The organism is Nonomuraea pusilla, from assembly GCF_900109355.1.
Classification (GTDB): domain Bacteria; phylum Actinomycetota; class Actinomycetes; order Streptosporangiales; family Streptosporangiaceae; genus Nonomuraea; species Nonomuraea pusilla.
This window is the reverse complement of sequence record NZ_FOBF01000023.1, coordinates 1-112400: the sequence shown is the minus strand read 5'-3', so window position 1 is coordinate 112400 and position 112400 is coordinate 1. Positions and strand designations below refer to the sequence as shown.

Genomic DNA, 112400 nt, shown 5'->3' with positions numbered 1-112400 from the left:
CACAGCAGGCCCGCCACCTTCACGAACACCCACAGCGCGAGCGTCGCGTCCACCACGGGAGCCGGCGACCACACCCCTTGCCTGATCAGCAGACGGGCGCCCAGCAGCAGGCTGAGCACCACCACGTCCACCGCCATCCCGCCGAGCAGCGGCCCGTAGCGGCGGTGCCGCGGCACCGTCCACACCTGGGAGAGGTCGGTCTCCAGGACGAGCAGCATCATCCGCCGGTCCACCCCGAAACGCGACCTGACGCCGATCGCGCGCGCTGCCAGCCAGTGCCCGCACTCATGCAGAGCGGTCGAGACCAGGACGAACGGCATGAGCAGCAGGGCGCTCAGCCCGACGTCGTCGAGCAGGAACGCGTCCCGGGCCGGGTTCGGGAACAGCGACGGCGAGGCGGCGAAGACGGCCAGGCAGAGAAGGGCGAGGGCGGCGTAGCACGCCCAGGCCACCCGCCCGAAGAACGGGCGGGCCAGGCGCCGGCTCACCCCCGCCATCCAGCGCCGCATCTGGATCGGCGCGGTGCGCGCGGCCCGGCGTTCCCGCTCCGGCTGATCGTCGACGAAGCCCAGTTCGGCGAGGGTCGCCACGAACGACGGCAGGTCCACGGGCTCGCCGGCGAACGACTCGGCCTCGGCTGCGGCCTCCTCCTCGGTCGCGCCCCGCAGCAACGCCGAGATCACCACTCCGCCGACGGCCGGCATGGCCACGAAGGTGCCGGTGGCAGGGTCGCCGACCAGGACCTCATCGCCCTCCTCGACCACCGTGAGCGGGCGCAGCGGAACCCTGCCGCTCATCGGGTCACCGCCGGGCCAGCGCGCATGCCGGGCAGCCGGGGTCGCGCGGGAACGGCTGCCACACCGGGACGAGCCCGTTCAGCAGGTCCAGGACGACCCGGGCCCCGGCCGCGCGCGGAGGCTCGACGCCGGTCAGGTAGCGCATCACCTCGTAGGCGACCAGCGACCCGACCTGCATCGCCATCGGCCCGGTGAGGCCGTTGGCGAGCCGCAGCCCGCGGGTGAGCCGCTGCGCGACCGCCGCGGTCGTGCGTTCGTCCGGGCGGGGCAGGTCGGACTCGTCGCAGCGCAGGCAGGCGCTCCTGCCCGGGTCCACCGAGAAGTAGATGAGCTGGGTACGAGTCATCCCGCCGGCGACCAGCGGGACGCCCGCGCGCAGCGCCGCCTCGTTCACCCACAGGTTCGCGTCGGGCGCGCCGTCGAGGCCGCCGGCGATCACATGGACGTCACCGGTCAGGTCCTTGAGGTCGTCCGGGCCCGAGATCCACCGGTCCACGGCGCGGACCGCGATGCCCGGGTCGTACTCGCGCACCCACTCGGCGGCGCGTTCCACCTTCGAGCGGCCGATGTCGGCGTGCCGGTAGAGGAACTGGCGGGCGAAGTTGCGTGGAGCGATGTCATCGCGATCCACCAGCGTCAGCGCGCCGACGCCGAGCCCGGCCAGGCACTGCACGAGGGACGAGCCGCCGCCGCCCGCGCCGAGCACGAGGACGTGCGAGTCGCGCAGCCGCCGGACGAACTCCGCTCGCGACCTGCCCAGCCGGGCGAAGACCCCGAAGAACGTCAGGTTGGAGAAGTGCCGCTCGTCGGCGTCCGGGTCGCCCAGCAGGCGTCCGGCGGCGTCCTCGATCAGACCGAGGGAGTCGAGCCCGGAGAGCCCGGCGCGGACGTCGTCCCCCGTGACGGCGACGCCCCGCGCGGTCAACGCCGAGCTCAACTCCTCCGCCGTGGCCGGCCCCCTGGCCAGCTCGTCGAGGAGCGCCGCGATCCGGCCGTCCGGATCAGCCAGCGTGTACGCCTCGCGCGGATCGTGGACCACCACCAGTTCGTCGCCGAGGGATTCCCAGGCGCACTCCTTCAACATCACCTGCATCGCTCATCCGCATCGCTCGTCGGGACGGAGTCGGTCGGGAGGCGGCCGGACCGCCTCCCGACCAGCTGAGAGGCGGTGCCTCAGGTCATGAACTGGGTCGCCTTGACGGCCTCGACCTTGCGAACCTCGATCTTCACCTCGTCCACCTCCTTTCCGATGTCCTCGATCAACTTCCTCCTTCGGCCCACAGAAACCGCATATGGTCGCCATAGAAGGACCGAACCGCTGATCGTGCCGGGAGACGAAGGTGGACTTCGCGATCCTCGGACCGGTCCGAGTCGCCGACGCGGGGCGGCCCGTCCGGCTGGCCGCCAAGGCGCGTGCGGTGCTCGGCGTCTTCCTGCTCCACCCGAACACCGTCCTGACCAGAGACCGGCTGATCGCCTCGGTGTGGGACGACCCGCCCCGATCCGCCCTGCCGAACCTGCAGACGTACCTGACCGCGCTGCGCCGCGCCGCCGTCGAGGTCGAGACCGTGCCGCACGGCTACCGCCTGTGCCTCGGCCCCGACCGGCTCGACGTGCTCGCCTTCGAGGAGGCCGTACGGGCGGCCCGGCTGGAGGCGGCGCGCGGGGAACCCGCCACGGCGAACCGGCTGTTCGCGCAGGCGCTCGCGCTGTGGCGCGGCCGGCCCGCCGAGGACGTGCCGCTGGCCGCGACGGTGCAGGCGCGCATCGCCGAACTGGAGGAACGGCGGGAGAGCGCCCGGCTCGGCTGGATCGACGTTCGCCTGCGGCTCGGCCTGTACGACGAGCTCGTCGGCGAGCTGGTCCCACTGGTGGAGGCCACCCCGCTGAACGAACGCCTGTGGCACCGGCTCATGCTGGCGCTGCACCGGGCGGGCAGGCGCGCCGAGGCGCTGGAGGCGTACCGGCGGGCCCGCTCGGTCCTCGTCTCCGAGCTGGCCGTGGAGCCCAGCCAGGAGTTACGTGACCTGCACGCGGCGGTCCTCGACGACGCTCCCGTCCCCTCCCCCGCGCTGGAGACGGTCCGGGAGCCCGCCTGGACGGGGACGTGCCTGCTCCCCGCCGACATCGCCGGCTTTGTCGGCCGCGAGACCGAGACCCGCGACCTGGTCGCCGCGCTGGACGGCACCGGGGCGGCTCCGGCGATCGTGACGGTGTCGGGGCCGCCCGGTGTCGGCAAGAGCACGCTGGCGGTGCATGTCGCGCACCTGGTGCGGGAGCGGTATCCCGACGGTCAGCTGTTCGTCCGGCTGCGCGGCGCGTCGGCGTCGCCCCGCGACCCGTCCGACCTGCTCGCGGAGCTGCTGCGGACGCTCGGCGTGGACTCCGCCGGCCTGCCCTCCTCCACGGAGGAGCGGGCGGCGATGTACCGGGCCAGGATCGCCGACCGCGCGGTGCTCGTGCTGCTGGACGACGCGGCCGGCGAGGCCCAGGTGCAGCCGCTGATCCCGGGCACGCCCCGATCGGCGGTCCTCCTCACCTCCCGCGGGCCGCTGCCCGCCATGCCCGGCGCGATCACGTACGCCTTGGACGTGCCGCCGCCCGCCGACGCCCGCGCCCTGCTCGCGGGCGTGGCCGGGGCGAGCCGCGTGGCGAGTGACCCGGAGTCGGCGGAGGCGATCCTGCGTGCCTGCGGGCGGCTGCCGCTCGCCCTGCGCATCGCCGGGGCACGGCTGGTCACCCGCCCGGCCTGGCCGCTGGCCGAGCTGGCGCGCCGGCTCGCCGACGCGCCGGCGCTGAACGAGCTGCACGCGGGCCACCTGGATGTCCGCGCCACGTTCGAGGCGAGCCACGCGACGCTGTCGGCGTCCGCGCGGCGCGTGTTCCGGCTGCTCGGCGCGGTGGCCGCCGACGGCGTGGCGACCTGGACGGTGGCCGCGCTGGCGGGTGCGAGCGCGGACCGCGTGGACGGCTCTCTGGAGGAGCTGGCCGTCGCCGGCCTGATCACCGCCGGTGAGGCCGACGCCGCGGCCCGGCCCCGCTACCGCATGCACGACCTGCTGCGCGGCTTCGCCGCCGAACTGTTCATCGCCGAGGAGAGCGGGGAAAGCCGGACCGCGGCGCTGCGCCGGGTCGCCGCCGAGGCCCGCGCCCGTGCCGCCGACGCCGCGCGCGAACTGCCCCTCGCCTTCGCCCCGCCGCCGCCCGGCGTCGCAGCCCGGACGCCGCCCTGCCCGGAGGGCGGCGCCTGGCTGGCGGCGGAGCGCGGCGTGCTCGTCGCCGTGGCCGAGACCGCCGCCCGCGCCGGACTGGTCCGGGAGGCGGCCGAGCTCGCCTACGCGCTGGCGCCGTTCCTGATCGTGCGCGGCTTCCACGACGACGCCGTCCGGATGCTGGGGACGGCCGCCGGGGCCGCCGCCGCGGCGGGCGACACCGTCGCCGAGACGCGGGCGCGGCTGGTGCGCGCCGACGCCGAGGTGGATCGCAGACGCGCGAGCGCGGTCGCGGACGAGTTCCGCGACCTGCTCGGCCGCTGCTCACGGGCGGGGGACGGGCACGCCGCCGCGTACGCGCTGCTCGGGGTCGCCGCCACCCTGGAGGCCGACCTGGGCTCCGCGCTCGCCGCCGCCACCCTGGCCGCCGAGCGGTTCCACGCGCTGGGCGACGGGCACGGCCTGCTGGCCGCGTGGACCGAGATCGCCGGGGTCCAGCTCTACCTGGGCCGCTACGACGCCGCCGGCACGACCTGCCGCCGAGCCCTCGCCCGCGTCGAGGAGGACGCCGCCGTCCAAAGCTCCATCCACCGGGCCCGTTTCCTGCGCACCCTCGGCATCACCTGCTACGAGACGGGCCGCGCCGAGGAGGCGATCGGCCACTACCGGGCCGGCCTCGACCTCTGCCGCGAGTTGCGGTGGGGCGACGGCGAACGATTGGCGCTGCGCCGGCTGGCCCAGGCCGAGGCGGTACTGGGCCGCCACGACACCGCCACCGGAATGCTGGCCCAGTGCGCGGACATGTTCGTGAACGCCGGGGACACACGGGGAGAGGCGCTGGTCGCCTACACGCTGGGCGAGATCAGCCGGTGGCGGGGCGACGAGCGGGCGGCGCTGGCCCACTTCACCGCCTGCCTCGACCGGCTCGACCCGCTCAACGAACAGGTCTGGTCCGCTCGCGCCCGCGAGCAGGTCGCCCGCTCCCGGGCCGCCCTCGGCTGACCGGCCCGGGTGGGGCAGCGGGGCCGGAGCGCGAGGTCTGGAAGGCCCAACGGCCGCGGGCTAACCTGAGCATCTATGACCTTGGAGGCGTTGCGCGACGGGGATCCACGCCTGGCCGGGCCGTACGTCCTGCTGGCCCGGCTGGGCGAGGGCGGGATGGGCGTCGTCTACCTGGGTCAGGCGCCGGACGGCACGCGGGTGGCCGTCAAGCTCATCCACCACAGGATGAGCGCGGACGCCGACTTCCGCCGCCGCTTCGCCCGCGAGGTCGCCGCCGCCCGGCGCGTCGCCCGCTTCTGCACGGCCCCGGTGCTGGACGCCGACGTCGAGGGCGAGACGGCCTACCTGGTCACCGAGTACGTGGAGGGGCCGAACCTCGAGGACGTCGTGCGCGGGTCGGGGCCGCTGAAGGGCTCGGCGCTGGACGGGCTGGCGGCGTCCATGGCGGTGGCGCTGCGGGCCATCCACGGGGCAGGGGTGGTGCACCGCGACCTCAAACCGGCCAACGTGCTGCTGTCCCAGGTGGGGCCCAAGGTCATCGACTTCGGCATCGCGCGCCTCGCCGACGCGGAGATGAGCAGCGCGATCGTGGGGACTCCGGCGTACATGTCTCCGGAGCAGGTCTCGGGTTCGCGGGTGGGTCCCGCGTCCGACATCTTCTCGTGGGGCTCCACCGTGGCCTTCGCCGCGACCGGGGCGTCGCCCTTCGGTTCCGGCTCGGTGCCCACGATCCTCCTCCGCATCGTCAACGAGCCCCCTGCCCTGCACGGGCTCTCCGGCCAGTTGCACGACCTGGTCGAGGCCGCCCTGCGCAAGAAGCCCGCCGACCGCCCCACCGCCCAGGACATCCTCGACCACCTCAGCACGTCCGTCCCGTTGCCCGACGTTCCCGCCAGTGAGGCCGCCGATCGGGTCGTCCCGGTGCAGCCACACGGGTCCCCTGGAACATCGTCGGCGCAGGCGGCGCGCGTCGTGGACGAGGAGACGGACCCGGTGGCGGGTGGGCGCGGCCGGGGCGTCGGCGGGCCGCGCAGGTGGGTGGCCGGGGCGGCGGCCGTGGCCGTCGCGGCGGCCGGGGTGGCGGCGGCGTTCGCGTGGCAGGGGCAGAAGTCCCCCGACGTCCGGGATCCCGCGGCCAACGGCACCTCCGCGTCGCCGGCGGCCTCTCGATCCACCGCCGCGCGGAACCCCCTGCGGGCCGGGCAGGACGTCAGGTTCTACGCCCCGCCCGAGCCGGCGGCCAGCCGCCAGGCGCGGCTCTGGGCCGAGGACCGGCCGAGGGACGCCGAGCTCATGACGAAACTCGCCGCCGTCCCCTACGCCATCCGCCTCGGCACGACCGAGGTCCGCGCCAAGGTGGACAGCGCCGTCACAGGCGCCGAGCAGCGGAACGCCGTGCCCGTGTTCCTGATCAACTACCTGCCGGGCAGCGAATGCCGCCCGGCCGCCGCCGCCGACCTCGCCGCCTACCACGACTGGATCAACGGCATAGCCGCCCAGATCGGCGACACACCGGCAGCCGTCATCCTGGAGCCCGGCAGCCTGGCCAAGATGCCCGGCGAGCCGGACTGCGACCCCCAGGGCTCCCCTGATCAGCGCTACAAGGACCTGAGCCTGGCCGTCCAGACACTCAAGGCCCACCCGAACACCGCCGTCTACCTCGACGGCAGCCAGGACCTCTGGCCGGGCACCGAGCTCATGGCCGACCGCCTGATCGGCGCGGGCGTCGTCCGGGCGGACGGCTTCTTCGTCAACACGGCCGGCTTCCAGCCCACCGAGAAGGCGGTCGCGTACGGCAAGAAGCTGTCGGCCTGCATCGCCGTCCGGCTCGCCACCGGCCGCAAGGGCTGCCCCGTGGACGCGAAAGCGGACCCGGCCACCATGCCGCACTTCGTCGTCGACACCGGCAGGAACGGCCGGGGCTCCTGGGTTCCGGCCAAGCACTACTCCGACCCGCAGACCTGGTGCAACCCGCCGGGCAGGGGCGTCGGCGACCGGCCGACCACGGCGACGGGCGAGGAACTGGTGGACGCCTACCTGTGGATCGCGCGGGCGGGCACGTCCGGAGGACGGTGCCGGCGCGGCACCGACGGCGAGAAGGACCCGGAGCGCGGCGTCGTGGCGCCGGAGGCGGGCGAGTGGTGGCCCGAACTGGCCCTCGAACGGGCGAAATTGGCCAACCCGCCGTTGCGCTGATGTTTCCCCATGAGGCATGACACCGTCCTCGAATCCCTTCGTCTGTGCGGGCAGCGGACTTCCTGATAGGGAGGAGCGGTGGAGTTCCGCATCATGGGCCCGCTGGAGGTCCGCGACACCGACGGCAAGGACTGCACCCCGACCGTGCGCAAGCATCGCGATCTGCTCGCGATGTTCCTGCTCAACGCGGGCCGGCCGCTGACGGCCGAGCGGCTGCGCAGGCTGCTGTGGCCGCAGGAGGACGGCGACCGGTCCGACTCCCTCGTCCGCGGGTACGTGGGGCAGCTCCGGCGGCTCATCGGTCAGGGGACGATCATCACCGTGTCCGGCGCGTACCTGCTGAACCTCGGCGACGGGCAGCTCGACGTCGATCGGTTCCGGCTGCTGGTGGACCGGGGCGCGTACCAGGAGGCGCTGGCGCTGTGGCGCGGCCAGGTGCTGGACGACGTGGACCCCGAGGGCGAGCGGTGGGTGGAGACCCGGCAGTTGCGAGAGGAGCTGGAGGAACTGCGGCTGCTGGCGCTGGAGCGCCGGGTGCAGGCCGACCTGGACGCCGGGCGCCATCGCGAGCTGCTGCCCGAGCTGCGCCGGCTGACCCGGCAGCACCCGACGTGGCAGCGGTTCCGCGGCCAGTACATGCTGGCGCTCTACCGCAGTGGGCGCCGGGTGGACGCGCTGGCCGCGTACGCGGTGCTGCGCGACCAGCTCGACGGCGGCCACGCCATCGAGCCGGACCCTGAGCTGCAACTGCTCTACCACCGCATGCTGCACGACGACGCCTCGCTGCACGTCTCGGCCGGGCCGCCGGTGCTGCTGCCGCCCGACGTGGCCGACTTCACCGGCCGGGCCGAGCTGCTGAAGCAGGTGACCGGCGGCCTCGTCGTGGTGCACGGGCAGGCGGGGGCGGGCAAGTCCGCGCTGGCCGTGCACGCGGCGTGGCGGCGGCGACCCGACTTCCCCGACGGCATCCTGTACGCCGACCTGCGCGAGACCACCGCCCCCACCGCCGTGCTGGAGGACTTCCTGCGCTGGCTCGGCTGCCCGGCCCAGGCGATCCCGGCCGCGCCGGAGCAGCGCGAGCGGCTGTTCCGCGCCTACACCGCCAACCGCGAGCTCCTGGTGGTGCTCGACAACGCCGCCGGGGAGGCGCAGGTACGGCCGCTGCTGACCTCGTGCCCCACCGTCGTCACCAGCCGCTCCCCGCTGGGCGGCCTGCCCGCCGCGCGGCGGCTGCCGGTGGGCGTGCTGGACGAAGGGGAAGCCCTGGAGCTGCTCGTCAAGAGCTCGGGCCGGGCGGCGGACGGCGCCCTGCGGCGGCTCGCCCGCTTCTGCGGCGGCCTGCCGATCGCCCTGCGCATCGCGGGTTCCCGGCTGGCGGCCCGCCCCGAGTGGACCGCCGACTATCTGGTGGGTCTGCTGGAGGACGAGCACCAGCGGCTCGACCGGCTGCACGCGGGCGACCTGACGGTGCGCAGCGTGTTCGCGATCGGGTTCGACGGGCTGCCGGAGGCGGCGAGGCTGACGTTACGCGGGCTGGGCGCGCTGTCCGCCCCTGACTTCGCCGACTGGGTGACAGAGCTGCTCGGCGGGCAGGCGGAGACGCTGGTCGACGCGGGGCTGCTGGAGACCCACGGCGTGGACGTGGCCGGGCAGATGCGCTACCGGCTGCACGACCTGACCCGGCTGTTCGCGCGCGAGCAGCCGGCGCCGGGGGCACTCGCGAAGCTGGCGGACCTGGCGCTGTCGCGCGTGCAGGCGTCGCGGTTCCCGCTGGTGTCGGGAGACCCGGCCACGGCCGTCGCGACCAGGGACATCAGGGAGTCGGTCGAGTGGCTGGCGGCCGAGCGGGCGTTCCTGGTGAGCCTGGTCGCCGACCTGAGCGCCGCCCGGCTGGACGGCGCCTGCTGGCGGCTGGCACACCTGCTGGCGCCCTACCTGGAGCGACACCGGTTCCTGGACGACTGGCGGACCGTCGCCGGCCCCGCCATGGAGGCGGCGCGGCGGTCGGGCGACGGCCTGGGCGAGGCGCTCATCCTGCTGGACCAGGGCGACCTGCACCTGGCCGAGCGGGACTGGCAGGGGGCGGAGACGCGGCTTCGGCCGGCGCTGGAGATGTTCCGGAGCCGCGGACGCGCCCGCGAGGTCGCGCACGCCACCCGCCGGCTCGGCCGCGTCCACCTGGAACTGGGCCGCCTGGAGGAGGCGGAGCGGGCGCTGCTGGCCTGCGTGGAGGGAGCGGAGAACCAGCGCGACGCCGCCGAGGCCGAGCAGGTGCTCGGCGTCATGCTGCGCCGCGCGGGCCGCCTGGACGAGGCCGCCGACCGGCTGCTGTCCGCCGTCGGCCGCCTCGCCGAACTCGGCGACCGGCACCGGCAGGCCGACACGCTGCTCGAACTGTCGGCGGTACACCTGGCACAGGGCGCGAAGCCGGACGCGCGCGCCGCCGCCGAGCAGGCCAGGGGCATCGCCGTCCGGCTCGGCGACCGGCTGCTCGACGCCCATGCCCTGCTGACCCTGGCGAAGGTCAACCGGGCGGAGGGCGCGACCGAACGCTCGGGCGAGCTGGCCCGGGCGGCGCTGCAGATCTTCGAGGAGACCGGCGACCGCCAGGGCACCGCCAACGCCCGCTCCCTGCTGGCCCTGCTCTGAACCCTGATGCGGCGTACGGGGACGGCCCGCGGGGCCTGGTGGCGGTTCTGGTCAGGCAGGCAGGATGGAGCCGGTCCACTGGGTGGCGGCGGCGTCGTAGATGCCGGACAGTTCTCCGTCGAAGTACGGGGAGAAGCTCTTGTCATGGCGCAGGTCGCCGTCGGTGTCGGCGACGCTGATGGTGAGGGCGTTGAGGTAGCCCACGCGGCTGCTCTTGTCGTAGCGCAGCAACCAGGAGGAGCCGAGGGAGCCTTCGCCGGTGAACGGGGAATCGACGGCGACCAGCTCCTCGGCCCCCAAACTCGGGACCTTCGCGGCGGTCGTACGGCCCTTGGACGTTTCGAGGGTCTCACCCGTGTAAGGCCGCGTGCCGTCAGGGTTGGGGCCGGCCGGGTAGCCGAAGACGTCGGTCGAGGAGTCGAGTGGCTGGTTCCAGGCCAGGCCTTGTCCGCCGACGTTGTCGCCCAGCCTGCCGGAGTCGGTCAACTCACCTGCGGGAGATGCGGTGACGCCGTTGTAGACGTTGATGAAGGAGTAGTCGCGGTCGTAGTCGTCGTACATCGTGAAGTCGTAGTGGGTGAAGGCCTGCTTGCCGACGTAGAGGCCCGCTGGGGCGGTGCCGGCGGAGGATCCGGGAACGAAGACCCACTTGTCGAGAGCGGTGAGGCGCTGGGTGTCGTACGCGCAGTGGCCCGCGGTCGCCACGAGGTTGCGGTATGGCGACTGCACGGAGGTGCCGGTGCACCAGTGCGGCCGGCCGTCGGCGCCGACGAAGAACACCTTGCCTGAGGCGGCGGGCACCTTGTCGTTCCCCGTGGCGGAGCCGGGCGGGAGCAGCGGCTCGACCATGCCGGGTTTGGCGTCGGGGCCGCCTCCCCCGCCCGGAAAGACCTTCTCGACGACGGTCTGGACGTCGTACGGCGTGGCGTTCGTCAGGTTGGCGCCGCCGTCGCCGAGCCAGAAGGCGGCCACTTCGGCGGCTGTCGCCGCAGATGCCAGAGGGTAGATCTCCGTGCTGGGCGCCCCCGCGGCCGGTGCGGCCACGAGTCCGGAGACCAGCGAACCGACAGCTGACACACCCAGTGTTGTCTTCATCTCGCCCTCTCCAGAGCTGCTCGCAAGGATGACGGCTATTCGAACAACCACGGGGGCAGGGGTGGCCCAGCAGCGCGACCGGGCGGCGGCACGTTCTCGGCGGCCACGGCGTGGGGATTTGGGTTTAGTTCGTGGTGAATGACCTTGACGGTCCCGCTTTATTCCTGTCAGGCTCTTGATCGCGATGAGGGGCGAGTCAGCCGTCCGCGGTCAGCCGCCCTTCGCTGGTCGTTTCGGGGCGCCTCCTCGGCCAGGCCCGGGGGCGCAGGAGAGCGAGGAGCTGTCCATGAAGAAGAAGAAGCTCGAGGTCAAGATCAGGAAGCTCGAGAAGATCGAGACCACCATCAACCGTGGCGGATCCAGCGGCTGATCCACATGTATTCGGAACCGGTCGGCCGTCGTCCGGCCGGTTCCGCTTGTAAATCTGCGGGGGAGAGACGGCGGAGTGCGTATTCCCAGGGTGAAGCGTGTTCACCAACCGTTCTTGCTGCCAGGGAACCGTATTGTCATCGGCCTTTCGCAATTCGGAGTGGCGTCCGAGATAGCCGACGACGCAGACGGCAGCATCGCCAGAATTCTGGCCCTCATGGACGGCACCCGGACCGTCGACCAGATCTGCGCCGACTTCGCGAAGACCCATCCCGATGTCGACGACGACAGTGTGCGCGGTGTCATCGATGACCTCGTCGAGAGCGGCTTCGTCGAGGACGCCGGAGCGCCGACGCCGGCGAATCTCACGGAACGAGAGGTCGCTCGTCACGAATCGGCGCGCCATTTCTTCAGCTGGATCGACACGTCCCCGCGTACGTCACCCCATGAGATCCAGTCCAGGATCAAGGACGCCAAGGTGAGCCTGCTCGGCGTGGGCGGTACCGGATCGGCCGTCGCGGCGGGCCTGGTGTCGAGCGGCATCGGGGCGCTGAGGGTCGCGGACTTCGACAGCGTCGAAGAGTCGAACCTGACCCGCCAGCTCCTGTACGCCGAAGGAGATGTGGGAAAGCCCAAGGTCGACCAGGCGATCGCCCGGTTGCGGGCGATGAACAGCGCGGTCCAGGTGACCGGGAGCGACACCAAGGTGACCGGGCCGGACGATGTCGTGGAGCTGATGACGGGCTGCGACCTGTTCGTCCTGTGCGCGGACGAACCGCATCCCGAGATAGTCCAGTGGACCAACGAAGCGGCCCTGCGTACCGGCTCCCCTTGGTTCATGAGTCTGTACACCGGGCCGATGGTCGTCGTGGGCTCGTTCGTTCCGCGTGACACCGGCTGCTGGGCCTGCCTGGAGCGGCAGGAGGAGGAGCGCAAGGAGAAGGAGCTCGGGCGGCTTCTGACCGAGTCGCGGCCGAACGCGGTGGTCGCGGCCAGCGCGAACATCAGCGGCCACCTGTGCGCGTTGGAGGTGTTATACCACCTCGGTGGTCTGCCGACGCAGACCCGCGGCAGGGTCTTCCACTGGAATCTCGCCGTCTGGGATCACCAGTACTACATCGACGTCCCACGTGACGACGAGTGCCCGGTCTGCGGGCCGAGGGCTCAGTGAGCGTCCAAGCGGTCGAGATCAGCCCCGGCAGCATCGTACGGCTTCATCCTCTCGTCCTCCGTCCCGACGACGACGACCCGGATGCGATCATCGTCGGCCGCCCGGATCTCGGCGAGTTCGTCGAGCTGCCCTCGGTGTGCGGGGAGGTGATCCGGCTGCTCGGCGAGGGGCAGCGGGTGGAGGACGTCGAAGTCGCCATCGCCTCCGAGCATGACGTCGAGCTGGACGTGGCCGGATTCGTGGAGTCCCTCGTCGACCTCGCCTTCGTGGCCGATGTCGACGGACGCCCCCTGCCCGATCCGGAATCCGCGGCCGTGGGCGGCCACTTCACGGGAGTCACCGAGCGACACGTCCGATGGGTCTTCACCCGGCCGATGAAGCTGCTCTGGCTCGTCATCGTCGCAGCCGCGTCGATGACCGTCCTCACCCGGCCCGACCTGTTCCCCCGGCACCAGGACTTCTTCTGGAGCGACTACGCCGGGCTCTCGGTGCTGGTCAACACGGCCTTCTTCTCCGTCGTCGCCAGCATCCACGAGATGATGCACCTGATAGCCGCTCGTTCGCTCGGCGCACCCGCCCGGATAGGGTTCAGCACCAGGCTGCACTACCTCGTCGTGCAGACCGACGTCACCGCGATCTGGGGAGTCCCCCGGCGGCACCGGTACCGCGTGTACTTGGCCGGGATGGCCTCCGACGTCTTCCTCATCGCGACGATGTCGCTGGTCGTCGCGTACCTGCCCCTGCCGGACCTGACCGTGGCGTTGCTCCGGGCCTTCACGCTGACCGCCCTTCTGAGCCTGCCTCTCCAAGCTCAGATCTACATGCGTACCGACCTCTACTTCGTGCTGCGCGATCTGCTCCGCTGCAAGGACCTCTTCGGCGACGGTCTCGGCTACGTCCGCTACCTGCTCGCCCGGGCGACCGCCCCGTTCCGGACGCACCCGCCGGCGACGGACCCCACCGTCGAGCTGGCCGCGCACGAGCGGCGCGCCGTAAGGATCTATGCTCTCGCCCTCGGGTTGGGCAGTTCCATCACGTTGACGGTCTTCGCGTTCTACGGCGCCCCCATCGTCATCAGCGGGCTCGCCCACGCGCTCACGGCGATCTGGCGCGGATTTCACGGCGGCTCCACCCTCGCCGCAGCCGACGCCGCGGTGCTCATTCTGGTCGAGGGCGGCATACAGGTGCTGTTCCTGGTGACGTTCATCCGGAAGCGCCGCCACTGGTTCCGCCGCCCGAGATCGTGAGAGCACACCGGCCCCGCCGGACAGTATCGGCTTCGCCGCCGTCCATCTCCTCCTCGTGGAGCGACGTCGGCGTCCTCTGCTCGTTGCGGAGTCGCCACAAGGGGTTGCGACCGGCGGAGAGCGGTCGGTCGGCGGCCTGTTCGGCTCGCGCGGCTGCGTGGAGAACAGTTGATGGAGTAACGCCCTCGACCTGCACCGCAGACGATCCCTGAACGACCGTGACCGACCGCTGCCGACCGCTCCTGACGGCACGACGATCAGGGTTCCGAGCTACTCGTCCACGGCGTCGAAGGCATGAGCGTCAGAGCACCGTACGAGAGGACCCTCAAGCGCGCCCACGTGGGGTGACTCCGTATCCCCTCAGAGCTCCACGGCTCTGGTCCTTCCTCCGTCAACTCCGCGGCGAGCCGATCGATCTCATCGAGATGCCTGGACAGCTCGTCGCTGATCCACCGGCCTCCTGCGCCATCCACGAGACCCCGTACGCGTGATCGAAATCAAGGGCCAGCTCATCAGGGCACATCACGGATCCGAGCCAGGCGATCCGATCAGAGACCGGCCACGCCATCTCATTCTGCCGCGCGTGCTCTCCGACTGGCGCTCATCGGGGCGAGGCTGAGCGTGACGTCGACCACCTCGCCTGGCACACCGAAAGGGTCCTTCAGCTCAGGTCGCCTGATCGGGTGTCCGCTCGTATCGGAGGAGATCGCCCGGTTGACAGTCGAGGGCATCGCACAGGCGCATGAGGGTGGAGAAGCGGATCGCTTTGGCGTGGCCGTTCTTCAGGATGGACAGGTTGACGACGGTGATCTGGACCCGGTGCGACAGCTCGGTGAGCGTCATGCCACGCTCCTTGAGCAGTTCATCCAGTCGTACACGGATGATCGGATCGGTCATCAGATGGTGGCCTCGACCTCTTCGAGCAGCACCAGACCGCGCCGTACGATCTCCGAAACGGCCAGCACCGCGACTCCCGTCACGACCCCGGCCACCACCTCGCCCGACGGTGGATAGAACAGGTAGCTCTTGGCCAGCAGCATCGAGGCCAGAATCGGCTCGGCCACCATACCGAGCAGGCCCGCGGCGAACGAGCCGATGATCAGGATCCAACCGAGGCGCCGGAGGTGCGCGGCGGTGACGGCGGAGAACAGCGCCCTGTCCCCCGATCTGGCCCTCCGCAGCGCCCGAACGACGGTGAACAGAGCGAGCAGGACGGTCGTAACGCCCGGCGCCCACGAAAGCAGGTAGAGCAGGGCGACAAGCGGCGCGGGACCCTGGTGGCGGACCATCACGTCGACGGTCGCGCTGACGATCACGGCATCCGGGGCCGCCATGCCCGCGACCGGCACGTCGAACACCCGCAGGGGGACGCCGATGCCATTGCCGGTGCCCACGAAGGCGATCAGAGCGGTGTAGAGCAGCAGCCCCAGGGCCTCCAGCCAGGCCAGGACCAGGAATAAGGTCAGCAAGGTTCCGAGGCGGGTCAGCCATCTCGAAGACATAACGACAATCGTAAATAACGAGATTCGTTATGTCCAGCGGCAGCAGACCACGATACGCCGAGCTGCACTATCCCTCGGTATGGAGGGTCGCTTGCGGGACGTCCGTGAGCAGTGCGGCAGCCCAGAGGAATACCTTGGGGTCACCGAGGCCTGAATCGGTGAGCCATTGAGCGGCCCGGCGCGCGTCCTGCTCGTCCTGGAGTAGCCCCCAGGCCCCTGGCTGGACGCCGGTGGCTCGGTAGACATCGGCGACGAGGCCACCCAGGCACCGGATCTGTCGCACGGATCCTGAGACCTGGCACACGGGTGCGGGGGGTAGAACTGCGGTCATGGATCCGGTGAAGCTGCGACAGGCCCTGGACGAGGTCTTCGACCAAGCCCTGCTCCGCCACGGTTTCGTGGACTACATGCGCGACTACCAGCTCGTGATCCACAGGAGCGCCGATCCCACAACCAGGATCGTGCCGACGGCAATGCGCTACCTGTTCCGCCACTGTGTGCAGGCCCACTGCGTCACGACCGTATCGGCCTGCACCTGGCGCGACTCCCTCGACGACCGGCTCATCACCTACGAAACGGGAGTCGACCTCGACGGATACGTCTGGGGAGTCAAGTCGCAGGTGCTCTACCCCGGAGCCACACTCATCGCCGACCCACCAACCGCCCGACACTGGGATCGGCATCGACTTCCATGAAGTCCGGATCCAAACCAACGCGCACGACTTCACCCTGGTCTTCTCCGGCCTGCAGGTCAAAGAACTCCCGCCTGAATCACAGTGTCCAGACCACAAATCCTTGGAAGGGGCATCGAGGGAACAGCAGATCATCTAGCCGGGCCTCGATCCGGCGGCTCAGGAGGCGGAGCCTGGCCGGATCAACGATCTGGTACCCGTGGCCCTCGTCTGCTCAGCTTGTCCCAGGTCGATGGTGGGCGGAATGATCAGACATCTCGGCCGCCGACTGGCCGGTTCTGACCCACGCACAGCTGGCGATCGTCGTCCCGGCGCCGGAGCTCCCGCGCCGAAGGCGATTGGCCCAGGAGGTATTGATGCGTGACGAGGAGAGGACGATCTTCGTCCTTCTGCGTCGACGTCAACCGGTCGCAGAGTTGGTGGTAGTCGGGGACGAGTTCCCTCGGCTGTACTGCGAGGTACGACCCTTGCAGGGATTCGAAGAGGTGCGGTCCGTCCTGGTGAGGGCCTGGGAAGCAGTCGAGGGGCGAGCTGGGATCTGGGCGATCGCGCGTATGAAGTTGCTGCGCTTGCGCCTGCGTCCCAGCTATGGCGGTCCGCCGATCAGTAACGTGGTGCTGATCCTCGATGGCGACCGGGCGGTGCTGCGTTATCGCTACGGACCTATAGCCAGGTGGCGCCTTCGGCGATGGAGACGCCGCCTGGACACAAACACATAGCGGCGGCTGGGAGGAAGAGGTCGGCTACCTCGACCCGGACACCGGCGAGGTCGTGCCCCCTGGAACCAGGCCCTCGACCAGTTCGACGCCGACGAGGACGCCGAGCCCCTCCATGTGATCCGCTTCGGTGACCAGGTGGACGTCAAAGGAGTCCTCGCGGGCGCTCCCGACGCCGACCAGTGCATCCGCTACCTGTCCAAGTACCTCACCAAGAGCCTCGGCGAAAGCCTCGACAGCCCGGCGCGGCGGCACCACGCGGCCCGCTTCGTGGAGGCGCTGCGGTACGAGCCGTGCTCGCCGACCTGCCCGAACTGGCTCCGGTACGGCGTCCAGCCCAAGGCAGCCAAGCCCGGCATGGCTCCGGGCCGCTGCCGCTCGAAGGCCCACAAGCCCGAACACCTCGGCTACGCGGGCCGTCGCGTCCTGGTCTCCCGCAAGTGGTCGAACAAGACGCTCGCCGAACACAAGCAGGACCGCCGCACCTGGATCAGGGAAGCCCTCGGCCACAAAGACGAGTCAACCGACCCGCACCGCCACGTCTGGCGGCCGGTCAGACCCGGCCGCCCAGTCGGCACGCGACTGCTGCACAGCCTCGCCGAACGCCGCCAAGCAGGTGAACCACTGATACGGCAGTGAACCGCAACCCGAACTGCAATCCCCGCGGGCTCCTGACCCCTGCGACACGCGCGCACTGTTCGAAGACACCTCGGCACCTGACCGTGCAACCAGCTAATAGACCCGGCACCGATGACTTCCGGGCGGCAGTGTCGTCAAAAGCACCAGCGACAGGCCACAGACGCCGCGGCCAGGGACACACACCCTCCCGTAGAAGGCACGGTCCCCGGACGACCCGAGACCACGGAGTTCTGATCATGCGGAAGCTGATAGCGACAGTGTTCAACTACTCCCTCGACGGCCTCCTCGCCGACGAGGGCACCGATTTCTGGAAGTTCTGCTTCGACCTGCCCGAGAGCCATGAGCCCGACGCCCCGGCGCACCTCGACTTTCTCCGGAACGCCTACGCCCACCTCATGGGCCGCACCGCCTACGAGAGCATCGGCGAGGCCATGACGACGTCCACCGACCACCCGTTCGCCGACATCCTGAACGCCGGGCGCAAGGTCGTCTTCTCCCGGACCCTGAAGACGGCCGACTGGGCCAACACCACCATCGCCGCCGGCAACACGACAGAAGAGATCGACAAGCTCAGGCTGGGCGGCGACGGCCACATCGTAGTCTGGGGCGGCGTCAGCCTCTGGCGGTCGCTCATGCGGCTCGACCTGATCGACGAGTTCCAGCTGAGCATGTTCCCCTACGTTGCAGGCGAGGGCACCCGGCTGTTCGACGGCGTCCCCAAGTCCTACCAACTCGACCCGGTCTCCACCTCCAGCAACGGGATCGTATATCTGCAGTACCGGCGGCAGGCGCTTCCGGGGTGAAGCCTGCGGCCATCCGATTCAAAGTGGATCATTGTTCTCGGCCCGAGGACGCACTGACCTGCGGGTGATCGCTCGGCCCCGTAGCATGCTCATTCCGAGCCTGTTCCAGATCTTGTTCTCCTCAGTGTGCCACCCACTTATACGATCGGTGAGTGATCGTACGCTGCGCTCGGATCGTCAGCCCGCAGGGCGAACCCACGGATGCCCATCCGTCGTTTCAACGCTCTGTACCGCTTGAGTAACCGGTGATTCTGTCGTAGTCACGCGTGCCGTTCAGCTCGTTGAGCAGCTCGTCAGGGCACAACTCGTAAAGGTCGCCCCGCCAACGGCGCGTCTTGTTGTCCCAGATCCGGTAACCGCCGGAAACGTCTCTGGCAACGTAGCGCCTCCTACCCATAGTTCGTCATCCTCCAGTCCGCCGTTCAGGCGGTCGAGCTCGAAGATCAACCACGTTGCCCGGTGGGCCGGCGCTGAGGAACGAAGCCCTGGATCTTCGATGGCCCCCAACCGACTACGGCGGCCGGCCCCGAACAGTCGATCGTGGTGCCGCATCGCCTACTGACGGTTTTGCAGCGTGCGATCTGTAGGACAGGAAATCCGCCCTCCACCGGCGAGGCAAGCGTGCCCGACTGCAGGCTCCATGATTATCGCGCCGTGAATGGCATGCCTAGCGGTGAGGACGGACATGCCAGTGGCCGACTCTGGCGCGTCACGGCTCGAAGGTCAAGACTGTAGGCCCATGGCACTCGCGTGGCATCCCCTGACGCCCGCTCTCATCGGCACCGTGACGTCCCTTGCCCGTGCGCCGTGGGACGCGGGAGGGTTCGATCAAGCATGGTTACAGACTGGATGGCCTACTCCCCCTGGCGGCTCCGTTCTCGACTTCGTCAAAGACATCACCAACTGGCCTGTCTTGAACATCGGTGATTGGGAGGTCACTTTTCCATGGGGGCCTTGGGCGGACGACGCACGACCGAAGATGCTCGACCTGACATTCGCACTGTTCTACGAGCCCGACGAGGATGAAGACCCCGATTGGGTGGAGCTCCCTCAGACACTGCCCTCCGCACGTTGGCGGGTTGACCGGTCCGGCAACAGGGAGCAGTTCAACACCGTCTGGCGCTCAGGACTCGTAACGATCTCTCAAGTCCACGGAAAGCCCCAAGATGTGGGTGTGTACAGGGATGGGGACGAATGGAGCTACGCCATTTGGCACATGGGGGCTCGACTCCTGGTCCTGAGCCAAGGCGAAGATTTCCAGACCCACAGCCTGTATGACAGAGCCACGCTTCATATCGCGGATCGTCCACCGGGATCGCCCATTCCATTGGGCGGAGATCTCTACGGACTCCTCATGGGCGGGGAAGGGGGCTGACACTTGCATCAACCAGCCGGCCCACCAATATCAGCCTCAGGGACATGCTCTTGCTTGGGCCAGTCCGGCTTCTGGGTCGCCGCCACCGACCCCCTCGCCGCCGACCGAGTACGCGCGGCCGCCCTGCTCAGCGACGGAGCATCCCGTCTCGTCGACCGCTTCCACCTGGCCACCTGGCGAGAAGCCCTGGACACCCTCGACCGGCACGGGCCGGCGGACCTCATCAACAGAGTCGGGACCGCCGAGCAGTCCGACCCGCACGGCGAACGGGGAGGAGCACAGAACACGTCAAGAGTGTCACCAGGCCACTCAAGGTAGTGACGATCACGAGCGGCGTGGAGGCCGCCATCCAGCTGCAGAAACGGTGGGCACGGGGCCGGTACGTCGCTGCGGCACGCGCCGTCTATGCCATCCGCCGCTACATGGGTGCTCTCCCCGGCAATCGGAAGCTCTCCGAGCTGATCGCGAAGTGCTCAAGGCACAGAAGATCCGAGACCTCTACAAGCAGCCCTGGAAGTGGCAGCAGACGATCTCCGCCGCCATGCAGCGGTTGCACCGGGCGGGATACCCGCCAGGCCGGTGAGCGCCACCACGCTGACACGCCACATCGCCGCGATGCTGTCCGCCGGAAACCCGGAGACATCCCATGCCTGACCGGCTGAGCGAGTGCCAGGCCGACATACCCCTCATCACCCAGGCCGCCGACGACATCGAGCGAACCCTCGAAGCAGTGAACGCCACCTCTGACAGCAGCATCTGGGCCGGGCCTGCCGGAGACCGCTTCCGGGAGGAGTGGGCCATGCACCGTACGGCCATACGGGCCGCCCTCGACGAGGTCAGATCCCAGACTCAAGCCATCCTCGCAAGGGTTAAGCGAGAGCAGCAACAGCAGTAAGCTGCCCACCCCAGCACAACCCATCCGGGGAGCCCTCTCAGGCCGATCACCCTCGGTCGGCGTGCGGCGATCACCGCGACTATGCCAAGGATCCGCGCCAGGCTGGGACGTTCTCGCTGGCGAGGCTGCTACCTCAGCCGTGGTCACCCGGTGGCAAGACCCGACGAAGGAGGGGCGTGCCGGCGATCGCCCCAGTCCGAGAGGCGAGTACCGAAGTCGGCGATCGTCACGGCATCAGCCAACCGACACACGGTTTAGGTACGAATGCTTAGCACAGGCAACATCGCTTACAAGATTATCCCGCACCTGTCCCGTAGTTGGCCGCCGGGTCAGTAGCGTGGTGTCTCATATAGACACCACGCTACTGACCGGCCTCCACCTCACTACGCGGCATTGGATCGCGTAGCGACGTCGTAGGCGCCCTTGACCCACCAAGGTGCGGACAGCTGTACGACCCGCTATCAAGGTTGATATTCTCGACAGCGGACCACGTCTCGAATATCTCCTACCCGCCGAAGCGGAGCACTTCATAGCCCTTTAAGAGGCCTCCCAAGCGACGCCTCAATCTGCTACCCGCACAAGTAGCTTGCCCAAGTTTGCGCCGCTGAACAGCTGGTGGAGGGCGTGCGGGGCAGCTTCAATGCCGCCGTCGACGATTGTCTCGTCGTAGTGGAGCTTACCTTCGCCGAGCAGCCCAGCGAGGTATGTGATCGCCTCTTCATAACGGTGGGCCCAGTCAAGTACAAGGAAGCCCTTGATCGTCGCCCGCTGCATGATCAGCTGGACTATGTTGGTGAGACTTCCGGTGTGTTCGCCGCCCTTGTTATAGCTGTTGTACTCGGAAATCATTCCGCACAGGGAAACCCGGGCACCGATGTTGAGCCGCATCAAAATGTGATCCATGACCGGCCCGCCAACGTTCTCGAAATCGACATCGATCCCATCCGGTGTGGCGGCGTCGAGCTGTGCACGCCAGTCAGCGGCGTGGTGGTCGATACAGGCGTCATAGCCGAGAACCTTGACGGCGTGTTGGCACTTGCTGGGACTGCCAGCAATGCCAATCACCCGTCCCGCCCCTTTCTGCCTTGCGATCTGACCAGCAATCGAGCCGACCGCACCGCAGGCGGCAGAGATGACGATTGTCTCTCCCTCTTCCAACTCGGCCAAGTCGATCCCGAGATAGGCCGAGATGCCGGTGTGGCCGAGGACGCCGAGAAAGGCCGACTCGGGTGCCGGCAGCGGAGTCGGCAGGACAGTAAGCGGCGCCTCCAGCTGCGAGTCGTCGGCGAGGACCAGTTCCTGCCAACCGGTGAAGCCGCTGACAGTGGCCCCGACCGGCATGTCTTCGCGCCTGGATGCAACTACTTCGCCGACGCCGAAGCCACGCATCACTGCGCCGATCGGGACCGGAGGTTCGTAGCTACGCATATCGCTCATCCAGACGCGGGAGGTTGGATCGAGCGAGAGAAGCTTGGTGCGGACCAAGGCCTGACCGTCGGCCAGCTCCGGTACCTGTTCTTCAACCAGTTCGAGGTCACCGTCGGTGAGTTGCCCAACGGGTCGGCGTCGTAGGCGGTAGGCCCGGTTGATGCGGTTGCCAGTCATGCTAGATACCTCCATTCTCGGCCGTCGGTGCGGCGTTGATGCCACCCTTCGACGCGGTAATTTCGGATATGTTCGCAGCGCCGCCGGTATCGAAAGCTTCCAGTTCGCTGAGTGCGAGGCAAATGCTCGCCTGAGCAGCCTCCAGGTCCGGCACGTCCTTCAGCTGGTCATTCCGCAGCGCGGTCATCCGTTCGACGTCCAACACCTGCCGCACCAACGGCTTGCCCAGAAAGCCTTGCTGCGCAGAGAGCAGAAAGTCGCTCGGCTTCATGGCGTCAGACTACGACGCCACCCGATATCTCCAAGGCGTTTTCGGTCACATCTCGTGGAGTGACATCGTCACGGTCTTGGCGATCACGCCCTGGGGGTCAAAGCGCGTGGGCGGTGCTGGCCGTGACCGGCCGAAGAGCCGCAGCGCGGCCGGCGACCGCCCGACGCGCGCGGGGCGCCGTAGGCGACACGCGCCTTGAAGTCGTAGAGAAAGTTCTCATCCGGCAACCGCTGTGGCTGTAGTCGATCTTCGTAGTCGTGGCCGGCGGCTGGGATTGACTCGCCGAGGTCGACGACTGCGTCAGGGAGAGCGCAGATGTCGTGGTCGGTGCACAGCAACCCGAAACGCCGCCAGCGCTGCTGCGCCATCGGCAAGTGCTGCAAGTCCGAGCCGTCCGACTGGACCGTCCACGACGCATACATGACCCTGCGCGCCGCCCTGAGCAACGCCGTCCGCGAGGAGATCCTCCCCCGCAACGTCGCCGCCAACATCAAGATACCGGTCCCCAGAAAGCGCAAGGTCAAGCCCTGGTCCGTGGACGAGGCCCGGACCTTCCTGGAGTCGGCGCGCACGCGTGAGGACCCCATGTACCCGGCTTACGTCCTGGTGCTCGTCCTCGGCCTGCGCCTCGGCGAAGCGCTCGGGCTGCGCTCGGGCTGCGCTGGGAGGACGTCGACCTCGATCAGGCGGAGATGACGATCGGCTGGCAACTCCAGCGGGTCAGCGGCAAGCTCCTGCACCGCCGCACCAAGACCGACGCCTCCGACGCGACGCTCCCCTTCCCTGAGATCGTCACCGCCGCCCTCCGTGCGCGCCAACGGGCACGCGACATCGCCCGGGAAGCCGCGGGCGACGACTGGCAGGAAACCGGCCTCGTCTTCACCACCGCCAGCGGCCGGCCCATCGAGCCGTCCAACTTCCGGCGCAGCTTCGCCAACGCCTGCGACAAGGCGGGGGTGCGGAAGGTCCACGTCCACACGACTCGCAAGACCTGCGCGTCCCTGCTCGTCGCCCTCGACGTCCACCCGCGCGTGGCCATGCAGATCCTCCGCCACTCACAAATCGCCGTGACCATGAACATCTACAGCGAAGTCTCGTCCGAGGAGACGCGTAAGGCGTTGAAGCGACTTGGAGAGCACTTGAACTCGTAGAAATGTCAACCTAGCGCCTTCGCCATGCTACTGCTGCATGCCCAGGTCTTGGACTGAGTGCCACGACCTGGGCTTTCGCATGACCAAGAGTTCTCAGATATGTGTCATACGTCGCCACTCACTGACAAGCCGGGTTGGACTATTTGATTGGTGTCGGACTATGCCTGCAGAGCACTATGGTGTAACCGAAAAGGAGGACAATGGACGTCTCGAATCGCGTCGAAGTTAGCTTCCAGATGTCGGGTGCCGACTTGGAAAGGCTCGTTGTCATCGGTGGCGACCTCGACTATCTGATAAGCCTGCCTAAAGATCGTCTACTGAGTCACACCGAAGTGAGGCTCGGCGCAAGCGTGCTCCGTCGGCTCTTCGTCGACAACGAATTCAAGCGAGTCTGGAGAACGATGGGGGCTTCAGAGGTTGCTCAGCCCACTGTGCAGGCGACCAACATAGACCCTGCCCTCAACGCATGGCCCTGGCAGTGGATCCTCTACGCCTGGGCCGGAGGGGCAAAGTCGTACGGAGCTCATCACACTGGTTTCATCCTGGGCTCCGTCCCCAAAGACGACCATGAAAAGTACCCCTCTGTTGGAGACTTCCTCGCAGCCAACCCGATGCCAGTACAGGGTGAGGTCATGAGAATGACCTTGGACGACTGGCTGAAGTCCACATCTGTCGCCATCCGAACCAACGAGATGGGCCTCGTGCGGATCAGTCGCGCCTCCATGATCAAATACATTGCCAACCGGAAGGGAGGGGTTCACTTCGATCCCAGGCGCGATCTCCCCAATCGAAGCTCGAAGAATAAGCTGCGAGACATTGAAAGCAGCCTGCTCGATCACGGCCTTCTGAGAGTTGGCCACCTCAGCGGCCCGGAATATGAAGTCGCATCCATCATCCGCGCTGTAGCCACCTCCGATTGGGCACCGGAGATAGTTCGAACGGCCCAGTCGGCCGCACCTGCCGATTTCCATGGCGATCCCGACGAGCTGAAGTTTTGGACTGGTCAACGGGAGGCCGACGGAACAGGATGGGCTACAAGCCGCTTCAACTCGACTGTGCTGGGTGTCGATCAGGCCACAGCCTAGATGAGTCAGTGGAGCTCTTGCTCCGGAAGTGCTCCACCGCTCAACACAGCACTCGCCTTCGGATTCGGTCAAACGATGCCACTTGAGCTGCGAGCTCGACCGACGCTCCACACCCGAGCTCTAGCAAGCCTTCCTAGATCTGACCCGACAACACAGGATGATCGATTGCCCGCGTTGCTGTGCTTTGCAGCTGTACAAGATCGAAAAGGCCACTTCCCGATCATGGGATGTGGCCTTTACCTGCGGTGGAGCCTAGGAGATTCGAACTCCTGACATCCTGCTTGCAAAGACGCACGCCGATCACGCTCGACCTGGGGAGATACAGATCAGCGCACTGATCGCGTTCCCTGTGGCTCCCCGTCATTCCCCCTGGTTCGCCGCTCCATCGGGCACGCAACGGGCACGGCGTCGAACCGCAGTCGGCTTTTCAGGGCGTCACTCGTTCTGCTGCCTGGCAGCTCCTGGCCTGCGGGGCAGTCTCCCCGTACCGCTCTCACCGCCGAGATCATAAACGCATTATGCGCGGGTAGCCCGTCGCGGCCGCACAGGACCGTCGCCCGCCACTACTCCCCCGATAGCTCGTGATCGCGGATGTAGTGCTCAATCGGATAGGCGGTGCCTGTGGGCAAGATCGCACCGTTGCGGCGGTCGATGAGAATTGGCGCGTTACCACCCAACGCGGCAGTGAACTCTCCGGTTCGGAGGTACCGGGCAGATTGGTAGTAGTAAACCCAGCCGATTGAGCACTCCTCCATGGCGGACACGACGAAGCTGTCCTCCGGATCAAAGTACGCGCGTACTTCTTCGTAGAGGCGGGCTATCTCGGCTTCCGCAAGGCGTCGCGCTTCCGGCTCAGTCAGCACCCGTCCATCATGATGCGCGGGCCCCTGTTATCACCATCCGAAGCCGGACTGCCGCGCCCTAGCAGACCTCAACCACGTGAGTCAGTGAGCCGTGCTGAGGAACGAAGCACGGATCGTCGATCGCCCCAAGCCATCTACGGCGGCTGGCCATACAGTGGCGATCGTAGGGCTGCATCTGTGCGGCGGCGTGGCAACCCTGGCCGGCGTGTTCGGCAAGTACGGCGGGGCCGACGCGCGCCGGCCGGCCCGGTGTCCCGCCGCCGTCCGGGACCGGCCCCCAGGCCGCACGCCCGGACGGCGGGCGGGCGGAGGGCCGGGGGTACGGCGGCGCGCCGCGCCGCCGCCTTGATACCTATGAGCACAATTCGGCAATACTCCAGCCCCGGACTATTCACAGAAGCTCGTGCCATGGGACCGTCCGCTTTTCAGGCGGAGCAATCATCCTGCTCGGGCGATCGAGACCGTGGTCACGTGCGTGTGTACGGTGGCGCGGATGCGCCGGCGTGTGAGGATGTTGCTGTCAATGCTGCTGTCACCTCAGCCATGGTCACCCGGTGGCGGGGCCCGACGAAGGAGGGCTCCGGCGTCGATCGCCCAAGCCACGGTCGGCGAGTAACGAAGTAGGCGATCGTCACGGCGGTCATTGTCCATGACATCATAGATGCCTCTACCTAAACCATCTATGACTCCACATCCAGCGGGCCTTAGCGATCAGCCGGAGTCCCAGGTCTCTCTGTTGAGAAGGAGCATAGACTGTCAATTTAAGTAGATGGTGAATATAATGAATAACATACTTGACAAGTCTCGACGGCCTGGAGTCCCAGTGCGGTTCTACCTATCGCTGTCATTCAACGATATTCGCATCGACGACAGCCGAAAGAATATGCCTGTTGCTAATATTGGAGGTGGCTGTCGTGACGGTGTTGCAACATTTTGGCGACAGCCTGACGGGCGAGTATCGCTTTCTGGAACGGCAATACGGTTCGCGTTGCTTCGGGCAGTGAGAGCGAACGGCCTCCCCGAGGTCGATTTTGGCTACCTTTCGAGCAATGAGGCTATTGATAGCTTGATACAGGTGTCTCGCTTCTGGGCTACCGCCCAGGAATCTTCACTCCTGAAGAGCATGACATTCGAAGGTTCATTGAATTTATGGCGAGGTGGTACTCTGGCGCACGGCGTCTGGCAATCACTGCTCCGAGATGCCCTGCCCAAAGAGTTGCGCGTGAGGCATGGCCAGGGCCCGAGTTGCTGCACTCTTAGCAAAGTCCGTGCTTACGAGGCCGGATTTCTAACTTCGAAGGTTTCTCAAGTAGTTCGTGGCGCCATGCACCAGCTGATTAGCATTTTAGCTGCTGATCCAGCTCAAATATTCGAGGTAGAACACCGAGATTTCGAAAGAATAGCCGCGATAGTAGCCGAAGATCTCGGATTCGACGTGCGATTGACACGAGGAAGCAAGGATGGAGGAAAGGATCTTATACTAAAATGCAGAGATGAGCTAGGGCAAATCCGATCTATTTATGTAGAGATTAAACATTGGTCTTCGGGTAAGAAAGTGGGTCCACAGGAATTGCGGAAACTTCTTACCGTGATCGCCCGGGACCAAGTCGACGGCGGCCTTCTTATATCCACCTCTGGATTCACCAATCCTGCACAAAAACTACTCGCCGACTTAGACAAATCTGATACCGTGCGTCTTGTCGAGTTAGGAGAGATCTCGACCTACATGCGCGAATACGCGTCGACAAGTCCGACAGTCCCCGAAACGCTACTACGGGAAATTATTCGTCGCCCACTGCTGTGACCGAGTGCATTTGACGGCATCTCAAGTCGCGGGAGAAGAGCCCTCATCTCTACGGCTCATAAATTCATCAAATCTACTGGTGAAGACATATATATAGGTGGCGATTGCTTCTACGAGAGCCACGGCGTCCTCGGCGTCTTCCCGAACGACTTCCTCCCCGGTGAAATGAGCCGCCTGGTTCCTAAGCACCTTAAGCTTGTGTGCCCAATCTACGAACCGTCCATCGAGGATTCCCTGTTGCGCCAACACTTCGATGCATCGGTGAAGTCCGCGTGCTTCTACTCCCTTTAGCTTGGCGATCCCCTCTAGCGCGCGTCCTGCCATCACCGCCGCCGCAGTGTGCATGCGGTACCTAAGACAGCCCCGAGCCTCCTCTAGTTCGCGACGTATCTCGTATGGCACAAGTGAACTAAGAGCCGGAGGTGGAGCAGGATAAAGCCAGATTGGTTCCACGAAACCTGTTAGAGAGTTCTCCTCATAAACCAACATCGGGTGTTTGCATGAGGTGCATTGGAGTAGGGAAAACCGCCATTCGGGCGCATCTGGCCCATCTTGGTATAACAGAAACGAGACCTCCTTGGCGGGTATCACGTTTTGACAGTTATCACATGACGCGATTAATAGCCGCTCATCTCGCATGACTACCCTCTTCGCTGATATGGGAAGGAAGACGTCCAACCTAGGATGTGGAGACGCCTGACCGCAAGAGTAGGACGTGCTGCACCGAATCTTCACGGAAGTCTGCCGCGAGCACTTCTAGAAGATACTGCGGCCCTAACGTGCGGTCGAGATGTTCGGGGCGGTCCACCAGGTTGGCACCCGATGTGCGCGTAGCGAGGCACAGCGATCCACATAGACTTGTAATAGCATCTTCCCGGAACGACCGCAGTGTAGTTGAATGCTCTCATGTCGAGCTTGTGCATAACAGACGGCTGTCCCAACATAGCCTCGCGAATGAAGAAAACACGCTGCCAGGCATGTTACCGGCGTTTTCGGAATAATGGTACGTTTGAGCGCAAATCACCCAAGCCTGCACTTAGCTACGACGTGGTCGTTAGCCTAAGCGAGTTGGACGAACTGTCTGGTTGTCGCATATGGACAGGACAAACCGACAAGGACGGTTACCCTAGATATTACGATGGTGCAAGATATGCGTCTCGACTAGAGCCTCTCCTGTATGTTCGGCGATGGCTTATAGAGCAACAGGAGGGCGTCCTGGCATCCGGCGCAATTGTTGAGGATGCGTGCGGAAATAGGCTCTGCGTTGCCATTGAACATCTAGAAGTAGCATCGCCCACCACTGCACGTAATACTAACGGCGCCAAGAACGCGCGTAAGACGTCGTGTATTAACGGCCACCCGTTCGATGACGAAAATACCTACATCACTTCGGATGGTCGACGTAAATGCCGTCGGTGTACTGCTAACGCTCAAAGAGCTTACGTTCAGCGCGGCAAACTTCCACTGCCCAAGGAACCTAAGGAGTCCCCTATGCCAAGAAAGCGCGCCACGAATACCCATTGCGCAAACGGACATGAATGGACTGACGAGAACCTCTATATTGCTCCCCGTACTGGGACTTGGCTCTGTCGCCAGTGCGGCTGGGAGTCGAAGATGCGCTCTCGGGGCATTGATCCGACCACCATACAGCGACAAGTGCAGTGGAAGAATGCTGATCGGTGCCGAAACGGCCATGTATATGCGGAGGTTGGGTTTTATGATACACCAGAAGGCCGATCTTGCCGTAAATGCACTTCCGTATCGTCGGTTAAGAGCAACCTCAGGCGCTACTACAACCTCACCTTGAGCGATGTGAAGTATATGCTCTCCCAGCAAGGGAATAGGTGTGGCGTTTGTAAGCTTGAGTTTAAAGACTATGACCTTGGTGAAATAGAGACTCGCATGGGAGACCTCAATGTCGACCACTGTCACACTACTGGGCGCGTGCGTGGACTGCTCTGTATGTCATGCAATCTGGCTTTAGGAATGGTAAATGACGATATCGACGTGCTTCGAAACATGATTGCCTATCTCGAACGTCATATCGAACCCGAGGGCGAGCCATATTGATAACCCGCGTGCAGCCGTGGCCCCTCGAACTATCAACGCGTGGCGGCGTTGGCCGCGACCGGCCGGAGAGCCGCAGCGCGGCCAGCGACCGCCCGACGCGCGGCGGGCCGCCCTTGGCTCTGTGGAGATATTGCTCATCCGTTCATGCGTCGGCGCTTCGAGCTGGGTGGGTGGTAGAACGCTCGATGTGGATGAGCGACGGGGTCGGTTGAAGGCGCTGGGAGAGTTACTGCGGAGGCTGCGGCGGGAGGCTGGCCTCACTGGTAAGGATCTCGCCGTGCGGGCGCAGGTGGCGCAGCCTACAATCTCTCGGATTGAGACCGGGCAATTGCTGCCGACTCCTGAGACGGTGGAGCGCTTGGTCGGTGCGCTTGGCTTGGATGGCGCTGGTCGGGCTGAGCTCGATGCTCTTCTTCTTCGGCTGCGGGAAGAGGTCTCGCAGTTGAAGGGTGGGCTTGCCGGCCAGGAGGCGGCGAATGCTGCGCGGCTGCGGACGGGTCGGCAGCTTGCGTGCTTCCAGGCGGCCGTGATTCCTACTCTCTTGCAGACGGCGGAGTATGCGCGGTTGGCGCTCGCTGTGGGGCGTGACGTCGATGAACGCGATGTCGCCAGGGCGGCTGCGGTGCGGGTGGAGGCGCAGGCTGTGCTCTTCGATGCCGGGCGGGAGTTCTCGTTTCTGCTGACCGAGGGTGCTGTCCGGACGTGGCCGGGGTCGCCGTCGTTGATGTTGGTACAGCTTGATCGGTTAGCTCAGGTGTCCACGCTCTCTCATGTGAAGCTTGGGGTCGTCCCCTGGTCGGTGCAGGTGCCGGCGTTTCCGCTGCATGGGTTCACGATCTATGACGGGGCCGTGAGCGTGGTGGAGAGCTTGACCGGGGATCTCACGCTGACCGGTTCCTCTGAGCTGGCCGCTCACATCCGGACGTTCGAGGCGTTCGCTGGTGTGGCGGTGTACGAGGATGAACTGCGCGAACTACTGCGAACTATCGCCGATGACTACCGGGAGCTGGTCAAGCGACTAGAGAAGTGACGCATTTATGCGTCGAATAGCTTGAGGTACTTCTAGGCTCGCTCATACTCTGGCGCCATCCGATGTATAGCCCCCTAGACGACGGAGCTTCTTCATGTCGGCCTGGCGCTTCTCCCGCTACTTCCTCGGCTCCGCCCCATCGATCACCGAAGCACGGCGCTTCGTCACCGCGCTCCTGCGCGGCTCCCCCATCGTCGGTGAGGCCGAACTCATCGTCAGCGAGCTGGCCACGAACGCCATACGGCACTCCGCCAGCGGACGCTTCGGGGGCCGGTTCCTGGTCACCGTCCAGGCGCATCCGGACCGGTTCTGGCTTGGCGTCCTCGACGAGGGAGGGCCATCCTCCCCCAAGGTCTTCCGCCCGTCCATGGGAGCGGAGGGCGGACGCGGTCTGCTGCTCGTCTCCACCCTGGCGCTCGACTGGGGCGTCTGGGGGGACGATCGCGGACGGACGGTCTGGGCTGTGCTGCGGTCGCAGCCGCAGACGGCTTCCTGCTCGTGAACTCCTGCCTGTCGCCGCATCTGCCGTTGCCGCAGGGCGCCTGCACGAAACTCGACTGGTACCCGTCTCGCAATGACGAGCGGTGCCGGGTGACGGAGTGGACCTGTTCCTGCCGGAGCGTCTACTACGAGCTGTGCCAGGCCGGCGGCTTGGGCTTCGTCCGGCGTGTCGTCCAAGGTGAAGACCCGGCCGTAGCCGAGACCCCGCGAGTACGGCTCGCCGAGGCCCGCGTGATGTGGCGCGCGCTGCTCACGGGCCTGGCACGATGAGCCCGAGGGGCATCCCCAACCGACGATCAACGATTCGGGCAGTCAGTTCAAAAACTGGCGAACCACTACAAATCGTTCTGTCGAGGGGGATAGACGGCATACCGTCTAGGGGCCTAGACTCGCAGGCAGTGATCAAGGGGGAACCTGTGCCGCCGAGTGACGTGGAACGCATTGCCGCGATCGAAGACCCGTTCCAACTGCTGCGCGTTGCGACCGAACGCCTCAACGCCGCACAGCAGGAGGTCACCGAGCTTGCCCGGCTGCGTCGCCGCGTGATCCAGGACCTCCACGCCCAGGGCCTGTCGTACGCGCAGATCGCCAAGGAAGCCGGGCTCACCCGGGGACGCATCCACCAGATCCGGCACACCGGGCCGGCCCCCGAGGGTGCCTTCCTCGGAACAGGCACCATCACCCTGGCCATCCCGCTCAAGCGCGAGGCGAACAACGCCCGTCCCGTGGTCGCGATGGAGGACGTCACCGCCGCCAAGCGCCTGGAAGACCTCGTCCGCGGCTTCGACCTGGCGATGGAACTGGAACACGTCCCGCTCAACGGCGAAGTCGACCTCAACAGGCCGAACCTCATCGTGCTCTGCGGTCCTCGCCTCTCCCCTGTCACCGGCGCACTGTACGAGTCCGACCCGGTTCTGAAGTGGGTCAAGGACGACGTGTGGACGCTGCACGACACCCGTACCGGCACGATCTACCGCTCTGGCTCCGACAGCGAACCCGCCCGGCCCGTCGACTACGCCTACCTCGGACGGCTCCGACGCCCCGACGACAGGGGCAACCTGCTCATCTTCACCGGCATCCACCCGCAAGGCTCCCTCGGCGTGGTCCAGCTCCTCCAGACCGAGATCGCCACCCTGTGGGGACAGGTCGGCGACAACCGCTTCTCCACCGTGGTCGGCGTCGAGTACGACCCGTCCACCGGCGAACCCGTCAAGGCCGAACTGTCCAGCCCCCTCTACCGGCACGACGAGGAGTGAGCCGTGCGGGTCACCTTCGCCACCCAAGCAGCCCCAGGCCGGGCGAACGAGGACTTCGTCGCCGCCACCCCGGACGCCGCCGTACTCCTCGACGGCGCGGGCACACCGCCCGGCTCCGACTCCGGCTGCTCCCACGGCGTGGCGTGGTACTCCCGCACCCTCGGCTCCACCCTCATCGCCTCGATCAGCCAGAGTGCCGGCCCCCTGCCCGAGCTGCTGGCCGAGGCCATCAAGACGGTCAGCTCGCTCCACGACGACACCTGCGACCTGGCCCACCCCGGCTCCCCCTCAGCCACGGTCATCCTGCTCCGCCGTAGGGACGACCTGATCGAATGGCTCGTCCTGGCCGACTCCGTCCTCGTCCTGGACGTCATCGACGCACCGGAGCCAACCGTCATCTGCGACGACCGGGAAGCCCAGGCAGGCGCCCGCTACCGAGCCGAGATGGACGCCCTCGACTCCGGCAGCGACGCACACGCCTCCGCCCACCGGCGCTACGTCGAGACCCTGCGCTCCTACCGCAACAGAGACGGCGGTTTCTGGGTCGCCGCCACCGACCCCCTCGCCGCCGACCAAGCCCTCACCGGCACCATGCCCGCCGACCGAGTACGCGCGGCCGCCCTGCTCAGCGACGGAGCATCCCGTCTCGTCGACCGCTTCCACCTCGCCACCTGGCGCGAAGCCCTGGACACACTCGACCAGCACGGGCCGGCGGACCTCATCTCCCAAGTCCGGACCGCGGAACACTCCGACCCGCACGGCGAACGCTGGCCTCGCGGGAAGACCTACGACGACGCCACCGCCGCGCACCTCTCATTCACTTCTCCGGAATAGGCATGTGATGTTGTCGTGGCGGTTGAAGCCGGCTACCAGGACGCTGGTGGCCATGTGCTCCAAGTGCCACCCCTGAGCCTCGATCTCCTCGATGATCCAACTGATCACGGGAAGGCTGCTCCCTTCGGGGGCCTTGTCCAGAGGGGCGCTGAACCGGGCGACGAAGATCCGCCGCCCCTCTGCATAGGCTTGTCCGGCATCCTCGACGACGTGCTGCTGGCTAGGGCTAGGCCCTCTGAGCACCATTAATGGCGGACCTTTCTGTCATTTACGGAGAGCCCTCTCACCGCGATACATAACGGGCATAATCCCAGCACAAGGCCAATGAGCATAACGGCTATTTCGCCCATTCCGCCGCAGCACTCCAATCGCCATTCCGAAAACATTCCCACTAGCGTTTACCCCCCTAGACAGTTGGGGGACACTCTGGCTATCGTCCTCTGCATAGCCCCCTAGACAGCTCCTCAAAGCGAACCGGTCGCAACTGTCTAGGGGGATAGACGAAGGAGGTGGTGGACGATGGCACTTCAGGGACCGATCCCCGTGACGTTCGACATGGTCTTCCCGTACAGCTGCTACATCGTCGGCGACGTAGAGCCGGTCAAGGACTTCGACGCCTCGACGAACGGGCGCTTCGTACAGGCCCGGGACAAGCAGACCGCTGAGCTGGTCTGGCAGGTCTCGGTCATGGACGCGGACCCGACGCTCAAAGCCGCTCAGAAGACTCTGGCGGTGAAGATCCTCAGCCCGGTGCAGCCGACTCCCCCGGCTGCGATGCCGGGGCTGCCGTTCACCCCGGTCGAGTTCGACCAGGTGACGGTCACGCCGTACGTCAACGGCGCCGGCAGGCTCGCCTACTCGATTCGGGTCCGTGAGATGCGGGCTCCCCGGCCGATGGGCAAGCCCAGCGCCACGAAGGACGCGGCGTGATGGGGCGGCGGGCACAGGCACGGCCGACGGGCGTGATCACCCTCAACACCGGTTCCGGCGCCGACGCGAAGAACCACGCCTACCCGCTGAGGACGCCTGTCCTGGCTCTGGCCTTCGGACTGGTGCAGGTACAGGTCACCACGGGCTCGCCGGACAGGGTCACGGCGGCCGACGTGGAGTTCGCGCGCAAGCTCGCCCAGCAGGCCCAGGACTTCGCCAGATGCGTGGAGCGCATCCACCGGCGCGGGGTGGCGGCCTGACATGCGAGACGGGGCCGCAGGAAGCGGCAACTTCCGGCGGCCCCTCGATCTTCCACACACTCCACATGCTTGGAAGGACTTCAGCCTAATGTTCAAGAAGATGCCCGGCGAAGAGCCGCCACGCATCGTCTCCACCACCCCGGACACGGCGGTCGTGTTCAGACCGGCCGTCGTCAAGGCTCCCGCGATCATCACCTTCGTCCTCCTCGGCTGGCGCGCCGTGGTGAGTCTGGTCCTCACCGTGTGGCGGCATCCGGTCGCCGTGCTGGTCGTCGCGGTCCCCTGCGTCCTGTCGGCGCTGTACGGCTGGCGGACCACGCTGCTTCTCCTCACACCAGTACTCGTCGGGCTCGTCAGCTGGGGCATGCTCGACCGGCCGACCTTCATGCGCTGGGTCGGCCGGCGGCTGCTCGCCTGGTGGCGGCTGGTCTCGGTGTACCGGCGGCACTGGCAGCCGGTGATGATCGTCTCCGGCCTGGGGAAGCACATCCGGGGACGCGACTACCTGCCCAAGCTGGGCAAGGTCACCTGCACTTCATGGGCCGACCTGGTGACCGTCCGCATGCTGAGCGGCCAGGCGGTCAAGGACTGGGCGGACCGTACGGACAACCTCGCCCGAGGGTTCGGCGCCAGTTCCTGCCACGTCTCGGTCGTGGAAGGCGGGCGGCTGCGGCTCACCTTCCCACGGCACGATCCGCTAGCCACTCCCCTGCCTGCCGTTCCGATTCCTGAGACGGCCTCGGTCGGACCGATCGAGATCGGCAAGCAGGAGGACGGGCAGCCGTGGCTGCTCAAGGTGCATGGCACTCACGTCCTGGTCGCCGGTGCGACAGGGGCCGGCAAGGGGTCGATCATCTGGTCTGCGATCCGCGGGCTCCTCCCTGCCGTCAGGGCAGGACTGGTCGAGATCTGGGCGCTCGATCCGAAGCTGATGGAGCTGTCCTTCGGCCGCGCGCTCTTCGGCTCCCGGTACGCCGCCGACCCGGGCAACTGCGCGGACCTGCTCGACGACGCCGTCAAGGTCATGCAGTCCCGGGCCGCCCGCTTCGCCGGTCACCGCAGGTCGCACACGCCCACCGTGGATGACCCGTTCGTCCTGGTCGTCGTCGACGAGGTGGCGTTCCTCACCGCCTACCAGCCGGACAAGGAACTGCGGCGTCGCATCTCGGCAGCGCTGGCCACGCTCACCACCCAGGGGCGGGCGGTCGGCGTCGGAGTCCTCGCCGCACTCCAGGACCCGCGAAAGGAGGTCATGAACATCCGGAACCTGTTCCCCGACAAGATAGCCCTCCGTCTGGACGAGTCCGAACAGGTGGACATGGTCCTCGGGGACGGCGCTCGTGACAGGGGAGCGCTGGCCGACCAGATCTCTCCCAGGCCCGAGGTGGGCGCAGGCGTCGGCTACGTCCGTCTGGAGACCTCGCCCGATCCCCTGCGGGTCCGTGCGGCCTACGTCTCCGACGACGACATCCGCGACATGGTCACCGACTACGGAGAGGAGGTCCGTTGAACACTTCACACCACACGACGGGGATCAGGGGAGAAGTGCCCCACCGCTCCGTTCCTCGCAAGATCCGGATGACGCAACCGCTCGCCCGCGAAGTCGCCGAAGAGGTCGCCAAGCTCAACGGCGTCTGCGTCCGTCCCGTCGCCCTGCGGCGGCTCGACCTGTTGACCGGCAAGGACGAGATCATCGACGTTCCGTGCGGGGCGACGCTGGAGAGCAAGTGCCCTTCCTGCGCCAAGCGCAACCGCCAGCTCCGTATGGCGCAATGCCGCGAAGGCTGGCACCTCACCGAGGAGCCCGTCGTCAGCCCCGACGCGGCCACCGAGGAACAGCGCTGGCTGGTCGAGTTCCGAGCCGACATGCAGGCACGACGGGACGCGGCCGAACGTGCGGGCGAGGACACCCGCGACTGGGACGCCGTCCTCGCCGGTCTCGACGAGAAGACCAACGCGGTGGGCATGCGCGGCAACGTCGTGGGCCGCACGACCCCCAAGCGCGTCCGCTCGACGAAACGACGGCAGGACGCTCCGGACCTGCCCAAGCGCAAGATGGCTCACACCACGCTCGGGCGGACCTTCCAGTCCTCTGATGGCAAGGTCTACCGCCCGTCGCTGTTCGTCACGCTCACCCTGCCCTCGTACGGCAAGGTCAGGGACGGCGTCCCGGTCGATCCGGAGAGGTACGACTACCGGCGGGCGGCCCGCGACGCGCTGCACTTCTCCAAGCTGGTGGACCGGTTCGTCCAGAACCTCCGCCGCGTGGCAGGGTACGACGTGCAGTACTTCGCCACGGTGGAGCCTCAGAAGCGCCTGGCCCCGCATCTCCACATGGCGATCCGCGGCACGCTGCCCCGCGCCGAGATCAAGCAGATCGCCGCCGCCACCTACCACCAGGTCTGGTGGCCGCAGGCCGACGAGGTGCGCTTCGAGGCAGAGCACCTGCCCGTCTGGGAGGAAGGGGCCGGCTACCTCGACCCGGACACCGGCGAGGTCCTGCCCACCTGGGAACAGGCCCTCGACCAGCTCGACACCGACGAGGACGCCGAGCCGCTGCACGTGATCCGCTTCGGCGACCAGGTGGACGTCAAGGGCGTCCTCGCGGGCACCGCCGACGCCGACCAGTGCATCCGCTACCTGTCCAAGTACCTCACCAAGAGCCTCGGCGAAAGCCTCGACAGCCCGGCGCAGCGGCACCACGCGGCCCGCTTCACGGAGGCGCTGCGGTACGAGCCGTGCTCGCCGACCTGCCCGAACTGGCTGCGGTACGGCATCCAGCCCAAGGGAGCCACGCCCGGCATGGCTCCGGGCCGCTGCTGCTCAAAGGCCCACAAGCCAGAGCATCTGGGCTACGCGGGCCGTCGCGTTCTGGTGTCGCGCAAGTGGTCGAACAAGACGCTCGCCGAGCACAAACAGGACCGCCGCACCTGGGTCCTGGAAGCCCTCGGCCAAGCCGACGAGCCGACCGACCCGCACCGCTACGTCTGGCGGCCGGTGAGACCGGGAGACCCGGACCTCGCCCCGGTCGGCATGCGGCTGCTGCGCAGCGTCGCCGAACGCCAGCGCTGGCGCGCCCACCTGCGAGAACTGGAAGCCAGAGCGAACGGACAAGATCTTTCGGCAACCGAGCATGAAGGGAGGGCCGCATGACCGAGATCTCGACTTGTCCGCTTCCCGAATGGGCTCGGGGCCGCCTCCTCACCGTCGAGGAGGCCGCCGAACGGCTGAACACCTCGGTCCGCTTCCCGCGCCGCTTGATCGAGGAGCGGCGCATCGCGTTCGTCCACCTCGGGCGCAACGTCCGCATCCCGGAGGCGGCCCTTGAGGCGTTCATCGCGGCCGGGCTCGTCGAACCGGTCATCGCGCGGCGAGGGAGGGCGGCGTGATGGCGGCCGACGTCCCGCAGGAGAAGCCTCGCCGTTCGAGTAAGAGGAAGCCCGTCAAGCGGCGGTTCGGGAGGGTGCGGAAGTTGCCTTCCGGTCGGTTTCAGGCTCGGTATCAGGGTCCGGACGGGGTCGATCGTCCAGCGCCGCAGACGTTCGCCACGAAAACGGATGCGGAAATCTGGCTTACCAAGATCGAAGCGCAGATTCTCGATGACGAATGGATCGACCCGGACGCCGGGAGGATTTCTTTCGGCAAGTACGCGGCCGACTGGATCGAGGAACGGCCCAAACTGCGCCCCCGAACGATCGAGCTGTACGGCTATCTGCTCCGCAAACACCTCGCCCCCACCTTCGGCGACAAGCCGCTCAACGAGATCAAAGGCCCGCATGTCCGGCGGTGGCGGAAGAAGCTGCTCGACGACGGCGTCAGCGAGGTTACCGTCGCCAAGGCGTACCGCCTGCTCAAGGCGATCCTGTCCACAGCTGTGGACGACCAGGTCATCAAGCGCAACCCATGCCGGATCAAGGGTGCAGGCCAGGAGAAGTCACCCGAACGACCGGTCCTCACGGTCGCCCAGGTGTACCGGATCGTCGAGGTCATCGAGCCCCGCTATCGCGCCCTGGTGCTCCTCGGCACGTTCGCCAGCCTGCGGTGGGGTGAGCTGACCGGCCTCCAGCGGCGCGACCTCGACCTCGACGCCGGAACCGTCAAGGTGGAACGGCAGCTCATCCAGCTCACCGGCAAGGGCCTGGTCTTCACCGACCCCAAGTCGGCGGCGGGCAGGCGCACCGTCGCCATCCCCGACCTGATCATCGACGAGCTCAAGGCCCACATGAAGGACTTCGCCATCGACGGCGACGAAGGGCTGGTCTTCGTCGGCTCCGACAACGGCCCGCTCCGCAACACCAACTTCAACCGGCGCGTCTGGGCCAAGGCACTCCACGACGCCGGCCTTCCGAAGATCCACTTTCACGACCTCCGCCACACCGGCAACACCCTCGCCGCCAGCGCGGGCGCCTCGATCCGCGAACTGATGGCACGCATGGGCCACTCCAGCACCCGCGCCGCCCTCATCTACCAGCACTCAACCGACGAGCGGCAACGCGAGGTGGCGCGCAAGCTCGACGAGCTGGCGCGGGGAGCCCTCGGCGCATCGGGCACGCAACGGGCACGGCCCCAGGAACAGGCCCTCTAACGTCAAAAGCCCAGGCGGCTGGCCTGGGCTTTTGCGTGAGTGGAGCCTAGGAGATTCGAACTCCTGACATCCTGCTTGCAAACGGGAGCCGGTCACCTCGTTGAGGGTTCGCGAGCCTGGTCAAGCGGTAGATGCGGGTCGACGACATGTGATCGTGTGCGGAGACGTTGCTGTATTCCGCTGCTGTACGCAGCGCCCTGCTTCGGCGATCTGCCTGTCATGGTCCAACGTTCGCCGTCTCCTGCGATTGGCTCGGTCACCCCGCCGCGAAGCATCAGACGGTCGGTGCTGCCAGGCTAAGTAACCTGCTGGTATGAATCTTGTGCGGCGTGCCGTTGGCGCGGTCGTCGGCTCGGCTGTGGGCGATGCGCTGGGTGCTCCCTTCGAGTTCGGCCCGGCGGGCGCATTCTTCTCCCGCTTTCCGGTACCGGGTGCCGGCGGCGAGATGAGTGGAGGCGGCGGCTGGGACGCCGGCGAGGCCACCGACGATACGCAGATGGCCGCTCATGTAGCCGAGTCGTTGCTGGAACGTGGCGGTTTGGACCTGCCAGATATCTTCGCCCGCTTCCAGCGATGGGCGGCCGATCAGCCGAAAGACATCGGACTGCAGACCGAAGACGTACTGACCCGCGGCCTGCCCTGGGATCAGGCCGCCGCCGCCCACTACCGGAGCAGCCATCGAGCTGCGGGTAACGGCGCGCTGATGCGCGCCACCCCGTCAGCGGTGTACTTCGCCCCGCGACGGACGGCAGGCCACCATGGACGCCGCTCGGCAGATCGCCGCCCTCACCCACGGCGACCCGGCGGCATGGGAAGGCACCGCGATCTTTCACGACCTGATACGTGTCGCCCTGGACGGCGCGGACCCCTTGGACCAGCTCTCCCAGACCCTTACCGCTGTCCACCCCGACCATCGTCAACGCTACGCCGCCATCCTCGCCCGCAGCTGGCATCCCGATCAGGCCACCGAATTCAACGGTGCCGTCTGGCCCTGTCTCGGCTCGGCCGTATGGGCACTGCGCACCACCCGCAGCTATGAGGACGCCATCCGCGCCGCGATCGACCTGGGCGGCGACACCGATACCGTCGCCGCAGTCACTGGCGGACTGGCCGGGGCCGTGTACGGATCGGAAGCGATTCCAACCAAGTGGACCGAGGCCTTACACGTTCCGCTACCCGGAAGCGGCGGCCGCACCCTGCATCTGCCTCACCTGCTTGACCTCGCTCGTGACCTCGTAGAGCGTCTGACTCCAGACTGACGCCGGATCCTGGCTGGCAGAGCGCAACGACCGTCCGCCTTTCAGGCGGAGCAATCAGCCTGCTCGGCTGATCGAGGCCGTGGTCAGGCCCGTGTGGACGGTGGTGAGGATGCGTCAGCGTGGGGACGTTGCTGTCAGCGCCGCTGTCACATAAGCCACGGTCACCCGGTGGCAAGGCCCGACGAAGGAGGGCCTTGCCGGCGATCGCCCCAGCCCGTACGACGAGAACCGAAGTCAGCGATCGTCACGGTCTCAGCCACTGTGCCGCCTTCTGATCCGTAGCCGGGCCAAGATAGCCGACCGCTGTGATCCGATGCCAGGCAGACGCTCACCGCAGGACCGCCAAGGCGTGAGCGCGGGAAGTCACGCGGCAGGTCGTTGGCCCCATCACGTCCCTGCTTGGAGTCGAAAAGCGCTCCTCTTTAATGGGGTATTGCATGGCCCGAAACTATCTGGTGTGTCCACGTATCATGCCGACAGCAATGCGCGTATCATGACAAGGGCTCGAGGATTACGAAAGTCTTGGCAAGGTGGCTCGATTTGAGTAGTACGGATGACTGGATAGGCGAAGACTGGGAAGCACATTGCATGGCACTAGCCGCCATATACTACGGGATAGAGGGGTTTCAGACGGTGCCGTCAAGGCATGGCGGAGACCTCGGCATCGAAGCATTCACACATACAGGAGTCGCCGTTCAGTGCTATGCGGCTCGGGCTAATACATCCGTTGATGAGCGATATCGAAATCAGCGGAAGAAGTTGACAGAGGACTTGGCTAAACTAGAACGACACACCCCTGAAGTAGTACGCCTGCTGGGCGAAACGAAGATTAAGAACTATCTCTTCATGGTGCCCGTTTTCGATTCTAGGCGCATTGTTCAGCATGCAACTGCTAAGTCTTCGGAATATAGAGCCAAGAACCTTCCCCACTTGCATCCTGAGTTTAGAGTTACGGTAGTCACAGACGAAATTTTCGCGGAGTGCAAACCAAAGCTTCAGCGCCAGCAGTCAAAGTTGCGAGAGTTGATAGATGCTGGTCGAGTCCGCTTGAGCCCAATCGGAAACCTCCATCCAGTTCGAGACTTGGGTGTTCATCCTGCTATTGAAGTCGACGGACTCCCAGAGATCCCTCCCTATGTCCCAAGGGATATCGATAGAACTCTTGATGACCTGACATTAAACGGCGGACTGGTTGTCATCGAAGGGAATTCTGCCGCAGGGAAAACAAGATGCGCATTCGAAGCCCTAGTGCGAAATAAGCCTAAGGCTTCGTGGGAATCCGTTCTGATTCCAGCAGACGGAAAAGCATTGCGGCAAGTTATCGACACTGGTTATAACTTCCGCAACATGGTGGTCTGGCTCGACGATCTCGAAGAGTATATGTCGAGCGACGGTCTTAATGAAAATATCGCGAGAACGTTGTGCCCCGATGGAAGAAACGATGTTCTTCTTCTCTGTACACTCAGGTCGAAAGCCAAGCTTGAACTTTTTGCTACGCGGCCAGAGACTGAAGGTATGCGAGGTGACCGGCTCCTTTCTCCTGGTAGATCAATCGCGAAAACGATACGTCTTGACAGGGCGCTAAGTAAGCGCGAACGCAGGGCCGCCATCCGGCATGCAAGTGACATACGTATTGCACAAGCATTAGCGGTCACTGACGACACGGGTTTGGCCGAATTCATATCTGCTGGCCCTTTGGCTGTGGAACGATGGCTAGATGGAGAGCATGGAGCCAATGAGTTGGGGTCGGCGCTTGTGAGCGCTGCAGTAGACATCCGTCTCACTGGCTACCTTTCTCCACTTCCGCGCGAATGGATTGAAGCATGCGCCACCGTCTACCTGGAAGAGCGTCGAAAGCATCGCCTGACAGCTAGCGACTTTTCACTTGCGTGGGAGTGGGCGACACACGAAATCCAAGGGGCTAGCTCATGCTTAATTCCAAAGGGGAATAACACCTATTCCGCTTTCGACTATCTGATTGACTATCGTCAAACAGCCGCCGAGGCCAGTGCGCCGCATTCGGATTTTGCAGGCTTCAGAGAGCTTATGGTTCTGAAGAAAATTCCGGGGGATGTTTGGCATGAGCTTTTCGACCGCATAGCACTGACTGACCCGTACTTCTTGAGCTGTGCATCTCGGGCTGAAATGGTTGGACATCCGGCATTGTTGGCCGATTTCCAACGGAAGCTTCAGTCAAGGAGCATTGATCTTAGCCATATCTCCGATGATCAAATCATAACGCTGGTACGCTCATGCGTTGCTATTAATTTCTGCGTTGGCTGCATGATACAAACGACCGGCCTGGATTTTGGTCTCGTGGTGGAACGGCTGATCACCGCTCTGAACATTGAGCCTAATGCACCGCTTGATGTTACTGATCCACGTGTAGAAGATTTGCTCTACGCGCTCCACGTTATTGCATGTGACGCGCGCCCAGATCTAGGCGAAAGACCGTCCGGAAAGGCCATCAAGGATCTTTCACCCGATTTAATATTCGCGCTTGCCTCTGTTTTCATCGAGCATAACGCACAGCCGGGTGCATATATTTGGCTTGCATGCGCGGCCCGCATAGGAGTTGAGCTTGCATCGGAATTGATAAATGAAATGGAAAAACCGAGAGAGCTAATTGAATTGGAGTCAGCGAAAGCTTATCTTTGGTCCGACCACGCACGTCTGCCTGGTGGGACTGCCGATGATTAGGGCTGTAGACGTCGACTACAGCTAACGCCTAGGCTGCGATCTCTCTTGTTTCGATCGGGGACCGACGCGTGGGCGGTGCTGGCCGCGACCGGCCGAAGAGCCGCAGCGCGGCCAGCGACCGCCCGACGCGCGGCAGGCCGCCGCAGGCGGGCTGCCCTTGAAGTCGTAGAGAAAGTTCTCATCCGGTCAGCCGATGCCGGATGTGCAACTGACGATCATCGTTGACACCTGAGTCTTTGGTGATCTTGATCCGATTGGGTTGTCCGGCTGGATTGGTGCATGATGGCCTGCGGGTCCGGCAGGTCAGAGGTCGATGCTGCGGAGCGTGACTCGGAGTTCGTCGGCTCGGGGCTCCGTTTCGGCGTACAGGGCGGCGAATGCCGCTTCTTGGCTCCAGAACACCTTGGCCTCACCCTCATAGACGGCGAGGAGCGTTCCGTCACCCTGCCACCAGTTGTCGGCAAGTCCTTGGACCTCGGGGACCTCGATTAGCCCTGGCAAGGCATCTATGAGAGCCCGCGCCCGGTTGGCGGCTTCCCTGCCCTTCCAGACTTCGACCCTATGCATCCTCTGCGCTGCATCGGCGAGAGCGCGCGCCTCGATCCATCCGGACACGGAGGAGTGCAGCGGTACCCAACTCTCGTAGAGAATGCCGAACCGGCCCTGGAGGTCGACGCAGAACCAGTGAGCGACGGAGTAGTAGTCCGTGCCCGCGGTGAAGCACGGACCTACGCCCTCGGTGTCGCCCGGGTCGTCTGCGACCATGACCGCTACACCGCCGTCGTAGAGAGGCACAGCCAGTTCGGGGAGGGCGAGGCCTCCCCATCGGGCCTGGTAGTCCACCATCAGGTCGACCAGCGGCCCGGCGTGGCCATGTCGTTCCCAGTGCTTTCGCAGCTCCCCAGGAGTTGGCGCATCCTGGCGCCGGCCTCTCTCCCGGAGGAAGCGTTGGGCTCGTGGCGACAGCGCTGAGGGGTCATCAAGAACGTGAGAGAGCATGGGTGCTCGCGCAGCTATGAACCGTCGTCTGGGGTGACGATGGAGCCCTTGCCGGGCTTGGTGGTGATCAGGCCCTGGCCTCTCAGCGCCTCCATGGCCTTGCGGACGGTGACCCTGGCGACGTCGAACTCCTCCTGGAGCTTCACCTCGGAAATGAGTGTGAGGGGCGGGTAGGTGCCGTCCTTGATGCGCTCGGCGACGACGTTCGCTATCTGCTCCCACTTGTAGAGCCTGGGGTCCCAATCGATCACAGGACGACTCTAGGTAGACCCCTACGTGCGAACATAGAACAGCAATTCCTAGGAATGGTGTAGACAGGATAGGACAGGTTGACCTACGGTCGGAGCATGGCGTCGGTGAGCGAAGGGCGAGAGGTCTGGGTGCAGCTTCTCTCGCGGCACTCGGGTCCCTGGCCGAACGGTGGTGTGGCCCGGGGCTCGGTGTCGGGGTTCGCTCACCGGCGCCGGTTGGCGGTGGGAGCGTGAGCGAGTTGGTGACCTTTCATGGGCTGCATCTGGCCCCTGCCCTCGCCGACTGTGAGGAGGTGGACTGGCGCGCCCCGTCTCTCCGGGCGCAGCGCATCCGCGTCCTCGACCACACCTGTGAGTGTCTCGTCGTGGTCTACGAGCTCTGCGCGGCCGGCGGGTTGTTCTTCGTGCGGCGTAAGGACCGGAGCGGTCCGACAGAGAGGGTGCAAGAGAGCGCGTGGATGGTCATGCGTGGGGGCCACGCTCTGTGGCGCGGCATCGTGAGTGGGCAGGCCAGATAGGAGGGGCGGAGGAGTAGTGCGCGGCGTGTCGCACTTCGTGTGCACGTTCTGAGACAACGTCATCACGCTGTGTTTTCGCAGGTCGGAGTCCGGCCTGCGTTTCCGCACGTCCGCCCACTGGCAGTTTTTCTGCCAGTGATCTGTGTCACCCGACTTATCGTCGAAGCAAGCGACGACGAGAAGGAGGGCGGAACACGTGGCAACCGAGCACCTCACCCAGGGCCAGCGGATCGCGCGGGCCCGTCACCGCAAGGGCTGGGATCAGGCCACCCTCGCCGAGAAGATCGGGCGTTCCGTCTCCTGGCTGTCGAAGGTGGAGAACGGGCGCATGCCGCTCGACCGGATGAGCGTGGTGGGGCAGCTCGCTGAGGTTCTCGGGGTGGAGGTCGCCGAGCTCACCGGTCAGCCGTACCGGCACGAGTCGGCGGACCTGGACTCCGGGCATGCGGCCACTCCCGCGCTCAGGCTCGCGCTCCAGCAGGCCACCATGCCGGGCGGGGCCGCGCTCCTCGGCGCACGGCAGCCGCGGACGCTCGACGAGCTGGAGGCGAACGTCAAGCTCGCCGAGCAGCTCCGCCAGGACGCGAGGTTCAGCGCCCTGGGTGACGTCCTGCCGGGCATCATCAACGACCTCACCCTGATCACCTCCGACTCGTCCGCGGATCAGGACCGGGCCGAGGCGCTGATGCTGCGGGCGTGCCACATGGCGCGCGTGTCGTCCAACCTGCTGGGTCACCATGACCTGGGGTGGACGGCGGTGCAGCGGGAGCTGGTCGCCGCGCAACGCGTCGGCTCGCCCGAGCTGGTGGCCGCCGCGAGCTGGGACCTGTGCGGCGTCTGGCTGCACGAGGCGCAGCTCGACCCGGCCAAGAACGCGGCGCTGTCCGCGCTCGACCAGATCGAACCGCACGTCGGGGCGGACGACACGCTCAAGGCGATGTGGGGCGCGCTGCATCTGCGGGCCGCCGTCGCGTACTCCCGGCTCTGGGATCAACGGGAGGCGGAGGGACATCTTGAGGAGGCGCGGCACGTCGCCGAGAGCCTGCCGAGGGACGGGAACGCCTTCCAGACCCAGTTCAACCGGGTCAACACCACTATTCACGCCGTGGAAGTCAGCATGGAGCTGGGGCGGCCCCGTGACGTGATCACGAGGGCGGAACACGTGGAGATCGCCGAGATCGCCTCATCGGAGAGGCAGGCGCACTACTGGACCTGCACAGCAGCGGGATACCACATGAACCGCAAGGACAACGAGGCGGTGGACGCGCTGCTGCGCGCGGATCGCATAGCACCTCAGCACGTCCGGAACCGCCCCATGGTCCGCAACATCGTGCGTGACCTCAGAGACAGCGGGCGGCTTCTCCGTCAACGCGAGCTGCTCAACCTCGCCAAGGCGATGAGGCTGCCCTGACCAACCTACGGTGAGCCATCCCGCGCACGGCTCCCCCATCAATCAAGCACCCGGGACGATTGGGGACGTATTCGTGGGTCTCAGTGAGATCGAACGAGAGATCTTGATGCGCGAACTCGCACAGATCGCGACCGAGCTGGCCGACATGCAGCGGCGCGCGGTCGAGATCACCGCTCGGGTCGAATCCGGGCGTCTAGCTCATCCAGCCTGACCGTCAGCTTCGCCATGTGCTGGCGGATCTCGCGGAGCTGCTCGGACAGGATGCGGAACTCCTCGCTGTGTTCCTCGGCGGCTGGGGCCGGCGTCTCGCTCTCGGGGGTCCGGATGACGAAGCTTCCGGCCCCCTGGCGGGTCTCGATCAGCCCTTCCTCGCGGAGGACGGCGAGGGCGTTGCCGATGGTCATCATGGCGACGCCGTAGCGCTCGGACAGCTCGCGAGCCACGGGGAGTTGCTCCCCCACGGCGTACCGACCGGACGCGATGTCACGCCGGATGTCTTCGGCGATGCGCAGGTACGGCCGGCGCCGGTCGGTAGGTGCCATACCCACACAGTATCGGTTCTAGATGCCTAGGTCTCCAGGCAACTTGTAACGAAGTCCGGAGGCAAGGTAGCAGTATCGGTTTACAGAGCTAGATACCTAGGTATCTTTGTAGGCAGCACAGTCACTCTCTCCAAGGAGATCGCTCCATGCGTACCGTCCCCATCCCTGTGGACACCAGCAAGCTCACGATCACCTGCGTGAAGGCCCCGCGCCCTCGCGTCCTCAACAAGGACACCGGCGAGATCAAGACCGACAAGAACGGCAACACCGTCTACGAGGTCACGGTGTCGGTGGAGGACGAGTTCGGCCGGATCGAGCTCGTCAAGATCGGCACCTCGGGTGAGCCCCCGATCGCCGCAGGGCAGCAGCTCAACCCGGTCGGCCTCCTCGGCTACGTCTGGGAGATCGCCGGACGGTGGGGCATCGCCTACCGCGCCTCCGCGCTCCTCCCGGCAGCGGTGGAGGACCTCCGTGTCTGACACCCTCCTCCAGGTGCTCGGGGTCCTGGCCGCCGTGGCGGCCGGGCTCTGGGCCTGGCGCCGCTGGCACCACCCGTCGTTCTGGCTGGCGGTCGGCTACCCGCTGACGGCCGTCAGCGTCCGCGCCTCCTGGCGCAAGGTCGCCCTCGGCTGCGGGCTGACGAAGAAGCGTCAGCGCTGGTGGTTCACCACCGTCCCCGGCTTGGTCGCCTCGACCGGCATCGTCCGGGTCAGGCGCAAGTTCCAGCGGGTCGCCGTGGACACCAAGCCGTTCATGTGGCTGCCCAAGCCGACCCGGTACGGCTGGCGGGTCACCGTCCACACGCTTGAAGGCCAGGTCCCCGGCGACTACGCGGACGCCGCCGAGCGCCTCGCCCACTCCTGGGGCGTCCACGCCGTGCGCGTCTCCTCGCCTCGTCCCGGACGGGTGGTGCTGGCGGCGACCATGCGGGACCCGCTGGTCAAGGTGGACGACCTCCCGGCCTCGACCGAACTCCTCAAGGTCACCGTCGGCCGCCTGGAGACCGGCGGGCCGTGGGTCATCGACTTCCGCACCGTCCCGCACTGGCTGAACGCCGGGGCGACGCAGTCCGGCAAGTCGAACCTCGCCAACGCCCTGGTGCAGGGGCTCGCCCCTCAGCCGGTGGCGCTGGTCGGGTTCGACCTCAAGGGCGGGGTGGAGTTCACGCCGTACTCGCCCCGCCTGTCCGCGCTGGCCACGAGCCGCAAGGAGTGCGTCGGCCTCCTGGAGGACCTGGAAGAGCTGATGGCCGACCGCATGACGATCTGCCGCACGACCGGTGCCCGCAACATCTGGCAGCTCCCCGACGACCTGCGTCCTGTGCCCGTCGTCGTCCTGGTGGACGAGCTGGCGGAGCTATACCTGATGGCCGACAAGTCGGAGAAGGACGAGATCGCCAAGACCTCGACGGCGCTGCTGCGGGTGGCACAGCTCGGGCGGGCGTTCGGCATCTATCTGTTCTGCTGCGGCCAGCGCATCGGCTCCGACCTCGGCCCCGGCGTCACCGCACTCCGCGCCCAGTGCTCCGGACGCATCTGCCACCGCGTCAACGACCCCGAGACCGCCACCATGACCCTCGGCGACCTCGACCCCGCCGCCCTCGACTCCGCCCGCGCCATCCCGGCCGAGACGCCAGGCGTCGCAATCGTCGCGTCCCAGGACGGCCAGTGGTACCGGGCCCGCTCCTTCTACGTCAGCGAGCAGGCCGCCGAACAGGCCGCGCTGAACCACGCGGACCGCGCCCCGTCCTGGGCCGAGATCACAGGCCGCGCGTACTCGGAACTGCTCGACACGATCCCCGAGCCGCGGAAGGGGTGAACCGGGATGCGACACCTCGCCGCCTGGCTCCTCGACACCGGCCCCGTGCTGGTCCTGGCCCTCATCGCGGGCGCGGGCTCGTTCACCCACATCCGCGACACCGCCGCCGAACACGGCCAGACCGGCTGGATGTCCTGGGCCGTCGCCGTCTGCATCGACCTGACCTGCGTCATGGCCGCCCGCGAGCGCCAGCGCGACAAGAAGACGAGCCGGGAGCAGCGCGGCCGGATCTCGTGGCCGGTCGTGGTCCTGACCGGCGGCATCGTCCTGTCCCTGGCCGCGAACCTGCAACAAGCCGCACCCACAGCGTGGGGCTGGATCACCGCCGCCACACCCGCCGGCGCGTTCCTGGTGGCCGTCTCGATGCTCGAACGGCGCGCCTCAACACCCCGTCCCCAGGACGTCTGCGAGACGTCCCCGGTCACGGTGACGGCGTCCGTCCCCGTCCCGGAACGTCCCGAACTCGTCCCCGCCGACGAACCCACCACCGAGGACGCACCCGCGCCCGCGCTCCTCGACTACGCCCGCCGCGTCGCCGACGAACACCGCACCAAGCACGGCACGCCCATCACCCTCGACGCCCTGCGCGCCCGCCTCGGCGTCTCCCAGCAACTCGCGTCCGACCTGCTCCGCACCCTGCAACCTGCCTGAAGGGACCACCGATGGACGAAGACCGCACCGACCTGATCAGCGGACTCCGCGCCCTGGCCGCCTTCCTGGAGGCCAACCCCGCGATCCCCGTCCACCTGCCGAACGTCACCATCAACCAGTTCCCGCAGCACGGCCCCGACGACGAGATGTGCGCCGAGGTCGACAAGGTGGCCGCCCTGCTCGGCACCGAGATCAACCCGCGCCACCTCCCGTACGGCCACTACTCGACCGGCCTCAGCTTCGGCCCTGTCCGCTACGACTTCGCCGCCATCCTGGCCGCCGCCCGCGCCCGTCACCACGCCGACGACAGCTACCGCGGCTGCGTCGACCCCGCTTAGGAGGAACCCACCATGCGCATCCGACTCGAAGGCAACCGCGCCGAACTCACCCTCGGCATGATCCACCTGCGCGAGATGTTCACCGTCACCTCGGTGTCGCGGGCCTACCCCGACCGTGCCCGGCCGCACACCTACCGCCTGTACGTCACGATCCTCCCGCGCAAGATCGGACGCCCGGCATGAACGACTCGGCCGCCCACTACCGCTGCTGCACCGGCCTCGACGACGACCGCGACACCTGCCGCGACTGCCACGGCACCGGCATCGACAACCACGGCGCATGACCGCCGGACCCCCTCACCTGGCCACACAACCGCCAAGTTCCGCGCCAGGTGAGGGGCCATCCCAGCCAGACCACATCCGGACAGGACGGAACCCATCTTGCCGCACCCACACGCCACAGCCGGGATGATCGCCCGGCTCAACCGGCCCGACTACGACCGCTGGGCCTGCCAGATCAAGCGCACCGGAGGCTGCCGCCAGCCCATCCACCTACGCGGCAAGGTCGAACACTACGACCGCGCCACCGGACAGCTCCTGCACCGCTACACCACCCGCACCGAACCGGACGGCGTCCTGCGCGTCCCGTGCAAGACCCGCCGCGCCTCCCGCTGCCCGGCCTGCGCCGAGACGTACCGCGCCGACACCTACCAGCTCGTCCGCGCGGGCCTGGCAGGCGGCAAGGGAGTCCCGGAAACCGTGTCCGCCCACCCGGCCCTGTTCGTGACCCTCACCGCGCCATCCTTCGGAGCCGTCCACGTCCGCCGCGAGAAGAACGGCAAGCTCCTGCCCTGCCACGCCCGCCGTAACGCGGCCACCTGCCCTCACGGGCAGGTGATGTCCTGCACGGCCCGCCACGCCGCCGACGATCGGCACCTGGGCGAGCCGCTGTGCCCGGACTGCTACGACTACGAAGGCTCGGTCCTTTTCAACGCCGTATCCCCGGAGCTGTGGCGCCGCTTCACCGAGGCCCTCCGCCGCCGCTTCGCCCGTCTCTCCGGCCTCACCCTCAAAGAGCTGCGCGAACGCCTCACGATCTCCTTCGCCAAGGTGGCCGAGTACCAGCGGCGCGGCGTCGTCCACTTCCACGCCGTCATCCGCCTCGACGGCCCCACCGGACCTACCTCACCACCACCGGCTTGGGCCACCGCCGAGGCCCTGGAACAAGCCGTCCAGCATGCAGCAGGCGCGGTCACCGTCGAGATCGCGCCACTGGCCCGCACCTTCCGCTGGGGCACTCAACTCGACGTCCGCCAGATCACCATGGACGGCGAACTCACTGAGCAGGCCGTCGCCGCCTACATCGCCAAGTACGCCACCAAAGCCGCCGAATGTGTCGGCACCCTGGACCGCCGCGTCCACACCCTCGACGAACTGGCCCTCCACCCGCTCCGCGACCACGCCCGCCGCCTCATCGCCACCTGCCTCCACCTCGGAGCCCGTGAGGACCTGGCCGACCTCCGGCTCACCCAATGGGCCCACATGCTCGGCTTCCGCGGCCACTTCTCCACCAAGAGCCGCCGCTACTCCACCACCCTCGGCGCCCTCCGCGCCGCCCGCCAGGACCACATGCGAACCGAAGAAGTGACCACAGGCCGCCTCCCACTCTTCGACGAAGACACCGTCCTCGTGATCGCCCACTGGCAGTACGCCGGCAAAGGCTTGTCCCTCGGCGACCAGCTCCTCGCCGCCGCTCTCACCGGCCAGCACGCACCACACCTCGGGGGACCGCATGACTGAACTGCTCACCGTTCCGGAAGCGATGGCCGCCCTGAAGGTCAGCCGGTGGACCCTCTACAACCTCATCCGCTCCGGCGAACTCACCTCGGTCCTCGTCGGAGCACGCTGCCGGCGCATCCCCGCCACAGCCCTCGACGCCTACATCACCCGACTCTGCGAGGAGGCCGCCTGATGCCCACCAAGAACCCCTCCGAAGAGCGCCCTCGTAAGAGCCGCCGCACCCGCGCCAACAACGAAGGCTCGATCTTCCCCTACAAGAACGGCTGGGCAGGCTACGTCTGGGTCACCACCCCGGAGGGTAAGCGCACCCGCAAGTGGGCCTACGGCAAGACCCGAGAGGAGACCCACGACAAGTGGCTCAAACTCCACGAGCACGCCCGCAAAGGACCGGTGACCACGAAGTCACCGAAGCTCTCGGACTACCTCACGTACTGGCTGACCAACGTCGTCGAACCGAACCTCGCGCCCAAGACCGCCGCGAACTACGAGATGTTCGCCCGCCTCTACATCACGCCCGCCCTCGGCTCCAAGCGGCTCGACAAGCTGACCGTGCGAGACGTCCAGACCTGGGTGACGAAGCTGCGCCGCTCCTGCCAGTGCTGCGACCAGGGCAAGGATGCCGCCCGCCCCAAGCAGCACAGCAACCCGAAACGCCGCCAGCACTGTTGCGCCATCGGCAAGTGCTGCAAGTCCGAGCCGTCCGCCTGGACCGTCCACGACGCCTACATGACCCTGCGCGCCGCCCTGAGCAACGCCGTCCGCGAGGAGCTCCTCCCCCGCAACGTCGCCGCCCACATCAAGATGCCGGTCCCCCGAAAGCGCAAGGTCAAGCCCTGGTCCGTGGACGAAGCCCGGACCTTCCTGGAGTCGGCGCGCACCCGCGAGGACCCCATGTACCCGGCTTACGTCCTGGTGCTCGTCCTCGGCCTGCGCCTCGGCGAAGCGCTCGGACTGCGCTGGGAGGACGTCGACCTGGACCAGGCGGAGATGACGATCGGCTGGCAACTCCAGCGGGTCAGCGGCAAACTCCTGCACCGCCGCACCAAGACCGACGCCTCCGACGCCACGCTCCCCTTCCCCGAGATCGTCACGGCCGCCCTCCGTGCCCGTCAACGGGCACGCGACACCGCCCGGAAAGCCGCGGGCGACGGTTGGCAGGAGACCGGCCTCGTCTTCACGACCGCCAGCGGCCGGCCCGTGGAGCCGTCGAACTTCCGGCGCAGCTTCGCCAACGCTTGTGACAAGGCGGGGGTGCGCAAGGTCCACGTCCACGCAACCCGCAAGACCTGCGCTTCCCTGCTCGTTGCCCTCGACGTACACCCCCGCGTGGCCATGCAGATCCTGCGCCATTCCCAGATCGCAGTAACCATGAACGTGTACAGCGAGGTCTCGTCAGAGGAGACGCGCAAGGCCCTCAAGATGCTTGGTGATCACCTCAATACGTAACCCTCGAATCAGAAAAGGCCACTTCTTAAGTATGAGAAGTGGCCTTTGAACTGCTCGCGCACGAGATCTCCAGCGTCCATGCGCTTCCACCCTCACAGGGACGCTGCAGAGTGACAGAACGTGCCGATCTAGCCACCGTAACTGTTAGCTCACACCTCGTACGAACTGACGCCGACCGTGCTTGTCCGGGGCCATGATGTTGCTCTGTCCCGCCACCTACCTACGAGGATGAGCAGCATGCCCCCCAAGCGCCGGAAGGTCGTGTTTGCACGAATCAACCGCCGTCGTCCCAACCAGGACGCGATCACCATGCGCAGCTTCGCCCAGGACATGACTCACCTCGCGCAGAGCCGAGGCGTACAGGTCGTTGAACCAGCCACCCATCTCGCCACCGAAAAGACCTGGTTCGCCGCAGACATGACAATCGAGCGGGGAACTGATTTCATGACAGGCACCTTCGGCTTTGCAGAAATGGCTCAACGCCGACAGTTCAACTCCCAAGCGTGGTCCTGGGTCCAGGGTGATACCCAGGTTTCAGAGGTAGCGTCCGAAGACACCGTGGTTCCATTCGCTGTTGATCTACGCGAGGATCAGCGCTGGGTCGCCTTCTCCACTACTGCGCGCCTTCAACCCGCCGGGTTCACCAAATACTTCGAAGAAATCATCACCCAGGCGTTGGGTGATGATGGCATCATCTCCACCGAATACGACGTAGATCTGATCACCTCTCGCGCCAGCGTAGAAGCATGGCTAAGGGACAACCCTTTGGTTCATAAACTCCGCAGAACCGTGAAATTCTCCAATCCGGGACGTGATATCGACTCTGATCGAATGGAGATGCGCGCACTTGCCGCGCGTCGTAAGACAGAAGAGTTCGCCGCTGCCCGCAATGGCGTGTTGAACACCGAGTCGGAAGAGTTCCAGAGCAAACTGGAAGGAACGGAAACCGGAGATCTCGAACTCGAACTAACGGCGCGAGGCGCCCAAGGTGCAAGCGAGGCTCAGTTCAGGAGTAAGGAGTCCGCCGATTCTAAGCAGGTCGACGACTTCGGGCGCGATCTAGTGCATGGCATGCGGATCGTACTGGGCGCACTTCGCGAGTATGTTCGAGAAAAGCCGGCGCGTCTACGGTACAGCCACGACGCCGAAGGGTAGATTAACCATGTCGACTCCCACCACGTGTGCCCCGACGATCACCAGGGCGGAGAGCAGCAGATGGCCAAGAGCGTGCTCCAGCACCTATGGCGGGCGCTGGACTTCAAGCTGAGCGAGATCTTACAGGTCGACTTCGGGGTGGCCCTTCTTGCGGGCACAGGAGCTGTTGCCCTGAGCCTGGTTAACCCTGAGGCTCTGCTGCGGGCAGTTCCGGTGGCAGCCGGCCTCGTCGGTGTAGTGATCGGAGCGGTACTTGCTGGAGTAGCAGTCCAAGCCGCGTTCATGGATCAAGCCTTCCTCCGGAAGCTTCGCGCCATCAGGAGGGATCCCAATCACTACTTGGCACCGTTCCTGTTCACAGGCGTGACTGGCGTCTTTGGCATGCTGGCCTTGCTACCCCTGGCGACCATGTCCAAGGACACTTGGCCCGCTCTTCTAGCGATCACGGCCGCAGTGGCGTCGTTCTTCACCGTCTGGTCCTTGACAAGCATCCTCCACGGGCTTGCCATGCTGGTTCAGTTCGTCGGACTGAAGATGGATGCAGTGGATGTACCCGACGACATCGGCGTTCCTCGCCAAGAGAGAGCAAGCCACTAGGACGCGACCGGGTGTTGTCTTCAAGAGCGTAGCTGTACTTCTCAGCTGTACAAGATCGAAAAGGCCACTTCCCGATCATGGGATGTGGCCTTTACCTGCGGTGGAGCCTAGGAGATTCGAACTCCTGACATCCTGCTTGCAAAGCAGGCGCTCTGCCAACTGAGCTAAGGCCCCTTCGGGGAACGACGATAGCTTACCGGGCCGGTGGCGACACCTGGGTATCGCCCACGTCGTCGCTCAGGATGAGGCTCGGGAGGTCGGCGATCGAGTCGAGGATGTGGGTGGCGCCGCCTTTGAGGAGGCGTTCGCGGCTGTGGACGCCGGTCATGACCCCCGCGACCACGGAGGCTCCGGCGCGGCGGCCGCAGAGCATGTCGCTCTCGGCGTCGCCGGCGACGGCGACCTGGCGGACGTCCTCGACGCCGGTTCTGAGGACGGCGTGCAGCACCATGTCGGGCCAGGGGCGGCCGCGGCCGCCTGCGTCCTCGGGGGAGATGGCGAGGTCGATCCGGTCGTGCCAGCCGAGCACGCTGAGGACGCGGCTGAGGGTGGAGCGGCTGAAGCCGGTGATCACGGCGAGCTTGACGCCGGAGCCGCGGAGTTTGTCGAGGACTTCGAGGACTCCGGGCATGGGGACGAGCCCGGCACGTTCCAGGGTGCCTTCGTAGGAGCGCTCGAAGGTGAGGTTCGCGGCCTGCGCCTGGGCCTCGTTGTCGGGGAAGATCCCGCGGAAGACGTCGATCTTGGGACATCCCCGGGACCGGTGCACGTGGACCATGGCACGCGCGTAGGCTCCGGTCCCGGGGACGATGCCCTGGGTGGCGATCGCCTCGGCGAAGGCGCGCTCGACCATGGCGATGTCACCTACTGTGGTGCCCGCCAGGTCCAGGCACGCCAGCTTGATGGGGACGACGTCACTCATCGCCTCGCCGGTCGGCTAGTTCTCGGTGCCGGTCGCCTCGGTCCACAGGTCGAGCTCTGCGCGGTCGGCCTGCACCTTACGCCAGATCAGCAACCCCCCGAGGGCGATCAGCGCAAGAACGAGCAGCTTCTTCACGGTGTGACCCCACTTCTTCGACGGTCTCACCTGCCGGGGTGAGACCCAACGGTTGACATGCAGCCTAGCAAGGTATGGCTGCGGTCCCTGAGTTGTGCACGAACCAGATGTGCTTATTGTGCGAAGCACGAGTATTCCGCCCCAGGTGGGACCTCGAATACTCGGACAACATTCTGATCATGCCAAATATCCGGAGAGCCTGCGCGCACCCCCCGCGCTTCAGGCTCCCCGGCATCCGTCAGGTCCCTGCCCGGCAGGGGGTGGGGTGCGGGGCACGGCGGGTGCGTTCGGCCCACCGGACGGCCGGCCCCATCGCGGCGCCCGCCACCGCGAACACCGCTCCGAGCGCGAGCCAGCCGGCCGTCCCGCCGTCGAGGACGAGCGTCGTGAGCGCCGCCGGGCCGAGCATCCTGGCCACGACCACGCCGGAGCCGAAGAACCCCTGGTACTGGCCCTGCTTGTCCTCGGGGGCGAGGGCGAAGCCGATCTCCCAGGCCCCCGAGGCGAGGAGCATCTCGGCCAGCACCTGCAGCCCTCCGGCGACGAGGAGGAGGAGCCACGCGTACGAGCCGAGCGCCGACAGCGCGAACACGGCGCACGCGGCGAACATCACGAGCCCGGCGTGGCGCACGGAGGCGGAGGCGTCCCGCAGGCCCCTGACCCTCCTGGCGACCCGTACCTGGAACAGCAGCACGCAGCCGGTGTTGAGCACGAGCAGGGCCGAGACCAGCCAGGTGGGCGCGGTGGTGCGCTGGGCGATCCACAGCGGCACGACGAGGCTGAGCAGCGGCATGTAGAAGAGCATGACCGTGTTGATCAGCGTGACGACCGCGTAGGGACGGTCGCGCAGCACGGCCAGGCGCGGCCCGGCGGCGGCGGGGCGGGGCGGCACGGACGGCAGCCGCAGCAGCAGGAGCGCGGCGGCGGCGAAGCTGGCGGCGTCCAGCACGAAGACGGCGGCGTACGCGGCCGGGGTGTCGAGGTGGAGTGCGAGCCCGCCGAGCGCGGCGCCGACGGCGAGGCCGCCGTTGAGCGTGGACTGCAGGACGGCCCGCACCTCGGTGCGCCGCTCGGGCTCGACGAGCGCGGCGAGCAGGGCCTGGCGGGCGGCCGAGAGGCCGGTCTGCGCGGTGCCGTACAGGCAGGCGACAGGGAGGAACAGCGCGAGGGAGCGGACGAAGAGGAACGACAGCGCCGCCGCGGCGGTCGCGAGCGCGAGGAGCACGGCGACGCCGCGCGGCCCGCGGCGGTCGGCGAGGTGACCGAGGGGGACCCCGGCCACCGTGCCCACGGCCCAGCCCAGCGTGAGCCCGGCGCCGATCTCGGCGGGTGACAGACCGACGACCCTGGCGAAGTAGAGCGCCGAGGTGACGAGATAGGCGCCGTCGCCGATGGAGTTGGCGAGCTGGGCCTGGGCTAGGACGCGCCTCATTCCTTCCGCCTCATTCCTTGTACGACTCTGGGGTCATCCTGGTGGCGACGCCGAACCGGTTCCACGCGTTGATGGTGCCGACGGCGATGACGAGCGCGGCGAGTTCCTGCTCGGTGAAGTGGGCGGACGCCTCGGCCCAGATCTCGTCGGTGATGTCGCCGGTGGACAGCCGGGTGGCGGCCTCGGTGAAGGCGAGGGCGGCGCGTTCCTGCGCGGTGAAGAAGGGGGCCTCCCGCCAGACGGCGACGGCGTGCAGCCTGGCGTCGCTCTCGCCGGCCTGCTTGGCGTCGCTGCTGTGCATGTCCACGCAGTACACGCAGCCGTTGATCTGGCTGGCGCGCAGGTTCACGAGTTCGAGGAGGGGCTGCGGAAGGGTGGATGAGCGGATGAAGCGGTCGAGCGCGGACATCGCCTTGTACGCCTCACCGGCGAGGGCCCCGAGGTTCATGCGTTCGGTCATGGATTCATCCTCGTTCGCCGCTTGTCCCGGTGTAAGCTCCAATTTCTGCCGAGTTGATTGGGCCAAGATGGACGTGCACATCAGCCTGTGCGGGCGCGGTGACCTGGCCGCACAGGTTTACAGGCAGCTTCTTGAGGCGATACTCGACGGCCGCCTCCGTTCGGGCGAGCGGCTGCCGCCGACGCGGGAGGTGGCCAGGCGGCTGGAGATCTCCAGGAACACGGTCGCGGTCGCGTACGACCGGCTGGTGGCGGACGGGTTCCTCGTGGGGAGGGCGGGCGCGGGCACGTTCGTGGCTGCCGAGCCGGTACGGGGCCGTGCCGCCCCGAAGGGCGTCGTACGGCCGCGGCCGGTGTGGGAGGGCGTCCCCGAGGGCGGCGCCCCGAGGAGCGCCAGGTACGACTTCCGCGCCGGGGTGCCCGACGCGCGGCTGTTCCCCATGGAGACGTGGCGCCGGCTGGTGGCGCGCGAGCTGCGCGTGAGCGCCGCCGGCTACGGCGACCCGTCCGGGCACGAGGGCCTGCGCGAGGCCATCGCGCGGCACATCGGGATCAGCCGCTCGGTCCGGGCGGGCGCGGAGGACGTGCTCATCACGAACGGCGCCCAGCAGGCGCTGGACCTGGTCGGCAGGGTGCTGGTGGAGCCGGGCGCCGTCGTGGCGGTGGAGGAGCCGGGCTACCCGCCGGCGCGGATGCTGTTCAGGTCGCTGGGCGCGCGCGTCGCGGGGGTGTTCGTGGACGCCGAGGGCCTGGACGTCTCCGCCATCCCGGCGTCGGCCCGCGTGGTGTACGTGACGCCGTCGCACCAGTTCCCGCTGGGCACGCCCATGTCGCTGGCCCGCCGCGCCGCCCTGCTGTCGTGGGCGGAGCGGCGCAGGGCGGTGGTGATCGAGGACGACTACGACAGCGAGTTCCGCTTCGGCGACCGCCCGCTCGAACCCCTGCAGAGCCTCGACCGCGCCGGCCGGGTGGTGTACGTCGGCTCCTTCTCGAAGACGCTGCTCCCCATGCTCAGGCTCGGCTTCCTCGTGGCGCCCGCCTCGCTGCGGCCCGCGCTGCGCGCCGCCAAGCGGCTGTCGGACTGGCACGGCGAGCTGCCGACGCAGGCCGCCCTGGCCCGCTTCATCGACGAGGGCCTGCTGGCCAGGCACATCAGGAAGGCCACCAGGGAGTACGCCGCCAGGCACGCGCTGATCGCCGACGCGCTCGCGGCCGACCCGCGCCTGCGGCTGGTGCCGTCGTCGGCGGGGCTGCACCTGTGCGCCCGCCTCGCGCCCGGCGTGTCCGTACGCGACGTGCCGGGCCTGGCGGTGGAGCGGCTGGAGGCGTACTGCGGGGAGTCTCCCGCCCAGCCGGGCCTGGTGCTGGGCTACGGCGCGATCGGCAAGGACGACGTCCCACAGGGCCTGCGCCTGGTGGCGCGCGCGCTAGAGATGTCGCCAGAACCGCGTGCCGCGCCTGGCGCGCTCCCCTGACAGCTCGGGCTCCTCGGGCGGCGACGGCTGCCGGACGATCACCACGGTGGTCCTGGCGTGGCGGGCGCAGTACATGCTGGTGGACGGCAGGAACAGCCGGGCGACGGGCCCGTGCCTGCCCCGGCCGAGCACCAGCAGGTCGCCCTCCCGCGCCAGGTCGACCAGGTGGTAGCCGGGGTCGCCGACCTTGCCCACCATGTACGTCGCCACGTCGCCGGGCACGCCGCCCGCGACGTCGTCGAAGACGCGGCCTATCACGTCGGCGCAGCGCGACTCCTCGCCGTTGCGCAGCGCGTGCTGCACGGGCAGCGCCTCAGGGAAGGGATGGACGGGCGCACGGCTGACGTGCACGGCCACCAGCGGCATCCGGTGCAGCCTGGCCACGCCGATGGCCCAGGCGAGGGCCCAGCGCGAGGCCGGGGACTCGTCCACGCCGACGACCAGCCTCGCACCGCAGGGGAGTTCCTGATCCACGGTGCCTCCTCGGGAAGTACGACCATAGTGCGCCAACGGGCGCGTCACCGGGAGGTGGGACTTCGAGAACCTGGGTTTCCCGATCGCGGGAGTCAGATGAGGGTGAGCAGGCCGTCGTACAGGCGTTCGCGGTCGCGCTGGGCCAGGCGCCGGTACGGCTGGGCCGCCAGGTCGTTCGTGGCCGCCTCGACGCGGGCGCGCACCGGGCCGTCCGTGAGAGCGACGATCTCCTCTGCGGTCAGTCCCGCCTCCTGCCAGGCGGCGGCGTGGGCGTCGGCGCGGTGGTAGCGCAGCGCGGCGAGGCGGTTGAACAGCAGCAGGCCGGGCGGCGCGCCCTCCGGCTCGTACGGGGGCGCCACGAACTCCAGCGCGCCGCCGGGAAGGCGTTCGGCCAGGTCGAGCACGGTGCCGACCAGTTCGGCGAGGCCGTCGGCGTCGCGGCCGGCCCAGGCGCGGTCGGCCGCGGCCGCGTGGAGGGCGTACAGGCCGTGGACGTGGTCCAGGCCTTTCGGGGTGAGGGTGAGCGTGCCGTCCGCGTCCTCGGCGAGGGTGCCTTCGCGCAGGTGGTCCTGGACGGCCCGCTCGCGGTCGGCGGCGGCGCCGTACCGGTGGACGACGGCGAGGGAGGCGCGGGTGAGCGGGCGCAGCGGGAGCGCGAAGCGCAGGTCGTGGAGCAGGCCGGGGGTGACGCCTGACCGGGCGGCCAGCTCGGTGACGGCGCGGTGGGCCGAGGCGTGGACGTTGACGTGGGCCGCGTCGATGACGGGGGCGATCGCCGCCGCAAATTCCGCCGCATCCTGAAATTTCGGCATCGGCGGCCATTATGCCGCCCCTGCGGCCGCCCCGCCGAGCCAAGCACACCGCCCCTGCGGCCGCCCAGCGGGGGGAAGCACACCGCCCCCGCGGCCGCCCGCCGAGCGAAGCACAACGCCCGAGCGGCGAGCTCCGGCCCCGCGTCGTACGGCGGCGCGGGCGGGGGAGTCTCGGGACCGGGGTGGGGACGTGGAATGCTTGGCGCATGGCCCTGTCGCTCCGTCTGGTCCGCACCGCGGTGTTCGCCGTCGTGTGCCTCGGGCTGGGCGTGGTGGCGCACGGCCTCGGCGGCGGCATGAGCTGGGGCGCGGGCTCGGGCATGGGCGCGGGCACGGGCTCAGGCATGGGCATGGGCTCAGGCATGGACGCGGGCCTGGTTCCGCTGCCGGCCCTCGTGGCGGCGCTCGCGCTGTCGTTCTGCGCGGCGTTCCCGCTGTCGGGCCGCGAACGCCCGCTCGCGGTGATCCTTCCGCTGCTCGGCGGCCTCCAGGTGGTGCTCCACCTGCTGTTCTCGGTGTCGCACGCGGCGATGCCGCAGGAGGTCATGGGGCACGTCCACTCGGGCCTGGTGCCGGGTCTCGGCATGCTGGTCGCCCACGGCTGGGCGATCGGGCTCACGGCGCTGTGGCTGGCGCGCGGCGAGGCGGCGTTCTGCGGGCTGCTGCGCCGCCTGGCCGCGCGGCTGCTGGCCGTGCTGCTGCCGGTGCCGCGCACGCCGTTCCCCGGCCGTCCCCGCGCCTCGGAGCCGCGCGCGCTGCGCTCGGTCGTGCTGCGGCACGCGGTCACCGGCAGGGGGCCGCCGCGGGTCGTCACCGCCTGACCCCGAGGGGTCAGGGCGGACGCCTCCTTCCCAGGTGACGACACCAGACGACCCCTGCCCGGCAGGGCCGCTGCGGCGTGCCCGCGTGCCGGGCGAGAAAGGCACTCCCATGTTCTCTCGCCATGCCCGCACCACCTCGTACTCGCCGGCGCGCGCCGCCCTCCTGCTCGCGGCCGTGCTGGCCGTGGGGGGCTGCGGCGCCTCCACCACCACCTCCACGACGGCCTCCTCGACAGCCTCCGCAGCGAGCCCCGCGGCCACCGCCGCCGCACCGGCCGCCGCGGCCGGGCGGCTGTCCATCACCGACCCCTGGGTGAAGACCACCAAGGAGGGGATGACGGCGGCGTTCGGCACGCTCGTCAACGACGGCGACGCCGACGTCACGGTCACCGCCGGCGCGTCGCCGCTGTCGCCCAAGGTCGAGCTGCACGAGGTGGTCGAGTCCGGCGGCAAGATGGTGATGCGGCCCAAGGCCGGGGGCTTCGTCGTCCCCGCGCACGGCAGGCTCGAACTGAAGCCAGGCGGCGACCACATCATGCTGATGGGCGTCACCGAGGAGGTGAAGCCGGGCGCGCGCGTCGCGTTCACGCTGACCGTCAAGGACGGCGCTCCCCTCCAGTTCACCGCCGTGGGCAAGGACTTCGCCGGCGGCAAGGAGGATTACCAGCCGGGGCACCAGGGATGATCAGCCGCAGGAACCTGCTGGCCGGAGGCGCCGTCACCGCCGTGGGCGCGCTCACCCAGCGGGCGACGCCCGCGCAGGCGCCCACCCAGGCAGTCGCCCGGCTGGAGCCGTTCCACGGCCCCCACCAGGCGGGCGTGGCCACAGCGCCGCAGGCGCACGCCGTGTTCGTCGCGTTCGACCTGCTGCCGGGCACCGGCAAGGAGGGGCTGACCCGGCTGCTGCCGCTGCTCACCGACGACGCCGCCCGCCTCACCCAGGGGCGGGCGGCGCTCGCCGACACCGAACCCGAGCTGGCCGCCAACCCGGCCGGGCTGACCGTCACCTTCGGGTTCGGCCCCGGGCTGTTCGCCGCGGCGGGGGTGAAGTCGCCGGTGGCGCAGCTGCCCGCGTTCGAGACGGACAAGCTCAAGAAGCAGTGGACCGGCGGCGACCTGCTCGTGCAGATCTGCGCCGACGACCCGCTGACCGTGTCCCACGCGCTCCGCATGATCGTCAAGGACACCAGGTCGTTCGCCGAGGTGCGCTGGACGCAGCGCGGCTTCCGGGGCGGCGCCCCCGGCGGCACGCAGCGCAACCTGATGGGCCAGCTCGACGGCACCGTCAACCCCACCGACCTCGACCGGGCCGTCTGGATCGGCGACGGCCCCCTGCGCGGGGGCACCACGCTCGTGCTGCGGCGCATCCGCATGGAGCTGGAGACGTGGGACGCCGCCGACCGCACCGCCAGGGAGTTCACGATCGGCCGCAGGCTCGACACGGGAGCGCCGCTGACCGGGCGGGCCGAGCACGACGAGCCCGACTACCAGCGGCTCAACGCGCTCGGATTCCCCGTCATCGCCGAGTACGCGCACATCAGGAGGACGCACGTCGCCGACCCGGCGCAGCGCATCCTGCGGCGGCCATACAACTACGACGACGGGCTGTCCGCCGAGGGCAAGCCGGACGCGGGGCTGCTGTTCGCGTCGTACCAGGCGGACGTGGAGCGGCAGTTCGTCCCGATCCAGCGGAGGATGGCCGAAGGCGACCTGCTCAACCAGTGGGTCACCACGGTGGGGTCGGCCGTCTTCGCCGTCCCGGCTGGCTGCGCGCCCGGCGGCTGGATCGGCGACAGCCTCCTCGCCTGACCGGCCGGCCGCTCCCCTACCCCCAGCGGGCGCCCGCCGCGGGCGACACCGCGGCGGCGACCGCCTCCGCCAGCGGCTGGACCTCGTCCAGCCGCAGGGTGGAGACGGTGAAGCGGAGGGCGGGCGGCGTGCGCAGCCGGTTGCGGGCGCCCGGCGCGGCGGCCCAGCCGGCGGCCAGCAGCCGGGTGATCACAGTGGTCTCGTCGGGCACGGGCACCCACACGTTCAGCCCGCTGCGGCCGTGCGCCCGGATGCCGTGCCCGGCCAGGGCCGCGAGCAGGGCCTGCCTGCGCCAGCCGTAGGAGGCGGCGACGGCGGGCGGGTCCACGGCGGCGGTGCGCCACAGGTGCGCCACCGTGCGCTGCAGCAGGTGGCTCACCCAGCCCGCGGCCAGCCGCTGGCGCCCCCGCAGCCGGTCGACGGTGGCCGGGTCTCCGGCGACGACGGCCAGCCGCAGGTCCGGCCCGTACGCCTTGGCGGTCGAGCGCGTGAACAGCCAGTGCGCCGTCGTGCCCGCCAGGGGGTGAACCGGCAGGTCCACGAGGTCGGCGGCGTGGTCGTCCTCGATGAGCAGCACGTCGGGGCGGGCCTCCAGCAGGGCGCGCAGGTCGGCGGCACGGGCCGCGCCGATGGCGGCCCCCATGGGGTTCTGCGCGCGGCAGGTCATGGCCACCGCCCGCGCTCCCGCGCGCAGCGCGCGGTCGAGGTCCTCAGGCAGGGGCCCGTCGTCGTCGAGCCGTACGGGCACGGGCCGCAGGTTCAGCGCGGCGACGAGGTCGAGCAGCGCCGGGTAGCCGGGGTCCTCGACGGCTATGGCGTCGCCGGGGCGCAGCCGGGCCACCAGGACGCGTTCCACGGCGTCGTACGTGCCGGACGTCACCGCGAGCGGCGCCTCGGGCACGCCGTCGGCGCGCAGCCGGGCGGCGGCGAGGGCGAGCAGTTCCTCGTCGTCGGACGTGCCGTACATGGCGGGATCACGCGCGTGGGCCCGGGCGGCGGCGGCCAGCGCCTCGCCCAGCGCGGGCAGCAGGGCGGGGTCGGGGTTGCCTCTGGACAGGTCCCTGACGCCGGGCGGCGCCTCGATGCGGATCTCCTCCCTGGCGGTGCTGGCCGGGCGCGGCCTGACGCGGGTGCCGCGCCGCCCGGCGGTCTCCACCACGCCGCGCTCCCTGAGCAGCCGGTACGCGGCCGCCGCGGTGTTCGGGCTGACGCCCGCGTCGGCCGCGGCCTCGCGTACCGGGGGGAGCGGGCTGCCGGGGGGCAGCAGCCCGGCCGCCACGGCGGCCTCGACGCCCGCCGCTATCTCGCTGGCCGTCCCACCACGGATCCTGTATGTTTCTAGCACAAAGACTATTATGTACTAATACAAAGAGGTTCATGTGCTTGTTCACCCGTGGGACGCGGCCCGCGACGCCGCCGAGTGGCGGGCCTGGCTCGCCCCCCGCGACTTCGGCCAGCTCGCCGCGAACGGCGTGGACGGCACGCCGCCCGTCGTGGTCCCCACCCACTTCCTCCTCGACGGCGACGAGGTCCTCCTCCACCTGGCCAGGCCCAACCCGATCTGGGCCGCCCTGGAGGCGAACCCGCTCGCCGTGCTCACCGTCCACGACGACTACGCCTACATCCCCGGCCACTGGCGCCCCACCGGCGTCCCCACCAGCTACTACGCCTCCGTCCAGCTCTCCTGCCGCGCCGAGGTCGTGGACGACCGCGAGGGCAAGGCCGAGATCCTGCGCCGCCAGCTCGCCCACCACCAGCCTGAAGGCGGGTACGGGCTGATGGCCGCCGACGAGGGGCCGTACCACAAGCGGCTGTCCGCGCTGCGCGGCCTGCGCCTGACCGTCCTGGACGTACGCGCCAAGTTCAAGTACGACGACCACAACCCGGCGGAGGAGCGCGAGCGCATCGCCGGCCGCCTGGCGGAACGCGGCCTCCCCGGCGACGCCGGCGCCCGCGCCCAGCAGCTCAGGCGCCTCAAGGAGCAGCCCGCCGACACCTGAACGGACCTCGGCCGCCCGTGACGCCCCCGGCTACTGCCCGTACGAGTACCTGAGACTGCCGTTGATCAGGTAGTTCAGCCGGTGGCGCAGGTGGCCGAGCGCCGCGTCGTCCGGCGGCTCCCCCGGCGTCAGCAGGGTCCAGCGCAGCGCGCAGGCGTAACCGTCCGGCCTGATGTCGAACCTGATCTCGTCGTCGGGCCGGTCAGGCCACAGCGACGACCAGACCACGAGCGACGGCTCCTCCGCCCGCAGCACGCGCGGCTCGACCTCGCCGGGGAGCAGCTCCAGCCACTGCCGCGTCCCGGGCCTGCGGGGCTGCGTCAGGCTCTCCCACACCACGCGCGCGGGTGGCGGCTGCTTCCGCTCCCGCGACCCCAGCACGTTCACGCGCCCGCCCCCGGGAGGGGGATGCGGAGCGAGATCGTGCCGCGCAGGTCGAGCCAGGCGGCGTCGGGGCCGCGGACCAGCCGCAGCACGACCTCCTCGCACCCCGGGCAGCGCGCGACCAGGCCTGGCGCCTGGGCGTACACGCGCAGGCCCGCGACGGGGCCGGTCAGGCCGCAGGAGGCGCACCGGCCCACGGCCACGGTGACGTCGGCGGCGAAGATCTCGGCGAACGGGCCCGCGAGGGCGTTGCCGTCCAGGTAGTCGGCTGACATGTCACTCTCCCGTGGGGCCGAAGCGTTCGGTTCTGACGCGGGCCGGGTCGTGGCCGAGTTCGAGCAGCAGCCCGGCCGCCGCCTCGACGAAGCCGGTCGGCCCGCACACGTAGCAGTCGGCCTCCCCGGACGGCCCCAGGTCGGCCGCCGTGAGGCGCCCGGCGGGGCGGGCCTCGCCGTCGGGGGCCGTACGCGTGTAGACCACCGAGACGTCCACCCCGGGGTCCGGCGCGGCCAGCTCGTCGGCGTAGTAGAGCTGCTCGGGCGAGCGCACCGAGTAGACCAGGCGGAACGGCGTGGCGGACCGGGACGCGCGCCGCGCCCTCAGCATCGCCATCAGCGGCACGACGCCCGCGCCGCCCGCCACCAGCAGCACCGGGGCGGGGTTCGCCGGCCGCCAGACGAACCAGCCGCCGACCGGCCCCCGCACCTCCAGCTCGTCGCCCGGCCGCATGACCTCCGTCAGGTACGGCGAGACCTCCCCGTCGTCCACCCGCTGCACGGTCAGCTCGACGCCGTCGGGACCGGCGAGCGAGTAGCTGCGCCGCGCGGTGTAGCCGTCGTCGGCGGTCAGCCGGACGTCCACGTGCTGGCCGGGCAGGTGGCCGGGCCAGCCGGGCACGTCGAAGACGAGCGTGCGGGCGGACGCGGTCTCCTCGCGGACCTTCACCAGGCGGGCCGGCCGCCAGGTCAGGCGGGCCATCAGTCGCCCTCGTAGCGCTGCTCGCGCCACGGGTCGCCGTAGTCGTGGTAGCCGGCCGTCTCCCAGAAGCCCGGCCAGTCCTCGTTCAGCAGGCGGATGCCGCGCACCCACTTGGCCGACTTCCAGAAGTACAGGTGCGGCACGAGCAGCCTGGCCGGGCCGCCGTGCCGGGGCTCCAGCTCCTCGCCGTCGTAGCGGTAGGCGATCCACGCCTTGCCGTCGAGGAGGTCCTCCAGCGGCAGGTTCGTGGTGTAGCCGCCGTAGGAGTGGACGAGGGCGTACTCCGCCGCGGTCTCGACGTCCTCGAACAGGACGTCCAGCGACACGCCCTGCCAGCGGGTGTCCAGCTTGGACCAGGTCGTCACGCAGTGGATGTCCACGGTCGGCGTCTCCGACGGCAGCGCCCGCAGCTCCTGCCAGTTCCACCGGTGGACCTGGCCGCCCTCGGTGTCGATGGTGAACTCCCACCGGTCGAGCGGCACGCGCGGCGTCGGCCCCGCCGAGAGGACCGGGAAGTCCTCGGTGAGGTACTGGCCCGGCGGGAGCCGTTCGTCGTCGCCCCTGCGCCTGCCCTGGAACCCCCGGGAGATGATCCCCATGATGTCCCCCCTTCGTACGTCGATTATCACCACATGCGTCACGGCGAACTCTGGTTCGCCCCTCTCATTGGCCGGGGCGGACGAGACCCGACTCGTAGGCGTACCGCACGGCCTGGGCGCGGTCGCGCAGCGCGAGCTTGGCCGGCAGGCGGTTGATGTGGGTGCTCACGGTCGCCTCCGCGATGCCCAGGGCGGCGGCGATACGCGCGCGCCGGCCGGGCCGGCTGGTGGTTCCCCGGCTGCGTGGTCCTGGGCATCGTCGTCTGGGTGTACGGCGCCAACCAGTGGAACCTCGTCCTCGGCCTCGGCGGCCCCGTCATCCTGCTGGTGGGTCTACGGCGTCGTCGGCGTCTCGATCATCCGCATGCCGGACGCCGAGTGGTCCGCGCGGGAGGAGTGACGCCGCGGGCCGCTCACGGGCGCGGCGGGCGGCGGTACAGGACGGTCAGCAGGATGCCCGCGAGCGTCACGCTGGTCAGCAGGACCATGAAGAACAACAGGTCGACGCGGATGTTCATGTGCGGCTGGTAGGTGCGCACGTACCACTCCTCGGCCGCCGCCAGCAGCCACGCCACCGCGGGCAGCAGCAGGAACCGGGCGCTCGGCCACGTCCGCCGCAGCCCGAACGCCAGCGCGGCGAAGCCGGCTCCGCACAGCGCCAGGGGCACGGGCCGGTAGATGTCGCCGAGCACCTCGATCACCTGCCCGCCCCCGTCCACGCACCACCCGCCGCTCCCGCGACGAACCTCTCACGCACGAACACCCCACGCAACAACCGCTGTGGGTGTATTGACGGAAAGGGGAGGAAAGGATACGTTCCGGTAGATTTCACGGTCGTCCAAGGGAAATCCGGTGAGATGCCGGTGCGGACGCGCCACTGTAACCGGGACGAAGATCCCGGAAGCCAGGTCGCTTGGCGATCGTGACCTCACATGTAGGGACGCGTCATCCCCGAGGAGGTTCACCATGAGTGGCCTGACCACTCCATCCACCCTTCCCCTTCCCCGTCTCCGCCCCTGGCTGCTACTGGGCGTGCCGGTGCTGCTGCTCGTCGCCTACCTGGTCCTGATGGACAACGGCGCCGTCTCCCAGGTGGGCACGTACCTGCACGAACTCATGCACGACGGGCGGCATCTGCTCGGCGTGCCCTGCCACTGAGGGCCGGCGTGGTACGCACCCTGCTGGTCAGGGGCCTGTTGCTGGGGCTCCTGGCCGGCCTGATCGCGGGCGCGTTCGCCTTCGTCTTCGGCGAACCGCGCATCGAGAGCGCCATCGCCCTGGAGGAGGCGGCGTCCGCTCAGCATGCCGGGTCCGAGCACGGAGGTGCCGGGCACACGCACGAGCACGGTGCGGAGGCGGTGGTGAGCAGGCCGGTGCAGAAGGCCGGGCTGTTCCTCGCCACCGGGCTCTACGGGCTCGCCGTGGGCGGGATCTTCGCCCTCGTGTACGCGGGGCTGCGCGGCCGGGTCGGTCCCCGGTCCGAGGGCGGGCTCGGGCTGGCCGCCGCCGGCGTCGCGTTCGTGGCGGTCATCCTCGTACCGTTCGTGAAATATCCGGCCAACCCGCCGGCGGTGGGCGACCCGGAGACCATCAACGGCAGGACCGTGCTCTACCTGGTGATGGTGCTGGTCGGCCTGGCCGCGACGGCGGTCGCCGCGGTCACCGCGCGCCAGGTCGGCGCCGGGCCCTGGGCCCGCTGGGCCGCCGCCGTGGCGGTGTTCCTCGTGCCGGTGGCGGCCGCCTGGCTGCTGCTTCCCAGCGTGAACGAGGTGCCGGAGGGCTTCCCCGCCACGCTGCTCTGGGAGTTCAGGCTGACGTCCCTGGGGACGCAGCTCGTCTTCTGGGCGGTCTTCGGCGCGCTGTTCGGCTGGGCCTGCGACCGGGCGGCCCGCGCCCCGCGCGCCGCCCTGGCCGCGGCCTGACCGGGCCCGACCAGGTGCTGTTCGTACGCCAGGCGACCACGCCCGGCATGCGCGCGGCCCGCTTCCCCGTGCCGGGCGAGCGGGCCGACCCGGCGAGCCTGGCCGCGGCCGCGGCCCTCGCGGGCGTGGTCGCCGGCCTGCCCGCGTTCGCCGCGCCCTCGGCGGCGGCCGGGCAGACCGCCTCGGCGCTGGGCCTCGACGCCTCGGCCGTGCCGTGCCTGGCGGAGGCCGACGCCGGGCGGTGGGCCGGCCTGACGTACGAGCAGGTCGCCCGCGACGAGCCGGACGACCTGGCGCGCTGGCTCGCCGACCCGCACGCGGCGCCGCACGGCGGCGAGAGCCTGGCCGGCCTCGCGGACCGCGTGGCGTCCTGGCTCGGCTCCGGACCTCCGGAGGAGGCCGTCGTCGTCTGCGACGCCGGAGCGATCAGGGCGGCGCTCGCCTGCGCGCTCGGCCTCGACCCGTGGGCCGCCGCCAGGTTCGACGTGGCGCCGCTGTCCACCACCGAGCTGTCCCCCGCCCGCGGCGGCTGGCGGGTCGCCCATGTCAACAGGACTGTTGGCAGGCCTGTCGGCAGGACGCCTCCCCGCCGTCCCAACCGGAAGGTCACCGCGTGATCGCCACCTATCCGTTCAGCGCCGTCGTCGGGCTCGACGACCTGAAGCTGGCGCTGGTGCTCAACGCCGTCTCCCCCAGAGTGGGCGGCGTGCTCGTCCGGGGCGAGAAGGGCACCGCCAAGTCCACGATCGTCAGGGCGCTGGCCGCGCAGCTCCCCGCGGTGGAGGTGGTGGACGGGTGCCGGTTCGCCTGCGACCCCGGCGCCCCCGACCCCGGCTGCCCCGACGGCCCGCACGAGCCGGGGGAGCGGCGGCTGCGCCGTCCCGCCGCCCTGGTGGAGCTGCCGGTGGGGGCGTCCGAGGACCGGCTCGTCGGCGCGCTCGACGTGGAGCGGGCGCTGACGGAGGGCGTCAAGGCGTTCCAGCCGGGCCTGCTGGCCGCCGCCCACCGGGGCGTCCTGTACGTGGACGAGGTCAACCTGCTCCACGACCACCTCGTGGACCTCCTGCTGGACGCCGCCGCGCTCGGCACCTGCTACGTCGAGCGCGAGACCGTGTCGGTACGCCACGCCGCCCGCTTCCTGCTGGTGGGCACCATGAACCCGGAGGAGGGCGAGCTGCGCCCGCAGCTGCTCGACCGGTTCGGGCTGACCGTGGAGGTGCGGGCCTCGCGCGACCCGGACGAGCGGGCCGAGGTGGTCAGGAGGAGGCTCGCGTTCGAGGCGGGACCCGAGGAGTTCGCCGCCCGCTGGGCCGCCGAGGAGGCGGCGCTGGCCGCGCGCGTCGCGCTGGCCCGCGACAGGCTGCCGGGCGTGCGGCTGCCCGACGCCCGGCTCAGGCAGATCGCCGCGATCTGCGCCGCGTTCGAGGTGGACGGGCTGCGCGCCGACCTGGTCACAGCGAACGCGGCCGTCGCGCACGCCGCCTGGGAGGGCAGGGAGGCGGTGACGGCCGCCGACGTGCGGGCGGCGGCGCGGCTGTCGCTGCCGCACCGCCGCAGGCGCGACCCGTTCGACGCGCCGGGTCTGGACGAGGAGCTGCTGGAACGGCTGCTGGAGGAGACCTCAGGCCCTGAGGACCCGGACGACCCGCAGGGCGGGGGGTCGCGTCCACAGGATGTGGACGGCGGGCCGCAGGACGGCGGACCCGACGGGACGAACGGCACGCAGAAGGACGGCGGACCGGCAGGAACGGCCGGGTCGCCGCAGGACACCGCACAGCCTGTGGACAACCGGGCGGCCGAAACGCCGCACGACGGCCCACAGCCTGTGGACGACGGCACGGCCGCCGCGACCGCCGGGAACGAACCCGGGCAGTCCGCCCAGCCGCCCGGCGAGGGGCCCGCGGTGGAAGGGCGGTCCGCCCAGGTGGCCGGGGTCGCCGCGCCGTACCGGGTGCCGCTGTTGCAGGTGCCGGGGCTGGGCGAGGGCGCGGCCGGCCGCCGGTCGCGGGCCCGCGGCGCGCGGGGCAGCGGGCAGGGCCGCGTCACCGGCGCGCGGCGCCCCGTCGGACGGGTGCGCGGCCTGCACCTCGCCGCGACCGTGCTCGCCGCCGCGCCGCACCAGCGGCGGCGCGGCCGCACCGGCCCCGGCCTGCTGCTGCACCCCGACGACCTGCGCGAAGCCGTGCGCGAGGGCAGGGAGGGCAACCTCGTGCTGTTCGTCGTGGACGCCAGCGGCTCCATGGCCGCCCGCAGGCGCATGACCGCGGTGAAGACCGCCGTGCTCAGCCTCCTCCTCGACGCCTACCAACGCCGCGACAAGGTGGGCCTGGTCACCTTCCGCGGCTCATCCGCCGAGGTGGCGCTGCCGCCGACCTCGTCCGTGGAGGCGGGCGCGGCCCGGCTGCGCTCGCTGCCGACCGGCGGACGCACCCCGCTCGCGGCCGGGCTGGCCAAGGCGGCCGACGTGCTGCGCGTCGAGCGGGTGCGCGACCCGGACCGCCGCCCGCTGCTGGTGCTGGTGACCGACGGCCGCGCCACCGCCGGCGGCGACGTGGAACGGGCGGCGGCGCTGCTCGACGGCACCGCGGGCGTCGTCGTCGACTGCGAGAGCGGGCCGGTGCGGCTCGGGCTGGCCGTACGGCTGGCCGCCAGGCTGCGCGCCCGGCTCCTCCCGCTCGACGCGCTGTCGGATCTGGGCTCCACCGTCCGCGACCACAGGAAGGCGGTCTGACATGCCGCAGGGGAAGCCGGCCATGGTGCCGGACGACGGTCTCACCACCCGGCAGCGCCGTGCCAGGCCGCTGCTGATGGTCCACACCGGGCCGGGCAAGGGCAAGTCGACGGCGGCGTTCGGCATGGCGCTGCGCGCCTGGAACCAGGGCTGGCCGGTCGGGGTGTTCCAGTTCGTCAAGTCGGCGAAGTGGCGCGTGGGGGAGGAACGGGCGCTCAAGGTGCTCGGGGCCTCCGGCGAGGGCGGCGCCGTCGCCTGGCACAAGATGGGGGAGGGCTGGTCGTGGATCCAGCGCCCCGGCGCCCAGGAGGACCACGCCGCCGACGCCCGCGAGGGGTGGGAGCAGATCAAGCGCGACCTCGCGGCCGAGACGTACCGGTTCTACGTGCTGGACGAGTTCACGTACCCGCTGAAGTGGGGCTGGATCGACCTCGACGACGTGCTGGACGCGCTGACCGGCAGGCCGGGCACGCAGCACGTGGTGATCACGGGCAGGGATGCGCCCGCGCGGCTGGTGGAGGCGGCGGACCTGGTGACGGAGATGGGCAAGGTGCGCCATCCCATGGACTCCGGCCAGAAGGGGCAGAAGGGCATCGAGTGGTGATCCCGCGGCTCGTCGTCGCCGCGCCGTCGTCAGGGAGCGGCAAGACGACCGTGGCCACCGGGCTGATGGCGGCGCTGCGCGCCCGCGGGCTGCGGGTGTCGCCGCACAAGGTGGGGCCCGACTACATCGACCCCGGCTACCACGCGCTGGCCACCGGCCGGCCCGGCCGCAACCTGGACCCGTGGCTCGTCGGCGAGGAGCTGGTGGCCCCGCTGTTCCTGCACGGGGCGGCCGGGTGCGACGTGGCGGTGGTCGAGGGCGTGATGGGCCTGTTCGACGGCAAGGCCCCCACGGGAGCGGCCCCGGCGGTCGGGACGGGACCGGCCACGGCGGCTCCCGCGGGGACGGCCGCCCCTGCCGTCGGCGACGGTGGGCGGGCGGGGGACTTCGCCTCGACCGCGCACGTCGCCAGGCTGCTCGCGGCTCCCGTCGTGCTGGTCGTGGACGCCTCCGGGCAGAGCGGGTCGGTGGCGGCGCTGGTGCACGGGTTCGCCACGTTCGACCCGCGGGTGCGGGTGGGCGGCGTGGTGCTCAACCGGGTGGGCTCCGACCGGCACGAGGAGCTGTGCAGGACGGCGTTGGAGGCGGCGGGCTTCCCCGTGCTGGGAGCGGTCAGGCGGGACGACTCCGTCACGGTGCCGTCCCGCCACCTGGGGCTGGTGCCGGCGGCCGAGCGGGAGGCCGAGGCGGTGGCCGCGGTGGACCGGCTCGCCGCGCTGGTGGCGCGCTCGTGCGACCTGGACGCCGTGCTGCGCCTGGCCCGCACCGCCCCGCCGCTGCAGGCCGCCCCGTGGTCCCCGGCCCGCGCCGTTCCCTCGCCCGAGCGGCGGCCCGTCGTCGCCGTGGCGGGCGGGGCGGCGTTCACCTTCGGCTACGCCGAGCACGTCGAGCTGCTGCGCGCCGCCGGAGCGGACGTGGCCGTCCTCGACCCGCTGCGCGACGAGAGCCTGCCCGACGGCACGTCCGCGCTGGTCGTCGGCGGCGGCTTCCCCGAGCTGCACGCCGCCGAACTGGCCGCCAACGAGCCGCTGCGCCGGCAGGTCGCCGCCTTCCCCGGCCCGATCGCCGCCGAGTGCGCCGGCCTGCTCTACCTGTGCCGCGAGCTGGACGGCCGCCCCATGTGCGGACGCCTGCCCGCCACGGCCCGCATGACGGAGCGGCTGACCCTCGGCTACCGGGACGCCACGGCCGTCAGGGCGTCGCTGCTGACCCGGCCCGGCGAGCGCTTCGCCGGGCACGAGTTCCACCGCACGGCCGTCCAAGCGGACGCCGGGACGGACGCCGGGCCGCTGCTGCGCTGGGAGGGCGGCGGCGACGGCTTCGGCGACGCCCTCCTCACGGCCTCCTACCTGCACCTGCACTGGGCGGGCCGCCCGGAGCTGGCTCAGCGGCTGGTGTCGTCCTCCAGGTCGCCCTCGGTCCTGAGGTAGACCTCGTGCAGTCCGCGCAGCAGCTCGGGATCGGGGTGCTCCCACATGCCACGCTCGGCCGCCTCCAGGAGGCGTTCGGCGATGCCGTGCAGCGCCCACGGGTTCGACCTGGCCATGAACGCCTGGTTCTCGGGGTCCAGCACGTAGACGGCGGCGAGCCTGTCGTACATCCAGTCGGCCATGACGCCGGTGGTGGCGTCGTAACCGAACAGGTAGTCCACGGTGGCGGCCAGCTCGAACGCGCCCTTGTAGCCGTGCCGCCGCATCGCGGCCAGCCAGTTGGGGTTGACGACGCGGGCGCGGAAGACCCGCGCGGTCTCCTCCGACAGCGACCTCGTACGGACCGCGTCGGGGCGGGTGCTGTCGCCGACGTACGCCGCCGGGGCCTTCCCGGTCAGGGCGCGGACCGTGGCGACCATGCCGCCGTGGTACTGGAAGTAGTCGTCGGAGTCCGCGATGTCGTGCTCGCGCGTGTCGACGTTCTTGGCGGCCACGGCGATCCTGCGGTAGGCGTTCTCCATGTCCTGCCGGGCCGGGACTCCGTCGAGGCCGCGACCGTACGCGTAGCCGCCCCACACGGCGTACACCTCGGCGAGGTCGGCGTCGTCGCGCCAGTTGCGGCTGTCGATGAGCGGCAGCAGCCCGGCCCCGTACGCGCCGGGCGCGGAGCCGAAGATCCGCATGGTGGCGCGCCTGCCGTCGCCGTGCGCCTCGGCGTCGGACGTGACGTGGGCGCGGACGTAGTTGTCGGCGGGCGGCTCGTCGAGGCCGGCGACCAGGCGTACCGCGTCGTCCAGCATGGCCACGACGTGCGGGAACGCGTCGCGGAAGAACCCGCTGATGCGTACGGTCACGTCGATGCGGGGACGGCCGAGCTCGGCGAGCGGCACCGGCTCCAGCCCGGACACGCGGCGCGACGCCTCGTCCCAGGCGGGGCGGACGCCGAGCAGCGCCAGCACCTCGGCCACGTCGTCGCCGCAGGTGCGCATGGCGCTGGTGCCCCAGACGGACAGCCCCACCGAGCGCGGCCACTCGCCGGTGTCGGCCCGGTAGCGCTCCAGCAGCGACTCGGCCATGGCCTGCCCGGTCTCCCAGGCGAGCCTGCTGGGCACGGCGCGCGGATCGACGGAGTAGAAGTTGCGGCCGGTCGGCAGCACGTTGACCAGGCCGCGCAGCGGCGAGCCGCTGGGGCCCGCGGGGACGTAGCCGCCGTCGAGCGCGTGCAGCACGTGGTCGAGCTCGTCGGTGGTGCGCGCCAGCCTGGGCACGATCTCGGCGGCGGCGAACGCCAGGATGCGGGCGACCGTCTCCCGCCGCCGGTCCGGCGCCGCGAGGGCGACCTCGGCGGCGGCGCCCGGGTCCCAGCCGCGCTCCTCCATGGCCTCCACCAGGGCGCGGGCGGCCGTCTCCGCGCGGTCCACGGCACCCAGCCCGGCGGTGCCGTCCTCGGCCAGGCCGAGCGCCTCGCGCAGGCCGGGCAGCGTCTCCCGGCCCGACCACATCTGCCTGGCCCGCAGCATGGCGAGCACCAGGTTCACCCGGTCCGTCCCGGACGGGGCCCGGCCGAGCACGTGCAGCCCGTCGCGGATCTGCGCGTCCTTCACCTCGCACAGCCAGCCGTCCACGTGCAGCAGGAAGTCGTCGAACTCGGCGTCGTGCGGCCGGTCGTCCAGGCCGAGGTCGTGGTCGAGCCTCGCCGCCTGGATCAGCGTCCAGATCTGCGCCCTGATCGCGGGCAGCTTGGCGGGGTCCATGGCGGCGATCGAGGCGTGCTCGTCGAGGAGCTGCTCCAGCCGGGCGATGTCGCCGTACGTCTCGGCGCGGGCCATGGGCGGCACCAGGTGGTCCACGAGGACGGCGTGCGCCCGCCGCTTGGCCTGCGTGCCCTCGCCCGGGTCGTTCACGAGGAACGGGTAGATCAGCGGCAGGTCGCCGAGCGCGGCGTCGGTGCCGCACGAGGCGGACATGCCCATGGACTTGCCGGGCAGCCATTCGAGGTTGCCGTGCTTGCCGACGTGGACGACGGCGTGCGCCCCGAACTCCTCCCCCAGCCACCGGTACGCCGCCAGGTAGTGGTGGCTGGGCGGCAGGTCGGGGTCGTGGTAGACGGCGACCGGGTTCTCGCCGAAGCCGCGCGGCGGCTGCACCATCACCACGACGTTGCCCGACCGCAGCGCGGCCAGCACGATGTCGCCGTCGTGGGTGAACAGCTCGCCTGGGGGCGGCCCCCAGTGCCGTTCCATCCCGGCGCGCAGGTCCTCCGGCAGGGTGCGGTACCACTGCTCGTACGCCTTCCCGGAGATGCGGACGGGGTTGGCGGCGAGCTGCTCCTCGGTCAGCCAGTCCGGGTCCTGGCCGCCCGCGGCGATCAGGGCGTGGATCAGCGCGTCCCCGTCCGGCTCGGCGCCCGCGGACGGCACGCCTGGGAAGCCGTCGCCCAGGTCGTATCCGGCCTCGGCGAGCCTGGCCAGCAGCCTGACGGCGCTGGCCGGGGTGTCCAGGCCGACCGCGTTGCCGACCCTCGCGTGCTTCGTCGGGTACGCCGACAGCATCACGACCACCCGCCGCTGCGCGGGCGGGGTGTGCCTGAGCAGGCCGTGCCGTACCGCGATGCCCGCCACCCTGGCGGCCCGCTCGGCGTCGGCCGCGTACACGGTCAGGCCGTCCTCGTCGATCTCCTTGAACGAGAACGGCACCGTGATGATCCGGCCGTCGAACTCGGGGATCGCCACCTGCGACGCCGCGTCGAGCGGGGACAGGCCGTCGTCGTTCTCCTCCCACGCCTCCCGGCTGCCGGTCAGGCAGAGCCCCTGCAGGATCGGCACGTCCAGCTCGGCGAGCGCGCCGACGTCCCACGCCTCGTCGTCGCCGCCCGCCCCGGCCGTGGCGGGACGGGTGCCGCCCGCCGCGAGCACGGTCACGACCAGCGCGTCGGCGGCGCGCAGCGTCTCGAACAGTTCGGGCTCCGCCGTGCGCAGCGACGAGCAGAAGACGGGCAGGGCCTGCCCGCCCGCGTCCTCGACGGCCCGGCAGAGCGTCTCGACGAACGCCGTGTTGCCCGCCATGTGGTGGGCCCGGTAGTAGAGCACGCCGACGACCGGACCGTCCGCGCGGCGCGCGGCCCGCTCCAGGCGGCCCCAGGCCGGGGCGGGCGCGGGCGGGGCGAAGCCGCGCCCGGTCAGCAGCACGGTGTCCGACAGGAACGCGTGCAGCTCGGCCAGGTTCGCGGGGCCGCCGTGCGCCAGGTAGGCGTGCGCCTCGGCGCAGGTTCCCGCGGTGACCGTGGACAGCTCCATCAGCTCGGCGTCGGGCGCCTGCTCGCCGCCGAGCACCACCACAGGGAGCGGCCCGGCCAGCAGGTGGTCGAGGCCGTCCTCCCAGGCGCGGCGCCCGCCCAGCAGGCGGACCACGACCAGGTCCGTGCCGTCGAGCAGCGGCGGCAGGTCGGCGGCGGTCAGCCGCGCCGGGTTGCCCAGCCGGTACGGCACGCCGCTCGCGCGGGCGCTCAGCAGGTCGGTGTCGGAGGTGGAGAGCAGCAGAACGGTGGTGGGTGCGTCGCCAGGCACGCGGATGTCCTCCCTCGGGGTCCTCGCCCCGGTCGCGGGTGTCGCGACGGCAGGAGTCTCCTGGCTCCCGGATCGACGCTCACCCCGGCCTTCCCGCCCGTCGCCGGGCCGTGGCCTTCGGTGGGGTTCGCTCCCCGGTCACAGTGGCGGGACCGCGCCGGTTTCGCACCGGCTTCCTCCCTTTGCCATCGCCTGACGGCAAGCGTACGTCAGCGAGAACTGGAGTGACCATGCCCTCGTCCCCGACCGGTCTCCCCCGGCGCGCCGGGCTGGACGCCTGCCCCGGCGCGCTGCAGACGCACCAGGCGGCCGACGGCGCCCTGGCCAGGGTCCGGCTGCCCGGCGGCACCGTGACCGCCGCCCAGCTCCGCGAGCTCGCCGGGTGCGCGGCCGAGCTGGGGTCCGGGGTGATCGAGCTGACCTCGCGGGGGAACGTCCAGGTGCGCGGACTGCGCTCCGCCGACGCGTTCGCCGCGCGCCTGGCCGCCGCCGGGCTGCTGCCCTCGGCCTCGCACGAGCGGGCGCGCAACATCGTCGCCTCGCCGCTGGACGGGCGCGGTCCCGGCGGTCGCGTGGCGACCCGGCCGCTGGTGGAGGCGCTCGACCTGGCCCTGCGCGCCCGGCCGAGGCTCGCCGAGCTGCCGGGACGGTTCCTGTTCGCGCTGGACGACGGCACGGGCGACGTCGCCTCGCTGGGCGCCGACGTGACGTACACGCCGGACGGGCTGCTCGTGGCGGGGACGCGGCTCCGCCTGCCGGGGACTCCCGGCGACCCGATCCCGCTCATGCTCGCGCTCGCCGAAGCCTTCCTGGACGAACGGCAGGACGCCGCGCCTTCCGTGGCGTGGCGGATCACCGAGCTGCCCGGTGGCCCCGCGCGGGTCGCCGGCAGGCTGGGCGGCGCCGTCATCCCCTCCGAGCAGGGCGGGACGCCGCGCGGGGGGCGGGCCGGGCTGGTCGTCCAGCGGGACGGGCGCCTGGCGCTGGAGGCCGTCGTCCCGCTCGCCCGCCTCACCGCCGCCCAGGCGCGGACGCTCGCGGACGCCGCCGCCGAGGCCAGGAGCGTCCCGGAAGAGGACGTCGGCGGGGAGATCGTGCGGTTCACGCCCTGGCGGGGCGTCGTGCTGCAGGACCTGGCGCCCGAGGCCGCCGCCCGCGTCTGCAACCGCCTGACGAGGGCGGGCCTGGTCACCGACCCCGGCTCGCCCTGGGTGGGCGTGACGGCCTGCACCGGACGTCCCGGCTGCGCGAAGTCGCTCGCCGACGTCCGGGCGGACGCGTCCCGCTGGGTCGCGGGCCGGTCCCGCGCCCCGGAGACGCCGGTCCACTGGGCGGGCTGCGAGCGACGCTGCGGCCTGCCCAGGGGCCCGGTCGTCCAGATGATCGCCACCGGCCACGGTTACGAGGAAAGGGCACAGTGAGCACCGACACGCACGCGGGCACCCCGTGGGACGGGTACGTCCGCGACGGCGCCGAGATCTACCGGCGTTCGTTCGCCACCATCAGAGCCGAGACCGACCTGTCGGGGCTGCCGCCCGACGTGGCGCGGGTGGCGGTCCGCATGATCCACGCCTGCGGCATGACCGACCTGGTCGACGACCTGGCGTTCTCGCCCGGGGTGGTCGCCGCCGCCAGGAGGGCGCTCGACGCGGGCGCCCCGGTGCTGTGCGACGCCACGATGGTCGCCTCCGGCGTCACCCGCGCCCGGCTGCCCGCCGCCAACGAGGTGCTGTGCACGCTCGGCGACCCCCGCGTCCCCGAGCTGGCGGGGCGGCTCGGCACGACCCGCAGCGCCGCCGCGCTGGAGCTGTGGCGCGACCGGCTCGACGGCGCGGTCGTGGCGGTCGGCAACGCGCCGACCGCGCTGTTCCGGCTGCTCGAACTGGTCGCGGAGGGAGCGGGCAGGCCCGCGGCCGTGCTGGGGATCCCGGTCGGGTTCATCGGCGCGGCCGAGTCGAAGCAGGCGCTGGCCGGAGGCGACCTGGAGTTCCTGGTGGTGCACGGCCGCAGGGGCGGCAGTGCGATGGCGGCGGCGGCGGTCAACGCCGTCGCGAGCGAGGTGGAGTGATCATGGGTGAGGGACGGCTGTACGGGGTGGGGCTGGGGCCCGGCGACCCCGAACTGGTCACGGTCAAGGCCGCCAGGCTCATCGGCGAGGCCGACGTCGTCGCCTACCACGCGGCCAGGCACGGCCGCAGCATCGCCCGCTCCATCGCGGCGCCGTACCTGCGGGAGGGGCAGACCGAGGAACTGCTGCTGTACCCGGTCACCACCGAGACCACCGACCACCCGGGCGGCTACCAGGGGGCGCTGGACGACTTCTACGCCGACTGCGCCGCCCGGCTGGCCGCCCACCTCGACGCCGGACGCACCGTGGTGGTGCTCGCCGAAGGCGACCCGCTCTTCTACGGCTCGTACATGCACATGCACAAGCGGCTCGCCCACCGATACCCGACCGAGGTGGTGCCGGGGGTGACGTCGGTCAGCGCGGCGTCGGCCGTGCTCGGACGCCCCCTGGTGGAGCGCGACGAGGTGCTCACCGTCCTGCCCGGCACGCTGCCCGCCGGGGCGCTCGCCGAGCGGCTGCGCGCCACCGACTCGGCGGCCGTGCTCAAGCTCGGCAGGACGTTCGGGAAGGTGCGCGACGCCCTCGCCGACGCCGGGCGGCTCGACGACGCCTGGTACGTCGAGCGCGCCACCATGGGCGGCGAGCGGGTCGCCCCGCTCAAGGACGTCGATCCCGAGGGGGTGCCGTACTTCTCGCTGGCCCTGCTGCCGAGCCCGGCCGAGCGCACCTTCACGCCGCCGCCCCCGGTCGTGGCCGCCTCCGGCGAGGTGACGGTGGTGGGCCTCGGACCGGCCGGGCGGCCCTGGCTGACGCCGGAGGCGCAGGAGGCGCTCGCCGCCGCCACCGACCTGGTCGGCTACGGCCCGTACGTGGACCGGGTGCCGCCGAACCCGCGCCAGACGCGGCACCGCACCGACAACCGGGTCGAGGCGGAACGGGCCAGGCACGCGCTGGAGCTGGCCAGGGGAGGCGCGCGGGTCGCCGTGGTGTCGTCGGGCGACCCCGGGGTGTTCGCCATGGCGAGCGCCGTGCTCGAAGCAGCCGAAAACTTCCCGGACGTGCCGGTACGCGTCGTCCCCGGGCTCACGGCCGCGCAGGCGGTCGCGAGCCGCGCCGGGGCGCCCCTCGGCCACGACTACTGCGTTCTGTCGCTGTCGGACCTGCTCAAGCCGTGGGACGTGGTGGCCGCCAGGCTGACCGCCGCCGCTCGTGCCGACCTGGTGCTCGCGATCTACAACCCGGCGTCGCGCAGCCGTACGTGGCAGATGGCCGCCGCCCGCGACCTGCTGCTCGAACACCGCGACCCGGCCACGCCCGTGGTGATCGGACGCGACGTCGGCGGCTCCGGCGAGAGCCTCACCGTCACGACGCTGGGCGAGCTTGACCCGGCCCTGGTGGACATGCGCTGCCTGCTCATCATCGGCTCCTCGACGACCCGGGTCGGCCCGCACGGCCTCGTCTACACCCCCCGCCGCTACCCATGACCCGCCTCCGCGGGGCGCCTGGCCGCCTTCGCGGATGCCCGGAGCAGGCGCGGGGCCCCGGTGTCAGGGGCCGGGGGCGGCGTGGTGGCGGGCCCAGCGGGCGGCCTCCGCCGCCGTGCCCACGAGCCTGACGCCGGGCGGCAGCGGCGGGCGGTCCACCATGACCACGGGGAGGCCCAGCTCCCGGGCCGCGACGAGCTTCGCCCGCGTCATGTCGCCGCCGCTGTCCTTGGTGACGAGCACGTCCAGCCGGTGCTCCCGGATGAGCGCCCGCTCCCCCTCCACCGTGTACGGCCCCCGGTCGAGCAGCACGTGGACGTTCGCGGGCACCGGCGGCTCCGGCGGGTCCACCGACCTGGCCAGGAACCACACCCCGTCCAGCCCGGAGAACGCCGGCAGGCTCCGCCGCCCCGTCGTCAGGAACACCCGGAGCAGCGGGGACGGCCGGTCGGCCCGCTCCGGCCCGGCTCCCGGGAGGCGTACCGGCGGCCGGTCGGCCCGCTCCGGCCCGGCTCCCGCGAGTCGTGCCCGCTGCCGGAGCAGGGCGGCGGCCTCTTCCAGTGACCCGGTGCGGTGCCAGGCGTCGCCGGGCTCCTCGCGCCAGCCCGGACGCCGCAGCACCAGCAGCGGCACCCCGGTCGCGCGGGCGGCGCTCGCGGCCGACGCGGTCATCCGGGCGGCGAACGGGTGCGTCGCGTCGACCATCGCCGCGACGTCCTCGGCCGCCAGCCACGCCGCCAGCCCCTCAGGACCGCCGAAGCCGCCCTCGCGCACCTCGCCGACGGGAAGCCGCGGGTTCGTCACCCGCCCGGCCAGCGACGACACGACCCGCACCCCGGCCGCGTCCAGCTCGGCGGCCAGCGCCCGCGCCTCGGCCGTGCCGCCCAGGATCAGCACGGGCCGCCCGTGCCTGCCCGCGGGCGGCGCCACGTCCCTCATGCGCGCGGCCTGGCCGCGCTGTAGAGGTGGCTGTCGGGGAACTCCGACGCCGACAGCACCCGCCCCACCACGATCACCGCCGTCCGCCGCACGCCCGCCTCGCGGACCCGTCCCGCGATGTCGGCCAGCGTGCCGCGCAGGATCACCTCGTCCTCCCTGCTCGCCCGCGCCACCACGGCCACCGGGCAGTCGGCCCCGTACGAGGGCAGCAGCTCGTCCACGACCGCCTCGATCCGCTGCACGGCCAGGTGCAGCACCAGGGTGGCCCGGCTCGCCGACAGGGTCGCCAGGTCCTCGCCGTCCGGCATCGGGGTGGCCCTGGCCGACGTACGGGTGAGGATCACGGTCTGCCCGACGCCGGGCACGGTCAGCTCCCTGCCCAGCGAGGCGGCGGCCGCGGCGAAGGCGGGCACGCCGGGCACCACCTCGTACGGCACGCCGAGCGCGTCGAGCCGCCGCAGCTGCTCCGCCATGGCGCTGAACACCGACGGGTCGCCCGAGTGCAGCCTGGCCACGTCGAGCCCGGCCCGGTGCGCGGCGGCCAGCTCGGCGACGATCTCGTCCAGGGTGAGGTTCGCGGTGTCGACGAGCCTCGCGCCCTCGGGGCAGGAGTCGAGCAGTTCGCGCGGCACCAGCGACCCGGCGTACAGGCAGACGGGCGACGACCGCAGCACCCGCAGCCCCCGCACGGTGATCAGGTCGGCCGCGCCCGGACCCGCCCCTACGAAGAAGACGGTCACGCCTCATCCCCTCTCGCGCCAGGTCTGGTGACCGACCAGACGGTCACCGGCATCATGGCCCGCCACCCGGTGAAGCCGCCCACCGGCGACCCCCGCTGCACCGACACCCGTACGAGGTCGCCGCCGAGCCTGGCGTACCAGCCGGCGACGACCGCCTCCGACTCGACCGTGACGGCGTTGACCACGAGCCTGCCTCCGGGCCGCAGCGCCTCCCAGCAGTGTTCCAGCAGGCCGGGCGCGGTCGCCCCGCCGCCGACGAACACCGCGTCAGGGTCGGGCAGCCCGTCCAGCGCCGCCGGGGCCCGTCCTTCGACCACGCGCAGCGACGGCGCCCCCAGCGCGTCGGCGTTGCGCCGGACGGCGGCGGCCCGGTCGGCCCTGCTCTCCACGGCGACGGCCCGGCAGGACGGGTCGCTGCGCAGCCATTCGATCGCGACGCTGCCCGCGCCCGCGCCGACGTCCCACAGCAGCTCGCCGGGCAGCGGAGCGAGCCGCGACAGGCTGACGGCGCGCACCTCCCGCTTGGTGAGCTGCCCGTCGTGCTCGTACGCGGTGTCCGGCAGTCCCGGCACGAGCGGCAGCGGCGCCGCGCCGGGCCCGGCCACGCACTCGACGGCGATCACGTTCAGCGCGGAAGGGGCGGGGTCCGTCCAGCTCTCGGCGGTGCCGCGGACGACCGCCTCGCCAGGCGCGCCCAGGTCCGCCAGCACGGTCAGGCGGCTCGGCCCGTACCCTCGGCCGGTGAGCAGCCCGGCCACCACCGACGGGGAGCCCCGGTCGGCGCCGAGCACGAGGACGCGGCGGCCGGGCAGGACGGCCGCGTTCAGCGCGGCGGCCGGGCGGCCGACCAGGCTGACCACCCGGACGTCCTCCACGGGCCAGCCGAGCCTGGCGCAGGCCAGCGCGAGCGAGGAGACGTGCGGCAGCACCCGCACCCGTTCCGCGCCGACCAGCCGGACGAGGGTGGAGCCGATGCCGAAGAACATGGGGTCGCCGCTCGCCAGCACGCACACCTCGCGCCCCGCGTACGCCTCCACGAGCCCCGGCAGCGCGGGCAGCAGCGGCGAGGGCCAGGGCACCCGTTCGGCGGGCGACGGCGGCACGAGGTCGAGCTGCCTGCGCCCGCCCATCAGGACGCCGGCGGCGAGGATCGCGTCGCGCGAGGGGCCGGCGAGGCCGTCCCAGCCGTCGGCGCCGATCCCGACGACCGTGATCACGCGTTGCCCAGGACGCGGGTCACCCGGATCTCCAGGACGACCCGGGCGGGGTTCGGCCGGGGCGCCCGGTAGCGCTCGGCGTAGCGGCGTTCGGCGTCGGCCACCTGGTCCGCCTCGGCACGCACCACGGCCAGCCCTTCCAGCGTGGACCAGCGGCGCCCGTCCACCTGGCAGAGCGCCACCTTCGCCCCCTCGGGGCCCGCGGCGGCGACGAGCCGCGCCTTGCGCGAGCCGCCCGAGGTGATCACGCGGGCGACGCCCGCGTGCAGGTCCAGGGTGGCGCCGACCGGTACGACGTGCGGCGAGCCGTCGGGCCTGACCGTGGACAGCGTGCACAGGTGCCGCTCCCGCCAGAACTCGGCAAAACCGTCACCGCGCTCAACCAGGTTCACATGCCTCCTCGGGGATCAGCGAGGCAATATCGTATGCTCTGGCACACTCTTACCCGTGAAGCGGCTCCTCGTGATCGGCATCGGCGCCGGCGACCCCGACCACCTCACCCTCCAGGGAGCGAAGGCCATCGGCGTGGCCGACGTGTTCTTCCTCGTGGACAAGGGCGAGGCCAAGCAGGAACTCGTACGCCTCCGCCAGGACCTCATCGACGCCCACGGGCGCGGGACGTACCGGGTCGTCGAGGCCCGCGACCCCGAACGCGACAGGTCCGCGTCCGCCTACGCCGAGGCCGTCGAGGACTGGCGCTCGCGCCGCTCCCAGGTCTTCGAACAACTCATCCGGGACGAGCTGCGCGACGGCGAGACCGGCGCGTTCCTCGTCTGGGGCGACCCCGGCGTGTACGACAGCACCCTCGCCATCTTGGAGGAGGTGCTCGACCGCGGCCAGGTCACCTTCGACTACCAGGTCATCCCGGGCATCAGCAGCATCGCCGCCCTGACCGCCGCCCACCGCACCAGCCTCACCCGGGTGGCCAGGCCCGTCCACCTCACCACCGGCCGCCGCCTCGCCGAGGAGGGCCTCACGGCCGACGACGTCGTCGTCATGCTGGACGCCCACTGCTCCTTCGCCGGCCTCGGCCCCGACGTCCACATCCACTGGGGCGCCTACCTCGGCACCCCGGACGAGATCCTGGTCTCCGGCCCGGTACCCGAGGTCGCCGACCGCATCCGTGACCTCCGCAGCCAGGCCAGGGAGGACAAGGGCTGGATCATGGACACGTACCTGCTCCGCCGCACACCCCCACCCGCGGACCCCGGAGCCTGATCGCTGACGGCTGTCGAGCCGCCCGCCTCCTGTCAATCGTGTCCCAGGTAGACCGTCTTGCTCCACGTGTAGAAGTCGAGCGCGGCGGTCCCCTGCTCCCTGAACGTGTTGGAGGAGGAGTCCTTGACCCCGCCGAACGGCACGTTCAGGTCCAGGCCCGTGGTGGGGCGGTTGACCTTGACCACGCCGACCTGGGCGTGCGCGGCGAAGTGGTGGGCGGCGGTCAGGTCACGGGTGCAGATGCCGGCGGTGAGCCCGTAACGCGAGTCGTTCACCCGGGCCAGGCCCTCCTCGTAGGAGTCGACCCCGAGTACGGCCACGACCGGCCCGAAGATCTCGTCGCGGACCACGGAGGACTCGTGGGTGAGCCCGGTGAGGACCGTCGGCCGGAGGAACTGCCCCGACGGTGCCGCACCGCCGGAGACGATCGTGGCGCCCTCCGCTCTGGCGGTCTCGATCCCGGCCACGTCCACGGCGAGCTGCTGCTCACTGACCACGGGGCCCATGACGTACGACTCGGCCTCCTCGGCCAGCGCGTCGAGGAACGCCTCCCGCAGGCCGGGCGTGCAGTAGACCCGCGAGGTCGCGGTGCACGCCTGCCCGGTGAGGCTGAAGGCGCCGGCGGCGACGACCTTCGCGGCCGCAAGAGGGTCGGCGTCGTCCAGGATCAGGTAGGCGTTCTTGCCGCCCATCTCGAGCTGGACTCGTGCCCGGCGGTCGCTGAGGATCCTGTGCAGGCCCAGGCCGACCCCGGTGGAGCCGGTGAAGGAGAGTGCCGCCACCCGCTCGTCCCTGGCCAGGGCGTCACCGACGACCGAGCCCTTGCCGTGCACGACGTTCAGCACTCCGGCGGGCAACCCTGCCTCCACGAGCGCGTCGGTCAGATGCGCGAAGGAAAGCGGTGTGAGCTCGGCCGGCTTGACGACCACGGCGTTGCCCGTGACCAGCGCGGGAGCCAGCTTCCACGCGGGGATGGCGATCGGGAAGTTCCACGGTGTGATCAGCGCGGCGACGCCGAGCGGCTCGCGCCGGGTGAAGACCATGGTGCCGGGCAGCCCGCTCGGCAGTACCTCCCCCGAACCGCGCCAGCCGAGCGAGCCGAAGAAGCGGAGCACGTCGATGGCGCGGCGGACCTCCCCCTCCGCCTCGGCGAGGGTCTTGCCCTCCTCACGGCTGAGGTCGGAGGCCACCTCGGAGTGCCGGGAGCGCAGCAGGTCGGCGGCGTCCAGCAGGATCGCGCCGCGCGCGGGCGCGGGCGTGGCCGCCCAGGCGGCCTGCGCCTCGGCCGCCGCCGCGAGCGCCGCGTCCACGACCGAGGCGTCGGAGGAGGGGGTCACGGCGACGACGTCGCCGGGGTCGGCCGGGTTGCGGCGGGTGACCTGGGGATCACCCACGCGCTCACCCCCGATCAGGTTCAGCACGTCGGTCACTGGGATGCTCCAATCAGAGGGTGCGGACGAGGCCGCCGTCGCAGCGCAGCGCGGTGCCCGTGACGTAGGAGGCGGGCTCGGCGCAGAGGAAGGCGGCCACCTGGCCGAACTCGTCCGGCCTGCCGTACCTGCCTGCGGGGATGGCCGCGCGCGAGGCCGCCTCGACCTCGGCGACGGACCGACCGTCACGCTCGGCGGCGGCCGCGTCGAGCTGCGCCACGCGGGCGGTGGCGATGCGGCCGGGCAGCAGCATGTTGACGGTGACTCCGTCGGCCGCCACCTCGGCGGCCAGCGTCTTGAGATAGCCGGCGAGGGCGGATCTGCCGAGGTTGGACAGGGCCAGGTTGGGGAGCGGAGCCACGACGCCGCTGGACCCGATCGCGAGGATCCGGCCCCAGCCGCGTGCCCGCATCCCCGGCAGGAGCAGGGAGACGAGCTTGATGTGCGGCCTGACCAGCGCGTCCACCGCGGCCGTCAGGTCCTCGCCGCTCATCGCCGCGGCGGATCCCGGTCTGGGGCCTGGACCGTTGAGCACGAGGATGTCCACCTCGCCCGCGGCGGAGACGAGGCTCTCGACGCCACCGGGAGCCAGCAGATCGGCTTCGACAGCGGTCGCGCCGGGCAACTCGGCGGCGACCGCGCGCGCCGGCTCGCCTCGGCGGCCCGTCACGACGACGTGCGCCCCTTCGAGAGCCAGCGTTCTGGCTGTCGCCTCACCGAGGCCCCCCGTGGAGGCGCACACCAGCGCGGTCCTGCCCTTGAGTCCCAGGTCCATCACTTCACCGCCGCCAGATGCCGCTTGAGCTGCTCGTGCAGAGCCGGGGGCAAGGACGCCGCCGGAGGCCGCACGCTCGATTCGAGGAAGAGGCCGCGCTGGCGCAGGCACTCCTTGCGGATGGCCAGCGCCACCCTGGCCTGCTGCTCGAAGTTCACCAGCGGCAGGTACGGCAGCCACGCCTCCCTGGCCGCCTCGTAGCCGCCCTCGTGCCAGGCTCGTACGCAGGCGATGAGCCCTTCGGGGAAGGAGAAGCCGGTCATCGCGCCCGCGGCGCCGCAGGCCAGCTCGTCCAGCAGACCGAGCCCGCCGAGGCCACCGAAGACGGGCACGTCCAGCGTGGCCGTCAGCGCCGCCACGGAGACCGGCGTCGGCGGTGCCTCCGCCTTGACCGCGACCACGAACTCCAGGCCCCGCAGCGCGGCCAGCAGCGCCTCGGTGCCGATGCTCACCCCGCTGGCCAGCGGATAGTCCTGCACCACCAGGCCGGCTCCGGTGGCCTCGTGCACCGCGCGCAGGTGCCCGGCCAGCACGTGCGGGTCGGCCGAGTTCACCTGCACCATCGCGCCTGCCAGCCGATCGCCGGCGACCTCCCGAGCGAGCCGCACCTCCTCCACCACGGGTGCGGTGCCCAGTGAGGTGGCGCCGACCACCAGGGGCAGCTCGACCGCGTCGACGACGGTCTCCAGCACAGTCCGCCGCTCCTCCGAGGACAGCTGCGCGGCCTCCCCGAACACCCCGAGCACGGTCAGCCCGGTCACGCCCGCCTTGTCGTAGTGCTCGACGAGCCTGGCCAGGCTCTGCTCGTCGACGTCGAAGGTGGACCCGGCGAACGGCGTCGCGACGACCCCCCAGACACCTCGCTGCAGCATCACTGTCCCTTCCACACCGGCTTCCGCTTCTCCTGGAAGGCCAGCACGCCTTCCTTGCTGTCCTCGCTGTCCAGCGCCTCCATCAGGGCAGGCAGGCGTACGGCCCGCGCCTCCTGGCTGCTGAGGTGCGCGGTGCGCTGCACCATCTGCTTGACCGCCCGGAGGGACGAGGGCGAGCAGGCCAGGACGTCGGCCACCCAGCGGTCCACCGCCGCGTCCAGCTCCGCCGCCGGGACGACCTCGTTCACCAGCCCCATCCGCTCCAACTCGGCCGCGCGGGCGCGCCGCCCGGTGAGCAGCAGGCCCATCGCCTGGTTGTACGGCACGCGCCGCACGAGCTGCGTCACCCCGCCGTCCAGTGCGACGCGTCCCACCCGCGGCTCCGTCAGCCCGAACTGGGCGTGTTCCGCGGCCACCACGATGTCGCAGCCCAGCACCATCTCCATGCCGCCGCCGAGCGCGTAGCCGTTCACCCTGGCGATCACCGGCACGTCGAGCGTGGTGCGCAGCGACAGGCCGCCGAAGCCGTCGGGGTCGAGCGCGGCCCAGTACTCCAGACCGGTCTTGCCGACCGCAGCGGCGGACATGTCGGCGCCGACGCAGAAGGCCTTCTCCCCGGCGCCGGTCACGACCACGACGCGTACGTCGCGGTCGGCCTCGATGCGTTCCCAGGTCTCGACGAGGGCGCGGTGGGTCCTGTCGTCCACGGCGTTGAGCACCTCAGGACGGTCGATGGTGACCCGCGCGACGTGCTCCCTGACCTCGAAGTGCACGCTCATCCCAGCACCCCCGCCCTGACGAGCGCCTCGATCTGCTCGGCGGTGAAGCCGTGCTCGGCCAGCACCTCGGCGTTGTGCTCGCCGAGGCGCGGCGGCGCGTGCCGTACGTCGAAGGGCGAGGCCGACAGCCGGATCGGCGCGGACAGCGTCCTGATCCGGCCTGCCACCGGATGGTCCGTCTCCAGGATCATGCGGTTGACCGTCGTCTGCTCGTCGGCGAGCGCCTGCTCCAGCGTGCGTACGGGAGCGCACAGGATGTCCTGGCCCTCCAGCCGTTTGAGCCAGTAAGCCGTGGTGTTCGTGGCGAAGCGCTCGCGGAAGACGGCCTGCAGCTCAGGACGGCGGGCGAACTGCTCCTCCTGCGTGGCGTACTCGGGGCGCCGTGACAGGTCCTCGTCCAGTTCGAGGGCCACGCAGACGTCGCGCAGCGGGTTCTCCTTGAAGGCGCCGACCATGCAGAGCGCGCCGTCGCTGGTCGCGAAGACGCCGCTGAGGGGCATGGCGGCCCAGTTGATCTCGTAGCCGCGGTTGAGCTGCATGCAGGCTTCCTGCATCTGCATGTGGAGCATCGAGTCGTACATGGTGACCTCGACCTTCTGGCCCTCGCCGGTCAGGTCGCGGGTGCGCAGGGCGAGCAGGATGCCCTGCATGAGGTGCATGCCGGTGGTGTAGTCGGCGAGCGTCGTCGGGTAGACCGACAGCGGCAGGTCGGACGATTCGCGACGCCACATCACACCGGAGTACGCCTGGGCGATCACGTCCTGCCCGCCCTTGTGGCTGTACGGGCCCTCTGGGCCGAATCCGGTGCCAGAGGCCCAGATGACGCGCGGGTTGACCTCGCGCAGCCGCTCGTAGCCGAACCCGAGCCGCTCCATCACGCCGGAACGGAAGTTGCTGACCACCACGTCGGCGTCCCCGACCAGGCGGTAGATGACCTGCTTGCCCTGCTCGGACCGCGTGTCGATGCTGACGCTGCGCTTGTTGCGGTTGATGGAGAGGAAGATCGGGTTGTCGAGGCCGTCGGGATCGGGGATGGACGTCCTGGACAGGTCACCCGAGCCAGGCCGCTCAACCTTGATCACGTCGGCGCCGTAGTCTCCGAGCAGCTGCGTGCAGCTCGGCCCCATGTACACCTGGGTGAAGTCCAGAACGGTGATTCCTTCGAGCGGCTTCATGCCGCCACCTCCGCGTTGGGGGATGGAACGTCTCCCGGGTCGGCTCCCTGGGCGCGCATCCCGCGCTGGATCGCCACCGGGTCCACCTGCCGCACGGCCACCCCACCGTCCACGGCCAGGGCCGCGGCCACACCGGCCGCCTGGCCCATCGCCATGCAGGGCGGAATCTCGCGGGAGATGCGCTGGGCGTCCGGCGTGGCGGAGTAGTGACGCCCGGCGACCAGGAGCTGGTCGACCTGACGGGGCAGGAGGGCGCGATAGGGGGTGTAGTAGTCGCGCCCGCGGGCCACCGAGTCGGTGAAGTGCCGGCGGTTGGTGATGTCGTCCTTGGTCACGACGTACTCGCCCCGGAGCAGACGCGTCTGCCGCACGCCGATCTGCTCGGCCACGTCCAGCAGGTAGCAGTTCTCGAAACCCGGAAGGCTCTTCCTGACCTCGTCGACGGCCGCGGCGATGCGTTCCCTCGCGTCGAACTCGGCCTGAGTCAGAGACTCCGGATCAGCCCCGTCGTATCCAGACATGTGGGGGCAGTTGCACCAGACGACCCCGGGGACCGGGGTCTTGAGCCACCAGAGCTCCCAGGCGCCGCCCAGCAGTCGCTTGATCTTGCGGTTGGTCGCCCTGGCCTCACGCGGGTTCTCCTGCTCGAACCTCTCGGCGGCAGCCGTGTCCACGCCACCGAGCCGGAACACCAGCGTGGTGAGGTAGCTGTCGTGCGCGTACTCGGCCCCCGATCGGGCCGCGACGTCGATGTCGCCGGTGGTGTCGATCACCACGTCGGCGAGGATCGCCTGCGGGCCCGCCTTGGTCTCGACCACCACGCCGCGCAGCCTGCCGTCGTCGACGATCGGCTGGGAGAACCACGAATGCAGCCGCAGGTGGACCCCGGCCTCCCGGACCAGGTCGTTGGAGACCCTCTTCCACCCGTCGGGGTCGAAGGCGACGGCGTAGCAGATCGGCTTTGGCTGGGTGTGGGAGTGGAAGTCGAAGGTGCCCCAGCGGCCCCACTTGTTCCACATGTCCACCGAGGCGATCCGGTCCTGCTCCGGCGGGTAGACGGCCAGGCCCAGCTTGGCCAGGCGCTCCACGTACTCCGACACCAGGCCGGTGACGCTGATCTCCTGACCGTTGACCATGTCGTCGAGCACCAGGACCATGCCGCCCGACGCGAGGCCGCCGAGCGCGGCGTACCTCTCCAGCAGGGTGACGTCGGCCCCGGCGCGGGCGGCCGCGACGGCGGCGCTGACACCCGCCGGGCCACCGCCCACGACGACGACGTCGCTGGTGCGGACCACGGGCGCGGCCAACGCGTCTGAAGTGATCTTGAGATCTGACAGCTGCATCACGACATTCCTCCTCACTCACTCACTTTCCGGCGAAGGTGCCGCTGGACTTCCGAGCGGCCAGGTAGAGCACGACACTGATCAGGGACAGGACGGCGACGTAGACGGGGAAGAGCCAGAGCAGCCGGTTGCCCTGGAGCCAGACCAGGAGGTAGGACGCCGTGCCGCCGAAGAGCGCCACCGCGATGCCGTATCCGAGAGCCACGCCGGTCGCACGGCAGTACTTCGGCATCAGCGAGGTGGCCACGAGGTTGTACAGGGTCATGTTGAGCACCAGCACCAGCGCCCCGCCGAAGATGACGCCGTACAGGCCGCCCAGACCCGGTCGGCTGTAGAGCAGCATCAAGAACACCGCGGGTACGGCCAGCAGCCTGCTGACAGTGAACGCGCGTGACAGTGTGACCTTGTCCGCCAGCCACCCCACGAGCGGGGAGCCGACGAGCATGATCAGGCCGAGCCCGGTGGAAGCGGCGAAGACCGCCGTCGGGTCCTCACCGAACGTGGCGCGAGCGAGATTGGGCAGGCCGACGGCCCAGGCGTAGTTGTAGGCCTGCGCGGCGCCCACCACGAAGATCATCGCAACGAGGCCGAGCCAGTGCTTGCCGACCCCGCGCCAGACCGAGGTCGCCGGGCGGTCGCTTTCGTGCAGCGTCTCGGGCAGCGCACGCCGAAGGTAGAGCACGAGCACGCCCATCACGGCCCCGATGGCGAACGGGACGCGCCAGCCCCAGTCCTGCATGGCCGCCGCGCCGAGCACGAGGCTGGTGAAGAAGCTCACCAGCGAGGCCATCACGAGGCCGAGGTTGACGAAAAGGCTCATGAAGCCGGCCGCCCTCGCCTCACGCCCCACCGGCGACACCTCGACGGCGTAGACCGTGGACAGCGGCGCCTCGATACCGGTGGAGACGCCCTGGATGAGACGGCAGACCAGCAGGATCACGCCGGACCAGACGCCGATCTGTTCATAGGCCGGCAAGATGGCGATCAGCAGTGTGGTGGCCGCCATCATCGCGACGGAGAGGACCATGATCCGTCGCCGGCCGACGAGGTCGGCGACGGTGCCGAGCAGCACCCCGCCGAGCGGCCGTACGGCGAAGCCGACCGCGAACACGGCCAGCGCGCTCAGAGTGGAGGCGACGGGATCGTGCGAGGGGAAGAAGTGAGGGCCGATGTAAGGGGAGACGAGACCGAAGAGCATCCAGTCGTACCACTCGAGCGTGTTGCCCAGCCCGAGGCCGAGCATCGCAGTACGGGTGGTGGCCGGATTCTGGGCAGGGGAGGTCGAGGTGGTGGTTGCGGACATGGCGATCCGCCTTTCGTGGGGGGTTCCCGCCCGGAGGTCACCAGGTAGGTGGAGTGATCACCCAGATCGCTGTGCAAACCTCGTCACCGGTGTTGGCGTACCAGTGCGGGATGGTGGATGGGTAGCGAATGGAATCGCCTGGCCCGAGCTCGTACTTCACACCGTCCAGGTACACCTCTTTGTGCCCGGACAGGATGATGCCGACTTCCTCCCCGTTGTGGGTGAACGGGGTGGCGCTGGTGTCATGCCCTGGTTGGGTCTCTACCCAGGTGACCTCCAACGCGCCGTTGAGGTCGGGGGTGAGCAGCTCGTAGATCGCGGTCTTGTCCAGGCCGTGCCCGTCGAGCCGCCGCCGCTCCGCTCTGCGGACCAGCGGTGAGCGATGCTCCTCCTGCACATGAAACAGCGTTCCCACGGGGATGCCGAGCCCGTGTGCCAGCTGGACCAGCGTGAGGAACGACGGGTTGGCCAGCCCTCGCTCCACCTGGCTGATGATGCCCGTGCTCAGCCCCGCCAGCTCGGCGAGTTGGTCGAGCGTGAGCCGCCGCTCCTTGCGCAGAGAGCGGACTCGGGCGCCGACAGCGCCGAGCATGGCCGTTGCCGACTCGGGGGTGCTGTCGTTCATCATGGGCTTCATCTTAATGAAGCTCCCTTCACCGTCAATAGGATGATGAAAATCTTTAGGATGTTGAAGAGAGCGCCTGTGGGCATGGCCGGCCCCGGAACCGGGCGTGCGCCTCCTCGTGGACCGCCTCCAGCGGCGCCCCCCGTCGCCGTGCTGGGCGACGTAGGCGACCGTCTCGTCCGTGGTCCCGGCGAAGAAGTACGCGCAGGACGAGCTCGGTGTCCCACGGGGAGGCGATCCGGTTCAGCTGGATCTCCATGTCCTCCACGGGCTCGCCCAGCTCGTCGAACTGGACCGGGCGGGACGCCATTGGCCCGCCGGCCGCGTCAGAGCGTCCGGCCGGGGCCGGCGGGCGTACCGGTGAAGCGTTCGAGGAGGAGGGCGAGGCGCGTGTCGTGGTGCTCGCGGGGGAGGCGGCCGCCGCGCATCAGGGTCACCAGGCCGTGCAGGGCCGCCCAGAAGGTCTCGGTCAGCAGGCCCAGGTCGGCGCCGTTCGCGTGCGGGCCGACGGCCGCCGCGAGCTCGTCGAACGCGGCGTGCAGGGCGGCCGGGGCCTCCGGCGTGGCGAAGGGCAGGTCGACGGTCTGGTTGAAGATGGCGTCGTAGAGCGCCGGTCGCCGGTCGGCGAACGCCACGTAGGCGGCGCTGATCCGGGCGAGGGCGGACGTGGCGTCCGGCGCGGCGGTCCTCGCCGCGCGCAGTTCGACGGCCAGGTCGGCGCAGCCTTCCACGGCGACGGCCGCCACGATCGCGTCCTTGCCCTTGAAGTGGCTGTAGAGAACGGGCTGGCTGTACTCGATCCGCTCGGCCAGCCGCCGCGTGGTCACCGCTTCCCAGCCCTCGGCCTCGGCCAGTTCCAGAGCCGCCGTGATGATGAGTTTCTCCCGCTGCGCACGTTCGCGTTCCTTGCGGCTCTGGATCGACATGCCTTCAAATCTAGCACCGCTAGCGGTTGTGCCGATGCTCTGCTAGCGTTCTTCTTGTTCCTAGCAGCGCTAGCACTCGGAGAGACCCCCATGCTCACCATCACCGCCTACGGTCTTGCCATCGCCCTCAACCTGCTGTGCCTGCTCATCGGGGCCCGCTTCCTGCTCGCGCCGCGCCCCGCCGCCGCGGGCTACGGCGTCCCCGCCAAGGAGTACAGCGTCTACCTGACGATCAAGGGCCTGCGCGACGGCACCTACGGCCTGGTCGGCCTGGCCCTGCTGGCCTTCGCCGGCGCCCACGCCGAAGCCTGGTTCATGCTCGTCGTCGCCCTGCTCCCGCTGGGCGACACCCTGATCGTGCTGCGCAACGGCGGCGCCAAGGCGGTCGCGTTCGGCGTCCACTTCGCCACCGCCATGCTCATCCTCCTCACCGCCGCCCTCCTCTTCGCCCTCTGACCCTGCCAAGGCCCTGTCCCGCTGGCAGTGAGCAGCGCGCACCTCTTACGCAGGTGTTCGGACGGCCTGGATCCCCTTGACGGAGCAGCAGGAAGGTGTCATGTCAGCACGGAGACTCGAGCTGGGCTCCGGGCCACGTACAGGCTTCTGCGCCCGCCGATCGGGTCGATGGGGGGTGCCGCGACCATGACCTCGCCCCATCGTGCGCCCTTCGCACCAAGGGTGACACCCACCGACCGGCCCCGCCCGGCCGGCAGGAGGTCCTCGTGCTCGTTGACGACGACGAGGTCGGCGAGGCCGAGCAGCGCGTCAGAGGGGGCCGTCCACGGTGAGGCGTTGAGCAGCACCCGTGTCCCGGCCGCTGCCGCCAGTCGGGCCGCGTACAGGGCGGTGGGTTCGGAGATCTCAAGCTGGAGCAGCAGGATGTCGGCGTCGGTGATGGAGGCGGAGGCTCGGTCGATGTCCGATGGCGCCAACCGGGAGCCAACACACCCCGCGCCTTCACCGGCACGCCGTCACCCCGGTGGCGAGACCGAGTTCGGAGATCGCCTCGGCCAGGGGTACGGCCCTGCCGACTAGGGGACGGGCACGGGCCGCGAGCCGGGGACGGCCGAAGGCGACGGCCGCCCTGACGCCGCCTTCCGCCGTGTACAGAGCGAGGAAGCGCGCCTGCTCCAGGGAGCCCTCCACGAGGGTGACCTCATGCCCGGGATCCGGCCTGCCGACGATCTGTATCTTGACGCCGTACTGGTCCGACCACACGTACGGCACGGCGCTCAGCTCGGCCGGTTCGCCGGCGGCGATGGTCGTCGCGACGCTTTCCGCCTGCTCAACGGCGTGCGCCCAGTGCTCGATCCGGTTCGCCGTGCCCAGCAGCGGATGCCACCAGCGCGCCACGTCGCCGACCCCGTACACGGTCCCGGCGGAGTCAGCCCGGCCGGCGGCGTCACAGCGCAGCCCTCCGTCGATGTCGAGACCGGTATCGGCCAGCCATTCGACATTCGGTTCCACGCCGACGCCACAGACCACGAGGTCGGCGGGGATCAGGCGGCCGTCAGCGAGGGACACCGCCCGCACCGCCTCGTCGCCCTCGAAACCGGCCACCACGGCGTCGGTGAGCACCCGCGTGCCGTTCGCGCTGTGCAGATCGGCGCAGGCCTGGGAGATCAAGGGCCCGAGCACACCGCTCAACGGATTGGCCGAAGCCTCGATCACAGTGGCCGGCACGCCTCGGGCGCGGGCGGCGGAGGCGACTTCCGCACCGATGAAGCCGCCTCCCACGATCACGATGTTCGCCGCCGTCGCGAGCGCCGCGCGGACGGCCAGGGCGTCGTCCAGGGTGCGCAGCGCATGCACGCCGGCGCGCTCGTGTCCGGGGAGCGTGCGCGCGCGGGCTCCGGTCGCCACGACCAGCCGTTCGTACGGCAGCACGCTGCCGTCGGACAGCTCGACCGTGGAGTCCTCCCTGCGCAGGGCGACCGCCGCGAGTCCGAGGCGAAGCTCTATCCGCGACGAGGCCAGTTCGGCGGCCGTTCGCAGGGTCACCCGGTCTTCGGCCACGGTGCCAAGGAGCAGCTGTTTCGACAGAGGGGGACGGTCGTAGGGAGCGTGCCGTTCGGCGCCGACGACGGTGATCGGTGCCTTGTAGCCGTTACGGCGCAGCGCCTCGGCCGTTCGGACGCCGGCCAGCCCACCGCCGACGATCACCACGCCCGGTGTGCCGGTGCTCATCGGCGCTCTAGGGTGATCGCCTCGACAGGGCAGCTGCGCGCGGCTTCCTCGACGCGCGCGCGGTCGTGTTCCTCAGCCGTGGCGCGCAGGGAGACGACCAGGCCGTCGTCACCGAGGTCGAAGGTGTCGGGGTCGGCCATGACGCAGTTGCCGAAACCTTCGCACTTGCCGGTATCGACGATGATGTGCAACAACGTTGTGCCTTTCTACGCGGGTGCCGTGGGGACGTTCGCCAAGCGTTCGGCGAGGGCTTCTCGCGAGTGCCGGCCGAGTGAGGCGACCGCGTGAAGCCGGGCGGCCGATTCGAGGTCGGCCACGTCGATGTGCAGGATGCGGTTCGCCTCGGCGACGGTGACGCCGTGCTCCTCGCGGCTGACCAGCTCCAGCGCCTGGCCCTGCTGGACCCTGCCTTCCCGCACCGTGCGCATCATGAAGCCGGTGAAGCCCTTCCGCTTGAGCTCCAGGGCCATCTTCGGCATGCCGTACCGTGCGGCGATCTTGTAGCAGGGCGACCGGGGCTGGGTCACCTGGACCAGCGCCTCGCCCACCGCGAAGACGTCCCCGATGTGAACCTCTCGTTCCAGCAGCCCGGTCACGGTGAAGTTTTCCCCGAAGGCCGCCGCGGGCGGCATGGTCACGCCGAGCAGGCTCGTCCAGTGCTCGTAGTGTTCGTACGGGTAGACACAGACCGATTTATCGGGGCCGCCGTGCCCCTCGTACACATGCTCGTCTCCGGGGAAACCCAGGTCGGTCAGATACAGCGGATGGGCCACCGGGAACTTGTGGTAGGCGGTGACGATCTCCTTGTCTCCCTGGCGGATGACGCCGACGGCTCCGATGTTGAGGGACGTGAGCCGGCCACTGATCATGATCTTTTCACTCCGGTGTCCTCACGCTCCGGGCTGACAGGGGGCAGTGGTTCTCCGAGGTCCGACGGCTCTGTCCAGCCGAGATCCGCCGACATGGCGGCGGCCGCGGTGACCACCATGCGGCGGGCGCTGTCGCGCACCTGGGGGTCCAGCACCCGGTGGCCGGGGGCCGCCAGCGTCACGGACGCCACCACCCGGCCCGTCGAGACGTACACGGGTGCGGAGACCGCCCAGACGCCGGGGTCGAGTTCCTCGTCGCAGACGTCGTAGCCGCGCGCCCGTACGAGTGCCAGGTGGTCGAGGACCTGCTTCACCGAGTGCGGAGTCTCGTCGGTGAACCGGGTCAACGGGTAGTTGGCCAGCAGTCGCTGCGCCTCCTCCGGCGCCCGATGAGCGAGCAGGACACGCGCGGCCGCCGAGGCGTGCAGCGGCATGTCCTGGCCGATCCGGACGAACAGACGCAGCGGATGCTGGGATTCGACCAGTGCCACGCACACGGCCCGGTCGCCGACCAGTTCCGTCAGGAAGACCGTCTCGCCGCTCCGCGCCCCGGCGTCCGTCAGCGCCGGATGGGGGGTCACCAGCGTCGCGTGCCGGCTCGCGTTGATCTCGGAGAGCTGGCGTGCCGCGGCACCGAGAAAATACCGGCGGTTCGACGGCGAGCGGGTGACGAACTGCTCTCGCTCCAGGACGGCGAGCAGACGGTGCATGCTGCCCTGGGGTACGTCCAGCCGGGCGGCGAGCTCGGCGAGGCTGAGCCCTTCGCTGTGCGGGGCGAGCGACCGCAGCGTTGCCAGCGCTCGTTCGACGACTTGCATCGGTCCTCCTGATCGGTGGTGGTCATGTGCTGGTTCAGGTCAGTTCGGCCCCGCGTCGTTCCGGGATGAGCAGGACCACGACCATGTCCAGCGCGTAGAGAATGGCGAGCATCGCGATGGCTGTGCCCAGACCATGATTCTGGGCGATCAGCGCGAAGATGATAGGGGCCAGTCCGCCGATGGCACGACCGAGGTTGAAGAGCACGTTCTGGGCGGTCGCCCGCGCGGCGGTCGGGTAGAGCTCCGCCATGAGCGCCCCGTATCCGCCGAGCATGCCGTTGACGAACACGCCGAGCACGGCGCCGCCCAAGAGCAGAGGTGTCGGCGTCGACAGTTGGACGTAGACGAGAACGCTCACGATGGCTCCGGCCTGGAAGATCCAGAACGAGCGGCGGCGTCCGATCCGGTCGGCCAGCTTGCCGAAGACGACCATGCCGATGGCCATTCCCGCGATGGTGACCGCGGTCCAGACCCCGGACTTGCTGACGCTGAAGCCGACCTTCTGCGCAAGGTACGTGGGCAGCCACGTCATGATCCCGTAGTAGCCGAAGGTCTGTATCGAGCACATGACGAGAACAGCGAGGCTGACGACGGCGGTCCTGCGGTCGGCCACCAGGAGGCGGAGCGGGAAACGCCTCTCCGAGTCCCGCCTCGCGGCCTGGCTCTCGACGAACTTCTCCGGCTCGTGCAGGGTGCGCCGTATCGTGAAGGCGAGGAGGGCGGGCAGCGCGCCGATGACGAACAACACCCGCCAGCCCCACACCGCCAGCACCGGACCGGCCACGAGAACACCGAGCAGCGGGCCGATCTGACCGCCCACTCCCACCCATGAGGTGGCCTGCGCACGCCGCGCGGCAGGCCATGCCTCCGCCGCCAGCGCCATGCCCACGCCGAATTCCCCGCCGAGGCCCAGGCCGGCCAGGAACCGGAAGACGACGAGCTGGCCGTAGTCCTGTGCGATCGCGGTGAGCCCCGTGAAGATGGCGAAGGTGATGATGGACCAGGTCAGGATGCGTACCCGGCCGAAGTAGTCGGCCGCTATGCCGAAGCCGACTCCTCCGAGGACGGCGCCCACCAGGGTGACCGTTGCGAGGGAACCGGCCTGTGTCGTGGTCAGCCCGAGGCTTCCGCTGATCGCGACCAGCGCGAAGCCGATCATCAGGTTGTCGAAGCCGTCCACGCCGTAGCCGACTGCTGAGGCCAGCAGCGACTTCCTCGCGGACGAGTCCGGGCGTTCGGAGCGTACCGGGCTTTCGGGTGGGGCGGCGTCTTGCCTCATGGAAACTCCTCAGACCATCGGGCTGATTGCTTGACGCAGACGAAACCCCCGACAACTTCCTCAAGGCGGAAGGTGCTATTCCGTCAGACGGATGCATGTAAGGATGGGGTTTTCCTTTCGCCCCCGTCAAGAGGGAACTTTGTGGCGACAAGTCCGAATGGAGGGTCAGATGGAAGAGGTGACCACGGCGAAGGTGACGCCGGTGGTGGTGGACACCGACGGCGGCGTGGACGACATGGTGGCCCTGTGGTTCCTGGCCACACATCCCATGATCGAGCTGCGCGGGGTCGTCGCGACCGGCGTCAGCCGTCCGGCCAAGATGGTCGCCCGCAACGCCCTTCTGCTGTTCGACGCCCTGGACTGCGACGTTCCGGTGGTGATCGGGGCCGACCAGCCGGTCGGGCCGGCGCCGGTCGTGGCCGCGGCCGCCATGCACGGGCCAGAGGGCCTGGGCGACCTACGACCGTGGCGCCCCCGGCGGGAGCCCGCGGCGGCGACGCCGGGCGAGTTGCTGACCGAGACCTCCCGGAGGAGCCCGGTCCGGTTGCTGACCCTGGGCCCGCTGAGCACCCTCGCGGGCCTGCTCGGCACCGGCGCGGTGGCGGACCTGACCGTGATGGGCGGGTCGATCAGAGCGGGCGGCAACGCCCTGCCGGCCGCCGAGGCCAACATCGCGCGCGATCCGAGTGCCGCCGCCCACGTCGTGGCCCACCCCTGGACGGTTCCGACCCGGCTGGTGGGGTTGGACGTCACGCTGCACGCCACCCTCACCTCCGCGGAGATCGCCGCCTTCGGCGACTCCGCTCCGGCAGGCCCGCTCGTGCGGAGGCTGCTCGAGCACTACCGCGCCCATGCGAACGACCCGGAGCGCTTTCCCTGCCACGACCTGTTCGCCGCCGCGACGCTGGTGGATCCCGGCGTGGCGACCTTCGAGCACCTGCCACTCAGCGTGGACACCGGCGGTTCGGCCGCCTGGGGGATGACCGTCGCGGACTTCCGATCGGCGCTGACTGGGCGTTCCCTGCCCGGCTGGCGTCGATGGGCGGTGACGACGGGCGTGGACCTGGACAGGTTCCGAGCCCTCGTCCGCGGCGCGGCCGGCCCGCTCTGACCCGCCCCCCCGCTCTTGACACCCTTCGGCGTCCGCCCCATCCTGATGCAATCCATCTCACGGAAGGAGTACTTCCACGTGACGGAAGTCAGAGCGCGACGATGGGCGCCGATCGTCGACGACCGGGACCGCTGGTTCGCGGCGAGCGTCGATCCGGCCGTCGACCTCACCGCAGAACTCAACGGACTGACGCTGGCCAACCCGGTCATGCCGGCGTCCGGCTGCTTCGGGCCGGAGCTGGGCGGGCTCCTCCCGGTGCGCGACCTCGGAGCCGTTGTGACCAAGACGGTGTTCACCCGTCGGCGTTCCGGCAATCCCGCGCACCGCCTCACCGAGACCGAGCAAGGGATGCTCAACAGCGTCGGGATCCCCAGCCCCGGTGCCGCACGCTTCACTCGCGACGTGCTCCACGGTTACCGGACGTTCGGCGTCCCGGTCATCGCCAGCGTCGGAGGCCTCACCGTCGACGAGTACTGGCAGATGGTCGAGGAACTCGACGGCGAACGGATCGACGCCCTCGAAGTGAACGTGTCCTGCCCGAATCTGGAGCACGGGGGCCTGGCCATCGGCGCCGACGCCGCGATCGTCGAGCGGCTCGTGACCGGCGTCGTCGCCAGGGCCGACGTGCCGGTGTTCGTCAAGCTCACCCCCAGCGTCACGTCGATCAGCGACATCGCGCGCGCCGCCGAGTTCGCCGGCGCGGCCGGCGTCACCGTGTGCAACACCTTCCCCGGCCTGGCGATCGACGTCGACAACCGCCGGCCGGTGCTGGGCAACGCCATCGGCGGGCTGTCCGGGCCGGCGATCAAGCCGCTGGCGCTGCGATTGGTGTGGCAGGCCGCCACAGCCGTCGGCATTCCGGTGATCGGCTGCGGGGGTATTCGGACCGCTCGCGACGTCGTGGAGTTCCTGCTGGCCGGAGCCACGGCAGTGCAGGTCGGGACGGCCACGTTCACCCGGCCTTACGTGATGTCGGAACTCGTTCGCGGGCTGGCGGAGCTGTGCGCCGACCTCGGTGTCACGTCGTCGGCCGAACTGGTCGGCGGCCTCCTGTGAACTCCGCGGAGAGGAATCACCATGCCCCCTGAAGCCATCCACGACCTCCGCGCGATATCGCTCGACGTGAGCAGACGTCGCGCAGAGCTGTCGGCGGACATCCGCGCCGCCGCCCAGGTCGGCAGAGCGCCGGGACAGATCGACGGCTACGCCGTCCAGTCCCGCCCGGCCATCCTGCGCAGACTGGCCACCATGATCTCCGAGAAGTTGCCGCGACAGCTCGACCGGCTGGTCGCCCCCGAACCGGCCGGGGTCGCCCTGACCACGGCGGTCGCGTTGGAGACCGGGCTGCCCACGACCGTGATCCGCGCCGGCGGCGGGATCGGGGGAGCCATCCACCGGGGAGAACTCGTCGCCGTCGTCGTGCAGGTGATCGCCTCCGGGGACGAGGCCGTGCGGACGGCGGACGCGGTATGCGCGCACGGCGCCGCCGTGGCAGGCGTCTTCGCGGCCGTCGACCTCGACCAGGGTGGCGGTGCCAGGCTGGCCACCGCAGGCCACACCCTGCACACCGTCGTCACCATCAGCGGATCGGATTCCCCTCAGGATCGAGGACTCAGCGGGTGAACAGCATCGAAAGCGGCATCGAGGACGGCGCGGTCGCCCGCGCGCTGCGCGAGATCGGCACAGCACCCGACACCTACGGGCCGACTCTGAACACGGGGCCGTCACCCGGCGCCGTCGAGACCATCGGCCGAGCCATGGCGAACGCGCTGCGCGGCATTCGCCCGGGAGCCATGGCCATCTGGAACACCAGCGACGAGGCGGTGCTCGCGCACGTGGTCGGCCGTGAGCTGGAAGTGCCCGTGGTGCGGGCGGAGGAGATCGAGGGAGTGGTGCTCCTGAACCCCGGCGTCACGCCGGGGACGGAAGTGGCGCTGATCGCCACCACATGGGATCGACCGGAGAGGGTGACCACCCTGCTGAACCTGATAGCCACGAAGCAGGCCAGAGCAGTGGCGGTCGCCGCCGTCCTGCGTACGCCCGCGCTGGACGCGATCACTCTTTTGCCGACGGTATGTCTTGCCACGTTCGCGGACGGTCGGGCATGAGCGGGACGGCCGTGAACGTACCGGTGTCGCGCGCGGATGCGGCGCGCGTGGCGGCCTGGCTGGAAGACTTCGCACGGCTCTCCGAACCCGGATCCTCCGAGGGGGTGACCCGCCTGGCCTATACCGCCCTGGAACGCAAGGCTCACGACGTGTTCGCCGGCGCGATGCGCGAGTTCGGCTGCACGGTGTGGACCGACCAGGCGGGGAACACCATCGCCGAACGGCAGGGCCGCGAAGCGGGCCTGCCGGCACTCGCGACTGGCTCCCACCTGGACACGGTGCCCCATGCTGGACGCTTCGACGGCATCGCCGGGGTGGTGGCCGCGATGGAGACCGCCCGCATCTACTCCGAGAACGGGATCCGGCACGCCCACCCGATGCGGTTCGTGGCATTCGCCGCCGAAGAGGGTGCCAGGTTCGGGCAGGCGTGCACCGGGAGCAGAATCGTCTCCGGGTTGACCCGGCCGGACGATCTGTACGGCAAACGGGACGCCGACGGCGTCAGCCTGGCCGAAGCCATGCGGTCCATCGGCCTCGACCCGAGCGCCGTCGCGGAAGCGCGGTGGAGCCCTGACGAATGGGCGGCTTTCGTGGAACTGCACGTCGAGCAGGGTGCCGTGCTGGAGTCGTCGGGAGTGCCGGTCGGAGTCGTGGACCTGATCTCCGGCAGCACCCGGATGCTCCTGAAAGTGACCGGCCGCGCATCGCACACCGGCGGCACCCCCATGCATCTGAGGGCTGACGCACTCGCGGCAGCAGCGGAGATCGTCCTGCTGATCGAGTCGATCGCCGGTGACTTCCGGCACCGCGGCACCCGCGCCACCGTCGGCCGCCTCGACGCGGCTCCAGGGTCCATCACCACCATCCCCGGGCAGGTCCGCCTGTACGTCGACATTCGCGATGTCGACAGCGACCGTCAGCGCGCCACCGCCGGAGAGATCATCGCGCGGGCGGAGACGCTGTGCGCCCGCCGTGGCGTCCGGCTGTCATCCCGGCTGCTCGCTGACACCTCACCGGCGGTGCTGCCCGCGTGGCTGCGCGAAGTGGTCGCCGGCACCTGTGCCGAACTGGACGTGCCCCACCGGATCATGCCGAGCGGGGCGAGCCACGACGCACAGATGATCAATAACGTGATCCCGTCAGGGATGATCTTCGTGCCCAGCAGGGACGGAATCAGCCACAGCCCAGAGGAATGGTCCAGCGTGGACGACCTGGCCACCGGCATCGACGTACTTGCCGCGAGTCTGCTCGCGCTCGACCGTCTGCTGCTCGACTCACCGGAGCTGGCGTGACCGCGAAGGAGACCGCGATCCCGCCGGACGTCGCGGTGCACGAAGCCATCACCACGCTCCGGGCGAGCGAGGAACGCCCCACGCCGACCTGGCACCACGCGCCCGTCGTCGATCACTTTCCGCTGACCGGCCGGTACCGGCACCTGCGGCTGGAGGCTCCGAGCATCGCGAGGTCGGCCGCGGCCGGTCAGTTCGTCATGCTCACCGCCGCCCGGGAGCACGAAGGCGCACCCGTCCTGCCCCGGCCGATGGCGATCTACTGCCGGGATGCCGAGACGGGGATCGTCGACATCGTCTACGGCGTCGTCGGCGGCGGCACCCGCCGCCTCGCGACGTTCCTGCCCGGCGAACGCATGCTGGTGGTAGGCCCGCTGGGGCAGGGATTCCAGATCGAGCCCGGCACGAGGCGCATGCTCCTGATCGGGAGGGGGATCGGGACCTGCTCGCTGACCACACTCGCTCAGGACCACGCGGAGACAGGGGTCGAGATCATCGCGGTCGCCAGCGGCCGGGACGAGGAGTCGGTGATCGGCGGCGCGCTCTACCGAGGGTACGGCGCCACGGCGGTCTACGAGGTCACCGATGCCGCGGGGACCAGCTCGGTCGACCACCTGTACGCCCGGCTCACCGCCGACCTTGACGGCGGTCCACCACAGCAGATCATGACCTGCGGCTCACAGCGGCTCACCGAGCTGGCCCGGGCCCTGGGGGAGCGGTGGCAGGCCGGTGTGCAGGTCTCCTTGGAGGCCCACATGGCCTGCGGCCTCGGCTACTGCCACGGCTGCGCGACCGGCACCCGCAGCGGCCCCGAGGAGTCGCCCCTGATCTGCAAGGACGGGCCGGTTTTCCGGCTCGACCGCGGTGCGGAGGGATCATGACGGACGTACTCGGCGACGTGGTGCTCACCGGCGTACGCGTGCTGGGCAGGCCACCCAGCGACGTGGAACTGCGTGACGGGCGGATCACCGCGATCAGGGCGGCCGGCGCGTCCGGAGCCCCGGTCGCCGGAGTGACGGGAACCGGCCTGGTGATGCTGCCCGCGCTGGTCGACCTGCACACTCACCTCAGGGAGCCGGGTGACGAGGAGGCCGAGACCATAGCCTCGGGAACCCGCGCGGCCGCGGCCGGCGGATACTCCGACGTGTTCGCCATGGCGAACTGCAACCCCGTCACCGACAGCCCCGAACGGGTCCGGCACGTCGCCGAGATCGCGGCGCGCACCGCGTCCTGCCGAGTGCATCCGGTGGGCGCGATCACGCTCGGCCTGGCCGGACGGGACCTCGCTCCCCTCGCCACAATGGCGCACGCGGGCGCGCGGCTGTTCTCCGACGACGGCCGATGCGTCGACGACCCGGCTGTTCTCCAGGCCGCGCTCCATGCGAGCCGCCGCGCGGGCACCGTGATCGCCCAGCACGCCCAGTGCGGCAGTCTCGCCGCGCACGGACAGATCAACGCCGGGCAGGCGGCCGACCGGACCGGGCTACCCCCCTGGCCGGCCACGGCGGAAGAGACCATCGTGGCACGGGACGTGGTTCTCGCCGGGGCGACCGGCGGCCGCCTGCACGTCTGCCACGTCTCCACGGCAGGCACCGTCGAGCTCCTGCGATGGGCCAAACAACGCGGCTGGCCGGTTACCGCCGAGGTCACCCCCCACCACCTGCTCCTCACCGACGAACAGGCAGCCGCCGGCGACACCGTTCACAAGGTGAACCCTCCGCTCCGGACCGCGGCCGACGTCGCCGCTCTACGAGCCGCCCTCCTGGACGGCACCATCGACGTCGTCGCGACCGACCATGCGCCGCACCCCGCCCGCCGCAAGGCCGCCGGTTGGTGCGACGCCCCCTTCGGCATGCTCGGCCTGGAGACCGCCCTCGCCGTGGTGGCCGAGGTGCTCGGCGAGGACGGCGAGCCGGACTGGGCTCTGATCGCCGATGCGATGTCCCACCGCCCCGCTCGCATCGGCGGCATCGACTCGACGGCCGGCAGACCGTTGGCCGAGGGGGAACCCGCGACCTTCACGCTCGTGGATCCTAAAGCCGACTGGCTCGTCGATCCCGACCGGCACCACAGCCTCTCCACCAACACGCCTTTCGCTCGCTTCCGCTTCCGCCACCGGGTCGTCGCCACCGTCGTCGAAGGCCGGGTGACCGCGGACCCCCACGGCTTGCTGGCAACTGCGACCGGCTCGCGACGCTCTTCCGCCTGAACGACATTCCGGCGAGCCGGACCGCAGCGTGACCTGCCTGCGGAGTCGCAACCCGAAGTCGCGGCGCGCGTGGATCGAACCTTTCGACAGGTCACCGGAGTCGGTAACGGTCGAGAGGAGTCGCCTTGGATCGCAATGACAGCTTCCGCGAGTTCGTCGCCGGCCATCAGCAGGCGCTGATGCGCACCGCGTACCTGCTCACGGGAGACGCCCACCAGGCCGAGGACCTGCTGCAGAGCGTCCTGCTCAAAGTGCTCGGACGCTGGTCCAGGCTCTCGCGCGTCGAGCGCCCCGAGGCGTACGCGCGTAAGGCGCTGGTCAACCAGCACATCTCGTGGCGGCGGCGCCGCGTCAGGAGCGAGCTCCCGACCGCCGAACCGCCCGACCGGTCGTACTCGAGCGAGGACTCCACCGTCGCACGGCTCGTCATGCGCCGGGCTCTCATGCGGCTGCCGCCCCGGCAGCGGGCGGTGATCGTGCTGCGCTACTACGAGGACCGGACCGAACGCGAGACCGCCGAGCTGATGAACTGCTCGATCGGCACGGTGAAGAGCCAGGCCCACTACGCGCTGGCCCGTTTACGCGAACTGGCGCCCGAACTCGCGCCGAAGCTCGCCGATGTCGAAGCCGAGGAGGCCTACCGATGACCTGGCTGCGGAACGTGCTCGTCGACCTGGCCGACGACTCTCCACAGGTGGACCTGGCCGAGCGCACGATCGCGGCGCACGACCGCAGGCGCCGTGCCGTGATCTCGTACCTCGCCGCGGCCATGGTCGTGGTCGTCGCTCTCGGCGTGACGACCGCCATCCGGCTGCTGCCCGACGGGCATCAGGAGGCCGCTTCCATAGGCGATCTGCCGGCGCGCGGGGTGGGGCCGCTGAGTCACGCGTACAGGACCTTCTGCAAGCCGAACAGCGGGAAGGCGCCGTCGGGCTGCCGCGACGGGGGATGGCGGGTGGTCACCCGGAGCGGCAAGACCTACCACGTGCCGGAGGCTCTGCCCAGCCTCGCCCCCGGCCGCACCGGCCTGCGGGCCAGCCCGCTGGCGATCAGCCGAGACGGCCGGAAGATCGCCTACTACAGCGCCAGGGAGGACACCTTCCAGGTCCGCGACCTGGCCTCGGGCCAGAAGACGACGGCTGCGACGAAGGTGCCGCAGTCCCAGCTGGGCAGCGTCTCGCGTCTGATGCTGTCGGACGACGGGCGGTTCGTGGCCTTCAGCAAGGTCCCGGATCTCAAGGATCCGGCGGTGCTCATCGACATGCGCGACGGGGTCGCCCGCGAGTTGCCGAACCGTTGGGTCCCCATCGGCCTGTCACAGGACGGCGCCACCATCACCCTCGCGGAGTACTCCCCCAGATCACGGCTGCGGACGATCTCGAACCTGTGGCCGAGCTCCTCGAAGGGCGACACCACGTCGGTCATCCTGCCGGTCGACTACTTCTTCAGCCCGCTCGCCCCCGACGGGAAGACCGTCGCGGTGATCGAGAACCGCGGCACCGCCGAGAAGCCGTGCCGTTACGGCGATCTCGCCCTCATGGACACGCTCACCGGCGAGAAGCGGAAGCCGACCGCCGTCAGCGGCCTGCCCTCCGACGTCTCCCGGATCTCGCTGCGCACCTGGCTCAGCGCCGACGAGGTCACGGCTCTCACCACGTCCGAACGGTGCAGGTCAGCCTCCGAGGCGGTGAACGACGAGCCCGCGGTGAACGACCCGCCGTACCAGACCATGACCGCCTACGCGGTGAACGTCAGGACCGGCAAGGCCAGGAAGCTCGCCACGTACAGAGCGCAGGGCTTCTTCGACATCGTCCTGCCCGGCCCCCCCGGGGCACTGTGACGAACGCGCGCCGCCCCGGTGCCGATCGCGGCGCCGGGTTCACTCACCGGGGCGGACCAGGCCCGTCTCGTACGCGTGGACGATCGCCTGGGCCCGGTCGCGGAGGCCGAGCTTCGCCAGGACCCGGGCCACATGGGTCTTCACCGTCTGCTCGGACAGGACGAGCCGTTCGGCGATCTCCTGGTTGGACAGGCCGTGGGCGACCAGGGTGAGCACCTCCGTCTCGCGTTCGGTGACCCCGTGCAGGGTGGCGCGGGGCCGGCGCGGGCCGAGGCGGGCGAACTCGGAGATCAGCCGCCGGGTGACCGAGGGCGCGAGCAGGGCCTCGCCGGCCGCGACCACCCGCACCGCCTCGGCGAGCTGACCGGCGGAGGCGTCCTTCAGCAGGAAGCCGCTCGCGCCCGCCCGGAGCGCCTCGTACACGTAGTCGTCCAGGTCGAACGTGGTCAGGATCAGCACCTTCGGGGTGTGGCCGCCGGCGGACAGGATCCGCCGGGTGGCCTGCAGGCCGTCCAGCACCGGCATCCTGACGTCCATGAGCACCACGTCGGGCGCGAGTTCCGCGACGAGCCGCACGGCCTCCTCGCCGTCGGCCGCCTCGCCCACCACGTCGATGTCCGGCTGCGCGCTCAGGAACGCGGTGAACCCGGTCCGCACCATGCCCTGGTCGTCGGCGACGAGCACCCTGACGGTCATCCGATGTCCCCTCCGATCGGCAGGGTCGCGCGCACCACGAACTCCGCGCCCGCCCTGCCCGCGCTGAACGTGCCGCCGAGCATCGCCACCCGCTCCCTCATCCCGACCAGCCCGTGGCCCGGCCGCTTCCCGGGGAGCCCGCCCGGCGTGGCTCCCGGACCGGCGGGCAGGCCGTTGGCCACGCGGATCCGCAGCTCGTCGCCGTCGCGGACCAGCTCCGCGGTGACGTCCGACCCCGACCCGTGCCGCATCGCGTTGCTCAGCGACTCCTGCACAATGCGGTACGCGGTCAGCCCCACCGTCCCCGGCACGTCGCCCAGCTCGCCCGAACCGGACACCCGCAAGGTCACCCCGGCGCGGGACGCGGTCTCGACCAGCTCGCCGAGCTGGTGGAGGCCGGGCTGGGGCGCGGTGTCCGCGCCCTCCGCGCCGCGCAGCACGCCGACCACCTGGCGCATCTCGGCCAGCGTCTTCAGCGACAGCGCGCGGATCTCGGCCAGCCCCTGCGCCAGCCGGGCCGCATCGTCCCCCGCCCGGAGCGGGACCGCCTCGGCCTGGATGGCGATCACCGACATGTGATGGGCGACCACGTCGTGCAGCTCACGGGCGATCCTGGCCCGCTCGGCCAGCGCCGCCCGTTCGGCCAGGGCGTCCTCGGCCCGCCGCTCCTCCTCGGCCAGCTTCCCGGTGGCCAGCCGCCGTGCCCGTACGTTGTGGCCGAACAGCACGGCGACGGTGATCCCGGCCACGGCGGGGACCGCCGTGCCGACGTCGACCGCCACCGCCGTGAGGCAGGAGACCAGCCACACCCCCGCCGTGATCGCGCCGTCGCAGCGGACCGCGACGGAGTACGCCACGAGCAGGCAGACGATCGCCGCGCCCGGCGGGTACGGCGGGCTGACGAACCCTCCGACGACCGCCGCGCCCGCCGGAAGCGCCAGCAACGCCCACCGCCAGGCGGCCAGCGGCCACCGGTCGCGCAGCACCAGCGGCAGCGAGAAGGCCGCCGACATGATCACGAGGTACGCCACGTCGTGCGGCCACCGCGCGGCGGCCGCCGGGCCCTCCATGTACGCGACCCCGCCCGCGAACGCCACGAACGCCACGACCGCGTCGCCGAGCCGGACGAGATCCAGGGTGACCCCGCGCCGGCCGCGAGGCCACGGCACCCGCACCTGCCCACGCCGCCGCGCAGGCGGCGGGTCGGCCGTACCGGTGACGACCGCCCGCAGCAGCGCACGCGCCACGACCCGCACGAGCGGCGCGGGCTTCGCGATCCGCCCCTGATGGATCATTTCCCCAGCCTATGGACGTGGCGGGCGGGTCGCATCGTCCTCATGGGCGGGCTTCGCGTCCACTCGCAGGAGGCGGCCGCGTACCGGACGGCGCGCGACGCGGGTCACCGGCCGGATCTCGCGGCCGTGCGCAGGTGGCCGAGCGCGCGGTCGAAAGCGGCGTCGCGGCCGGCGGCGAGCTCCTCGTCGCTGAGCGTTTCGGCGATCCGGTCCTGCGGCGGGATGCCGGTGACGTCGAAGCTGGTGCCCTGCCGGGTGAGGAACCGCTCGTTGGGCAGGGCGAAGGTCCAGCCGTTGGGCAGCGTGCGCCAGAGGAAGTCCGAGAACGCGCCCTGGGTGGCGTCGCCGATCCGCCGGGGGGCGGGGGTGCGGGCCGTCATGGCCTGGCTGAACGTCTCCCCGGCGCTGATGGTCAGCGGGCTGGTCAGCAGCGCGATCGGTCCGGTGTAGCGGGAACCGGCGGCCGGACGCACCCGGATCGGCAGCGCCCGCGTGAACCGGCTGGGGTCGGAGGGGTCGTTGCGCGCCTGCTTGGCGTAAGCCGTGTACGGCCGGCCGGTGAGGCGGGAGGCGAGCTGGATGCCGAGGGCGTCGTACCCGCCGAAGTTGAGGCGGACGTCGAGGACGAGGCCCTTCAGACTCGACGCCCTGGCAGGGGTGAAGATCTCGTCCAGCGCGCGGTCCAGCTCCGCCGCGTTGGCCGCGAAGCCGCCGTCGGCGTACCCGTCGAACGCGGCCAGCCGCAGGTAGCCGAACCCGCCCGGCAGGTCGGCGTACCCGATCACGCCCCGGCCCCACGTCGTCAGCGGCTTCTTGACGTCGTGCTTCTCCACGAGATCGAGGACCCGCTTGTTCAGCGCCATGAAGGCCGGCAGGCCGTCCAGCGGCCTCGTGCCGGGGCGCAGCGGCCTCGCGAACTCGTCCTTGCCGGCGCGCAACGCGGTGTGGGCGTCACCGAGTTCCTTAAGGATGTCGCGCAGCACGCCGAACAGCTCGGCGTCGGTGGTCTTCGGGCCGACCCGGGGACGGTACCGTTCGCGCACCGCCTGCCAGTCGACCCCCTTGGTGGCGAAGAACGGGTAGTTCTCCGCGAACGTGGTCCAGAAGACGTCGAACACCCTGACCGGGTCCGCGGCGGGGGCCTTCACCGAGCAGCGGGAGGGAAGGGCGGGCAGCCGGCGCAGGCCGATCTCCCCGACGGCGCCCACGTACCGCAGCCGTGCCCGCTGCCGGCCCTGGAGCTCCATCGTCATCTGCCGGGAGCCGTCGTCGGCGACGAACGTCCCCTGGGCGGCCCGCCGTTCGGCCGACATGACGCCCGCCTGGCAGCTGATCGCCGTCGTGTCGAAGTATCTGAGCCGGTCTCCCTGGACCGTGATGATCGTGCTGTACCCGTCGGCCTGCCACACGCCGTCCAGGGCAGCGTCCCGCACGCCGGCAACCGCCGTGGCGGGCGCCGCCGCGGGGGCCGCCATCGCTGCGGGCGCCGCCGCCATGGACGCGACGGCCGCCAGAGCCGCGACCGTGATTCGTGTTCCGCTCCTGTTCATGGCGCCGACGGTACGAACCCGGCCCCGTAACCGGCGTCACCCTCGGGGACCATCCCACGGCTCCCTCCTGGGAGTGACCCGATCCCCGCCGAACGGCGCCGGTCTCGTCAGCACCCGGTGCGCAGGCCTCCTACGTCTACAACCGCACGTTGCCGCGGCTGCGCGCCCGAAGCGATGCGGCCTTCGTCAGAGCTACCTAGACGACACAGAACTCGTTGCCCTCAGGGTCCTGAAGAAGGACGCCGTAGTGCCCCATGTCCGGCTCATCCGTGATCCGCAGCACGGTGGCGCCGGACCTGGTGAGCCGTTCCACCATGGCGGTGACCCGCTCTGTGCGGACCGCCAACGGGACCTCACGCCCTCCGCCCACCTTCAGGTCGAGGTGCAGCCGGTTCTTGGTGACCTTCGGCTCCGGGACCTGCTGGAACCACACCCGCGGCCCCTGTCCCGCAGGATCGATGATCGACTCTGGCGTCTCCCCGGCGCCGTCGGTCAACTCCTCCTCCGGCACCCCCATGGCCGCCCAGTACTCCCGCCAGGTGGAATGCCCGCCCGGTGGGGGTTCGGGAACATAACCCAGCGCCTCGGCCCAGAAGCGCACCAGCCTCTGCGGGTCAGCACAGTCGATCACCAACTGCATTGTCATCTCCATGCCCGCAGGGTTCCAGACCGGTCCGACAGAATCGGCCCCGCCTCTCGCCCCGGCCACCCGCTGAAGAAGCACCTCCGCACCAGGCCAGGTCTGCCCGGAAACGCCGGCGTGACACAGTAGTCGCGCAGACGGACACCCAGGCAACAGAAAAGCCGCTACCCGAAGATCGAATAGCGGCTGTTCTCACTCAGTACTCCGCTCAGCTGTTGGAATCCTCGAACTCCCACTCACCGCTCCGGCCGCCCACCGGGGCTCCTCGTTGATCACCATCCGAACGGGCACGCAGCGGGCACGGATTGGCGCACCGCGCGCACCCCACCCGCCTGATCATCCCGTCTGCCGTCGACCCGCCCGAAGGGGAAGCGGGCCAGGGCCACGGGGACAAGGTGGAGCCCCCAACTGGAGGAACGACCTTGGCCCCGTGGCCCTGGTCTGCTCGGCTTGTCCCGGGTCGACGGCGGGCGGGATGATCAGGCTTCCACCTCAACTAATCACGAGCCTCAGGCCCGCGCGACGATCATCCCGGAGCCGGAGTGCCCCCGCCGGAGGCGAAAAGAAGTTGGCGTGCCAGGGAGCTCGCATGGAGCATGAGCTATGGGGCTGTTCAACAGGGTGAAGTTTCCCAAGCCGCTCACTTGCCCGAACTGCGGAGTGACTGGTATCTGGACCGCGCAGTTCTGGTTCGGGGCGACAGACCTCATCGACTATGAGGTGGGGCAGCATCTGAACTGGGAGTACAGATGGGCCGTGGCGGGTGAACCCGGCCATCACCGTGTGCTTGCTCAGGGCGTGCTGGAGGGGTGTAGGCACTGCGGCACGTACGACTTCGGCGGCAGCCTATGGGAGATGGTTGTCATTGAGATTGTCGATGACGTGATCGTGTCGGTAGTGCAGGACACCAGCGGTGATGGCTGGTGGGCAGAGGACTGGCGAGTGCTTGAGGCATAGAGCAGTGCTCAGCTGAACGCGGGACGCGCGCGTCGCGCGCGAGAACGGCCCCCAGGCCGCACGCGCAGCGTG

The 112400-nt window shown here is 69.8% G+C and carries 113 protein-coding genes, 1 tRNA gene, 3 pseudogenes and 2 riboswitches (1 of these 119 running past the window's edge); of the genes and pseudogenes, 66 read left to right on the top strand and 51 right to left on the bottom strand.

The window, feature by feature from the left end:
• Both BMX74_RS35220 and BMX74_RS35215 read right to left on the bottom strand, forming a co-directional pair.
• Window positions 1-797, bottom strand: partial view of a hypothetical protein gene (locus BMX74_RS35220; protein WP_091104884.1) — the 5' portion only. It extends 397 nt beyond the left edge of the window; only the first 797 of its 1194 coding nucleotides appear in the window; it begins with the start codon at window positions 795-797; the stop codon falls past the left edge of the window.
• A 4-nt stretch (window positions 798-801) separates the two neighbouring features.
• Entirely contained in the window at window positions 802-1890 is a 1089-nt protein-coding gene (locus BMX74_RS35215) for a HesA/MoeB/ThiF family protein (protein ID WP_055504259.1), read from the bottom strand.
• 247 nt (window positions 1891-2137) lie between these two features.
• Here BMX74_RS35215 and BMX74_RS35210 point away from each other — a divergent pair, with 247 nt between their 5' ends.
• From BMX74_RS35210 to BMX74_RS35200, 3 genes are all read left to right on the top strand, one after another.
• The gene (locus BMX74_RS35210) at window positions 2138-5011 is read left to right on the top strand and encodes an AfsR/SARP family transcriptional regulator (RefSeq protein WP_055504258.1); all 2874 of its coding nucleotides are present in this window, start codon (window positions 2138-2140) and stop codon (window positions 5009-5011) included.
• 75 nt (window positions 5012-5086) lie between these two features.
• Entirely contained in the window at window positions 5087-7207 is a 2121-nt protein-coding gene (locus tag BMX74_RS35205; protein WP_055504257.1) for a glycoside hydrolase family 6 protein, read from the top strand.
• Between the two features lie 78 nt (window positions 7208-7285).
• The gene (locus tag BMX74_RS35200) at window positions 7286-9856 is read left to right on the top strand and encodes an AfsR/SARP family transcriptional regulator (RefSeq protein ID WP_091104882.1); all 2571 of its coding nucleotides are present in this window, start codon (window positions 7286-7288) and stop codon (window positions 9854-9856) included.
• 51 nt (window positions 9857-9907) lie between these two features.
• On the opposite strand, the gene BMX74_RS35195 is transcribed toward BMX74_RS35200, so the two are convergent.
• On the bottom strand, window positions 9908-10933 hold the full coding sequence (locus BMX74_RS35195; protein WP_256257456.1) for a trypsin-like serine peptidase: 1026 nt from the start codon (window positions 10931-10933) through the stop codon (window positions 9908-9910).
• A gap of 202 nt (window positions 10934-11135) precedes the next feature.
• On the opposite strand from BMX74_RS35195, the gene BMX74_RS43465 reads away from it, so the two are divergent.
• From BMX74_RS43465 to BMX74_RS35185, 3 genes are all read left to right on the top strand, one after another.
• Window positions 11136-11321 (top strand): hypothetical protein, encoded by a 186-nt coding sequence (locus BMX74_RS43465; protein ID WP_143078879.1) that lies wholly within the window; start codon window positions 11136-11138, stop codon window positions 11319-11321.
• Between the two features lie 90 nt (window positions 11322-11411).
• Window positions 11412-12491 carry a TOMM precursor leader peptide-binding protein gene (locus BMX74_RS35190; RefSeq protein ID WP_177227634.1) on the top strand — a complete coding sequence of 360 codons (1080 nt, stop codon included), beginning with the start codon at window positions 11412-11414 and terminating at the stop codon, window positions 12489-12491.
• On the top strand, window positions 12488-13738 hold the full coding sequence (locus BMX74_RS35185; protein ID WP_143078877.1) for a hypothetical protein: 1251 nt from the start codon (window positions 12488-12490) through the stop codon (window positions 13736-13738). The genes BMX74_RS35190 and BMX74_RS35185 overlap by 4 nt, the downstream gene beginning before the upstream one ends.
• Window positions 13739-14404: 666 nt before the next feature.
• On the opposite strand, the gene BMX74_RS35180 is transcribed toward BMX74_RS35185, so the two are convergent.
• Window positions 14405-14635 carry a helix-turn-helix domain-containing protein gene (locus tag BMX74_RS35180; RefSeq protein ID WP_055504252.1) on the bottom strand — a complete coding sequence of 77 codons (231 nt, stop codon included), beginning with the start codon at window positions 14633-14635 and terminating at the stop codon, window positions 14405-14407.
• Entirely contained in the window at window positions 14635-15240 is a 606-nt protein-coding gene (locus BMX74_RS35175) for a DUF2975 domain-containing protein (RefSeq protein ID WP_082535083.1), read from the bottom strand. The genes BMX74_RS35180 and BMX74_RS35175 overlap by 1 nt, the downstream gene beginning before the upstream one ends.
• Before the next feature lie 329 nt (window positions 15241-15569).
• On the opposite strand from BMX74_RS35175, the pseudogene BMX74_RS35165 reads away from it, so the two are divergent.
• The 5 genes and pseudogenes from BMX74_RS35165 to BMX74_RS35130 all read left to right on the top strand — a co-directional run bounded on the left by BMX74_RS35165 (window position 15570) and on the right by BMX74_RS35130 (window position 20360).
• Window positions 15570-16071, top strand: a pseudogene (locus BMX74_RS35165) (YxiG-like protein).
• A 694-nt stretch (window positions 16072-16765) separates the two neighbouring features.
• A complete protein-coding gene (locus BMX74_RS35155; RefSeq protein ID WP_337959876.1) occupies window positions 16766-17287 on the top strand; it encodes a replication initiator in 522 nt (173 codons plus the stop codon).
• 236 nt (window positions 17288-17523) lie between these two features.
• Window positions 17524-18090 (top strand): dihydrofolate reductase family protein, encoded by a 567-nt coding sequence (locus BMX74_RS35150; RefSeq protein ID WP_091104874.1) that lies wholly within the window; start codon window positions 17524-17526, stop codon window positions 18088-18090.
• Window positions 18091-18829: 739 nt separating this feature from the next.
• A complete protein-coding gene (locus BMX74_RS43460; protein ID WP_143078876.1) occupies window positions 18830-19465 on the top strand; it encodes a hypothetical protein in 636 nt (211 codons plus the stop codon).
• A 646-nt stretch (window positions 19466-20111) separates the two neighbouring features.
• Window positions 20112-20360 carry a hypothetical protein gene (locus BMX74_RS35130; RefSeq protein WP_055504246.1) on the top strand — a complete coding sequence of 83 codons (249 nt, stop codon included), beginning with the start codon at window positions 20112-20114 and terminating at the stop codon, window positions 20358-20360.
• A gap of 561 nt (window positions 20361-20921) precedes the next feature.
• On the opposite strand, the gene BMX74_RS35125 is transcribed toward BMX74_RS35130, so the two are convergent.
• On the bottom strand, window positions 20922-21965 hold the full coding sequence (locus BMX74_RS35125) for an NADP-dependent oxidoreductase (RefSeq protein ID WP_091104869.1): 1044 nt from the start codon (window positions 21963-21965) through the stop codon (window positions 20922-20924).
• Window position 21966: 1 nt separating this feature from the next.
• Window positions 21967-22236 carry a hypothetical protein gene (locus tag BMX74_RS35120; RefSeq protein WP_091104867.1) on the bottom strand — a complete coding sequence of 90 codons (270 nt, stop codon included), beginning with the start codon at window positions 22234-22236 and terminating at the stop codon, window positions 21967-21969.
• A 315-nt stretch (window positions 22237-22551) separates the two neighbouring features.
• On the opposite strand from BMX74_RS35120, the gene BMX74_RS45165 reads away from it, so the two are divergent.
• The 3 genes from BMX74_RS45165 to BMX74_RS43455 all read left to right on the top strand — a co-directional run bounded on the left by BMX74_RS45165 (window position 22552) and on the right by BMX74_RS43455 (window position 24472).
• A complete protein-coding gene (locus BMX74_RS45165) occupies window positions 22552-22932 on the top strand; it encodes a hypothetical protein (protein WP_218154147.1) in 381 nt (126 codons plus the stop codon).
• On the top strand, window positions 22929-23387 hold the full coding sequence (locus tag BMX74_RS45160) for a tyrosine-type recombinase/integrase (protein ID WP_218154151.1): 459 nt from the start codon (window positions 22929-22931) through the stop codon (window positions 23385-23387). The genes BMX74_RS45165 and BMX74_RS45160 overlap by 4 nt, the downstream gene beginning before the upstream one ends.
• 200 nt (window positions 23388-23587) lie before the next feature.
• Window positions 23588-24472, top strand: coding sequence for a hypothetical protein (locus BMX74_RS43455; RefSeq protein ID WP_143078875.1), 885 nt, complete (start codon window positions 23588-23590; stop codon window positions 24470-24472).
• Between the two features lie 563 nt (window positions 24473-25035).
• Here BMX74_RS43455 and BMX74_RS35110 read toward each other — a convergent pair.
• Window positions 25036-25335: a YrhB domain-containing protein gene (locus tag BMX74_RS35110; RefSeq protein WP_091104866.1), complete on the bottom strand. Its 300-nt coding sequence runs from the start codon at window positions 25333-25335 to the stop codon at window positions 25036-25038.
• A gap of 823 nt (window positions 25336-26158) precedes the next feature.
• Between BMX74_RS35110 and BMX74_RS35105 the strand changes: the two genes are divergently transcribed.
• Window positions 26159-27139 (top strand): restriction endonuclease, encoded by a 981-nt coding sequence (locus tag BMX74_RS35105; protein ID WP_177227633.1) that lies wholly within the window; start codon window positions 26159-26161, stop codon window positions 27137-27139.
• A 21-nt stretch (window positions 27140-27160) separates the two neighbouring features.
• On the opposite strand, the gene BMX74_RS35100 is transcribed toward BMX74_RS35105, so the two are convergent.
• Window positions 27161-27628 (bottom strand): DUF4145 domain-containing protein, encoded by a 468-nt coding sequence (locus BMX74_RS35100; RefSeq protein WP_177227632.1) that lies wholly within the window; start codon window positions 27626-27628, stop codon window positions 27161-27163.
• Between the two features lie 417 nt (window positions 27629-28045).
• On the opposite strand from BMX74_RS35100, the gene BMX74_RS46525 reads away from it, so the two are divergent.
• The 5 genes from BMX74_RS46525 (at window position 28046) to BMX74_RS35070 (ending at window position 32830) form a co-directional block, all read left to right on the top strand.
• Window positions 28046-29209 carry an endonuclease domain-containing protein gene (locus tag BMX74_RS46525; protein ID WP_143078873.1) on the top strand — a complete coding sequence of 388 codons (1164 nt, stop codon included), beginning with the start codon at window positions 28046-28048 and terminating at the stop codon, window positions 29207-29209.
• 16 nt (window positions 29210-29225) lie between these two features.
• A complete protein-coding gene (locus BMX74_RS35090) occupies window positions 29226-30239 on the top strand; it encodes a helix-turn-helix domain-containing protein (RefSeq protein ID WP_337959875.1) in 1014 nt (337 codons plus the stop codon).
• 94 nt (window positions 30240-30333) lie between these two features.
• Complete coding sequence (locus BMX74_RS35085) at window positions 30334-30741, top strand: ATP-binding protein (RefSeq protein ID WP_091104858.1); 408 nt, start codon at window positions 30334-30336, stop codon at window positions 30739-30741.
• 415 nt (window positions 30742-31156) lie between these two features.
• The gene (locus BMX74_RS35075; protein ID WP_091104854.1) at window positions 31157-31996 is read left to right on the top strand and encodes a sigma factor-like helix-turn-helix DNA-binding protein; all 840 of its coding nucleotides are present in this window, start codon (window positions 31157-31159) and stop codon (window positions 31994-31996) included.
• A gap of 3 nt (window positions 31997-31999) precedes the next feature.
• A complete protein-coding gene (locus tag BMX74_RS35070; protein WP_091104853.1) occupies window positions 32000-32830 on the top strand; it encodes a protein phosphatase 2C domain-containing protein in 831 nt (276 codons plus the stop codon).
• On the opposite strand, the gene BMX74_RS35065 is transcribed toward BMX74_RS35070, so the two are convergent.
• Window positions 32810-33076, bottom strand: a complete 267-nt coding sequence (locus BMX74_RS35065; RefSeq protein WP_091104851.1) for a hypothetical protein — start codon at window positions 33074-33076, stop codon at window positions 32810-32812. The genes BMX74_RS35070 and BMX74_RS35065 overlap by 21 nt on opposite strands.
• Window positions 33077-33349: 273 nt before the next feature.
• Here BMX74_RS35065 and BMX74_RS35060 point away from each other — a divergent pair, with 273 nt between their 5' ends.
• From BMX74_RS35060 to BMX74_RS43445, 9 genes and pseudogenes are all read left to right on the top strand, one after another.
• Window positions 33350-33760 (top strand): plasmid replication, integration and excision activator, encoded by a 411-nt coding sequence (locus tag BMX74_RS35060; protein WP_091104849.1) that lies wholly within the window; start codon window positions 33350-33352, stop codon window positions 33758-33760.
• Window positions 33760-34020, top strand: a complete 261-nt coding sequence (locus BMX74_RS35055) for a hypothetical protein (RefSeq protein ID WP_091104848.1) — start codon at window positions 33760-33762, stop codon at window positions 34018-34020. The genes BMX74_RS35060 and BMX74_RS35055 overlap by 1 nt, the downstream gene beginning before the upstream one ends.
• 88 nt (window positions 34021-34108) lie before the next feature.
• Window positions 34109-35530 (top strand): FtsK/SpoIIIE domain-containing protein, encoded by a 1422-nt coding sequence (locus BMX74_RS35050; RefSeq protein ID WP_091104846.1) that lies wholly within the window; start codon window positions 34109-34111, stop codon window positions 35528-35530.
• A 68-nt stretch (window positions 35531-35598) separates the two neighbouring features.
• Window positions 35599-37173, top strand: a complete 1575-nt coding sequence (locus BMX74_RS35045) for a replication initiator (RefSeq protein WP_091104845.1) — start codon at window positions 35599-35601, stop codon at window positions 37171-37173.
• On the top strand, window positions 37170-37409 hold the full coding sequence (locus BMX74_RS35040; protein WP_091104843.1) for an excisionase family DNA-binding protein: 240 nt from the start codon (window positions 37170-37172) through the stop codon (window positions 37407-37409). The genes BMX74_RS35045 and BMX74_RS35040 overlap by 4 nt, the downstream gene beginning before the upstream one ends.
• On the top strand, window positions 37409-38605 hold the full coding sequence (locus BMX74_RS35035; RefSeq protein WP_143078885.1) for a tyrosine-type recombinase/integrase: 1197 nt from the start codon (window positions 37409-37411) through the stop codon (window positions 38603-38605). Before BMX74_RS35040 ends, BMX74_RS35035 begins: the two co-directional genes overlap by 1 nt.
• Window positions 38606-38918: 313 nt before the next feature.
• Window positions 38919-39284 (top strand): annotated as a pseudogene (locus tag BMX74_RS46770) (ADP-ribosylglycohydrolase family protein); the annotation flags it as partial.
• A 76-nt stretch (window positions 39285-39360) separates the two neighbouring features.
• Window positions 39361-39864: pseudogene (locus BMX74_RS45150) on the top strand (ADP-ribosylglycohydrolase family protein); the annotation flags it as partial.
• A gap of 540 nt (window positions 39865-40404) precedes the next feature.
• The gene (locus BMX74_RS43445; protein ID WP_143078872.1) at window positions 40405-42564 is read left to right on the top strand and encodes a hypothetical protein; all 2160 of its coding nucleotides are present in this window, start codon (window positions 40405-40407) and stop codon (window positions 42562-42564) included.
• 303 nt (window positions 42565-42867) lie between these two features.
• Here the strand turns inward: BMX74_RS43445 and BMX74_RS35025 are convergent, their stop codons facing one another.
• Both BMX74_RS35025 and BMX74_RS35020 read right to left on the bottom strand, forming a co-directional pair.
• On the bottom strand, window positions 42868-43410 hold the full coding sequence (locus BMX74_RS35025; protein ID WP_091104841.1) for a hypothetical protein: 543 nt from the start codon (window positions 43408-43410) through the stop codon (window positions 42868-42870).
• A 167-nt stretch (window positions 43411-43577) separates the two neighbouring features.
• A complete protein-coding gene (locus BMX74_RS35020; protein WP_091104840.1) occupies window positions 43578-43814 on the bottom strand; it encodes a GntR family transcriptional regulator in 237 nt (78 codons plus the stop codon).
• A 714-nt stretch (window positions 43815-44528) separates the two neighbouring features.
• Here BMX74_RS35020 and BMX74_RS35010 point away from each other — a divergent pair.
• A complete protein-coding gene (locus BMX74_RS35010; RefSeq protein ID WP_055504226.1) occupies window positions 44529-45743 on the top strand; it encodes a helix-turn-helix domain-containing protein in 1215 nt (404 codons plus the stop codon).
• A 167-nt stretch (window positions 45744-45910) separates the two neighbouring features.
• Here the strand turns inward: BMX74_RS35010 and BMX74_RS35005 are convergent, their stop codons facing one another.
• Window positions 45911-46285 (bottom strand): GntR family transcriptional regulator, encoded by a 375-nt coding sequence (locus BMX74_RS35005; RefSeq protein WP_091104837.1) that lies wholly within the window; start codon window positions 46283-46285, stop codon window positions 45911-45913.
• 146 nt (window positions 46286-46431) lie between these two features.
• On the opposite strand from BMX74_RS35005, the gene BMX74_RS35000 reads away from it, so the two are divergent.
• The 10 genes from BMX74_RS35000 (at window position 46432) to BMX74_RS34960 (ending at window position 54030) form a co-directional block, all read left to right on the top strand.
• On the top strand, window positions 46432-46764 hold the full coding sequence (locus tag BMX74_RS35000; RefSeq protein ID WP_055504224.1) for an SCO3933 family regulatory protein: 333 nt from the start codon (window positions 46432-46434) through the stop codon (window positions 46762-46764).
• Window positions 46757-48103 carry an FtsK/SpoIIIE domain-containing protein gene (locus BMX74_RS34995; protein ID WP_055504223.1) on the top strand — a complete coding sequence of 449 codons (1347 nt, stop codon included), beginning with the start codon at window positions 46757-46759 and terminating at the stop codon, window positions 48101-48103. The genes BMX74_RS35000 and BMX74_RS34995 overlap by 8 nt, the downstream gene beginning before the upstream one ends.
• Before the next feature lie 6 nt (window positions 48104-48109).
• Complete coding sequence (locus BMX74_RS34990; RefSeq protein WP_091104835.1) at window positions 48110-48754, top strand: DUF2637 domain-containing protein; 645 nt, start codon at window positions 48110-48112, stop codon at window positions 48752-48754.
• Window positions 48755-48765: 11 nt separating this feature from the next.
• Window positions 48766-49092 carry a hypothetical protein gene (locus tag BMX74_RS34985; protein WP_091104833.1) on the top strand — a complete coding sequence of 109 codons (327 nt, stop codon included), beginning with the start codon at window positions 48766-48768 and terminating at the stop codon, window positions 49090-49092.
• A gap of 12 nt (window positions 49093-49104) precedes the next feature.
• Window positions 49105-49275, top strand: a complete 171-nt coding sequence (locus BMX74_RS44505; protein ID WP_177227629.1) for a hypothetical protein — start codon at window positions 49105-49107, stop codon at window positions 49273-49275.
• A gap of 225 nt (window positions 49276-49500) precedes the next feature.
• Window positions 49501-50832 (top strand): replication initiator, encoded by a 1332-nt coding sequence (locus BMX74_RS34980; protein ID WP_091104832.1) that lies wholly within the window; start codon window positions 49501-49503, stop codon window positions 50830-50832.
• Entirely contained in the window at window positions 50825-51004 is a 180-nt protein-coding gene (locus tag BMX74_RS34975; RefSeq protein ID WP_091104830.1) for a helix-turn-helix domain-containing protein, read from the top strand. The genes BMX74_RS34980 and BMX74_RS34975 overlap by 8 nt, the downstream gene beginning before the upstream one ends.
• On the top strand, window positions 51004-52278 hold the full coding sequence (locus tag BMX74_RS34970; RefSeq protein ID WP_055504218.1) for a site-specific integrase: 1275 nt from the start codon (window positions 51004-51006) through the stop codon (window positions 52276-52278). Before BMX74_RS34975 ends, BMX74_RS34970 begins: the two co-directional genes overlap by 1 nt.
• 237 nt (window positions 52279-52515) lie before the next feature.
• Window positions 52516-53433, top strand: a complete 918-nt coding sequence (locus tag BMX74_RS34965; RefSeq protein ID WP_143078871.1) for a DUF4747 family protein — start codon at window positions 52516-52518, stop codon at window positions 53431-53433.
• 60 nt (window positions 53434-53493) lie between these two features.
• Entirely contained in the window at window positions 53494-54030 is a 537-nt protein-coding gene (locus BMX74_RS34960; protein ID WP_091104828.1) for a hypothetical protein, read from the top strand.
• Between the two features lie 101 nt (window positions 54031-54131).
• Here the strand turns inward: BMX74_RS34960 and BMX74_RS34955 are convergent.
• The 5 genes from BMX74_RS34955 to BMX74_RS34940 all read right to left on the bottom strand — a co-directional run bounded on the left by BMX74_RS34955 (window position 54132) and on the right by BMX74_RS34940 (window position 56979).
• Window positions 54132-54204 (bottom strand) — tRNA-Ala (locus BMX74_RS34955).
• 19 nt (window positions 54205-54223) lie between these two features.
• The gene (locus BMX74_RS34950) at window positions 54224-54952 is read right to left on the bottom strand and encodes an HAD family hydrolase (protein ID WP_055504215.1); all 729 of its coding nucleotides are present in this window, start codon (window positions 54950-54952) and stop codon (window positions 54224-54226) included.
• Between the two features lie 15 nt (window positions 54953-54967).
• Window positions 54968-55087, bottom strand: coding sequence for a DLW-39 family protein (locus BMX74_RS45145; RefSeq protein WP_218154143.1), 120 nt, complete (start codon window positions 55085-55087; stop codon window positions 54968-54970).
• A gap of 238 nt (window positions 55088-55325) precedes the next feature.
• The gene (locus tag BMX74_RS34945; RefSeq protein WP_091104827.1) at window positions 55326-56519 is read right to left on the bottom strand and encodes an MFS transporter; all 1194 of its coding nucleotides are present in this window, start codon (window positions 56517-56519) and stop codon (window positions 55326-55328) included.
• 10 nt (window positions 56520-56529) lie between these two features.
• A complete protein-coding gene (locus tag BMX74_RS34940; protein ID WP_091104825.1) occupies window positions 56530-56979 on the bottom strand; it encodes a carboxymuconolactone decarboxylase family protein in 450 nt (149 codons plus the stop codon).
• 67 nt (window positions 56980-57046) lie between these two features.
• Here BMX74_RS34940 and pdxR point away from each other — a divergent pair, with 67 nt between their 5' ends.
• Window positions 57047-58453 (top strand): MocR-like pyridoxine biosynthesis transcription factor PdxR, encoded by a 1407-nt coding sequence (gene pdxR, locus BMX74_RS34935; RefSeq protein WP_091104823.1) that lies wholly within the window; start codon window positions 57047-57049, stop codon window positions 58451-58453.
• Here the strand turns inward: pdxR and BMX74_RS44500 are convergent.
• Entirely contained in the window at window positions 58406-58927 is a 522-nt protein-coding gene (locus BMX74_RS44500; protein ID WP_055504212.1) for a universal stress protein, read from the bottom strand. The two genes, pdxR and BMX74_RS44500, sit on opposite strands and share 48 nt — an antisense overlap.
• Before the next feature lie 92 nt (window positions 58928-59019).
• Window positions 59020-59739, bottom strand: coding sequence for a hypothetical protein (locus BMX74_RS44495; RefSeq protein ID WP_177227628.1), 720 nt, complete (start codon window positions 59737-59739; stop codon window positions 59020-59022).
• 206 nt (window positions 59740-59945) lie between these two features.
• On the opposite strand from BMX74_RS44495, the gene BMX74_RS44490 reads away from it, so the two are divergent.
• The 3 genes from BMX74_RS44490 to BMX74_RS34920 all read left to right on the top strand — a co-directional run bounded on the left by BMX74_RS44490 (window position 59946) and on the right by BMX74_RS34920 (window position 62369).
• Entirely contained in the window at window positions 59946-60560 is a 615-nt protein-coding gene (locus BMX74_RS44490) for a hypothetical protein (protein WP_177227627.1), read from the top strand.
• A 109-nt stretch (window positions 60561-60669) separates the two neighbouring features.
• Complete coding sequence (locus BMX74_RS34925; RefSeq protein ID WP_091104822.1) at window positions 60670-61245, top strand: copper chaperone PCu(A)C; 576 nt, start codon at window positions 60670-60672, stop codon at window positions 61243-61245.
• Window positions 61242-62369 (top strand): Dyp-type peroxidase, encoded by a 1128-nt coding sequence (locus tag BMX74_RS34920; protein WP_091104820.1) that lies wholly within the window; start codon window positions 61242-61244, stop codon window positions 62367-62369. Before BMX74_RS34925 ends, BMX74_RS34920 begins: the two co-directional genes overlap by 4 nt.
• A gap of 16 nt (window positions 62370-62385) precedes the next feature.
• Here the strand turns inward: BMX74_RS34920 and BMX74_RS34915 are convergent, their stop codons facing one another.
• Complete coding sequence (locus BMX74_RS34915) at window positions 62386-63714, bottom strand: aminotransferase class I/II-fold pyridoxal phosphate-dependent enzyme (RefSeq protein ID WP_091104819.1); 1329 nt, start codon at window positions 63712-63714, stop codon at window positions 62386-62388.
• A 34-nt stretch (window positions 63715-63748) separates the two neighbouring features.
• On the opposite strand from BMX74_RS34915, the gene BMX74_RS34910 reads away from it, so the two are divergent.
• Entirely contained in the window at window positions 63749-64369 is a 621-nt protein-coding gene (locus tag BMX74_RS34910) for an FMN-binding negative transcriptional regulator (RefSeq protein ID WP_091104817.1), read from the top strand.
• 30 nt (window positions 64370-64399) lie between these two features.
• Here BMX74_RS34910 and BMX74_RS34905 read toward each other — a convergent pair whose 3' ends face one another.
• From BMX74_RS34905 to BMX74_RS34880, 6 genes are all read right to left on the bottom strand, one after another.
• Window positions 64400-64756, bottom strand: a complete 357-nt coding sequence (locus BMX74_RS34905; protein WP_055504205.1) for a hypothetical protein — start codon at window positions 64754-64756, stop codon at window positions 64400-64402.
• Window positions 64753-65028: a DUF6510 family protein gene (locus tag BMX74_RS34900; protein WP_091104816.1), complete on the bottom strand. Its 276-nt coding sequence runs from the start codon at window positions 65026-65028 to the stop codon at window positions 64753-64755. The genes BMX74_RS34905 and BMX74_RS34900 overlap by 4 nt, the downstream gene beginning before the upstream one ends.
• A 1-nt stretch (window position 65029) precedes the next feature.
• Window positions 65030-65731 carry a ferredoxin reductase gene (locus BMX74_RS34895; RefSeq protein ID WP_218154142.1) on the bottom strand — a complete coding sequence of 234 codons (702 nt, stop codon included), beginning with the start codon at window positions 65729-65731 and terminating at the stop codon, window positions 65030-65032.
• The gene (locus tag BMX74_RS34890) at window positions 65731-66330 is read right to left on the bottom strand and encodes a sulfite oxidase-like oxidoreductase (protein ID WP_055504202.1); all 600 of its coding nucleotides are present in this window, start codon (window positions 66328-66330) and stop codon (window positions 65731-65733) included. Before BMX74_RS34890 ends, BMX74_RS34895 begins: the two co-directional genes overlap by 1 nt.
• 64 nt (window positions 66331-66394) lie before the next feature.
• A complete protein-coding gene (locus tag BMX74_RS34885; RefSeq protein WP_091104812.1) occupies window positions 66395-66532 on the bottom strand; it encodes a LuxR C-terminal-related transcriptional regulator in 138 nt (45 codons plus the stop codon).
• 211 nt (window positions 66533-66743) lie between these two features.
• A complete protein-coding gene (locus BMX74_RS34880; RefSeq protein WP_091104811.1) occupies window positions 66744-67049 on the bottom strand; it encodes a hypothetical protein in 306 nt (101 codons plus the stop codon).
• Window positions 67050-67145: 96 nt separating this feature from the next.
• Window positions 67146-67279: riboswitch (adenosylcobalamin (AdoCbl) riboswitch) on the top strand.
• Between the two features lie 17 nt (window positions 67280-67296).
• Between BMX74_RS34880 and BMX74_RS34875 the strand changes: the two genes are divergently transcribed.
• The 6 genes from BMX74_RS34875 to BMX74_RS34850 are packed head-to-tail and all read left to right on the top strand — an operon-like array spanning window position 67297 to window position 73017.
• Window positions 67297-67488, top strand: a complete 192-nt coding sequence (locus tag BMX74_RS34875; RefSeq protein ID WP_091104809.1) for a CbtB domain-containing protein — start codon at window positions 67297-67299, stop codon at window positions 67486-67488.
• 8 nt (window positions 67489-67496) lie between these two features.
• Entirely contained in the window at window positions 67497-68252 is a 756-nt protein-coding gene (locus BMX74_RS34870) for a CbtA family protein (protein ID WP_091104807.1), read from the top strand.
• A 14-nt stretch (window positions 68253-68266) separates the two neighbouring features.
• Window positions 68267-68869, top strand: coding sequence for a histidine phosphatase family protein (locus BMX74_RS34865; protein WP_091104806.1), 603 nt, complete (start codon window positions 68267-68269; stop codon window positions 68867-68869).
• Window positions 68866-70983: a VWA domain-containing protein gene (locus BMX74_RS34860; protein ID WP_091104804.1), complete on the top strand. Its 2118-nt coding sequence runs from the start codon at window positions 68866-68868 to the stop codon at window positions 70981-70983. Before BMX74_RS34865 ends, BMX74_RS34860 begins: the two co-directional genes overlap by 4 nt.
• 1 nt (window position 70984) lies before the next feature.
• The gene (cobO, locus tag BMX74_RS34855) at window positions 70985-71587 is read left to right on the top strand and encodes a cob(I)yrinic acid a,c-diamide adenosyltransferase (protein WP_055504196.1); all 603 of its coding nucleotides are present in this window, start codon (window positions 70985-70987) and stop codon (window positions 71585-71587) included.
• Window positions 71584-73017 (top strand): cobyrinic acid a,c-diamide synthase CobB, encoded by a 1434-nt coding sequence (locus tag BMX74_RS34850; protein ID WP_091104925.1) that lies wholly within the window; start codon window positions 71584-71586, stop codon window positions 73015-73017. Before cobO ends, BMX74_RS34850 begins: the two co-directional genes overlap by 4 nt.
• Here the strand turns inward: BMX74_RS34850 and cobN are convergent.
• Window positions 72972-76583, bottom strand: coding sequence for a cobaltochelatase subunit CobN (gene cobN / locus BMX74_RS34845; RefSeq protein ID WP_091104803.1), 3612 nt, complete (start codon window positions 76581-76583; stop codon window positions 72972-72974). The genes BMX74_RS34850 and cobN overlap by 46 nt on opposite strands.
• A 38-nt stretch (window positions 76584-76621) precedes the next feature.
• A riboswitch (cobalamin riboswitch) is annotated at window positions 76622-76802 on the bottom strand.
• An 11-nt stretch (window positions 76803-76813) separates the two neighbouring features.
• Here cobN and BMX74_RS34840 point away from each other — a divergent pair.
• The 3 genes from BMX74_RS34840 to BMX74_RS34830 are packed head-to-tail and all read left to right on the top strand — an operon-like array spanning window position 76814 to window position 80135.
• Window positions 76814-78004 carry a hypothetical protein gene (locus BMX74_RS34840; protein ID WP_091104801.1) on the top strand — a complete coding sequence of 397 codons (1191 nt, stop codon included), beginning with the start codon at window positions 76814-76816 and terminating at the stop codon, window positions 78002-78004.
• Window positions 78001-78651 (top strand): precorrin-8X methylmutase, encoded by a 651-nt coding sequence (locus BMX74_RS34835; RefSeq protein WP_055504193.1) that lies wholly within the window; start codon window positions 78001-78003, stop codon window positions 78649-78651. The genes BMX74_RS34840 and BMX74_RS34835 overlap by 4 nt, the downstream gene beginning before the upstream one ends.
• A 2-nt stretch (window positions 78652-78653) precedes the next feature.
• A complete protein-coding gene (locus BMX74_RS34830; protein WP_091104800.1) occupies window positions 78654-80135 on the top strand; it encodes a precorrin-2 C(20)-methyltransferase in 1482 nt (493 codons plus the stop codon).
• Window positions 80136-80198: 63 nt separating this feature from the next.
• On the opposite strand, the gene BMX74_RS34825 is transcribed toward BMX74_RS34830, so the two are convergent.
• Genes BMX74_RS34825 through BMX74_RS34810 form a run of 4 tightly spaced genes read right to left on the bottom strand, consistent with a single transcriptional unit; the run spans window position 80199 to window position 83423 of the window.
• Window positions 80199-81074 (bottom strand): cobalt-precorrin-6A reductase, encoded by an 876-nt coding sequence (locus BMX74_RS34825; protein ID WP_091104798.1) that lies wholly within the window; start codon window positions 81072-81074, stop codon window positions 80199-80201.
• Window positions 81071-81814, bottom strand: a complete 744-nt coding sequence (gene cobM, locus BMX74_RS34820) for a precorrin-4 C(11)-methyltransferase (protein WP_055504190.1) — start codon at window positions 81812-81814, stop codon at window positions 81071-81073. The genes BMX74_RS34825 and cobM overlap by 4 nt, the downstream gene beginning before the upstream one ends.
• A complete protein-coding gene (gene cbiE, locus BMX74_RS34815; protein ID WP_091104797.1) occupies window positions 81811-83031 on the bottom strand; it encodes a precorrin-6y C5,15-methyltransferase (decarboxylating) subunit CbiE in 1221 nt (406 codons plus the stop codon). The genes cobM and cbiE overlap by 4 nt, the downstream gene beginning before the upstream one ends.
• Window positions 83028-83423, bottom strand: a complete 396-nt coding sequence (locus BMX74_RS34810; RefSeq protein WP_091104795.1) for a TIGR03618 family F420-dependent PPOX class oxidoreductase — start codon at window positions 83421-83423, stop codon at window positions 83028-83030. Before BMX74_RS34810 ends, cbiE begins: the two co-directional genes overlap by 4 nt.
• Window positions 83424-83478: 55 nt before the next feature.
• On the opposite strand from BMX74_RS34810, the gene cobF reads away from it, so the two are divergent.
• Window positions 83479-84249, top strand: coding sequence for a precorrin-6A synthase (deacetylating) (gene cobF, locus BMX74_RS34805; RefSeq protein WP_091104794.1), 771 nt, complete (start codon window positions 83479-83481; stop codon window positions 84247-84249).
• Between the two features lie 32 nt (window positions 84250-84281).
• Here cobF and BMX74_RS34800 read toward each other — a convergent pair whose 3' ends face one another.
• The 9 genes from BMX74_RS34800 to BMX74_RS34755 form a co-directional block, all read right to left on the bottom strand.
• Window positions 84282-85679: an aldehyde dehydrogenase family protein gene (locus BMX74_RS34800; protein WP_091104792.1), complete on the bottom strand. Its 1398-nt coding sequence runs from the start codon at window positions 85677-85679 to the stop codon at window positions 84282-84284.
• Window positions 85680-85692: 13 nt separating this feature from the next.
• Entirely contained in the window at window positions 85693-86454 is a 762-nt protein-coding gene (locus BMX74_RS34795; RefSeq protein ID WP_055504186.1) for an SDR family oxidoreductase, read from the bottom strand.
• Window positions 86454-87326 carry a dihydrodipicolinate synthase family protein gene (locus BMX74_RS34790; RefSeq protein WP_055504185.1) on the bottom strand — a complete coding sequence of 291 codons (873 nt, stop codon included), beginning with the start codon at window positions 87324-87326 and terminating at the stop codon, window positions 86454-86456. Before BMX74_RS34790 ends, BMX74_RS34795 begins: the two co-directional genes overlap by 1 nt.
• Window positions 87326-88105 (bottom strand): enoyl-CoA hydratase-related protein, encoded by a 780-nt coding sequence (locus BMX74_RS34785; RefSeq protein WP_055504184.1) that lies wholly within the window; start codon window positions 88103-88105, stop codon window positions 87326-87328. The genes BMX74_RS34790 and BMX74_RS34785 overlap by 1 nt, the downstream gene beginning before the upstream one ends.
• On the bottom strand, window positions 88102-89280 hold the full coding sequence (locus tag BMX74_RS34780; protein WP_082535076.1) for a CaiB/BaiF CoA transferase family protein: 1179 nt from the start codon (window positions 89278-89280) through the stop codon (window positions 88102-88104). The genes BMX74_RS34785 and BMX74_RS34780 overlap by 4 nt, the downstream gene beginning before the upstream one ends.
• Window positions 89277-90623, bottom strand: coding sequence for an FAD-dependent oxidoreductase (locus tag BMX74_RS34775; protein ID WP_055504182.1), 1347 nt, complete (start codon window positions 90621-90623; stop codon window positions 89277-89279). Before BMX74_RS34775 ends, BMX74_RS34780 begins: the two co-directional genes overlap by 4 nt.
• Window positions 90624-90645: 22 nt before the next feature.
• The gene (locus tag BMX74_RS34770; RefSeq protein ID WP_091104790.1) at window positions 90646-91926 is read right to left on the bottom strand and encodes an MFS transporter; all 1281 of its coding nucleotides are present in this window, start codon (window positions 91924-91926) and stop codon (window positions 90646-90648) included.
• 37 nt (window positions 91927-91963) lie between these two features.
• Window positions 91964-92554, bottom strand: a complete 591-nt coding sequence (locus BMX74_RS34765) for a helix-turn-helix domain-containing protein (RefSeq protein ID WP_176573393.1) — start codon at window positions 92552-92554, stop codon at window positions 91964-91966.
• A 323-nt stretch (window positions 92555-92877) separates the two neighbouring features.
• On the bottom strand, window positions 92878-93477 hold the full coding sequence (locus tag BMX74_RS34755; protein ID WP_091104786.1) for a TetR/AcrR family transcriptional regulator: 600 nt from the start codon (window positions 93475-93477) through the stop codon (window positions 92878-92880).
• Window positions 93478-93567: 90 nt separating this feature from the next.
• Between BMX74_RS34755 and BMX74_RS34750 the strand changes: the two genes are divergently transcribed.
• On the top strand, window positions 93568-93933 hold the full coding sequence (locus BMX74_RS34750) for a DUF4267 domain-containing protein (protein ID WP_091104784.1): 366 nt from the start codon (window positions 93568-93570) through the stop codon (window positions 93931-93933).
• A gap of 98 nt (window positions 93934-94031) precedes the next feature.
• On the opposite strand, the gene BMX74_RS34745 is transcribed toward BMX74_RS34750, so the two are convergent.
• Genes BMX74_RS34745 through BMX74_RS34720 form a run of 6 tightly spaced genes read right to left on the bottom strand, consistent with a single transcriptional unit; the run spans window position 94032 to window position 98630 of the window.
• Window positions 94032-94409, bottom strand: a complete 378-nt coding sequence (locus BMX74_RS34745; RefSeq protein WP_091104783.1) for a carbohydrate kinase family protein — start codon at window positions 94407-94409, stop codon at window positions 94032-94034.
• Window positions 94410-94434: 25 nt separating this feature from the next.
• On the bottom strand, window positions 94435-95664 hold the full coding sequence (locus BMX74_RS34740; RefSeq protein ID WP_063792136.1) for an NAD(P)/FAD-dependent oxidoreductase: 1230 nt from the start codon (window positions 95662-95664) through the stop codon (window positions 94435-94437).
• Window positions 95661-95855: a ferredoxin gene (locus tag BMX74_RS34735; RefSeq protein WP_201784594.1), complete on the bottom strand. Its 195-nt coding sequence runs from the start codon at window positions 95853-95855 to the stop codon at window positions 95661-95663. The genes BMX74_RS34740 and BMX74_RS34735 overlap by 4 nt, the downstream gene beginning before the upstream one ends.
• A 15-nt stretch (window positions 95856-95870) precedes the next feature.
• Entirely contained in the window at window positions 95871-96533 is a 663-nt protein-coding gene (locus BMX74_RS34730; RefSeq protein ID WP_091104782.1) for an MOSC domain-containing protein, read from the bottom strand.
• The gene (locus tag BMX74_RS34725) at window positions 96530-97351 is read right to left on the bottom strand and encodes an IclR family transcriptional regulator (RefSeq protein ID WP_055504174.1); all 822 of its coding nucleotides are present in this window, start codon (window positions 97349-97351) and stop codon (window positions 96530-96532) included. The genes BMX74_RS34730 and BMX74_RS34725 overlap by 4 nt, the downstream gene beginning before the upstream one ends.
• 34 nt (window positions 97352-97385) lie before the next feature.
• Window positions 97386-98630, bottom strand: a complete 1245-nt coding sequence (locus BMX74_RS34720; protein WP_055504173.1) for an MFS transporter — start codon at window positions 98628-98630, stop codon at window positions 97386-97388.
• 169 nt (window positions 98631-98799) lie between these two features.
• Here BMX74_RS34720 and BMX74_RS34715 point away from each other — a divergent pair, with 169 nt between their 5' ends.
• From BMX74_RS34715 to BMX74_RS34675, 9 genes are all read left to right on the top strand, one after another.
• On the top strand, window positions 98800-99741 hold the full coding sequence (locus tag BMX74_RS34715) for a nucleoside hydrolase (protein ID WP_177227626.1): 942 nt from the start codon (window positions 98800-98802) through the stop codon (window positions 99739-99741).
• A 78-nt stretch (window positions 99742-99819) separates the two neighbouring features.
• Window positions 99820-100797: a dihydroorotate dehydrogenase gene (locus BMX74_RS34710; RefSeq protein ID WP_055504171.1), complete on the top strand. Its 978-nt coding sequence runs from the start codon at window positions 99820-99822 to the stop codon at window positions 100795-100797.
• 21 nt (window positions 100798-100818) lie between these two features.
• Window positions 100819-101364, top strand: a complete 546-nt coding sequence (locus BMX74_RS34705; RefSeq protein ID WP_055504170.1) for a hypothetical protein — start codon at window positions 100819-100821, stop codon at window positions 101362-101364.
• Window positions 101361-101849 carry a hypothetical protein gene (locus tag BMX74_RS34700; protein WP_055504169.1) on the top strand — a complete coding sequence of 163 codons (489 nt, stop codon included), beginning with the start codon at window positions 101361-101363 and terminating at the stop codon, window positions 101847-101849. Before BMX74_RS34705 ends, BMX74_RS34700 begins: the two co-directional genes overlap by 4 nt.
• An 11-nt stretch (window positions 101850-101860) precedes the next feature.
• The gene (locus BMX74_RS34695) at window positions 101861-103141 is read left to right on the top strand and encodes a Zn-dependent hydrolase (protein WP_218154141.1); all 1281 of its coding nucleotides are present in this window, start codon (window positions 101861-101863) and stop codon (window positions 103139-103141) included.
• Window positions 103138-104019 (top strand): iron-sulfur cluster-binding protein, encoded by an 882-nt coding sequence (locus BMX74_RS34690; RefSeq protein WP_218154140.1) that lies wholly within the window; start codon window positions 103138-103140, stop codon window positions 104017-104019. The genes BMX74_RS34695 and BMX74_RS34690 overlap by 4 nt, the downstream gene beginning before the upstream one ends.
• Complete coding sequence (locus tag BMX74_RS34685; protein ID WP_091104774.1) at window positions 104016-105347, top strand: dihydroorotase; 1332 nt, start codon at window positions 104016-104018, stop codon at window positions 105345-105347. The genes BMX74_RS34690 and BMX74_RS34685 overlap by 4 nt, the downstream gene beginning before the upstream one ends.
• 125 nt (window positions 105348-105472) lie before the next feature.
• Entirely contained in the window at window positions 105473-105994 is a 522-nt protein-coding gene (locus tag BMX74_RS34680) for a SigE family RNA polymerase sigma factor (RefSeq protein WP_055504166.1), read from the top strand.
• Window positions 105991-107187, top strand: coding sequence for a hypothetical protein (locus tag BMX74_RS34675; protein ID WP_091104772.1), 1197 nt, complete (start codon window positions 105991-105993; stop codon window positions 107185-107187). Before BMX74_RS34680 ends, BMX74_RS34675 begins: the two co-directional genes overlap by 4 nt.
• 39 nt (window positions 107188-107226) lie before the next feature.
• Here the strand turns inward: BMX74_RS34675 and BMX74_RS34670 are convergent, their stop codons facing one another.
• The 4 genes from BMX74_RS34670 to BMX74_RS34655 all read right to left on the bottom strand — a co-directional run bounded on the left by BMX74_RS34670 (window position 107227) and on the right by BMX74_RS34655 (window position 111368).
• The gene (locus BMX74_RS34670; RefSeq protein ID WP_055504164.1) at window positions 107227-107883 is read right to left on the bottom strand and encodes a response regulator; all 657 of its coding nucleotides are present in this window, start codon (window positions 107881-107883) and stop codon (window positions 107227-107229) included.
• Entirely contained in the window at window positions 107880-109178 is a 1299-nt protein-coding gene (locus BMX74_RS34665) for a sensor histidine kinase (protein WP_055504163.1), read from the bottom strand. The genes BMX74_RS34670 and BMX74_RS34665 overlap by 4 nt, the downstream gene beginning before the upstream one ends.
• 104 nt (window positions 109179-109282) lie before the next feature.
• Window positions 109283-110728 carry a S41 family peptidase gene (locus BMX74_RS34660; protein ID WP_091104771.1) on the bottom strand — a complete coding sequence of 482 codons (1446 nt, stop codon included), beginning with the start codon at window positions 110726-110728 and terminating at the stop codon, window positions 109283-109285.
• A gap of 196 nt (window positions 110729-110924) precedes the next feature.
• Entirely contained in the window at window positions 110925-111368 is a 444-nt protein-coding gene (locus BMX74_RS34655) for a VOC family protein (RefSeq protein WP_236714784.1), read from the bottom strand.
• Between the two features lie 606 nt (window positions 111369-111974).
• On the opposite strand from BMX74_RS34655, the gene BMX74_RS34650 reads away from it, so the two are divergent.
• Window positions 111975-112328, top strand: coding sequence for a hypothetical protein (locus BMX74_RS34650; protein WP_055509962.1), 354 nt, complete (start codon window positions 111975-111977; stop codon window positions 112326-112328).
• Window positions 112329-112400 lie beyond the last annotated feature (72 nt).

What these genes read in the sequence shown, in the direction of transcription:
- BMX74_RS34750 (WP_091104784.1), top strand. Translation starts at nt 93,568, where the DNA reads ATGCTCACCATCACCGCCTACGGTCTTGCCATCGCCCTCAACCTGCTG.
- BMX74_RS35125 (WP_091104869.1), bottom strand. Translation starts at nt 21,965, where the DNA reads ATGACTGGCAACCGCATCAACCGGGCCTACCGCCTACGACGCCGACCC.
- BMX74_RS34985 (WP_091104833.1), top strand. Translation starts at nt 48,766, where the DNA reads ATGGACGAAGACCGCACCGACCTGATCAGCGGACTCCGCGCCCTGGCC.
- BMX74_RS35045 (WP_091104845.1), top strand. Translation starts at nt 35,599, where the DNA reads ATGACGCAACCGCTCGCCCGCGAAGTCGCCGAAGAGGTCGCCAAGCTC.
- BMX74_RS34665 (WP_055504163.1), bottom strand. Translation starts at nt 109,178, where the DNA reads ATGATCCATCAGGGGCGGATCGCGAAGCCCGCGCCGCTCGTGCGGGTC.
- BMX74_RS34925 (WP_091104822.1), top strand. Translation starts at nt 60,670, where the DNA reads ATGTTCTCTCGCCATGCCCGCACCACCTCGTACTCGCCGGCGCGCGCC.
- BMX74_RS35100 (WP_177227632.1), bottom strand. Translation starts at nt 27,628, where the DNA reads ATGTTGGTTTATGAGGAGAACTCTCTAACAGGTTTCGTGGAACCAATC.
- pdxR (WP_091104823.1), top strand. Translation starts at nt 57,047, where the DNA reads ATGGACGTGCACATCAGCCTGTGCGGGCGCGGTGACCTGGCCGCACAG.
- BMX74_RS35000 (WP_055504224.1), top strand. Translation starts at nt 46,432, where the DNA reads ATGCGTACCGTCCCCATCCCTGTGGACACCAGCAAGCTCACGATCACC.
- BMX74_RS43460 (WP_143078876.1), top strand. Translation starts at nt 18,830, where the DNA reads ATGGCACTCGCGTGGCATCCCCTGACGCCCGCTCTCATCGGCACCGTG.
- BMX74_RS35180 (WP_055504252.1), bottom strand. Translation starts at nt 14,635, where the DNA reads ATGACCGATCCGATCATCCGTGTACGACTGGATGAACTGCTCAAGGAG.
- BMX74_RS34765 (WP_176573393.1), bottom strand. Translation starts at nt 92,554, where the DNA reads ATGATGAACGACAGCACCCCCGAGTCGGCAACGGCCATGCTCGGCGCT.
- BMX74_RS34725 (WP_055504174.1), bottom strand. Translation starts at nt 97,351, where the DNA reads ATGCAAGTCGTCGAACGAGCGCTGGCAACGCTGCGGTCGCTCGCCCCG.
- BMX74_RS34990 (WP_091104835.1), top strand. Translation starts at nt 48,110, where the DNA reads ATGCGACACCTCGCCGCCTGGCTCCTCGACACCGGCCCCGTGCTGGTC.
- BMX74_RS35120 (WP_091104867.1), bottom strand. Translation starts at nt 22,236, where the DNA reads ATGAAGCCGAGCGACTTTCTGCTCTCTGCGCAGCAAGGCTTTCTGGGC.
- BMX74_RS34975 (WP_091104830.1), top strand. Translation starts at nt 50,825, where the DNA reads ATGACTGAACTGCTCACCGTTCCGGAAGCGATGGCCGCCCTGAAGGTC.
- BMX74_RS35215 (WP_055504259.1), bottom strand. Translation starts at nt 1,890, where the DNA reads ATGCAGGTGATGTTGAAGGAGTGCGCCTGGGAATCCCTCGGCGACGAA.
- BMX74_RS34825 (WP_091104798.1), bottom strand. Translation starts at nt 81,074, where the DNA reads ATGAGGGACGTGGCGCCGCCCGCGGGCAGGCACGGGCGGCCCGTGCTG.
- BMX74_RS34650 (WP_055509962.1), top strand. Translation starts at nt 111,975, where the DNA reads ATGGGGCTGTTCAACAGGGTGAAGTTTCCCAAGCCGCTCACTTGCCCG.
- BMX74_RS34950 (WP_055504215.1), bottom strand. Translation starts at nt 54,952, where the DNA reads ATGAGTGACGTCGTCCCCATCAAGCTGGCGTGCCTGGACCTGGCGGGC.
- BMX74_RS44490 (WP_177227627.1), top strand. Translation starts at nt 59,946, where the DNA reads ATGGCCCTGTCGCTCCGTCTGGTCCGCACCGCGGTGTTCGCCGTCGTG.
- BMX74_RS34755 (WP_091104786.1), bottom strand. Translation starts at nt 93,477, where the DNA reads ATGTCGATCCAGAGCCGCAAGGAACGCGAACGTGCGCAGCGGGAGAAA.
- BMX74_RS34960 (WP_091104828.1), top strand. Translation starts at nt 53,494, where the DNA reads ATGGCCAAGAGCGTGCTCCAGCACCTATGGCGGGCGCTGGACTTCAAG.
- BMX74_RS34945 (WP_091104827.1), bottom strand. Translation starts at nt 56,519, where the DNA reads ATGAGGCGCGTCCTAGCCCAGGCCCAGCTCGCCAACTCCATCGGCGAC.
- BMX74_RS34895 (WP_218154142.1), bottom strand. Translation starts at nt 65,731, where the DNA reads ATGGCCCGCCTGACCTGGCGGCCGGCCCGCCTGGTGAAGGTCCGCGAG.
- BMX74_RS34890 (WP_055504202.1), bottom strand. Translation starts at nt 66,330, where the DNA reads ATGGGGATCATCTCCCGGGGGTTCCAGGGCAGGCGCAGGGGCGACGAC.
- BMX74_RS44505 (WP_177227629.1), top strand. Translation starts at nt 49,105, where the DNA reads ATGCGCATCCGACTCGAAGGCAACCGCGCCGAACTCACCCTCGGCATG.
- BMX74_RS34655 (WP_236714784.1), bottom strand. Translation starts at nt 111,368, where the DNA reads ATGCAGTTGGTGATCGACTGTGCTGACCCGCAGAGGCTGGTGCGCTTC.
- BMX74_RS34980 (WP_091104832.1), top strand. Translation starts at nt 49,501, where the DNA reads ATGATCGCCCGGCTCAACCGGCCCGACTACGACCGCTGGGCCTGCCAG.
- BMX74_RS45165 (WP_218154147.1), top strand. Translation starts at nt 22,552, where the DNA reads ATGTCGTGGTCGGTGCACAGCAACCCGAAACGCCGCCAGCGCTGCTGC.
- BMX74_RS34940 (WP_091104825.1), bottom strand. Translation starts at nt 56,979, where the DNA reads ATGACCGAACGCATGAACCTCGGGGCCCTCGCCGGTGAGGCGTACAAG.
- BMX74_RS34670 (WP_055504164.1), bottom strand. Translation starts at nt 107,883, where the DNA reads ATGACCGTCAGGGTGCTCGTCGCCGACGACCAGGGCATGGTGCGGACC.
- BMX74_RS34705 (WP_055504170.1), top strand. Translation starts at nt 100,819, where the DNA reads ATGCCCCCTGAAGCCATCCACGACCTCCGCGCGATATCGCTCGACGTG.
- BMX74_RS35205 (WP_055504257.1), top strand. Translation starts at nt 5,087, where the DNA reads ATGACCTTGGAGGCGTTGCGCGACGGGGATCCACGCCTGGCCGGGCCG.
- BMX74_RS34785 (WP_055504184.1), bottom strand. Translation starts at nt 88,105, where the DNA reads ATGAGCGTGCACTTCGAGGTCAGGGAGCACGTCGCGCGGGTCACCATC.
- BMX74_RS35040 (WP_091104843.1), top strand. Translation starts at nt 37,170, where the DNA reads ATGACCGAGATCTCGACTTGTCCGCTTCCCGAATGGGCTCGGGGCCGC.
- BMX74_RS35175 (WP_082535083.1), bottom strand. Translation starts at nt 15,240, where the DNA reads ATGTCTTCGAGATGGCTGACCCGCCTCGGAACCTTGCTGACCTTATTC.
- BMX74_RS34660 (WP_091104771.1), bottom strand. Translation starts at nt 110,728, where the DNA reads ATGAACAGGAGCGGAACACGAATCACGGTCGCGGCTCTGGCGGCCGTC.
- BMX74_RS43465 (WP_143078879.1), top strand. Translation starts at nt 11,136, where the DNA reads ATGAGGGGCGAGTCAGCCGTCCGCGGTCAGCCGCCCTTCGCTGGTCGT.
- BMX74_RS35005 (WP_091104837.1), bottom strand. Translation starts at nt 46,285, where the DNA reads ATGGCACCTACCGACCGGCGCCGGCCGTACCTGCGCATCGCCGAAGAC.
- BMX74_RS34830 (WP_091104800.1), top strand. Translation starts at nt 78,654, where the DNA reads ATGGGTGAGGGACGGCTGTACGGGGTGGGGCTGGGGCCCGGCGACCCC.
- BMX74_RS34900 (WP_091104816.1), bottom strand. Translation starts at nt 65,028, where the DNA reads ATGTCAGCCGACTACCTGGACGGCAACGCCCTCGCGGGCCCGTTCGCC.
- BMX74_RS34795 (WP_055504186.1), bottom strand. Translation starts at nt 86,454, where the DNA reads ATGGACCTGGGACTCAAGGGCAGGACCGCGCTGGTGTGCGCCTCCACG.
- BMX74_RS44495 (WP_177227628.1), bottom strand. Translation starts at nt 59,739, where the DNA reads ATGCCGAAATTTCAGGATGCGGCGGAATTTGCGGCGGCGATCGCCCCC.
- BMX74_RS34775 (WP_055504182.1), bottom strand. Translation starts at nt 90,623, where the DNA reads ATGCAGCTGTCAGATCTCAAGATCACTTCAGACGCGTTGGCCGCGCCC.
- BMX74_RS34790 (WP_055504185.1), bottom strand. Translation starts at nt 87,326, where the DNA reads ATGCTGCAGCGAGGTGTCTGGGGGGTCGTCGCGACGCCGTTCGCCGGG.
- BMX74_RS34730 (WP_091104782.1), bottom strand. Translation starts at nt 96,533, where the DNA reads ATGATCAGTGGCCGGCTCACGTCCCTCAACATCGGAGCCGTCGGCGTC.
- BMX74_RS34840 (WP_091104801.1), top strand. Translation starts at nt 76,814, where the DNA reads ATGCCCTCGTCCCCGACCGGTCTCCCCCGGCGCGCCGGGCTGGACGCC.
- BMX74_RS35130 (WP_055504246.1), top strand. Translation starts at nt 20,112, where the DNA reads ATGCCTGACCGGCTGAGCGAGTGCCAGGCCGACATACCCCTCATCACC.
- BMX74_RS34875 (WP_091104809.1), top strand. Translation starts at nt 67,297, where the DNA reads ATGAGTGGCCTGACCACTCCATCCACCCTTCCCCTTCCCCGTCTCCGC.
- BMX74_RS34965 (WP_143078871.1), top strand. Translation starts at nt 52,516, where the DNA reads ATGCCCCCCAAGCGCCGGAAGGTCGTGTTTGCACGAATCAACCGCCGT.
- BMX74_RS34720 (WP_055504173.1), bottom strand. Translation starts at nt 98,630, where the DNA reads ATGAGGCAAGACGCCGCCCCACCCGAAAGCCCGGTACGCTCCGAACGC.
- BMX74_RS43455 (WP_143078875.1), top strand. Translation starts at nt 23,588, where the DNA reads ATGGACGTCTCGAATCGCGTCGAAGTTAGCTTCCAGATGTCGGGTGCC.
- BMX74_RS34740 (WP_063792136.1), bottom strand. Translation starts at nt 95,664, where the DNA reads ATGAGCACCGGCACACCGGGCGTGGTGATCGTCGGCGGTGGGCTGGCC.
- BMX74_RS34685 (WP_091104774.1), top strand. Translation starts at nt 104,016, where the DNA reads ATGACGGACGTACTCGGCGACGTGGTGCTCACCGGCGTACGCGTGCTG.
- BMX74_RS35150 (WP_091104874.1), top strand. Translation starts at nt 17,524, where the DNA reads ATGCGGAAGCTGATAGCGACAGTGTTCAACTACTCCCTCGACGGCCTC.
- cobO (WP_055504196.1), top strand. Translation starts at nt 70,985, where the DNA reads ATGCCGCAGGGGAAGCCGGCCATGGTGCCGGACGACGGTCTCACCACC.
- BMX74_RS34770 (WP_091104790.1), bottom strand. Translation starts at nt 91,926, where the DNA reads ATGTCCGCAACCACCACCTCGACCTCCCCTGCCCAGAATCCGGCCACC.
- BMX74_RS35055 (WP_091104848.1), top strand. Translation starts at nt 33,760, where the DNA reads ATGGGGCGGCGGGCACAGGCACGGCCGACGGGCGTGATCACCCTCAAC.
- BMX74_RS35050 (WP_091104846.1), top strand. Translation starts at nt 34,109, where the DNA reads ATGTTCAAGAAGATGCCCGGCGAAGAGCCGCCACGCATCGTCTCCACC.
- BMX74_RS35085 (WP_091104858.1), top strand. Translation starts at nt 30,334, where the DNA reads ATGTCGGCCTGGCGCTTCTCCCGCTACTTCCTCGGCTCCGCCCCATCG.
- BMX74_RS45160 (WP_218154151.1), top strand. Translation starts at nt 22,929, where the DNA reads ATGACGATCGGCTGGCAACTCCAGCGGGTCAGCGGCAAGCTCCTGCAC.
- BMX74_RS34780 (WP_082535076.1), bottom strand. Translation starts at nt 89,280, where the DNA reads ATGAAGCCGCTCGAAGGAATCACCGTTCTGGACTTCACCCAGGTGTAC.
- BMX74_RS46525 (WP_143078873.1), top strand. Translation starts at nt 28,046, where the DNA reads ATGTCGAGCTTGTGCATAACAGACGGCTGTCCCAACATAGCCTCGCGA.
- BMX74_RS34970 (WP_055504218.1), top strand. Translation starts at nt 51,004, where the DNA reads ATGCCCACCAAGAACCCCTCCGAAGAGCGCCCTCGTAAGAGCCGCCGC.
- BMX74_RS35025 (WP_091104841.1), bottom strand. Translation starts at nt 43,410, where the DNA reads ATGGTGGACTACCAGGCCCGATGGGGAGGCCTCGCCCTCCCCGAACTG.
- BMX74_RS35065 (WP_091104851.1), bottom strand. Translation starts at nt 33,076, where the DNA reads ATGGTGCTCAGAGGGCCTAGCCCTAGCCAGCAGCACGTCGTCGAGGAT.
- BMX74_RS34920 (WP_091104820.1), top strand. Translation starts at nt 61,242, where the DNA reads ATGATCAGCCGCAGGAACCTGCTGGCCGGAGGCGCCGTCACCGCCGTG.
- BMX74_RS34715 (WP_177227626.1), top strand. Translation starts at nt 98,800, where the DNA reads ATGGAAGAGGTGACCACGGCGAAGGTGACGCCGGTGGTGGTGGACACC.
- BMX74_RS34675 (WP_091104772.1), top strand. Translation starts at nt 105,991, where the DNA reads ATGACCTGGCTGCGGAACGTGCTCGTCGACCTGGCCGACGACTCTCCA.
- BMX74_RS35060 (WP_091104849.1), top strand. Translation starts at nt 33,350, where the DNA reads ATGGCACTTCAGGGACCGATCCCCGTGACGTTCGACATGGTCTTCCCG.
- BMX74_RS35035 (WP_143078885.1), top strand. Translation starts at nt 37,409, where the DNA reads ATGGCGGCCGACGTCCCGCAGGAGAAGCCTCGCCGTTCGAGTAAGAGG.